We start from the raw sequence: 113,456 nt of genomic DNA, 5'->3' as shown, positions 1-113,456 counted from the left end.
CCCAGGTCGGGATCGTCGGGGCGGGGCCGGCAGGACTCCTGCTCTCCCACCTACTGGCCCGGGCCGGGGTCGACTCGGTGGTGCTGGAGACCCGCAGCCGGGACTACGTCGAGCGGCGGGTGCGCGCCGGCGTACTGGAACACCCGACGGTGGAACTGCTGCGCGAGGTCGGGCTGTCCGACCGGCTCGACCGCGAGGGCATGCGGCACGACGGCATCTCCCTGCGCTTCGACGGTGGTGACCACCGCATCGACTTCGCCGACCTCGTCGGCAAGGGGATCACCGTCTACGGGCAGCAGGAGGTGGTGAAGGACCTCATCGCCGCGCGCCTCGGCGACGGCGGGGACCTCCGCTTCGAGGTGAGCGACGTGACCCTCGACGGGCTCACCGACGCCCCCGTGATCGGCTTCACCGACGCCGGCGGGCGGCGCGAGGAGATGCACTGCGACGTGGTGGCCGGGTGCGACGGCTTCCACGGCATCACCCGCGACGCGTCCGACCCCCAGATCTTCGACCGGACGTACCCGTACGCCTGGCTCGGGATCCTCGCCAAGGCCGCCCCGACACACGACGAGCTCGTCTACGCCAACCACCCGCACGGCTTCGCGCTCTACTCGATGCGCAGCCCGGAGATCACCCGGCTCTACCTCCAGGTCCCGCCGGACACCGACGTGAACGACTGGTCGGACGCGCAGATCTGGGACGAGCTGGGCACCCGCCTCGCGGCCAGGGGCTTCACCCTGAACGAGGGACCGGTACTGGAGAAGGGCGTCACCGGGATGCGCAGCTTCGTGGCGGAGCCCATGCGCCACGGGCGGCTCTTCCTGGCGGGCGACGCCGCGCACATCGTGCCACCCACCGGTGCGAAGGGCATGAACCTCGCGATCGCCGACGTCCGCGTGCTCGCCGAGGCGCTCATCACGTTCCTGCAGGGCGGCGACGAGACCGGGATCGACGGCTACTCCGACACCTGCCTGCGGCGGGTGTGGCGCGCGGAGCACTTCTCCTGGTGGATGACCTCGATGTTGCACGTGCCCCCGGAGAGCGACCCGTTCGGCCGTCGCCTCCAGCTGTCGCAGCTGCGCTACACGGTGACGTCCCGTGCGGCCGCCACCACTCTCGCCGAGAACTACGTGGGGCTGCCCCACGGAGTGAGTCCCTGACCGAGCTTCCGAGGAGCTGTTCGTGACGATCCCGCACCCGGCCGGCTACCGCCCGGCTCCGGATGGCAACCATCCGCCCCTACTGTCGGAGGGCTACCGGAGCACCGTCCTGCGGGCGCCCTCGCAGGCGCCGGTCGTGCTGCGCCACCGGCTCACCGAGGTCACCGGCCCGCTGCTCACCGGCGACATCGGGCCGAACGACCACGACCTCACCGCGCAGCACGACGGCGAGGCGATCGGGCAGCGGATCGTCGTTTTCGGCCGGGTGCTCGACAGCGACGGTCGTGCGGTGCCGAACACCCTCGTCGAGGTGTGGCAGGCCAACGCCGCGGGTCGCTACGCCCACGCCCGCGACAACTGGCCCGCGCCGCTGGACCCGAACTTCACCGGTGGCGGCCGGGTCGTGACCGACGCGCAGGGGAACTACTCGTTCACCACCATCAAGCCGGGCGCCTACCCGTGGGGCAACCACCACAACGCGTGGCGCCCGGCGCACATCCACCTCTCGCTCTTCGGCCGGTCGTTCACGCAGCGGCTGGTCACCCAGATGTACTTCCCGGACGACCCGCTGTTCGGCCAGGACCCGATCTTCAACTCGGTGCCGGACCCCGCTGCCCGGCAGCGGATGGTCTCCACGTTCGACCTGGAAGCCACCCGCCCGGAATGGGCGCTGGCGTACCGCTTCGACGTCGTGCTCCGCGGCCGCGAGCAGACCCCGTTTGAGGAGCCCCATGAGTGAGCTGCTGACCCCGTCCCAGACGGTCGGACCGTTCCTGAGCCTCGGGCTCACCTGGCTCGAAGGGCACCTCGTCGTGCCGCCCGACTCGCCGGGAGCGATCCGGATCACCGGCGTGCTCACCGACGGCGCCGGCGAGCCCGTCGGGGACGGGCTGGTCGAGACCTGGCAGGCCGACGCCGAGGGTCGCTTCGACCACCCGGACGACCCGCGGGGAGCCACCGGCTCCGGGTTCCGCGGCTTCGGGCGCTGCGCCACCGGCCCCGAGGGCCGTTTCGAGATCCTCACGATCAAGCCAGGGCCGCTCGGTGACGGACAGGCCCCCCACATCGACGTCACCGTGCTCGCCCGAGGCCTGCTCGACCGGGTCGTCACCAGGATCTACTTCCCGGACGAGGCCACGGCGAACGCGGCCGACCCGCTGCTCGCCGCCCTCCCGCCGGAGCGTGCGGCCACGCTGGTGGCGCAGGAGGCCGGCCCGTCCGAGCTGCGGTTCGACATCCGCCTCCAGGGCGACGGGGAGACCGTCTTCCTGGCCGTCTGACCCCGACCCGCCCCCCGCTGCGGCACGTGTTGCCGATCACTGCAGTATGTGCCGGTCGGCCGGAATGAGTGATCGTCCACATCGTTGTCACAGGTGAGGCACAGCGCGGCCACCGGTCCCCTTGCGACAAAGGGACCACGAGGTTCGCGACGCAGTGGGGGGACGTGGTCGGGGTGGCGGGCGCAGCGCTCCATGTGGGCGTCCCGCTGGACGAGCTGCCGGGCAGGTGGCGGCCGTCCGCGATCCGGGAGCGGTACCCGCTGCTGGTGCAGGTGCTGCGGTACGCCGTCGTCGGCGGTCTGGGCACGGTCGTGAACGCGGCGATCTTCCTGCTGCTGCGCACGTGGTGGGACACGGTGCCGGCCAACCTGACCGCGCTCGTCCTGAGCACGGTGGTGAGCACCGAGGCGAACCGCCGCTTCACCTTCGGCGGCAGCGAGGTGCACCGGTTGCGCTCGCACGTGCAGAGCGGCGGCACCGTGCTGTTCTACGCCTTCTACAGCTCCGCCGTGCTCATGCTGCTCGGCGAGGTGATCGACTCCCCGACGGCATGGGAGCAGACGCTGGCGGTGGCCGTGGCGAGCGTCCTCGGTGGCCTGGGCCGGTTCCTCGTCCTGCGGTACTGGGTGTTCGGTCCGGACACCCATCACGACGTACGGGACGGCTCGCCGAGCGCACTGCCCTGGTTCCGCGGGCACCTGCTGCACCGGCACGGATGACGAGGTAGCTCGCTCTCATCCGTCACGGCGACCCGGGTTTTGCGAGTAACTCCACAGGGGGTCTCCCTTCTCACAGTCGTGTCGACCGGGGAAGACCGGCGAGAGAGCTGGGTGTACTAACTGTATTCAGCGCGCCGCGCTGAGGGGGGCCGACCGACAGGAGCGGAGCAACAGATGCGTATCGAAGGTGCAACAGCGCTGGTCACCGGAGCGCGACGCGGCATCGGCCTCGCGTTCGCGCAGGCCCTGCTGGACCACGGGGCGGCCACCGTCTACGCCGGCGTCCGTGACCCCTCCACCACCACCGTCGCCGACGAGCGGCTGATCCCGCTCGCCCTCGACGTCACCGACCCCGAGCAGGTCGCAGCAGCGGCCGAGCGGGTCGGCGACGCAACCATCGTGATCAACAACTCCGGGGTCCAGAGCGGCGTCGGGCTGTTCGACGGTGACCTGGAGGGTGCGCGGCGAGAGATGGAGGTGAACTACCTCGGCACGTGGTCGGTCTCCCGCGCCTTCGCGCCCATCCTCGCCCGCAACGGAGGCGGTGCGCTGGTGAACATGCTGTCGGTCGCGTCGTGGCGCGCGCGTGTCCCGGCGGTGGGCTACGCGGCGTCGAAGTCGGCGGAGTGGGCACTCACGAACGCCCTGCGCACCGGGCTGCGGGACCAGGGAACCCTCGTGGTGGGGGTGCACGTCGGGTACGTCGACACCGAGTTCGTGACCGCCATCGACGCGCCCAAGGTCACGGCGGAGTCCGTTGCCGCGCAGACGATCGACGCGATCCTCCACGACCGGCCCGAGGTTCTCGCCGACGAACCCGCGCGGACCGTCAAGGCGTCGCTGTCGTACCGGGTGCAGGGCGACCCGACGGCCGACATCCCCGACTGAGGAGCACGTGTTGGACGAGACGCACTGCGGGACTCGGCCTAGATTCCAGGCATGACGGCCACCCAGTCGAGCAGCGAGGCGTTCGAGCGCGAGCCGGTGTCGCTCACCGAGCGGATCACGGGCGACGGCTCGTCCCGATGGCCGGTGGAGCCGGGTCGCTACCGGCTCGTCGTCGCCAGGGCGTGCCCGTGGGCGAACCGCAGCGTGATCGTCCGCCGGTTGCTGGGGCTGGAGCCCGTGCTGTCCATGGGCATCGCCGGGCCGCTGCACGACGAGCGCAGCTGGCGGTTCCACCTCGATCCCGACAACCGTGACCCGGTGCTCGGCATCGAGTACCTCGGCGAGGCCTACCGCAAGGCCGACCCCGGCTACGACGGCGGCGTCACGGTGCCCGCCGTGGTGGAGATCGCCAGTGGGAAGGTGGTCACCAACGGCTTCCAGCAGCTCACCCTCGACCTCTCCACCCAGTGGACCGCGTACCACCGCGACGGCGCCCCCGACCTCTACCCGGAGGAGCACCGCGCCGAGATCGACGAGATCAACCAGGCCGTGTACGAGGACGTCAACAACGGCGTCTACAAGTGCGGCTTCGCGAAGGGACAAGCGTCCTACGAGCGCGCCTACCGGGCCCTGTTCGCCCGGCTCGACGCGCTGTCCGAGCGGCTCGCGACGAGGCGCTTCCTCGTGGGCGACACCATCACCGAGGTCGACGTGCGGCTGTGGGTCACGCTGGTGCGCTTCGACGCCGTCTATCACGGCCACTTCAAGTGCAACCGCCAGAAGCTGGCCGAGATGCCTGTGCTGTGGGCCTACTCGCGTGACCTCTTCCAGACACCGGGGTTCGGCGACACGATCGACTTCGAGCAGATCAAACAGCACTACTACGGCGTGCACACCGACATCAACCCGTCGGGGATCGTGCCACTCGGACCCGACCTGCGCGGCTGGCTCACCCCGCACGGGCGGGAGGCGCTCGGCGGCCGCCCGTTCGGGAACGGCACGCCGCCCGGCCCGCCGCCGGAGGCCGAGCGGGTGCCACCGATCAGCTGAGCAGCTCGTACGCGGTTCCCGCTGCCTCGTAGGTCGAGGCGGCGCGCCGGTCGAGGCTCACCAGCACGGCCCCGGCCTGACCGGCGGCCAGCGCGACCACGAGGTCGTACACGGCCGGCCGTTCCGAGGTGTCCCCACCCCGGCAGTCCCGCCGACCGCCGCGGGCCGATGATGGTGGCGATGCCGACCTCTGTGCCGTCCCCGTCCTCACCATCGTTGCGCCCCGGCCTGCGCCGGGCACGCTCCCTGGCCGGTGCGCTGGCGGGTGCCCTCACCGTGCTGCTCGTGGTCCCCGCCGTGGCCATGGCAGGGACCACATCGCCTGCGCCCCCGGCTCCGGCACCGCCGGTCTCCGGCGAGAACCTGGGCCCGGACCGGCTGCCCCGCTGCACCGCCGTGGTCGCCGGCATGTCGCCGCGGGTCAAGCTCGCGCAGCGGCTCATGGTGGGCGTCGACGCCGCCGACCCGGCCACCACCGCCGAGACGGTGCGGGCCACGCAGGTGGGCGGGGTATTCGTGGGCGGCAACGCCACCGAGCTGCTCACCGACCAGGCTCTGCGCGAGGTGCAGGCGATGTCCCGCATCCCGCTCGCGGTCGCCGCCGACGACGAGGGCGGCCGCGTGCAGCGCATCGACGATCTCGACGGCGAGCTGCCCAGCGCCCGCGTGATGGCCGCCCAGCTGACTCCGCAGCAGGTACGCGAACGGGGCCTGGAACGTGGGCGCGAGCAGCTCGCCCGCGGCATCACGATGAACCTCGCCCCGGTGGTCGACCTCGGCGGCCGCCCGGCGAACACGGTGATCGGGGACCGGTCCTTCGGGGTGGACCCGGACGCGGTGACGAGCTACGCGGCCGCCTTCGCCGAGGGGCAGCGGGACGCCGGCGTGTTCACCGTCCTCAAGCACTTCCCCGGCCACGGCCGCGGTGACGGCGACTCGCACAAGGGCCGGGTCACCACGCCGCCGCTCGCCGAGCTCCGCGCCGACGACCTGCGGCCCTACGCCGACCTGCTGGGCCCGGGTGGCCCGCTCGCCGACGGGCGCACCGGCGTGCTCGTCGGGCATCTCGACGTCCCGGGGCTCACCGACGACCTGCCCAGCTCGCTCACCCCGGCCGTCTACCAGCTACTCCGCACCGACTACGGCTTCGACGGTCTCGTGCTCACCGACGACCTGGGTGCCATGAAGGCCATCACCGGCGCGTTCGAGCTGCCCGAGGCGGTGGAGCACGCCCTGTCCGCCGGCGCGGACATGGCGCTCTGGTCGAGCGGCGGCCGCGTCACCCCGGTGCTCGACCGGCTGGTGCAGGCCCTGGACGCGGGCCGCCTCGACCCCGCCACGAACGACGCCGCCGTGACCCGCGTCCTGAAGGCCAAACAGGCCTGCTCCTGACCCCGGCGGGCTACCGCGTCGGGCCCGCCTTCTTCATCCCGCGCTGCACCGCATCGGCGAGGTAGGGGCGCAGGCGGTCGGGCGCCACGATGGTGTGCACCGAGCCGACCCGTTGCGCCCGCTCCACGCTGTGTGCCGCGTCGAACTCGTCGGCCACCTGTCCGAGCTTCTCGGAGCGCACGCCGGGGCGCAGCTCCGCGAGCTCGGCGGTGAGCCGGGCCGCCTCGGAGTCGGCCCCGGCCTGCTGGGCCTCGGAGATGCGCGACTCGACGTCGGCGATCCGCGGGTCGGCGGCGGTGCGCTTGTTGACCTCTCCCGCGAACACGACGGCCGCGGCGGGTGCGCCGCCGAGCACCGACGCGTAGGAGCCCTCGACGGCAGCGATCTCCATGTTGTCGTTGAGCGTTCCGGAGAACACGACGAACGCGCCGCCGTGGTAGCGGGAGACCACGCAGAACACGATCGGGCCGTCGAAGTTGACCACCGCCCGGCCGATCTCCGCGCCGTACTCCAGCTGCAGCTGGCGCAGTGACTCCGGTGAGCCGTCGAAGCCCGAGAGGTTCGCCAGGATCACCAGCGGCCGGTTGCCGCTGGCTGCGTTGATCGCCCTGGCCGTCTTCTTCGACGACTTCGGGAAGAGCGTGCCCGCCGTGAACGCGGTCGGCCCGTCCACCGGCGGCCGGCCGCGGCGGGGGAGTGGGCGCGACTCGATGCCGAGCAGCGCGATCGGCTGGCCGCCCAGATGCGCGTCGAGCACCACCACGCCCTCGGCGTCGATCATGTCGACCCAGCGCTCCAGCGTGGGGTGGTCGGCGTCGGACACCGCCTGCAGCAGCGACCGGATGTCGAACGGCTTCTTGCGCCCCGGGTTGGCCGTGAAGATCTCGCCGACGGTGGCGAAGTCACAGCCGGGGCCGGAGTGCGGCGAGCTGCTGATGTCCCGGTCCACCGGGTCGCTGGTGGGCGCGGGCCGCGGGAACCGCTCGCCGGGAGCCCGGTAGGTGTGGGCGTAGTGCGCGAGCAGCACGTCCACCGCGCCGGACAGGTCCGGCGCCCAGTACTGGGCCTGCCCGTTCGGGCCCATGATCCGGTCGTAGCCGCCGATCCCGAAGTTGTCCTCTGCGCTGACGCCACCGGAGTAGTCGAGCGACTGCTTGCCGGTGAGCACCATCGCGCTGTCGGGCGTCATCACGAGGATGCCCTTGGTGTGCATGAGCATCGTGGCCTCGGCGTTCCAGTACGGCTGGGCGCCGACGTTGATGCCGGTGACCACGACGTTGATCTCGCCGCCGTCCTGCGTGAACTCGATGATCCCGCGCAACACCCGGGAGATCCAGTCCATGTTCTCGGTGCCGGAGTCCATCGCGATCTTGGCCCCGGCCGACACCGCGAACCACTCGATGGGCGCGTCGAACCGGCGGGCCAGCTCGATCGCGGCCACCACGCGGGCGCACTCCGGCCCGGCGAGGGCGCCGAGGGCCTTGGTCGGGTCGCCGATCAGGACCACGCGGGTCATGCCCTCGGGGTAGCGCTGCGACGGCGTGGTGACGGTGCCGAGCACGATGTTGGCGGTGTTGCCGCCCGGCGGCCGCTCCACCACGACCGGGGAGCCGTCCGGGTCGAGGTCGTACTCGGTGAAGACACCCGGTGCGGCGTCGGCCGAGCGGGTGTCTCCGCGCCGGTCGGGGTCGCGCAGCAGCATCGGGACCAGCTCGTACGGGTAGACGGCGCCACGGCGCCGGGCCCGGATCACCTTCTGCGCATAGGCGTCCAGCTCGCGCAGGGGGCCGGTCGGGGGCTCGGTGACCTGGACGGTGAGCCCGGCGCCCGGCGGCCGGGACATCCGCAGCAGCAGCTCGTGCGGCTCGCGGTGCCCGTTGCCGCCGTTCTCGGCGATGTCCGGTCCGTCGCCGCCGTGGCGGAACTGCACGAGCACCTGCTCCAGTCCGAGCCCTTCCGAGCGCGGTGCCAGCACCCGCACGACCGCGTCCAGCTCGTCGACGGGGACCTCCACCACCGGCCAGACGTAGAGCAGGACGCGGTTCCAGCCGAGCTTCGCGTCGCCGCTGTCGGCGGCCCTGGCGGCGCGGAGGGCGTCCATGCAGGCGTCGAGGGTGTGTTCCAGCTGCGGCAGCGCCCTGATGCGGCCCTGGTCGTCACGCAGCACCGTCAGCTCACGGACGTCGGACAGCGCGATCAGCCTGCGGTCGTCGGGAACCTCCTTGCCGACCGCACGGAAGAGGTGCACGTCCACCGGGGACGGCAGCCGGGTCAGCTCGAACGCGGACAGCCGCCACAGCCCGAGCCGCTCGGCCACCATCGGGTGCAGCCCGCGCAGCGTGCGGTCCTCCACCGGACGCCGGTCGGCGTCGGGCCGGAACGTGAACCACGCCGACCGCTCGTCGCCGCCGGGCCTGCGCACCGCCACGGCCACGCGCGCGAGGCCGCCCGGCAGCCTGCCGAGCATGGCGCGGATCTTCTCCGCCGAACGCTCCGGGTCGGCATCGGGCGCGTCCCCGGCGATGACGTACAGGTCGAGCAGCGCGGTGCGGCCCTCCGGCAGCTGCGCGATGATCCGGCGCAGGTCGCCCTGCACCGCCATCGGGTCGCCGGCAGGCGGTGCGTCCGGCGCGGTGTGCACGGTGGTGGCCAGCACGACCTGCTCGAGGTGGTCGTCCTGGTCGGGGCCGTTGCCGCGGCTGCCGGCCCCCACCCCGTCCTTGAGCGAGTACGTGGCCGTGAGCAGCGGGCGCCCGCCCCGGTCCTCGACGCTGACGTCGGTCAGCGTCCGCACGCGGTAGTAGCGGCGTGTCATCACCTCGAGCATCGCCGCGTGGTGCCGCTCGCCGAAGACCTCGAGGATCGGTTCGGCGGCGGCCACGATCGTGTCGATCTGCGATGCGCGGACCGCGGGGTCGTCGGACAGGCGGTCCAGCTCGGCGCGCACCTGGTTCTGGCCCGCCACGCGTTCGGCGTCGATCAGCGGGGCGTCGAAGACGGTGTAGCGCACGCGGCGGGCCAGGCCGCCGACCACGGGATGGCGCAGCTGGGTGGCCCGGACGAGACGGTCGATCGTGAGCTGGTACTCCTCACGGGCGGACGCCGGCAGCGAGGCGGGGTTGCGCAGCCGCCACTGCAGCAGCGCCAGCACCACCGGGACGTGCGCGGTGGCCCGGCGGTGGGCCAGGAACATCCGGTACAGCGCGCTGTTCAGCAGGTTCGTGGAGACCGGGTCCGTCGGAGCCAGGTCCGACACTCCGTAGTGCGCCAGCGCCCGGCGCAGCTTCTCCTGGAAGGACTCCGGCAGCCCCTCGGCCTCCGCGTCCCGCGAGCGCAGGTAGGCGTGCAGGAACTCCTGCGGGTTGCGGGCCTCCTCGCCCGCCGGGTCGATCTGCTGCGTCTCGTCCTCGGGGCCTCGGCGGTTGCGCGACAGCGCGCACAGGTCGGCGAAGATCCGCAGCACGGCCGTCTCGGCGGCCAGCACACCGGCGTCGTCGGGGGGGAGCTGTTCGCGGGCCGACGCGAGCGCCGCCAGCAGCGGGCGCGCGTCGCGCTCGTCGATGTCGTAGCCGAGCACGAGGAAGCGCAGCGACGTCAGCGCGTCCGCTGCCACCACGGCGGGGCGCGATCCCGCGGCGGGCGGCCCCGCCAGCGCGGTCAGGTCCGCCCGCTCCCCGCCGCCGGCTGCCGCGTCGGCGTCGGGCTCCAGGCGCACGAGCTTCGTGCCGCCCTCCACCTGGGTGTTGGGGGCGATGAGGATCTCGACGACCCGGCCGGCCACGGGCGCGCGCAGCGCCGTCTCCAGCTTCATGCTCTCGACGACGGCCACCACGTCGCCTGCCTCGACGACGTCACCCGCCGAGATCGGGATCGACACCACCATCGCCGGGGCAGGCGCCCGGACCAGGCCGGCCTCGCCGCCGGAGATGCGGTGGACCGCCCCGTCGACCTCGACGAGGTAGTCGGAGCCCTGCGGCACCGAGAGCACCGCGAAGGTCTTGCCACCGACCGTGAGCTTCCGCTCGAAGCGCCCGGTGCGTTCCGCGTCGACGTCGACGACGTGACCGTCCAGCTCGACCCGGTAGCGGTTGCCGCGCGCCTGGGCCACCCGCAACCGGTAGGACTCGCCCGCCGCACGGACGTCGACCTGGTGCCACGTCTCGTGCCCCACCTCGGGGCGCCCGCGCTCCGCGGAGGCGAACAGCCGCTCCCGCTGCCGCATCACGTGCGCGTCCTGCGCCTCGACGGCGGTGGCGAGCAGCGCCACGTCGAGCCGCAGCGGCGGGGTGTAGCCGTTCGCCATCATCCCGTCGAGCCACGTGGTGTCGGTGTTGCCGGAGAGGATCTCCGGGCGGCTCAGCAGGTCGAGCAGGAAGGCCTTGTTGGTGGTGCCGCCGTCGATCACCGCGGCGGTCTGGCGCAGCGCGCGTGACAACCGGGCCCTCGCCTCGCCCCGGTCGCGGCCCCACGCGATCACCTTGGCGATCATCGAGTCGAACTGGGGCGGGATCAGGTCACCCGTGGCGACACCGGTGTCCACGCGGATTCCCGGACCGCTCGGCAGTGCCAGGTGCTCGATGCGCCCGGGAGCGGGCGCGAAGCCCTGTTCGGGATCCTCGGCCGTCAACCGGGCCTCGATCGCGTGCCCGCGGGCGGGCGGGGCCTCCGCGGCGATCTCGGCCAGCGTGCCGCCCATCGCCACATGGAGCTGCAGCTTGACGATGTCGACGCCGGTGGTGGCCTCGGTGACCGGGTGCTCCACCTGCAGCCGGGTGTTGACCTCCAGGAACGACAGCAGCCGCTCCGTGGGCTCGTACAGGAACTCGACGGTGCCGGCGTTGACGTAGCCGGCCGCCCGGGCCAGCTCGGCTGCGGAGCTGCGCAGGAGCTCCTCCTGCTCCGCGTCGAGCGCGGTGGACGCGGACTCCTCGATCACCTTCTGGTTGCGCCGCTGCACCGAGCAGTCACGCACCCCGAGCGTCCAGACGTCGCCGTCGGCGTCGGCGATCACCTGCACCTCGACGTGCCGCCCGCCGCTGATCGCCCGCTCGAGGAACACCGTGGCGTCACCCGCCGTCTTCGACGCCTCCGAGCTCGCCCGTTCGAAGGCCTCCTCGAGGTCCTCCGGACGGTCGACCCGCCGGATGCCGCGCCCGCCACCCCCCGCGGTGGCCTTGACCATCAGCGGGAACCCGATCTGCTCGGCGTGCTCGTGAGCGGCTGCGACGTCGGGGACGGCGCCGCCGCTCCACGCGGCGAGCGGCACGCCGACCTCCTCGGCGAGGCGCTTCGCCGCGATCTTGTCGCCGAGCCGCTCCATCACCTCGGGGGAGGGGCCGATGAACACGATGCCGAGGTCGCGGCACAGCCGCGCGAAGTCGGCCTTCTCCGACACGAAGCCCCAGCCCGGCCACACCGCCTCGGCCCGCGCCTCCCGCAGCGCGCGCTCGAGCTCGGCGTGGTCGAGGTAGGGGCTCGCGGCGAAGGCCTGCTCGGGGTCGTCCGGACCGATCAGCACGGCCTCGTCGGCCTCGCGGACGAACATCGCGTGCTGATCGACCGCGGTGTAGAGCGCGATCGTGCGCAACGGCTCGCGGACCTCGCCGTCGGCCCCCGGCGAGATCTCCGCGTTCCACTCGCGCACCGCGTGGATCAGCCGCATCGCCGGCTCACCTCGGTTGACGATGACGACCCGGTGGAACGACTGCTCCGTCACGATCTGCTCACTCTCGTTGCTGGTGCCACGGCCCCACCCGCGGCGATTCCCGGCGGGGACCGTATCGCCTGCATCTCACGGCACGGGCCCACCCAACTCGACCTCTCGCCGTCGCACAACCGACGAGCGGGTAACCGCCGTGGCGAGGGGCGAGAGCACAATGATCCCGTGCTGACGGTGACGCGGGGCAACCTGACCTTCGACGTGCACGAGCACGGCCCTGCCGACGGCGTCCCGGTGCTGCTCCTGCACGGCTTTCCCCAGCGCGGTACGGCGTGGGACGGCGTGGCGGCGCGCCTCGCCACCGCCGGCTACCGGACGCTGGCGCCGGATCAGCGCGGTTACTCACCGTGCGCCCGTCCGCGCGCACGCAACGCCTACCGGCTCTCCGAGATCGTCGGCGACGCGCTCGCGATCGTGGACGTGCTGGTCGGCCCGAGCGGCCGGGTGCACGTGGTCGGGCATGACTGGGGAGCCGCGGTCGGGTGGTCACTTGCGGCCCACCACCCCGACCGCGTCCGGTCGCTCACCGCCGTGTCGGTCCCGCCGCCCCCGGTGTACGTCCACTCGCTCCTGACCACCCGCCAGGTGCTGGCGTCCTGGTACATCTACGCGCTGCAGCTGCCGGTGCTGCCGGAGCGGCTGCTCGGGGCGAGGGGCCGCCCGTTCTCCCCGGCGCTCGTCGCCGCCCTGCAGAGGTCGGGGCAGTCGCGGGCCGCCGCGGAGCGGGACGCGGCAGGCCTCGCCGACCCGGCGGCGCTGACCGCGGCGATCAACTGGTACCGGGCGCTGCCGACCGGCCCGGCCGGGTCCCAGGAGCCACCCGTTGCGGTGCCCACCCAGTTCGTGTGGAGCGACGGTGACACCGCCATCACCCGGCAGGCCACGGAGCTGACGCACCAGCACGTCACCGGCACGTTCCACTACGTCGAGCTGCGCGGCGTGAGCCACTGGATCCTCGATGAGGCGCCCGACCAGCTGGCCGGTCTGGTGCTCGACCACCTCGGGGAGCACCCGGGCTGATTGCAGCAAAGCCACTTTGCTGCAACCACGTTGCCTGAACGTGGCTTTGCTGCAAGTCGGGTGAATCGGGTGAGACGTGCGGCGCTAGGCTTTTCCGCCATGGCCCGCGACTGGTCCCGCTGATGGAGGTGCTCGCCTCCCGGGTGCTCCTGCACCCCGTCGACATGCAGCGCAGCATCGAGTTCTACCGGGACGTGCTCGGGCTGGCGATCGCGCGCGAGTTCCCCGGCGGCACGGTGTTCTTCGTGGGCGGCGGTTTCCTGGAGCTCTCCGGGATCGCGACGGAGCCGGTGGGCGAGTCGATCGCGTTCTGGCTCCAGGTGCGCGACCTGGCCGCTGCCCACCGTGAGCTCGCGGGGCACGTCGTCCGCGAGCCGCGGCAGGAGCCGTGGGGCCTGCACGAGATGTGGATCGCCGACCCGGACGGCACCCGGATCGTGCTGGTGCAGATCCCCGAGGACCACCCGATCCGCCGCGACTCCCGCTCGTAGGGGCTCAGGACGGGCGGGGTGCCGCCTGGTCCGCGCGGCCCTCCACGTTGCGCTTGATCTGCGCGAGCGTCTCCTGAAGGCCCTCGTCGATGCCGTGGCCCTCGACCCGCTCGGTGTGCAGCCGGACGGTCACCTGCGCTCCGCCGTCGGCCCCGGTGACCTCGAGTTCGCCGCTGTAGTCGTTCGGGCCCTCGGAGCCCCACCGCAGCGTCCGCGCGTCGGGGTCGGTGGTGAACCACGCCTCGCCCTCGCGCCGGCTGCCGTCGACCTCGGCGACGGTGTGCACGGCGTCGTGTCCTGCCGGCTCGGCGCTGCGCATGGCGGCGAAGTAGTCCGGGAGGTGGTGGACGTCGGCGAGGTAGTCGAACAGCGCGTCCGGGTCGGTCGTGACGGTGGTGCTGTGCTCGTAGTTGCCCATGTGCGCCCCGTACCCGGCGCGCCGCTGTCCAACCCGACGTCACTCCGCCCACCCTGGGTAGTTCCGGCCGACTCTGCGGTTATGGTGCGTTCATCATGAGGACTCAGCAGGCAAGGCCCGGTCTCGTGCTCACCGTGTCCTCGCTCGCCGCCTTCATGGCGTTCCTGGACGTGACGATCGTGAACATCGCGTTCCCGGCGATCAGCGCCGAGTTCGCCACCACGTCGCTGGCCACCCTCTCCTGGGTCTTCAGCGCGTACAACGTCACCTTCGCGGCGCTGCTCGTCCCGGCCGGCCGGCTGGCCGACCTGCTCGGCCGTCGCCGGGTGTTCCTCGCGGGCCTGGCCCTCTTCGGGCTCGCCTCGGCCGCCTGCGCTCTCGCGCCCAACGCGGGTGTCCTCGTGGGTGCCCGTGCCGTGCAGGCGGTGGCCGCCGCCCTGCTCGCACCGTCCTCCCTCGCCCTGCTGCTGCCCGCGTTCCCCCCGGAGCGCCGCGGCGCCGTCGTGGGCACCTGGGGCGCGATGGGCGGGATCGCCGCCGCGGCGGGACCCGCGCTCGGCGGGGTGCTCGTCGACGGTCTCGGCTGGCGCGCGGTGTTCTTCATCAACCTGCCGCTCGTGATCGTGACGTTCGTCGTGGGCCTGCTCGTGCTCGCCGAGTCGCGTGACGAGCGCGCCGCTCTGCCCGACCCGCTCAGCGTGCTGCTGCTCGGCGGCGGCGTCGCGCTGCTGTCGTTGGGCATCGTCAGCGGCGAGGACGGCGGATGGCTCGCCCCCGGTGCCGCCGTCCCCCTGCTCGCCGGCATCGCGCTGGTCGGGGCGTTCGTGCTGCGGAGCACGCGCGTGCCCAACCCGCTCGTGGAACTCGGCCTGTTCCGCCTGCGGTCGTTCGCCGGTGCGACGGTCGGATATCTCCTGTTCTCCGCCGCCTTCTACGCCCTGCTGCTCTCGAACGTGCTGTTCCTGACGGGGATCTGGCGCTACGACGTGCTGGCGGCCGGGCTCGCGGTCACGCCGGGGCCGCTGATGGCGGCGGTGGCCTCGACCGTGGGCGGGCGGATCAGCGACCGGTTCGGCGCCCGTGCCTCGATCGCGCCAGGGGCGCTCCTGTTCGCCTGCGGATGTCTCCTGTTCGCCACCCGCATCGGCGCGGATCCCGCGTACGTCACGTCGTTCCTGCCGGCGACGCTGCTCACCGGTACGGGGACCGGTCTCGTCTTCTCCGGGCTCGGGTCGGCCGCCGTCGCGAAGCTGCCCCCGGGCCGCTACGCCACCGGCAGCGCCGTGGGCACCTGCGCGCGGCAGATCGGTGCGGTCTTCGGGATCTCGCTGCTGCTGTCCGGACTGGCCGCCGCCGGCACGCATCCGGCGGTGTTCCGCACGGGCTGGTTCGTGATGGCGGCCGGGGCGCTGGCGACGGTGGTGTGCGGCCTCGTGGTGGGTGCGGTCCGTGCCGAGCGCGACCGGACCGCAGCCGTCACGCCTGTGCCCCCGCCGGTACCAGGTCCGGCGTAGCCGATCCGGGCGCCAGGGTCCGCGGCGTGACCGCGGCGAGCGCGGCGCCCACCACCGCGGCGGCGGCCGCGGCGAGGAACACCACCGTGTACGCGGTGCTCGACGGCAGCAACTGCCCGTCCACCGACGTGACCAGCCCGGTCGTCACGGCCGCGACCACCGCGCTGCACGACGACGTCCCGAGCATCCGCATCAGGGTGTTGAGGCTGTTGGCCGCCGCGGTCTCGGTCGAGGGCACCGCGTCCATGATGAGGAGCGGCAGGGCCGAGTAGGCCAGCGCGGCCCCGATCGCCGTCACGGTGGACGCCGCCATGATCAGCGGGATCGACCCGGGCAGCGTCGCCATCGCGACGTTGCCGACGGCGAGCACGCAGGTGCCGAGCACGAGCGTGGTGCGGGCCCCGCGGCGACGCGACACGCTCGCGGAGATCGGCGAGAAGATCGTCATCGCCGCGCCGATCGGGAGCAGCACCACCCCGGCGGCCACCAGCGACAGCCCGAACCCGTACCCGCTCGCCTGCGGCGCCTGCAGGACCTGGGTGGTCACGAGGAACCCCGCGAACATGGCGAACCCGATGAGGACCGACGCGACGTTCGTCCAGAGGACGGTGGGACGCGCCGAGACCCGCAGGTCCACCAGCGGGGAACGCACCCGCAGTTCGAGCCGGCTCCAGAGCGCGAACAGCACCACGGCGACAGCCAGCAGGCCGAGCACGCGGGTGCTGCCCCAGCCCCACTCGGCGCCCTTCGAGATCGCGAGCAGCACGCAGACCAGCGCGAGCGCGAGCCCGACGGCGCCGGGCAGGTCGAAGCGACCGCCGGAGCGCTGCGGGGACTCCCGCACCACCGCGCGGACCAGGAAGAACTGGGCCGCCCCCACCACCGCGGCACCCGCGAAGAGCCAGCGCCAGCTCGCGTGCTGTGCGACGAGACCGGTGATCGGGAGGCTGACGGCGCCGCCGATGCCGAGCGACGAGCTCATCAGCGCGATGCCGCTCCCGACCCGGCCGGGCGGCAGCAGGTCGCGCATGATGCTGATGCCCAGCGCGACCACGCCCAGCGCCGCACCCTGCAGGGCGCGGGCGGCGATCAGCACGCCCACGCCGGGCGCGACGGCGCCGAGCGCCGATCCCACGGTGACCATCGCGAGTGCCACGAGCAGCATGCGGCGCTTGCCGTACATGTCGCCGAGCCTGCCCAGCACGGGCGCGCACACCGCCCCCGCGACGAGCGTGGCCGTGACGAGCCACGCCACGGTCGCCGGCGAGGCCGAGAGCAGGCGCGGAAACTGCGGCAGGAGCGGAACGACCAGGGTCTGCATCAGGGAGACGGCCAGCCCGCAGGAGGCGAGCACGCCGATGACGAGCGCCGGACGCGCTGACGGTACGACCACTTTCCCACCTGAACACGCGATCGTTGCCATAAGCAAGCTTTTTGTCGTGTTCCGATAGGTTCGTCACGTCTCGTGGCGGGTGCCCGAACCGACAGTGAGCAGACGGGCGAACCCGGGGCCGCGACCCGGGACCGGTCTAGCCACCGTTGCGGCCGCAGGGCATCCTGGAACGGTTAAGAAGACCAATGTCCTCGGAGCAGCGGCGTGGTCGTTCCGTTGATGCAGGGAGCCGTCGCCGTGAGCACAGCCTTCTCCGAGGGCCAGCAGGCCAGCGACAACCAGCAGGGCGCCGAGGGCGTGCCGGCTGGGGAGACCCAGCACGACAACGTCCTGGAGCTGTCGCGCGTCCGGCCCACGCCGGACATGGCTGTCACCAGCCTCGGCGCCTGCCGCATCACCTCGCCGATGGCCCCGCTGCTGGACGCCCGGCGCACCACCGAGCACTACGTCGACGAGCAGGACCGCGTGCTGCTCGACGACACGCTCGCCGGCATCAGCTCCCGTGGCGTGCCGGCCTCCGAGCTGCCGGGCATGGAGCCGTGCGGTCCGCGTCGCAAGATCTTCTTCGACCCGGCCAAGACCCGGGCGGCGATCGTCACCTGCGGCGGACTCTGTCCGGGCCTCAACGACGTGATCGCGGGCCTCGTCCGCACGCTGACCTACCACTACCGGGTGCGCCGCGTCGTCGGCATCCGCAACGGCTACCAGGGCTTCGTCGCCGACTACGGGCACGACGTCGTCGAGCTCACCCCGGAGTCCGTGCGCGACATCGCCACCGACGGCGGCACCGTCCTCGGCACCTCGCGCGGCCCTCAGGACCCCGACGAGATCGTCGACTGCCTGGAGCGCCTGCACGTCAACGTGCTGTTCGTCGTGGGCGGGGACGGCTCGATGCGCGGGGCCATGGAGATCGCGCGGACGGTGGCCGAGCGCGGGCTGCTGATCGCCGTCGTCGGCATCCCGAAGACCATCGACAACGACATCCCCTACATCGACCAGAGCTTCGGCTTCCAGACCGCGTTCAGCCTCGCCAGCGACGCCATCAGAGCGGCCCAGGTCGAGGCGAAGTCCACGGCCAACGGCATCGGGCTCGTCAAGCTGATGGGCCGGCACTCGGGCTTCATCGCCTGCTACGCGGCCCTGGCCCGCAGCGGCGCCGACGTCGTCCTGATCCCGGAGGTGCCGTTCGCGCTGGACGGCGAGCAGGGCCTGCTCGCCCACCTGCGCCGCCGCGTCGCCGAACGCGGGCACGCCGTCGTCGTGGCGGCCGAAGGGGCGGGTCAGGAACTGCTGGGCGGGTCGGGCGACGCGAGCGACGCCTCCGGCAACGCGCGGCTCCAGGACATCGGGCCGTACCTGCGGAGGCGGATCGGCGACTACTTCGCCGACGCCGGCGTCGACACCTCGATCCGCTACATCGACCCGAGCTACGCCATCCGCAGCGTGCCCGCCAACCCCTACGACTCGGTGTACTGCGTGCGCCTGTCGCAGGCAGCCGTGCACGCGGCCATGTCGGGGCGCACGGAGATGGTCGTCGGCCGCTACCGCAGGCGCTTCGTCCACATCCCCATGAAGGTGGCGGTGAGCAGGCGCAACCAGGTCGACCCCCACGGCGACCTCTGGATGGCCGTCCTCGAGTCCACCGGCCAGCCCGTGCGCTTCGGCTGAGCCGCGGGGCTCGCGGCGAGATCCACGGATCGGCCCTGGGGAGGCCGAACACCCGGATCTCGCAGCGATCTCCGCAGGTCCGGACGGCGGCTCGCGGCCGCTGATCGCGGCGAGACTCACGGATCGGCCCCGGCGAGGGCGAACACCCGCATCTCGCGGCGATCTTGGGGCTGCGCGGGCCGGAAAGCCCCACCCGCCCCTGAGGTGGGCGACTCGCGGGCCGGGAACGGGCGACTCGCGGGCCGGGAACGGGCGACTCGCGGGCCGGAAACGGGCGACTCGCGGGTGGGGGCGGTGTGGGGGGTGGTGATTGTTGTGAGATCCGCCTGTCGGCCCAGGCTGGGGCGAATGCGCGGATCTCGTGGCGATCTTGGGGCCGCCGGACGGCCGGAGGGCGGGCGGCGCGCGGCCTGCGCCCGCGATACTGATCGGGTGCACGGGCTCGCGATGCGGTTCCTCGGCCACTCCACGGTACGGATGGAGCTGGCCGGGAGGGTGGTGCTCACCGACCCGGTCCTGACCCGGGGGATCGGGCCGTTGCGCCGGGTCGGGCCGGCTCCCGCGGTCGCCGACCACGCCGACGTCGACCTCGTCCTGATCTCGCACCTGCACGGCGACCACCTGCACCTGCCGTCGCTGCGCCGGTTGCCGCGCAGCGCGCGGGTGGTGGTGCCGCGGGGTGCCGGCGGGTGGCTACGCGCACGGGGGATCGAACGGGTGGAGGAGCTGGCGCCGGGTGAGAGCCTGCAGGACGGTGACCTGCGGGTCACCGGAGTGCCGGCGGTGCACAGCGGGCACCGGTGGGGCCCGCGTTCCACCCACGGCCCTCAGGCGCCGGCCATGGGACACCTGCTCGTGAGCCCGGACGTCCGGGTCTACGCGGCGGGCGACACCGACCTGTTCCCCGGCATGGCCGCGGTCACCGGGGACCGGCTCGACGTCGCGCTGCTGCCGGTCTGGGGCTGGGGGCCGACGCTCGGTCCCGGCCACCTCGACCCGGTCCGCGCCGCGGCCGCGGTGGAACTGCTGCGCCCACGGGTGGCGGTCCCGGTGCACTGGGGGACTCTCGCCCTCGCCGGGCTGGCCCGCGCCCCCGGGCGGGCGGGGGCGCGGATGCGCAGGCTGCTCGTCGAGCCACCGCGGGAGTTCGCGGCGGCGGTGAAGGCCGGGGGCGCGGGTACCACCGTGGCCGTCACGGAACCCGGCACCGCGGTCGCCCTGCCGTCCCCGTCGCCCCGACCACCCGGGCCCCCGTCCTCCCGATCGCCGCGCCCCGGTTCGGACGCCTTGTGATCGCCCTTTCCGGCAGCTGGACCGACCCGTCCGCCATCGGGTACCCGGCCCTGTTCGGCGGGGTGCTGCTCGGATCGCTGGTTCCGGTCGTGCCGACCGGTGCCGTGGTCGGGGCGGCCGCCGCGATCGCGACGACCACCGACCACCTGTCGCTCCCGGTGGTCGTCCTGCTGGCCGCGGTGGGGGCGTTGCTCGGTGACCTGGTGACGTTCGGCGTCGCCAGGGCGGGCAGCGGTGCGGCGTTGCGCTGGGTGGTGCGGGGGCAGACCCCGGAACGGCTGGCGTCGGCCCGCGTGCGGTTCGCGACGCGGGGCTGGCAGCTGGTCGTGGTCGGCAGGCTGGTTCCGGCCGGGCGGATCCCGGTGCTGCTGGCCGCCGGTGCGCTGGACTACCCCTGGCGCAGGCTCGTGCCCGCGGCCACCGTGGCCTGCCTGCTGTGGGCGGTCGCGTACGCCGCGCTGGGGATCGTCAGTGGCGGCCTGTTCGACAACCCGCTGGTCGCGACGCTGCTGGCGGCAGTGCTCGTGCTGGTGCTCGGCGGCGTCGCCTCGCTGCTGGCCACGTGGCTGCGCCGACGGAGGGCAGGCCGGTGAGCGCGACGGCCGGGCCGGGGCACGGCGCGGGGCGGCTGCTGAGGGGCGGCCGGGTGGTGGCCCGCGTGCTGCTGGTGTGGGTGCTGTCGGCAGGTGCGCTGCGGCTGCTCGATCTGTGGCTCCCTGGCTTCTCCATGGCGGGCTGGTGGCAGCCGATCGTGTGCGCTCTGCTGTTCGGGGTGCTCAGCGCGGTGGTGTTTCCGTTGATCCTGCGGATCGCGTTGCCGATCGCGGTGTTCACGCTGGGGATCGGGTCGTTCCTGGTGCTCGGCGCGGGAGTGCTGGCGATCTCCTTCGTGGTGCCGGGGGTGGTGATCGCCGACTTCGAGACGGCGGTCGTCGTGGCGGTCGCGGTGTCGGTGCTCGCCGCGCTGGCGTCCGGCCTGCTGGCTCTCGACCAGGACGAGCTGTTCTTCCGACGCGCGGCGCGGCGAGGGGCCCGGCAAGGCACCGGCGGAGACGCCGAGATGCCGCCCGGTGTGCTGTTCCTGCAGGTGGATGGGCTGGGCATGGACACGGTGCGGCGCGCCGTCCGCGACGGGGACATGCCGACGTTCGCCCGCCTGCTCGCCACCGGGAGCCACCGGCTCACCGAGTGGAACACCGACTGGAGCTCGCAGACCGGGGCCAGCGTGTGCGGCATCCTGCACGGCGACAACGACGACATCCTCGGCTTCCGCTGGTACGAGAAGGACCGCGACCACGTCATGGCGTGCTCGCATCCCGAGGACGCCGCGGAGATCGAGCGGCGCCACTCCGACGGTGCCGGGCTGCTCAGCGTCGACGGAGCCGGGCACGGCAACCTCTTCACCGGCGACGCGGCGCACGTGAGCCTGACGATGAGCGCGCTGCCGGTGCTGGCCGGGGCGGCGCGTAGGCGCCGGTCCGGGCGTCTCGGAGCCGGCTACTACGCCTACTTCGCCAACCCGGCCAACACCCTGCGCACCCTGGCCGGGGCCCTCGTCGACGTCGGCCGGGAGATCTCGGCGTCCACCCGGCAGCGGCGCGCCGGAGTGGTGCCGCGCGTGCGCCGCGGCGGGTTCTACCCGTTCGCCCGCAGCGCCACCACGGTGATCGTCCGGGACGTCGTGGTCTCGGCGATCATCGAGGACATGCTCGCCGGCCGCGCGGCGATCTACGCCGACTTCCTCGGGTACGACGAGGTGGCCCACCACTCCGGGGTGGAGCGCTTCGACGCACTGGCGGTGCTGCGGTCCATCGACCAGCAGATCGGGAGGCTGTACCGCGCCACCCAGCTAGCGCCCCGCCGCTACCAGATCGTGGCGCTGTCGGACCACGGTCAGACCCAGGGCTGGGCGTTCACCGACCGGTTCGGCGAGTCGGTCGAGGCGCTGGTGGGACGGCTGTGCGGGGCGCCGCAGGCTGAGCCCCGCCGGGGCGTCAACTCCGATGCGGGCCGGGCTTCGGAGCGGTGGCAGGTGGGAGCGGCGCTGGCCGAGGCCTCCACCGGGAGCGGCCCGATCGCACGCAGGCTCCGGGCGCGGGTGGAACGGGCGGGCTCGGCGCCGGACCACCCGCGCACCGTGACCGGGGCCCCCGGGGCGGTCACCCGGGTGGCGCCCGGCGTCGTCGTGGTGGCCTCCGGGCACGTGGCGATGGTGTCGTTCACCGAGCACGACGGCCGGGTCGAGCTGGAGACGATCGAGCGAGAGTTCCCCGAGTTGCTGCCCGCACTGGTCGACCACGCCGGTGTGGGCTTCCTGCTGGTGCGCAGCGCCGAGTCCGGCCCGATCGTGCTCGGCCGCGACGGGGTGCACCGGCTGGCGACGGGCGAGGTGCTCGGGGAGGACCCGCTCGGTCCCTACGGGCAGCACGCCGCCGATCTGGTCCGGCGCGTCGACGGGTTCGCGCACTGCCCCGACATCATGATCAACAGCAGGTTCGACCCCACCATGGAGGAGGCGTCGCCGTTCGAGCCGCACGTGGGTTCGCACGGGGGGATGGGAGGTCCCCAGTCGAAGGGCTTCCTCCTCTACCCCGCGGATCTGCCCGCGCCCGGGGAGATCGTGGGAGCGGAGGCGCTGCACCGGGTGCTGCGCGGCTGGCTCACGCATCTCGGGCAGCCCGAGCCCCCGGTCGGGGCGCCGGCCTCGCCGACCGTCTCGGCGGGATGAGGCGAGTCTGCGACGCAGGGGAGACTGGAGTACATGAGCAAGGCGACGAGTGATTCCCCGGCTCTGCGTGAGCCCGCAGGGGATTCCCCGAGTGACCAGTCGGAACGGCGGGATCCCTTCGTGCTGGTGCACGGGGCCTGCCACGGCGGCTGGTGCTGGGTGCGGGTGGCCCGGTTGCTGCGGGCAGCCGGCCACGAGGTGTTCACGCCGACGCTCACGGGTCTCGGCGAGCGCGCGCACCTGCTGACCGCTGACGTCGGGCCGTCGAGCATGGTGCAGGACGTCGTGGCGGTGCTGGAGACCGAGGAGCTGCGCGACGCGGTGCTGGTGGGGCACAGCTTCGGCGCGCTCGTCGCGCTGGGAGTCGCCGACCGGCTGCCCCACCGGCTGCACCGTCTCGTCCTGCTCGACGGCGTGGTGGTGGACCCGGGGGAGCCCGGGTTCGCCGGGTTGCCCCCGGGAACGGCGGAGAGCCGCACGGCGGCGGCGCAGGCGACCGGCAACGGGTTGGCGTACCCCCCGCCGTCGGCCACCGTGTTCGGCCTGAGCGACCCCGACGACGCGGCATGGGTGGACCGGCAGCTGACCCCGCAGCCGCTGCGCTCCTACAGCGAGCCGTTCGAGCTGCGTGCGCCGCTGGGCAACGGCCTGCCGGTCAGCTACGTCTGCTGCACCGACCCGCCGTACTCGGCCATCCACTCGGCGCACGCGATCGTGCGGCGCGAGGGCTGGGAGTGGCGCGAGCTCGCCACCGGGCACGACGCCATGATCACGGCCCCGGACGCGACGGCGGCCGAACTGCTGCGCTGACCGTCCGATCCGCTCCGGGATCGTTCCGTCGCGGGACGGTCCCGGAGCGGAACGTCTTCTACGATGGCGGTCATGGCCCTGCGCAGCAACGATGAGATCCGCGGCGATCTGAGCTACCTGTTCGACAAGGCGAGCCAGGCGCTCTCGGCACGGATGGGCGCCGCACTCGCCGAGCTCGAGATCACCCCGCGGAGCTACTGCGTGCTGACCAAGGCCGCACCGGGTGAGCTGACCCAGGGCGAGCTTGCGGAGCTGGCGCTGCTGGACAAGACCACCATGGTCGTCACCCTGGATCATCTGGAGAACGTCGGGCTGGCCCGGCGTGCGCCGTCTCCCACGGACCGCAGAGCACGGATCGTGCAGACCACCGACGAGGGCAGAAAGGTGGTCGACAAGGCGCGCACGGTCATCGAGGGCGTCTACGACGAGGTGCTCGGGGTCCTGCCCGACGTCCAGCGTGCGGTGCTGCTCGACGCGCTGGTGGCGCTGGTCGGAGCGGGTGGTCCGCTGGCGGACGTGGAGCCCGACCCGAATGCTCCGCGCCGGCGGGCCCAGAAGTCGTCCCGGACGGCCTGATCTCGAACCAGATCGTCTACAACAAAACTATCTGTTACGGTCCCTCCTGTTCGCCAACAGGAGGGACCGCCATGACGTCGACCGGCACCCGCCCGGCCATCCGCCCCGCGCCGTCCCGATGGGCCGCGCTCACCGTGCTCTGCGCCGGCATGCTCATGATCATTCTCGATGGCACGATCGTCAGCGTGGCGCTTCCGGCGTTGCAGACCGACCTCGGCTTCACCGCTGCCGGACTTGCCTGGACCGTCAATGCCTACCTCGTCCCGCTCGGCGGCCTGCTCCTGCTCGCCGGCAGGCTCGGCGACCTCCTGGGCAGGCGGCGCATGCTGGTGGCAGGCCTCGCGCTCTTCGTCGTGGCCTCGTTGCTCTGCGGGCTCGCCGGCAGCGCCGGGATGCTGGTCGTGGCCCGGTTCCTGCAGGGGGTGGCAGCGGCGATGGCGTCGGCAGTGGTCCTCGGCATGATCGTCGGGCTCTTCCCCGAACCGAAGGAGCGGGCGCGGGCGATCGGCGTCTACGCCTTCGTCGGCGCGGCCGGGGCGTCACTCGGGCTGCTGCTCGGCGGGGTGCTCACCGAGACCGTCGGCTGGCGCTGGATCTTCCTCGTCAACGTCCCGATCGGCGTGGCGGCGGTGCTGCTCTCCCTGCGGGTGATCGAGCGTGATGTGCCGGTACGGGGTGGCCTGCGGGGCGCCGACATGCTCGGCGGCGTGCTCGTCACGGCAGGCCTGATGCTCGCGGTGTTCGCGATCGTCGACGGCTCGGGGACCGGCAGCCGGCTCGGCCTCGGTGCGCTCGCGGTGCTGCTGCTCGTCGGGTTCGTCGTCCGCCAGCGGTACGCCGCTGAGCCGCTCGTCCGGCTGGGCATCTTCCGCTCGCGGGCGGTGTCCGGCGGCAACCTCGTGCAACTGCTCATGGTGGCCGGGATGCTGGGGTTCCAGTTCACTGCGGCGCTGCACCTGCAGCGGGCGCTGGGCTACGCGCCCGCGCAGACGGGGCTCGCGCTCCTGCCTATCGCGGTGACGATCGCCGTCGTCTCGCTGTCCGTGTCGGGGCGCCTGATCGCCCGGTTCGGGCCGCGCCCCCTGCTCCTGGTCGGCGAGGTGCTCCTCGTGGCGGGCCTGCTGCTCCTGACCGGTCCGTCGACCGGGACCTACGTGGTGGACGTGCTGCCGTCGATGCTGGTGCTCGGCCTCGGTGCCGGGCTCGCGCTACCGGCGGTGACCACGGTGATGATGTCCGACGCCACGCCGGCCGACGCCGGGCTGGCGTCCGGGCTCGCGAACACCAGCCAGCAGGTGGGCGGCGCGCTGGGGATCGCGGTGCTGGCCGCCATCGCGACCGCCCGGACCGATGCCGCGACGGCGGCGGGCGCGCCTCTGCGGGACGCCGTCGCCGGTGGCTATCACCTGGCCTTCGGCACCGCTGCCGCCGCGGTGGCTGTTGCGGCGCTGCTCACCCTCACCGTGCTGCGCACCCGCGCATGACCGAGGAACGAGGAGACGACATGTTCGACGAGCAGACGCGCGCACTGCTGGACGGAAGGAACTTCGCCACGGTCGCGACGCTGAACGGGGACGGCAGCCCGCAGACCTCCGTGGTCTGGGTCGAGCGGGACGGCGACACCGTCCTGTTCTCCACCACGGCGGCGCGCCGGAAGGCGCAGAACATCGCGCGCGACCCGCGGGTGAGCCTCACGTTCTTCGACACCGCGAACCCCTACCGGTCGGTGGACATCGCCGGTGTCGCGGAGCTGGTCGAGGACAGGGAGAAGACGCTCCCGCGCCGGCTGTCGCACAAGTACCTCGGCGAGGATCCGCCCCCCGAGCCGGCAGAGCTGCTGCGGCTCATCGTCTCGGTGGTGCCGCACAAGGTCACGGGCTTCTCCGTGTGACGTCCACGCCGGCCGGAGGGCTGGCATAGGGTCTGAACGTGCTCGATGACGACCAGCCGGCCACGGGACCCCTGGCCGGGGTGGTCGTCGCCGACTTCTCCCGGATCCTGGCCGGGCCCTACGCCACGATGCTGCTCGCCGACCTCGGCGCCACGGTGATCAAGGTGGAGGGCCCCGGCGCCGGCGACGACACGCGCACCTGGGTGCCGCCCAGGTCGGAGGACGGCACGGCCACCTACTACCTCGCGATCAACCGGGGTAAGCGCTCCATCGTGCTCGACCTGGCCGATCCCGCCGATCTCGAGGCCGCTCAGCGCCTCGCCGCGCGGGCCGACGTGATGATCGAGAACTTCAAGCCGGGCGGGCTGGCGCGGTTCGGCCTCGACCACGCCACCGTCGCGGCGGGCAACCCACGCATCGTCTACTGCTCGATCTCGGGCTTCGGCACGGCGGCCGGCGCCGCGCTGCCCGGCTACGACCTGCTCGTGCAGGCGACGTCCGGCCTGATGAGCGTCACCGGCGCGGCCGACGGGCCGCCCTACCGGGCCGGGGTCGCCGTGTTCGACGTGATCACGGGCCTGCACGCCGCTGTCGCGATCCTGGCGGCCCTGCAGCACCGCGAGCGCACCGGCGAGGGCCAGAAGGTGGAGACGAACCTGCTCTCCGCGGCGCTGTCCGGCCTGGTCAACCAGACGTCGGCGGTACTGACCGGCGGCGTCGTCCCCGGGCGTCTCGGCAACGCGCACCTGAGCCTGTTCCCCTACGAACCGCTCCCCACCGGCGACGGCGAGCTGATCGTCATCGCGGCCAACGACCATCAGTTCCGCCGCCTCGCCACCGCGATCGGCGCACCCGAGCTGCTCACCGACCCGCGCTTCGGGTCGATGGGCGACCGCAACGCCCACCGCGACGAGCTGCGGACGCTGCTCCTGGCCCGGCTCGCGACTAAGTCGGCGCAGGAGTGGTTCGACATCCTCGCGCCCGCGGGGGTTCCGTGCGGCCCGATCAACACGATCGACGAAGGGCTGGCGCTCGCCGAACGGCTCGGGCTGGACCCGGTGGTGAGGCCCGGCGGGGTGGCGAGTGTCCGCAACCCGGTGACGTACTCCGCCACGCCGCCGTCCTACAGGAGGCCGCCGCCCGCGCTGGGAGCCGACGGCGCGGAGATCCGCGCCTGGCTCGACGACGAACGCTGAGCTGCCGGCACCCACCATGACAACGGCGCTCCCGTCCACCGGAGTGGACGGGAGCGCCGTGGCGTCCCCCGAGATGGATCAGTCAGTTGCCGAACGGGCTGCTGTCGCTCCCGCCGCCGTTGTCGCTCCCGCCGCCGTTGTCGCTGCCGCCGTTGCCGTTGTCACCGCCGCCGTTGCCGTTGCCGTTGTCGCCTCCGCCGTTGCCGCCGCCGAAGCCGTTACCGCCACCGCCGCCGAAGGGGTTCCGGCCGCCGAACGGGTTGGCGCCACCCTGGCTATGGCCCCCGCCCGCGGTGGTGGCCGCCTTGTCGGGCTGGCTGCCCAGCGTCACGTTCACCGTGTGGGTGGCGCCTCCATTGGCCCCCTGCACCGTGAGTGCCACCTGCTGGCCCGGGGCGTTGGCGCCGATCCGGGCGATCAGGTCGGCGAAGTTCTGCACCGGGGCATTGCCGACCTTGGTGACGATGTCACCCGTGGCAAGCCCGGCCTGCGCGGCGGGCGAACCGGCCTGCACCGCGGCGATCGGAGCGCCGCCACCCGTGCCGCCCGAGGACGAGGCGTTGCCCTGCACACCGAGCACCGGCTTGGTGGCGGTGCCGCTGTTGATGAGCTCCTGCGCCACCCGCTTGGCCTGGTCGATCGGGATCGAGAAGCCGAGGCCGACGCTGCCGTCGCTCTGCCCGCCGCCAGTCGCGATGGCGGAGTTGATGCCGATGACCTGGCCGTCGAGGTTCACGAGCGGGCCGCCCGAGTTGCCCGGGTTGATCGGCGCGTCGGTCTGCAGGCCGTTGTAGACCACGCTGGAGCCGTCCTCGCCCTGCACCTGCACGGTGCGGTCGAAGGCGCTGACGATGCCCGTGGTGACGGTGCCGGTCAGGCCCTGCGGTGACCCGATCGCGACCACCTGCTGGCCCACCTGCAGGCTCGAGCTCTGGCCCAGCGTCGCCGGCGTGAGCCCGGAGACGCCCTGGAGCTTGATCACAGCGAGGTCGTAGCTCGGCGAGGTGCCGACCACGGTCGCGGCGTGCTGGCTGCCGTCGGCGAGGGTCACGACGATCTGGCCGGTGGAGCCCGCCACCACGTGGTTGTTGGTGAGGACGTCGCCGTCGGCGGTGAGGATCACGCCGCTGCCCTCGGCGGTGCCCTGCGCCAGGTTGACGCGGATGTCAACGGTGCTCGGCATGGCCTTCTGGGCGGCTGCCGCCACCGTGCCCGGCGTCGCGGTCGTGGATGCCGGGCTGGCGGGGGCGGAGGTGAGCACCGCCTGCACGGGCTGGTCGCCGAGCAGCGCGTAGGCCCCGCCGAAGGCGGCGCCACCGCCGACCACCCCGGCGACCAGTGCGGCCGCCACGATGCCGGCCATGGTGCGCGGCTTGCGCTGCCTCCCGGACGCCGGGGCAGCGGCCGGTGCTCCGTAGGGAGGGAAGCCGGCGTGGGACGGGTACGCGGCCGTGGAGTACGGGTTGGCGCCGGGTGCCTCCGGCCCCATCGCGCCCGGACCCATCGAGTTCGGGACCGTGTGCTCGTGCTCGGGGGCGTACGACGGAACGGGGTGCTGGTCGGTGCGGGGGCCATCGGTCGAGGCGCTCGCGTCCCGGCCCTGCTCCCTCTGCTCGTCGCTCATGGGAACGACGATCCGCTCGGAACCTGGGAACTGCCTGAGGAGCGCCTGAAGAACCGCACCTCTTTCCTGCCTCCCGATACCCGGCGTTCTCACCTGCCTTTCAGCAGTTCGGCGGCCACGTCGGCCTGGGCGCGCCCGTCCCCCCAGACCGTGACCGACGGCGCGGGCGGCGTCCATCCGCCCGGAAATCCGACATTCATGACGACCGCGTCGGGGCGCGCGCTCCGTGCCGCGTCCAACTCCGGGGTCGGGCCGGCCACCACGACGACGAGCGGCCGCCCGGCATCGGGGAGAGCCCGCCCCGTCGTCACGTCCGGGTCGCGGCGGCGGAGCGCGGCCGCCAACCACGGCTCCCGGCGCAGGCCGGCGGCGACGTTCGCGGGGCCGGTGAGGTCGAGGACGTGCGGTCCCGGTCCGACGCGTACGTCCCCGGACACCTCGACGACCCGTCGGACGACCTCGTGGCCCAGTTGCTCCGGGGCCTCGTCCGCCGTGCCGGTGGCGCCCGGTGCCCGGCGCACCCAGTCGGCCAGCTCGGCCACCCGTCGCCCGGCCTCCGCCACCCGGCCCCGGGACAGGGTGCCGTCGGCCAGCGCGCCGAGCAGCGCGTGGCGCACCTCGAGGAAGCCGGCCTCGTCGTCGTAGCCGTTGGACGGGTTGCCGATGCACACGAGGTCGACGCCCGCGGCGACCGCCGCCACCGCACCCGGCCCGGGCCCCACGGTGCCGGCGATCGCCTGCATGTCGACGGCGTCGCTGATCACGACGCCGTCGAAGCCCAGATCGCGCCGCAGCAGGTGCAGCAGCGGAGGGCTCATCGTCGCCGGCCGGTCGTCCAGCGCAGGGAACAGCACGTGCGCGGTGAGCACGCTGCGCACCCCCGCCTCGACCGCGGCGGCGAACGGGGGCAGGTCCCGCGACCGCAGGGTGGCGAGGTCGGCGTCGACCACGGGCAACGCCCTGTGCGAGTCGACCGTGGTGGAGCCGTGGCCGGGGAAGTGCTTCGCCGCCGCGGCGGTGCCCGCGCCCTGCATCCCACGCACGAACGCCGCGGTGTGCCGGGCCACGAGGTCCGGCGTGGCCCCGAAGGACCGGATGCCGATCACCGGGTTCTCCGGCTCGGCGTTGACGTCGGCCACCGGTGCGAGAGCGAGGTCGATCCCGGCGGCCCGGCACTGCGCACCCATCGCGGCGGCCACCGCCTGCGTGACGGCGGGGTCGTCGAGCCGGCCGAGCGCCGCGGCGCCGGGCCACGACGAGCCGGTGCGGTGCTCGAGCCGGGTGACCGAGCCGCCCTCCTCGTCACTGGCCACGAGGAACCCAGGGCGCCGCCCGTGCAGCGTCCGCGTCAGTGCCGGGAAGTCCGCGCCCACGTTCGGCGCGAACACGCACACGCCGGCGAGCCCGTCGTCGGCCGCGCGGGCGAGCCAGTCCGGCACGGTCGCGCCGGTGAACCCGGGCAGCAGCACCGCGTCGACCAGCCGTCGGTCTGCGCTCACCCCTTCACCGCCCCGGCCACGAGCCCGTCGGTCAGCCGCTTCTGGGCGATCACGAAGAACACCATCACCGGGATCGTGATCAGCGTGGACCCCGCCATCAGCGCGCCCCAGTCGGTGCCGTACTGCCCGAAGAAGCGGCGCAGCCCGACGGCGACGGTGTAGTTGTCCTGGTCGGCCATGAAGGTCAGCGCGAAGATGAACTCGTTCCACGCCGTGATGAAGGAGAACACGCTCGTCGCCACCAGCCCGGGGGCCACGAGCGGCAGCAGCACCGACCAGAACATGCGTCCCCACGACGCGCCGTCGAGGTAGGCCGCCTCCTCCAGTTCGACGGGCACCGCGGCGACGAACCCCCGCAGCGTCCAGATCGCGAACGGCAGGGAGAACGCCAGGTAGACGACGACGAGCCCGACCAGGCTGTCGAGCACCCCGAGGCTTCTCGCCTGGATGAACAGCGGGATGACCAGCGCCTCCACCGGCACCATCTGGATGATCAGGATCATCACCAGCACCGAGGTGCGGAACCGGAAACGGAACCGGGACACGGCGACGGCCGCCAGCAACGCGAGCAGGGCGCCGGCGAGCACCGTGCCGAGCGCGACGAGCAGCGAGTTGGTGAGGTAGCGGCCGAACCCGCCCTCCCCGATGACGAAGGCGAAGTTGTCGAGCGTCCAGTCCTCGGGCCACAGCGACCGCGACCCGGCGTTCGCGCGCCCGTTGAAGGCCGTGGAGACCATGAGCCAGACCGGGAAGAGCGTGAAGACGAGCACCACGCCCACCCCGAGCCCGAGCAACGTGCGGCCGGCGAGGCCGCGGCGCTGGGCTCGCGGGCGGGCCCGGGGGTTCAGGAAGGCCACTTTCCTGCCCGGAGAGGGCCTGAAAGTGGGGGCCTTGGGGGTGGGGTGTGTGGGGGCTGTCTCGGGGGGCGTCATAGTTCGTCCTCCTTGAACAGCAGGCGCAGGTAGGCCACCGTGATCAGCAGCAGCAGCACCGTGAGCAGCACGGCGATCGCCGCGCCGAGCCCGTAGCGGTTCTGGGCGAACGACTCCACGTAGGACCAGGTGCCCAGGTTGAGTACGCCCCGGTTGACGCCGTCGCCGCCCGGCATCAGGTAGATCTGGGTGAACACCTTGAAGTCCCAGATCGTGGACAGCACCGTCACCACGGCGAAGACCGGCCGCAGCATCGGGAAGGTGACCGACCAGAACCGCCGCCACGCCCCGGCGCCGTCCACGATCGCCGCCTCCGTGATCTCCTGCGGCACGGTGAGCAGCCCGGCGAGCACGGTGAGCGCCACGAACGGGAAGCCGTGGTGCACCACGTTGAGTGCGGCCACGGCGTAGAAGGAGACGCGCGACGCGAACGGGTTGGCGGTGGCCGCGTCGGCGAGCCCGAGGGCGTCGAGGGCCTGGACGGCCAGCCCGTCGCCGGGGGAGAACAGGAAGACCCACACGTAGGTGCCGGTGACCGCCGGGATCGCCCACGCCAGCATGATCGCCGTGGTGACGATGCCGCGGGTGACGGGGTGCAGGCGGACCAGCAGCAGGGCCACGAGCGTGCCGACCACCACCGTCAGCGCCACCGCGACCACGGCGAACACCACCGTGTTGGGCAGCACCGTGCGCCACAGGTCGGCGTTGCCGAGCAGTTCGACGTAGTTGTCGAGGCCCACCCAGTTGGTGCGGCCCGAGACGAGCTGCCGCAGGCCGAAGTCCTGCAGCGATATCACCACGACCCGGACCAGCGGGTACAGCAGCAGCCCGCCCATCACGAGCAGCGCGGGTGCGAGCAGCAGCCAGGGCCGGATCGCCCTGGTGCCGCCGCCGCGGGAGCGTCCGGGACGCGGGCCGGCGGTGGCCGACCCGCGTCCCGGACGGGTGCGCTCCCGGAGCGTCGTCACGACGTCGGTCACGCGCCGCCGGCGAAGATCTGGTTCATCTCCGCGGCGGCGGTGGAGGTGGCCTGGTCGACGGGCGTGCCGCCCAGGATCGCGCTCATCATGGCCGGGATGGTCTTCTTGCCCTGCACCTGCCCGTAGAGAGGTGTCACCGGCACGCTGCGCCCGGCGTCGACCATCTGCTTCGCGAACGGCGCCACGAGCGGGTCGGACGACTGCGCGGCCTGCTGCAGCAGTGCCGTGGTGCCGGGGAAGAAGCTCGACTCCGAGCCCCACTTCGCCGCGAAGTCACCGGTGCTCATCAGTTGCACCAGCTGCCAGGCGAGATCCTGGTTCTGGCTGCCCTCGAAGATCGACAGGTGCGAACCGCCGAGGAACGACGGCGACAGCCCACCGGTCGGCCCGGGGATCGGGAACGCACCGATCTTGCCCTGCAGGTCCGGCGCCGCCTCGAGGATCGCCTTCGGCGTCCAGCTGCCCGAGATGATCATCGCGGACTGGCCCTTGCTGAACGAGTCCTGCAGGTCGGTCTCCTTCCACGTGGCTGCCGCGGGGGTGGAGAGCCCGTGCTTCAGTGCCAGGTCGGCGTAGAACTGGATGCCCTGGCGGGCCTGGGGCGAGTCGAGGGAGCTCGTCCAGGTGCCGCCGTTCTGGGCGGCGATCTCGCCGCCTGCTCCCCAGACGAAGGGGTAGACGCCGTACTCGTTGTCGCCCGCGATCGGGAGCGGGATCAGGTCGGGACGCGCGGCCTTGATCTTTTCGCCCGCCGCGGCGAGCTCGTCCCACGTGGTGGGCGGGGTGACGCCGGCCTCGGCGAAGACGTCCGTGCGGTAGACGATCGAGCGGACCCCCGCGTACCAGGGCATGCCGTAGAGGGCGTCACCGACGGTGCCGGCCTCCGTCAGACCGGTGACCAGGCCGTCCGCCAGTCCCGCCTCCTGCACGCGCGGAGCGAGGTCGGCCAGTGCGCCCGCCTCGCCGAACTCGCCGGTCCAGGTGGTGCCCACCTCGGCCACGTCGGGTGTGGTGCCGCCCGCGATCGAGGTGACGAACTTGTCGTGCGCCGATGCCCACGGCACGAACTGCACGTCGAGAGTGGCGCCGGTCTGGGTGCGGAAGGCCGTGGAGAGCTCGTCGAAGAAGGGGCGGGCGTCGGGGTTGGTGCCCTCCATGATCCAGACCGTCAGGGCCCGGTCACCACCGCTGTCGCCGGCGCCCCCCGCCTCATCGGCACCGGGGCCGCCGCAGCCGGCGACCGCCAGCGCCGAGACGGCGAGGAGGGTGGCGGCGGTGCGCCGCGCCCCTCGGGATGTCGACCACATGTGGTTCCCCTTCCGACGGGCACGGCAGAGCAGACCGCTCATTGAGACCAGAGGTCTAAATGTCCGAAACTGTAGCGCTCGTCACCATGGCGGCGTCAAGAGTGCGTGTCCGAATCGAGAGACGGGATCAGGACGGGAAGATGTCGACCATGATCCGGTAACGGTCGCCGCGGTATATCGACCGGACGAACTCGGCGACCCGCCCGCCGTCCACGCGGCACGTGCGCTCGAAGCAGAACGCCGGGGAGCCGGGCGGGACGCCGAGCGCGTCGGCGTCCTCCGCGCCTGCCAGTGCCGCCTCGGCGGTCTGGGTGCCGGAGGCTATGCGGTGCCCGTACCGCTCGGCCAGCAGTTCGTAGTAGGACCGGTTCTCGAGTTCGGCGCCGGTCAGTCCGGGTACCAGGTCGCCCGGGACGTGCAGGTCCTCGACGGCCATCGGTTCGCCGTCGGCGAGCCGCAGCCTGCGGACGTGCAGCACCGGAGTGCTCGGGGGGACCTCCAGCAGCGCGGCCAGCATGACGCCTGCCGGGGCCCGGCTGCTCGAGAGCGTGCGGCTGCCGGGGCGCAGCCCGCGGGCGCGCATGTCGGCGGAGAACGAGTTGGCCGAGAGCCGGTGGGCCACCTTCGCCGGGGCGACGAACGTGCCGGCCCCCTGCCTCCTGACCAGCAGGGAGTCGGCCACCATCCCGTCGACCGCGCGCCGCAGGGTCATCCGGGCCACCCCGAGGTCGCGTGCCAGGTCGCGCTCGGCGGGGAGCGGTTCGCCCGGCGCCATGGCGGCGATCAGCTCGCCGAGGCGCGCGCGCAGGCGTCGCTGCTTGTCGGTCTCACCGACCGGCGCACTCATAGCCCATTGGTACACCAGTGCGCGGGTCCTCGGGGAACGTGCCGCCCATCCGGTTGACGGCGAGATCGTGTCAGGGAGATCCTGACACGGTGGACGACTGGGTGGACCTGGCACTGACGGTGGACGTCGCCGCGGCCGCGGCCGCGGTACAGGTCGCGGCGGTGACCGAGGCGGGCCGGCAGGCCGACGCAGTGCTCGGTGAGCCGCCGGTTCCGGGCAGCGTGGAGTGGCACGCGGAGGAGGGCACCGACGCACCCGTGCGCCGTGAGCGGGCGTGGCAGCTGCTGCAGCTGCGCATCGGGCTCGGTGCCGGGATGGACCCGCTGCCCGTGCTGATCGGGCTCCGGCGCCACGGCTCCACGTGGGAAGAGATCGCCCGCGCCGCCGGGATCACCCGGCAGACCGCGCACGAGCGCTGGGCAGGCCGGGTGGCCGCGGTGCTCGAGCGGCCCTGATTCCTGCTGTCGTTCGGGTGTCGGCAGTCGCCCGCGGCGATGGAAGCGGTGCGCGACACGGTTCGTCACCGGTGGGCGTGATGCGGGACGGCAGGCTGCTGGAGCTGCGCCCGACCGAGGAGCTGTTCGACGCCCCCGGGGAGGAGTACACCAGAGAACTGCTGGCCGCCATCGCCGGGCGGCGTCGCACCCCGGCGCTGGAGGTGGGCACTCCGTGAGGTTGCCCGCAGCCGACTTGCGAGTGCGTCCTGCAGTGGGTGGCGGCTCGGTAGGTGCACGATGAAGTTGATCTGGCCGACACCGTCGTCGGCACGGGAACCGCCGGCTCGGCGCCGGCGCACACCTGCGCGGAGGTCTACGCGATGTTCCGGCCGATCTTCGGGCCGCGACGGAGGACGTTCGGTGCCGTCGTCGGCCTGAACCCTGTGGTCACGACACTGGAGGAATTCGTGGAGCGCAGCTCAGTCCCCAGCGGGAGCTCCCAGCAGGTGCTCGATCGGACGACCCCTGTGGCACCCACCGACCGGAAGGCGCAGGTATCGGCATGACGAACCGTTCCTCACCCCTGGGCGTGCTCGACCTCGCGCCCGTGCCGGCAGGCGGCACCGCGGCCGATGCGATCCGCAACACGATCGACCTCGCCAGGGCGACCGAGCGCGTCGGCTACCGCCGCTACTGGGTGGCCGAGCACCACCTGGTCACGGGCGTTGCGTCGTCGTCGACGCCGGTGCTGGTGGCACTCCTCGCGGGCGCCACCGAGCGGATCCGCGTCGGGTCCGGGGCCGTGCTCATGCCGAACACGCCGCCGCTGCTCGTCGCCGAGCAGTTCGGCACGATCGCGGCGCTGCACCCCGGACGCATCGACCTCGGGGTCGGCCGGTTCGACCTGCAGAAGGTCCTCGCGTTCCAGAAGCGCGGTGCGTCGCCCGCAGGGCCGGGTGGACCTCCCCCCGCCGAGGAGCGGGTGGTCGATGGCCTGCTGATACCGCGACCGGTCCCTCTCCGCGGTGATCTGACGCAGTTCGTGACGCTCGGCGCGATGCTCGGCATCAGCGCGGACGGCCCGCAGTCGGACTACGCGCGGGAGGTGGGCGACATCCTCTCCTACCTCGACGGCACGGCGGTGCGCTCGGACGGCGAGCCGCTGCACGTACTGCCGGCCGAGGGCGCGGACCTCGACGTCTGGGTGCTGGCCTCCAGCGGGGGCGCCAGTGCAGAAGTCGCAGCGGCGTCCGGACTGCCCCTCGCCGCCGCCTATCACGTGGCCCCGCACTCCGTGCTGGACGCCGTCGGGGCCTACCGGTCGGCGTTCAGGCCGGGAACGGGCCCGCGGGGACGGGAGCGGCCCTACGTCGCCGTCTCGGCCGACGTCGTCGTGGCGGACGACGACGCCACCGCCGAGGAGCTCGCCGCGCCCTACGCGCAATGGGTGCTCGGCATCCGGACCGGCCGCGGCGCGGAGCCGTACGTGACCCCGGAACAGGCGAGGGCCAGGACGTGGACGGACGCGGAGCGGGCCGTCGTGGCCGACCGGGTGGCCACGCAGATCGTCGGTTCACCTGCCACGGTCGCCGAGAAGCTGGAGACGCTGGCGCGCGTGACGGGGGCCGACGAGCTGGTGGTGACGACGATCACCACCGAGCACGCCGACCGGGTGCGCAGCTACGAGCTGCTCGCGAAGGTCTGGAACGCAGGATGAGCTGCGGTTCCGGCATGAACGGTGATCCAGCGACGTTGGAGTTCACATGACGAGCACCCTGTCCGACCTGGAGCGCAGCTGGACCGAATGGCACAGCCTGCGCGAGGAGGAGCTACGTGCTCCGCACGGCTGGTTGAGCCTCACCGCGCTGCACTGGCTCGCCCCTGAACCCACGGCGTTCGACGGCATCCCGGGCCTCTGGAGCGCCACTCCGGACGGTGTGGTGATCACTGCGACCGCAGCCGACGACCTCGTGGTCCGCACCGTCCGCGAGCCGCGCCGGATCGACGGGACGGTCACCCTGCACCCCGTGGACGGCCTCCCCGGCACGCTCGTGGAGGTGGGCGCCGCGGTGATCGAGGTCGTCCGGCGCACCGACACGCACGCGATCCGCGTGCGTGACCCCGAGGCCGTCACCCGCACGGCGTTCTCGGGCGTCCCGACCTTCCCGGTGGACGAGCGCTGGATGCTTCACGCCCGGTTCGAGCCGTACCCGCAGCCGCGGCCGATCACCGTGGACGCCGTGGTGGAGGGTCTCAACCACTACCTGAGCGCCGTGGGCGAGGTGCGCTTCGAGCTCGACGGGCAGGAGCACCGCCTCGTCGCGACGGGGGGAAAGGCCGGCGGTCTGTCGCTGCACTTCCGCGACGCCACGTCCGGTGACTCCACCTACGCGGGCGGCCGGATCGTGCGCACCGCCGACCCGGCGCCGGACGGGAGCCTGACCCTCGACCTCAACCGCGTGGTCAACCTGCCGTGCGCGTTCACCGACTTCGCCACCTGCCCGCTGCCGCCGGCGGGCAACGTGCTCCCGGCGGCCGTGGAGGCGGGGGAGCGCAACCCGCTGCGGCCGGACCGGGCCTAGCTCCGGGGAGCAGGCCGACCCATCCGCCTGGGTCGCCCGGCAGTGCCCCTCAGGGGCGCTGCCGGCGGCCCACAGCGGTCGGTGGCCACAGCGACCGGTCTAGCTGGACCACGCTCCGCCGGACATCGCCGCTGAGCGGGTGCGGAATCCCGCGGTGCCCGCCACGATGTCCCGCCGGATCTCCGCCTTGGTGCGGCCGGTGGTCGCGACGGTCGGGCCGAGTGCCCTGGCGATCTGCCGCAGCACCGGCACCGTGAACCGGCTGTCGTGGTGGTGCAGGTAGTCGTCGACCTCGCCGGGGGTGCCGAGGCGGTTGATCTCGTCGACGTCGCCCGCGATGTCGACGTCGGACCGCTGCCGGCGCGTGGGAGCGGTGGAACGCGTGGTGGCGGCGTGCGGCGCGCGTCGGAAGACGAGCTCGCCGCGCCCGGCGGCGAGATCGTCCAGCTGCTGCGGGGTGAGGGTCTTCACCATCTCCGTGGCCTGCTGGAGTGCGAGGGTGAAGGAGGCCGATCCGGTAGTACCTGTCATGCAGCGCTCCCCTCGAGCCTGCCGGTGAGCTCGGAGACGAAGTCCCGCAGCTCGCGGGTCTGGGCGCGGCCGGTGCCACCGAGGATCACCGGCACCCCGTGCTCGGGCGCGGGTCCGTAGACCGACTTGCTGTCCCTGATCGTGGTGGCGAAGGTCGGCACCTCCCGCGCCACGATCCGGCTGATGACGCTGCGCTGTGCCTCGATGGGGGCGCCGTCGTGGTTCTGGACCATGGTGAACACGACAGCGGCGGCCGGGCGCTGCACGGGCTGCTCCGGGGAGAACTCGTTGTACTCCTCGATGAAGGCCCTGATCTTCAGCCCGAGCGAGTCGATCCCGTTGGTCGACAGGTAGTCGGGCTTGGTGGGGATCAGCAGCAGGTCGCTCGCCGCCACGGCGTTCTTGGCGATGAGCCCGAAGTTCGGCGCGCAGTCGATCAGCACGGTGTCGTACTCGGCGAACGCCGGGTGGGCCAGCCCCTCACGCAGTCGCCCGTGCAGCTCCGCGAAGCGCTTGGGCTCTCCCAGGAGCTCCGCGGCGAGCCCGGTCTCGACGTCGGAGAGGTCGCGGTGCGCGGCGATGAGGCCGAGCGTGCCGCGGCTACGGGCGAGCTTGTCGTGGACTCGTGGTGGCGCCGACACGAGCGGTGCCGGGTTCTGCATCGCCTCCGGCGTGCCGATGTCGTCGAACCAGTGCTTGATGGTCCTGCTCGGCAGCAGGTCGGCCGTCCACTCGCTCTGGGTGAAGAACGAGACGGTCAGGCTGGCCTGCGCATCGAGGTCGACGAGTAGCACCTTCTGGCCACGGGCCGCCAGCCCGGCGCCAAGGTTGGCGGTGAGAGTGGTCTTTCCCACTCCGCCTTTATGGTTGATGATCGAAATGACCTTCACCGTTCTCCTCCCCGCATCACGCGGCGGGAACGATGCCATACCGCTCTAACCGCCCCGCCCTTAGGTCACTCCGTGTCGTGTCGCCCGTTCGGTGGGCGACGACGGGCTACTCCATGTCGCCCAGTCCATTGCGCCGACCGGAGGCTACGCCCGCAACCGTGGCCGCGTTCCCCGGTGTCGCCGGCGCGGTCGGACGAGGAACGGGTGGCCCGGGGAGCCGTCCCCGGCCGCCCGCTGAGCGTGGCGACGGGCCGGTCCCGGGTGGCCCGCTCCGCCGTCGTCGCGAACGCGAAGAGCTCCGCACAGGGCGGCGGGGTACGGGGCCGGCAGGCGCACCGATGTCCAGGTGAGAGCCCGTCCGGACCGGGCGTCGGTGCGGCGCCCCGACCCACGTCCGAGATCAGGATCGCCGTCGGGATCGGCCCGCGGGCGGGAGCACACGCCCAGCCGGTAGCCCGCGTGGGATCGGCGACGCGGTCCTCGACGTGCCTGCCGCCGCCGCCCCACTCGTCGGGGGTGCGGGAACCGGACGGGAAAGGTGCCGGGCCCGGGGAGCGGCATCCGTCGCGCCGCCCCGGCACGCCGGTCGTGGGCCGCCCGCAGAACCGGTGTGTTCACCGCTTCGCGGAACGGCCTCTGCGAGAAACCACCCGGTCGGATGACGGTTGCGTCCACGTCGTGGGATCGTGCGGATCGCAACCGCCGGGGTCACCGTGCTTCGTCCTCGTCCTGCGGGACGACCTCACGCTGCTCCGCCACATCGGCCGGGTCGGCCTCCAACGGAATCCCGTTGGGGTCGGTCACGGGGTCGATGTCGTCATCGATCGCCTGCTGCTGCTCGGCCACGTCCGCGTCCGGATCCTCGATGCCCATCGTTCACCTCTCGTGCGGTTCGGACGCGCGGAACGGCCCGGTTCCGCGCGGCGCTGCCATGGTCCACGCCATGGCGACGCCCATCATGGCCGACCGCGCCGGGCCGCCGACTCGGCCCACCGGGTCAGGCCGGAGCCGCCGTCTGGGTCGTCTGTGTCAGGATCGCGGCGGCCAGTGGCGAGATCACCGTGCGGTTGATGGTGTGGCCCATGCCGGGGATCCGGACCATCCGGGCGTGGCCCAGCGTGCGGACGAGGTGACCGGAGTGCGGCGGCGGGTACGCGGGGTCCTCGGGTGCCTCGATCACCAGCGTCGGCACGGTGACGGAAGCGAGCTCGGAGCCCCGCTCCATGCCGCTGGTGTCCATCTGGGCGTGCGCCACGACCGGGTCGTGCCTGCCGGTGTGCGCGATGACGCGCTCCTCGAGCGCGCGGAACTCCGCGGCGTCGAACGAGGTGCCGGAGCCGTTGAGGAGGCGCCAGTGCTCCACGCGCCACCGGAGCTCGCCCTCCGCGTCGCGTGGGTCGTCGAGCTCCCCCCACAGGCGCAGCAGTGCTGGGTCGGGAGCGGGCAGGTCGGGCGCGCCGGGGAACGGCAGGGCACCGGTGCAGAAGAGGGTGGCCGAGGCGAGCCGCTCGGGGTGGTCGAGCAGCATCAGCTGCACGAGCAGGCCGCCCATCGACATGCCGACGACGTGCGCCCGGGGGACGTCGAAGGCGTCCAGGACGGCGATCGCGTCGGAGGCGAGGTCGGTGATCCCGTACGGCTGCTCGTCGAAGGCGGCGGACGAGCGGCCGGTGTCCCGATGGTCGTACCGGATCACGCGGTGCCGCTCGGCGAGCAGGGCGACCAGGGCGTCCGGCCACACCAGACCGGACGATGCCGCTCCCATCACCAGGAGCAGCGGCTCGCCCGGGCGTGGCCCGGTGGGGGCGATGTCCTCGGCCCAGAGGCGGACATCCGGGGCGACATCGACGTAGCGTTCCACGGGGTCAGACTGCCTGCCGCCCGTGGTGCGTGTCGAACCGGTACACCCCGGTGGGGCGGCCACCCCTGCCGGCCCCGGCGCGAACGCCGGGTACCAGGGCATGGGAGGTCGCCTCGCGCGAGCTCCAGACCCTCCTGAGGGATCTGGAGCCGCGGTCCTACTTCAGTGCGTCGAGCAGGGCCTGGCGCTGGCGCTCGCCGAGCCCCGCAGCCCGCCGGGACGCGTCGATACCGGTCTGCTCCAGCAGCGCGGAGACCTTCGCCGGTCCGTACCCGGGAAGGCTCTTGAGCAGATCGGCCACCTTGGTCTTGCCGACGATCGTGTCGGACTTCGCGCGATCGAGGACCGCTGGGATGGTCTGCTCCCCGCGGGCGATCGAGTCGCGCAACTCCTTGCGCGCGGTGCGGGCAGCGGCTGCCTTCTTGAGGGCTTCGGCGCGCTGCTCGGGAGTGAGCGTGGGCAGTGCCATGTCGTGGTTCTCCTCTCCGTGCGGACACCTCGAACCGGATGTCCGCAGGTCATCTTCACTGCTCAGCCTGACAGAACCGCACAACGCCACGCGAATGCCCCCCTCGGTGGGGACCCCGGTGGGTCCCCCGATCGGGGGGCCTAGCCCTGGTATGGAAGGGGTTCGAGACCTCTCATTCCGGGCCGGCACCGATACAGCGCGCCTGCCCGGTCATCGGACTCGCCGGCGCCCTGTGCCGACGTGGTGATCCACAGCTCGTCCAGATCGGGCCCCCCGAACGTGCACGCCGTCGGGTGCGAGGTGGGCACCCGGACGACGACGTCGAGAGCGGCGTCGGGGGTGTACCGGTGCACGGCAGAGCCGCCGTAGAGGGCCACCCACACCCCGCCTTCCGCGTCGACGGTGAGCCCGTCCGGGGTGCCGCCCTCGACCGCGACGAACTGCTTGCGGCTGGTCACCGCGGGGGCATCAGGGTCGACCGTGAGCACGTCGACGGTGCCGGTGCCCGAATCGACGTAGTACGCGTGCGACCCGTCGGGTGACCAGCACAGGCCGTTGGAGATCGTCAGCCCGGTGAGCATGGTGGCCACCGACCCGTCGGGGGCGAGCCGGTACAGCTCGCCCCGGCCCGGTGCGGCGTCGACGTCCATCGAGCCGCACCAGAAACCGCCGGCGGGATCGCAGGCCCCGTCGTTCATCCTGATCGAGGGGTCGGACCACAGCTCGCCCAGCGAGTGGGCCACGGAGGTGCCGTCGTCGTCGAGCAGCCCGAACCCGCGGGCCAGCGCGACCACCCAGCCGCCCTGCGTGCGGGGGCGCAGCGCCGCGAGCAGGTCGCCCGTGTGCCGGCGCCGGACGGTGTCGGCACGGTCCACCGCGAGCAGGTCGCCGCGGTGCATGTCCACCGACAGCAGTTCGCCGGAGCGGGCGTCCCACACCGGACCCTCACCGTGCTCGGCTACGGCAGGTGTCACCTGTTCGGCATCGATCTCGGCGATCGTCTCGCTCACACGGGCTCCCTTGCTTCGGCGTCGTACCCCGGCGCCCAGTACATCACCGAGGTGCGTACCAGGCGCCGGGGCCGGGCTTCAGACGGTGGCGTTCTCCGCGTGGCCGTCCTGCTTCGTGGCGGTGCCCTCCTGGGTCCGGGCGGGGGCGGGCTCCTCGGGCTTCCCGTCGTCGAGCATCGAGGCCTCGTCGAACGGCTCCTTGCCGCTCAGCACGCGCTCGGCCCGCTCCCGGTCGAACTCGCCGACCCAGTTGCCGATCAGCACGGTGGCCACCGCGTTGCCCGCGAAGTTGGTGACGGCGCGCGCCTCCGACATGAACCGGTCGATCCCGACGATGAGTCCGACGCCGTCGACGAGGTCCGGGCGGTGGGAGGCCAGGCCGCCCGCGAGCGTGGCGAGGCCGGCACCGGAGACGCCGGCCGCGCCCTTGGACGCGATGATCATGAAGAGCAGCAGTGCGATCTGCTCACCGATCGACATCGGCCTGCCGAGCGCGTCGGCGATGAAGAGCGACGCCATCGTCAGGTAGATCGCGGTGCCGTCGAGGTTGAACGAGTAGCCGGTGGGGACCGTGATGCCGACGACGGGACGGGAGATGCCGACGTGCTCCATCTTGGCGATCAGCCGCGGCAGAGCCGACTCCGACGACGACGTGGAGACGATGAGCAGGAACTCCCTGCCCAGGTAGCGCAGCAGCGAGAAGATGTTGATCCCGGCGCCGAGCCGCAGCACCAGCCCGAGCACGCCGAACACGAAGATCGCGCAGGTCAGGTAGAAGGCGGCCATCATCTGGAAGAGTGCGATGACCGCCGACCAGCCGGTCTCGCCGACCACCGCGGCGATCGCGCCGAACGCTCCGATCGGGGCCGCCCACATGACCATCGCGAGCACCCGGAAGACGAGTCGCTCGACGTGCTTCACGCCGCGCAGGATCGGCTCACCGGCGCGTCCGAGTGCCTGCACACCGAAGCCGACCAGCAGCGCGACGAACAGCGTCGACAGCACGCTGTCGCCGACGAGCGGCGAGAACAGCGTGGTCGGGATGATCCCGAGGAGGAAGTCGGTGAGCGACTCGGCCTCGGGCGCCGTGTAGTGCGCGGCGCCCGCGAGCTGGAGCCCACTGCCGGGCTGGAGGATGTTGCCGACGACCAGACCGATCGCCAGCGCGAACGTGGACATCGCGAGGAAGTAGGCCAGCGCGAGTCCGCCGACCCGGCCCACCGTGGCGGCCTTACGGATGGACCCGATGCCCAGCACGATCGTGCAGAAGATGACGGGGGAGATCATCATCTTGATCAGGTTCACGAAGGCCGTACCGACGGGCTTGAGGTCCTTCCCCAGCCCGGGCGAGACGAGCCCGACGATCACACCCAGTACCACCGCGGCGATCACGGCGATGTAGAGGTAGTGGGTCCGGTCCTTCTTCTTGTGCGGTGTTTCGGTGGTAGCTGACACAGGTCCTCCGGTGGGCCGACGACGACGGCGGGCGTTGCGCGGATACCGATGCACCGGCAACCATCGCGGCGAGCATGAAGGGCGGCGTGGTGACCATCACCATTTCGTTCATTTCGTACGACGGGCGGTGACGACGGTGGCCGGGCGACCGGGCAGGTGGAGCCTGGCGGGGCAGTTGTTCGCACTGCAGGCGGCGATCGTGGCGATCGTGCTGACCGGTGTCGCCGTGGCCGCCTATCTCCAGTTCGACGAGACGAACCGCGACTCGACCGCCGAGGAGATGCTCGGCGTGGCGCACACCCTCGCCGCGGCGCCGGACGTGCGCGCGGCCCTGCAGGACCCCGACCCCGTGGCCGTGCTGCAGCCGCTCGCCGAGCGCGTCCGCATGGACACGGCCACCGACTTCGTCGTGGTCATGCGCGTGGACGGCACCCGCCTGTCGCACCCCAACCCGGCGGAGATCGGGCGCACCTTCCAGGGGACGATCGGGCCGGCGCTACGCGGCGAGCAGCACTTCACCGAGACCTACACGGGCACGCTCGGGCCGTCGGTGCGCGCGGTCGTCCCCGTCCTGGACGGAGGGCGGGTGGTGGGGCTGGTGTCGGTGGGCCGCACCGTCGAGGCGGTGTCGCGGGAGCTGGAGCGGCAGATGCCGCTGTTCGTCGGCGCCGCTGTCGTCGCCCTGCTGCTGGCCGCCGGCGGGTCCTGGCTCGTGAGCCGATGGCTGCGGCGCAGCACGCACGACCTCGGGCCGGCCGAGCTCGCCCGCATGTACGAGTACTACGACGCGGTGCTGCACGCCGTGCGCGAGGGGCTGCTGCTGCTGGACCGCTCCGGGCGGATCCAGCTGGTCAACGACGAGGCGCGGCGGCTGCTGGCGCTGGCGCCCGACGTGCAGGGCCGCCGGGTCGACGAGGTCGGCCTGCCAGCAGAGCTCGGGGCCGCGCTGGCAGGCGGCGAGGCGCGTGACGACGAGATCCACCTCACCGCCGACAGGATCGTGGTGGTGAGCCAGGGAGCTGCCCGGTGGGCCGGTAGGCACCTCGGCACGGTGGTGACGTTGCGGGACCACACCGAGCTGCGCGCGCTGGTCAGCGAGCTGCAGACGATCCGGGGTTTCGCCGACTCGCTCAGTGCTCAGGCCCATGAGGCGGCCAACCAGCTGCACACGGTGATCTCGCTGATCGAGCTCGGACGGCCGGACGAGGCGCTCGAGTTCGCGACCACCGAGCTCGCGGTGTCCCAGCAGCTCACCGACGCCGTGCTGGCCGGGATCGCCGTGCCGGAGCTGGCGGCCCTCGTGGTCGGCAAGGCGGCGGAGGCGGGGGAGCGGGGCGTGGCGCTGCAGGTGGCGGAGGGGACCTTCGTCCCGGCAGGCGTCGCCGATCCGCGCGATCTCGTCACGATCGTGGGCAACCTGCTCGACAACGCCATCGACGCCGCCGAGGACGCTCCGGCGCCCCGCTGGGTCCGGATCTCCGGCGGGGTCGCCGACGATGCCGTGGAGCTGCGGGTGGCCGACAGCGGCCCCGGGATCGCCGCGGCCGACGCCGAGCGGGCGTTCGCGCGGGGATGGAGCACGAAACCGCACGAGGGGCTGGGCCGTGGTCTCGGACTCGCCCTCGCGCGGCAGGCGGCCCGGCGCCACGGCGGTCGGGTGGAGCTGGCCGCCGCGGCCGACGTGAGCGTCGCCGGTGCGCGTGGCGCGGAGTTCGCCGTGTGCCTGCCCTTGGTGCGGGCATGATCCGCACGCTGATCGTCGAGGACGACCCGATCGCCGCCGCCGCCCACGCCAGCTACGTGGGTCGTGTCCGCGGCTTCGAGGTCACGGGCAGCGCGGGCTCGGGCGCGGAGGCCCTGCGGCTGCTGAACGCGCGGGCGGTCGACCTCGTCCTGCTGGACGTCCACCTGCCCGACACCAGCGGGCTGGAGGTGCTGCGCCGGATGCGGGCGGCGGGCCACACCACCGACGTCATCATGGTCACGCGCGCGCGGGACCTCGCCGTCGTGCAGGCGGCGATCTCCTTCGGCGCCACGCAGTACCTGGTGAAGCCGTTCACGTTCAGCGCGGTGCGCACGAAGCTGGAGGGCTATCTCGGGTACCGGTCGCGGCTGGGCAGCGGCCCGATGGTCGCCCAGGAGGACGTGGACGACCTGTTCCGCACGTTGCGGGCGCCCGCGGAGGCCGGTGGCCTCCCGAAGGGCGTGAGCCGGGAGTCCCTCGATGCCGTGGCCCGCACGCTGGCCGCCGCGGGAGGCACGGGGCTCACCGCGGCCGAGGTGGCCGGGACGGTCGGGACGTCCCGCGTGACGGCGCGGCGCTACCTGGAGTACCTGGCCGAGACGGGTCTCGTCGAGCGCCGCTCCCGCTACGGGGCCACCGGCCGACCGCAGGCGGAGTACCGCTGGCGCCCCACCGGAACGCCGGGAGCGGCCGTGCCCGGTGAGGCGGTGCCCTGACCGACCTACGGCGTCGCCTCGCCGTCGGGGTCAGCCGCCGCAGGCCTGGGTGAGCGACTCCGGCTGCGCGGAGTCCGGAGCCGCTGATGTGGTGGGGCTGCTGCTGCCGCTCGACCGGCCCTTGGTCGTGGTCGGGGCGGCCGCGAGGGTGGGCGCGGCGCTCGGGGCGGGCGGCGGCGGGGGCCGGTTGATCGAGTTCTGCACGACCTCGCGCATGTACTCGAAGTCGGGGGAGAGGGTGTCGAACTTGCCGTTCTTCGTGTTCGGGTCGGGCAGGTTCGGGTCGAACGACACGCTCTCCAGCGACACGTTGCCCCCACCGGCGAGCTTCACCAGTGCGGGCAGCACCTGCTGCGGGATGTTGGTGGACACGTTGCGCGTGGCGACCGCGGCGATGGCCTGGAAGTTCGTGAGGACGTCGGTGGGGCTCTTCTGCTGGAGGAGGTTGCTGAGCAGGCAGCGCTGGCGGCCCATCCGGCTGTAGTCGTCGGAGTTGCGCCGCGACCGCGCGAACCACAGCGCCTGCTCGCCGTCGAGGTGCTGCACGCCCGCCGGGACGTAGCCGTCGGGTCTGACGTGGCGACCGTCGGGCAGGACACCGCCGATCGGCAGCGGCTCCGGGCCGACGTCGACGGTGATGCCGCCGACGGCGTCGATGATCGAGGCGAAACCGGCCATGTTGACCTCGACGTAGTAGTCCAGCTGCAGCCCGAGCATGTAGGAGACGGTCTGGTTCAGCATGTTGAGCCCGGGGTCGGCCGTCGGACCGGACGGGGCGAGGGCGGGGTACTCGAGGGCGTAGGCGTACACGGCGTTCAGGAGGTAGTTGCCCGACAGGGGCTCGGCCTTGTCGAAGAAGCCCTTGGGGAACTTCTCCGCCATGGGCGACCCCGGCGGGAACTGGGCGTGGCCGATGTTGCGTGGCAGCGAGAAGAGCGTGGTGCGGCTGGTACGCGTGTCGATGCTCGCCACCATCATGGTGTCGGTGCGCGTACCGGAGCGGTCCGGTCCGGCGTCGCTCCCGACCAGCAGGATGTTGAGGCGCGGCTTGGCGATGGCCTCCGCCGCGGCGGTGCCGCCACCGCCGGTGAACAGCGTGTCGAGCAGGTTGCGCTGCGAGTTGGCCAGGTTGGCCCCGAAGCCGAACGGCGCGGCGACCACCATGCAGAGCGCGGTGACCACCACGACACCGAGCGTCTGCCGGCCCACGTCCAGCTTCCGGGGGCGGGCCAGCAGGTAGGTGTGGACGATGACGGCCATCCAGGCCAGCGCGGCCACGACACAGCCGACCACGACCACCGTCAGAACGCTGGTGGAGAGCAGGTTCTCGAGGAGTTCGGAGCGCCGCGCGCTCAATCCGAGCGCCGCGAGGGCGACGAGGAGCAGCAGGAACACGCCGAGGATCAGGGCGCCGGTGCGCTGCCTGCGGAGAATGAGGTGGCCCGAGCCCGGAGCCACAGTGGCCGCGGCCGTGGCGAGCAGAGCCCGGCCGAGCGTGCGCGGCTGACGCGCGGAGCTGCCCCGGCGCCCCGTCGCTCCTCTGGACCGGGTGGCGCCCGTGGCGCTGCCGGCCGGGACCCTCGTCGGGGAGACCCGCGGCGACCCGGTCTTCGCCGAGGAGCCGGCCGCAGCGGCGCCCGCCCTCGTGGCGGGGATCATCGTGGTGTCTGACTTCATGGTCGGCGTCGACCGGGCCGCCTTCGTGGCGGCGCCTGCCCGGCCGGTGGGGGTCCGCGGACCCGGAGTCCGGGACGGAGGTGCCGTCGGTGGGGGAGCCTTGACGGGGGGCGCTGGTCTGCGCGAGTCGGGCGACACCCGGGGCACGGGCCGGGTGGGTGATTCGGTGTCGTGGGACCGTTCGGGCCGCTGTGGCCGCACGGGACGGGCGGGGACGTCCGCGGAGCGCGTCACCCGTCCGGGGGGCTCCAGCTTCCGGGGCGGGACCGGCGGTTGCTGGTCGCGTTCGCTGCGCCGTGACCACGGCTGCTGGGGGGGCATCGCGCGTCCTCCGCCCCCGGGGGTGCGCCGGCCGTCGTCATTCACCGTGCCCACTCCCTGCATCCGTATGAATAGGGAACAACCAGGACTCGCCGGTGAGCCCGCCGGAGCCTACTGGTAGTGACGAAACGCTCCGCGGCGCACCTCGCAAGGCGGGAATTAGGCCAGTTCATCCCCCGTTGTGGTGAGTTTCCTAGTCGCTCCGGTAGTCGCTCGGACGGGCACCGCCAGCCGGACGACGAGTCCGACAATGCCGTCCGGATGGACGGAACAACTCACGACGATACTTATCGGATTCCCGGTGCGACCACGGGCCGGGCCTCGTCCCCTCTCCTGCCGCGTCCAGCTTGACCCCGTGACCCCTCCCGCGCTGGACTGACGCCGTGCCCGATCAGCGCAGCAGCGTGGCGGCCGTCGTCCTGGCCGGGGGCAGTGGCACCCGCGTCGGCGGCGACGGCAACAAGGTGTTCCTGCCCGTCGCGGGACGCACCATGATCACGCTGTCCCTCACCACCTTCTCGGCTCTGCCCGAGATCGGCCCGGTCGTCCTCGTCGTGCGCCGGGAGGACGTCGGCCTCGTCGCCGGCGTGCTCGACCGCGAGATGGACCACGAGGTGGAGGTCGTGACCGGCGGGTCGACCCGGCAGGAGTCCGAGCTCGCAGGGCTTCGGCGACTGGCGGACCGGATCCACGCCGGGAGCATCGACACGGTGCTCATCCACGACGGCGCTCGCCCGTTCGCCGGCCCCTCGCTCGTCCGGGAGGTGCTGCGGGTGGCCCGGGAGAGCGGTGGCGCGGTGCCGGGGCTCCCGCGCGACGACCTCGCGGCGGAGGGTCCGGGTGGCAGCGGGATCGGGGGTCCGGCGCCGGAGGGGCTCGTGGCGGTGCAGACACCGCAGGGTTTCTCCGCGGCGCCGTTGCTCGCGGCCTACGAGCAGGCCTCCAGTGACGGGTTCGCCGGCACCGACACCGCGTCCTGCATCCAGCGCTTCGCCCCGACGGTGCCGATCCGGTGGGTCGAGGGGGAGGCCCGCAACTTCAAGATCACCTACCCGCACGACCTGGTCGTCGCGGATGCGGTGGCGCGCCGTGCCCGGAAGGTGTGACGGTCGTCCTGTCCGAGGTTGTTCGCTGAGCGAACGGGTACCCGCTGACGGGATCCGAATCTTCGGATCGGGCAGCAGGAGGTATGGGGTGCGTTTCGACGACGCGCAGGTGTCGGTTGAGGTCCGGGGGTCGCGGCTCTCGGTGGTGCGGATGGCGGGGGTGCTCGACCCGGTGACGGTGGCCAGGCTGGCCACCGTGGCAGCCGCGCAGATGGCCCGCTGCACGGGGCACATCGTGGTCGACCTGGGGGAGGTGCGCTTCTTCGGTACGGACGACCTGGAGGCGCTGGCCACCGTCGACGACGCGGCGAGCGCCGCCGGACTCCGGCTGCACCTCGCCGGGATCGCGGGCCGCGAAGGGATGCTGCCCGCCGGCATCGCCGCGGCACTCGCCCGGTTCTCGATGTTCCCGACGGTGGAGCACGCGGAGCGCGAACTGATCGGCAGGGTGCCCGCCGTGGCCACCACGAGCAGCCCGCGCAGCAGTTCCGTCTGGCCCTGCTCGCCGATCGTCGTCACCGACGGCGTCCGCGGAGCCCGGACGGGGACGGTCCGCAGCGGCTGACGAGCCCACCATCACCTGACGGCCCGCCCGGCGGTGCGGTCAGGGCAGCTGGGCTAGCGCCCGGGAGATGGCGCGTGCGCTGGTGCGCACCAATGGCGCCAGCGTGTGGGGCTGCACGCTCCCGTGGCGGACGACGAGCGAGACCGCCGCGACGACGTTGCCGCGCACGTCGTGCACGGGGGCGGCCACCGACAGCGCGTCCATCGTGACCTGCCGGTCGCTCACCGAGAACCCGGACTTCCGGATGTCGGCGAGCATGTGACGCAGCACGGTGGGGTCGGTGATGGTGAGCGGCGTGAACCGGTGGAACGGGCCGGCCAGCACCTCCTCCTGTGTCTCGGGAGGCGCGTGGGCGAGCAGCACCAGCCCGACGCCGGTGGCGGTGAGCGCGAACCGGGCACCCACGCGGGTGAGCACAGGTACCGCGCCCGTGCCGGCGATGCGCTCCACGAACACCAGTTCGCTGCCCTCCCGGACGGCGAGTTGCACGTTCTCCCGCGTGATCTGAGACAGGTCCTCGAGGAACGGCAGCGCGCGCTCGCGCAGGCCCTGACCGCGCGGGGCCAGGGCCCCCACCTCCCACAGGCGTAGCCCGACGCGGTAGGCCCCGTCGTCGCCGCGCTCCAGAGCGCCCCAGTCCACGAGGCCGGCCAGCAGCCGGTGGACCGTGGAGACGGGCAGGTGGGTGCGCCGCGCCAGCTCGCTCAACGTCATGGCGGGGTGGTCGGCCGAGAAGGCGCCGAGGATCTGCAGCGCGCGGGCCAGCACCGGGCCGGTGCCCGCGGCGCGGGACGCGGTCATCGGACGCTCCGAGGTCTGCTGCGCGGGGGATCATGCCGATCGTGTGGCGCGGACACTACCGGGTCAGATGACGCTCGGGCTGCCGCCCGCCGCCCGGAAACAGCTGACCGGCACGGGTCGGCGGAACCGGACATAGGTCACGAACTAGCCTCCTGGCGACCGGAGGAGGAAGCCATGGACACCATCCACCACGAGGTGTGGATCAACGCCGACCGCAAGTCGGTCTTCGAGGCGATCACCGCCAAGGACGGCCTCGACGCCTGGTGGGGGAGAGCCGTGGCGGCGGCGCCGGAGATCGGGTCACTCGTCGAGTTCGACCACGGCCTCGGTGACCTGCTGCGGATGCGGATCACGGACCTCGTCCCCGGCGAGCGGGTGGAGTGGGAGTCCGTCTCCGACTTCTCCGACCCCACGAACCCGGCGTCCGACTGGCTGGGCCACCGGCTCTCCTTCGAACTGCGCACCGAGCGGCGCGACGGCGTCGGCCCCTTGCTCGAGGCGCTCGTCACGGGCGAGGAGTTCACCGTCCTGGAGTTCCGCCACGCGGGCTGGGCGAAGGACTCCCGCTGGTATGCCTTCTGCAACTGCGCATGGGGCGAGACGCTGGGCGGCGGCCTCAAGAACCACTGCGAGTAACCCTCGCCCCGCGCCGCGTCCTGGTTCAGGAAAGCCACTTTCAGGCCCGTAGAGGGCAGCAAAGTGGCTTTCCTGAACCTCGGTACGGCGCGTTGGGGCGGTGGTCTCGTGGTACTCCGCCTCCATGACCGACCAGCGGGAGCGGCTCGCGACGTACCGGGCCAAGCGTGACTTCGCGGCCACGCCCGAGCCGTCCGGGTCGGAGGCCGCTGCCGGGTCCGGCCGGTTCGTCGTGCAGCGCCACCGGGCCAGCCGCCTGCACTACGACCTGCGGCTCGAGGTGGACGGCGTACTGGCCAGCTGGGCCGTGCCGAGGGGGCCCACGCTCGACCCGAAGGCCCGCCAGATGGCCGTGCACGTGGAGGACCATCCCGTTGAGTACTTCGACTTCGAGGGCGTGATCCCGCGGGGCGAGTACGGCGGGGGTGACGTCATCGTGTGGGACTGGGGGACCTGGCAGCCGTCCGGCACCGACGACCCCGCGGCGGCCATCGAGGGCGGTGAGCTGCACTTCGACCTGCAGGGCGAGAAGCTCGCCGGGCGGTTCGTGCTGGTCCGCCGGGAGGAGGGCAGGCCGGGCAAGGAGCAGTGGCTCCTGCTCCACAAGAACGACGACCATGCGCGCCCGGGCTGGGATCCGGAGGACCATCCGCGCTCGGTCAAGAGCGGGCGGACGAACGACGAGGTGGCGGCCGCCCCCGACACGCTGTGGCGCAGCGACCTGCCGCCCGGCGAGGCCGCCGTCCGGCTGGGCCGGGAGCCGCGGTCCTGGGACCCGCCGACGCCGGACGAGCTGGCCGCGCTCGACGCCATCGGGCGGGCGGGCCGGTGGGAGGTCCAGGGCCTCGAGACCAAGCTGACGAACCTCGACAAGGTGCTGTTCCCCGCGCGGGACGGCGAGAGCCCGGTGACGAAGCGCGACTTCATCCGCTACCACGCGCAGATCGCGCCGTTCCTGCTCCCGTACCTCTTCGACCGCCCGGTGAACCTGAACCGCTACCCCGACGGCGTCGGCCGCCCCGGCTTCTGGCACAAGGAGGTGCCCCCGCACGCGCCGGAGTGGCTGACGCAGTGGCACAACGAGGAGGCGGGCCCCGGCGAGACGGAGTGCTACGCCGTGGTCGACAGCATGGCGGCGCTGGTGTGGATGGCGAACTTCGCGGCGGTGGAGCTGAACCCGTGGACGTCCCGGCTGCCTGAGGTCCACCAGCCGACCTGGGCGCTGATCGACATCGACCCCGGCGACCGCACGGACTTCGCGGACATCCTGGTGCTCGCCCGCCTCTACCGCACCGCGCTCGACCACCTGGGGGTCGCGGCCGCCCCGAAGGTCACGGGCAAGCGCGGGGTGCAGATCTGGGTGCCGGTCGCCGACGGGTACACGTTCGCCGACACCAGGGAGTGGGTGGAGAAGGTGTCCCGCGCGATCGGGCGCACCGTGCCGGAGCTGGTGAGCTGGGAGTGGCACAAGGACCGGCGGGACGGGCTCGCTCGCCTGGACTACACGCAGAACGCGATCAACAAGACGCTGGTCGCGCCGTTCAGTGCCCGGCCCGCCGCCGGGGCTCCGGTGTCGGTCCCCCTCCGCTGGGACGAGCTGGACGACCCCGACCTGCGCCCCGACCGCTGGACGGTCCGCACCGTGGTCGACCGGGTGCAGCGGGATGGCGATCCGCTCGCCCCGCTGATCGGGCGGCCCCAGCGGTTGCCGACGATCTAGTGCGGTGGGCAGTAGCGTCCTCCGGTGATGACCGGGATCCGGGACCGCGCGGTCGGGGCGCTGACCGGCCTGGCGCTGGGCGACGCGCTGGGCATGCCGACGCAGTCGATGTCCCGCCGGCAGATCGCTGAGCGCTACGGCCCGGTCACCGGGCTGCTCGATGCCGCTCCCGACCAGCCGATCGCCCCCGGCCTACCCGCCGGGACGGTCACCGACGACACCGAGCAGGCGTTGCTGCTCGCCCGGCTCCTCATCGACGGTGCGGGCCACGTCGACGCCGTCGCCTTCGCCGACGCGCTGAGCGGGTGGGAGGCCGAGATGGTCCGGCGCGGGACGGCCGACCTGCTCGGGCCGTCGACGAAACGGGCCCTCCAGCGCCTGCATGCGGGTGAGTCGCCGGAGGAGAGCGGCCGTGACGGCACGACCAACGGCGCCGCGATGCGCGTCGCGCCCGTCGGGATCGCGGTGCCGGTCGGCGACGCGTTGCTGGACGCGGTGGTGGCGGCAGGCCGGGTCACCCACAACACCGGGATCGGGATCGCCGCGGCCGCCGCGGTGGCCGCCGCGGTGTCTGCGGGGGTGGCCGGGGCGGGCCTCACCGACGCCCTCGACGAGGCCGAGCGCGCCGCGGCGGCAGGTGCACGGCGAGGTCACTGGCGGGCGGGCGGCGACGTCGGTGCGCGGATCCGCTGGGTGCGGGGCTGGGTGCACGGCATGGGACGCGCAGCGCTCGCCGACGCCGTCGTCGACGTGGTCGGCACCTCGGTCGCGGCACAGGAGTCGGTGGTCGCGGCGTTCGCGCTGGTGGAGGCCCTGGGTTCGGATCCGCTGGACGCCCTCACGCTCGCGGCCGGGCTCGGCGGCGACACCGACACCATCGCCGCGATCTGCGGGGCGGTGCTGGGCGCGCACCACGGTGTGACCGGGTTGCCCGCCGACCTGCTCGCTACCGTCCGCCGCGTGAACCGCCTCGATCTGGCGCCCGTCGCCGACGGGTTGCTGGCGCTGCGGCACCGTGCGGAAGGTGCCGGTGGCGGGGCGGAAGGTGCCCGTGACGGGCGGGCCTGACCGGGGCGCACCGGCTCCGGGGCGGCTGGTGCACACCGGCCAGGTGGTGCTGGACCTGGTGATGCGGGTGCCCGGACTGCCGCCCGTCGGTGGCGACGTGCTGGCCTCGACCGTCGACCTGCTCCCCGGCGGTGGGTTCAACGTGATGGCCGCCGCTGCCAGGGCGGGCGCGCCGGTCGTCTACGTCGGCGGCCACGGCAGCGGGCGGTTCGGTGACACGGCGCGCGCCGCGCTGGCCTGCGAGGGCATCGTGGCCGCGCAGCCGGTCTCGACGGCGTCCGACACCGGGGTCTGCGTGGTGCTGGTCGACGACGACGGCGAACGGACCTTCGTCACCGGGAGCGGCGTCGAGACGGAGATCGAGCCTGCGGCGCTCGCCGCGGTGGCGGTGACGCCCGCCGACCTGGTGTACGTCAGCGGCTACAGCCTTCTCGTGACGGCGAAGCTCCACGCCCTGCTCGGGTGGCTGGAGTCGCTCGACGGCCCGGCCGTGCTGGTCGACCCCGGGCCGCTGGCGGCGCAGGTGGACGGCCCGGCTCTGGATCGGTTGCTCGCCCGCACCACGATCCTCAGTGCCAACGCCCGGGAGGCCCGCGCCCTCTCCGGGGCCGACGACCTCGCCACCGCGTCAGCGGTGCTCGCACAGCGGCTCGCCGCGCCCGCCGCGGTGGTGGTGCGCGACGGCGCCGCCGGGTGCCTGCTCACCCGCGACGGGCACAGTGAGCGGATCCCCGGTTTCGCCGTGGCGGCGGTCGACACGACCGGGGCGGGCGACGCGCACTGCGGGGTGCTGGCCGCCGAGTTGCTGCGCGGTGCCGACCTGCACACGGCCGCGGTGCGCGCCAACGCCGCCGCAGCGCTGGCGGTGAGCCGGCCGGGCCCCGCGACCGCGCCCACCCGCGCCGAGGTGGACGCCGTGCTGGCGGCGGCGGCCCTCTGACGCGGGAACCGCCTCGTCAGAGGGCGCGCATGCCGGCGGGATGCTGCCAGCCCCGCGGGGTGGGCGGAGGGGATCCGCGGCGTCGGCGGGCCCGGAGGCGACGGGCCGCGGCGATCAGGCGAGCAGCCAGCCCCGCGACGAACCGGGCCCGAGCCCGCACCCGGCGGACGCGCCCGCGGCGACCGGGATCCGAGCGGCGGACGCCGGCTGCGAGAACCCGCCGTCCGGGAGCGGCCGCGACGGCGGGGGTGAGCATGACGAGATCGGTGCCGCCCCGGCTGTCGGTGCTCGGACGGATGTCGACGACGTCCATGCAGCTGCGCACCATCTGGAGCCCGCGGCCGCGGTACCCGGGGTCGGCAGGGGGCGAGCGCCAGCGGCCGTTGTCCTGCACCACGATCCGGATCCGGCGCTCGCGGCCGTCGGGAACCAGCGTGGCGGTGAGGACGACCTGGCCGTCGGCCCCGGGCGCGTAGGCGTGGTCGACGACGTTCGCCACGGCCTCGTGCACGGCGAGGATGACGTCGTCGACGTCGTCCTCCGGCCACTGGTGGACCTCCAGCCATCCCCGGACCCGTCGTCGCACGAGCGACGGCGTGGCGGGTTCGGCGGGCAGGCGGAGGGTGAGCGCGTCGGTACCGGGCGTCGGCACAACCCTTCGCCGGCCCTTACGGCCGGTCGGACCACCGCCGACGCCTGGAAATTCCGTCACTGATCGTGCTGTTCCCGTCCGGACGATGTTTACACACAGGGGAGGTTCAGCTCGGATGGTTCGGGCACGCAGGCGGGCTCGGGCTCGAAGGGTCGCACGGTGATCTCGGTGTCGACGGCGGTCAGGGTCAGGATCCGGGCGATGTGCGGGGTGGGGCGGCTCAGGACGATGTGGCTGCCCGTGACGCGCAGGTCGCGGTCGATGTCGACGAACGCGCGGAGCCCACGGGCGTCCACGAACCGCAGTTCGGACAGGTCGATCACGACCAGTTCGGGCCGGGTGCCGGACAGCTCGCTCACCGCGTCGACGAGCAGGCCGACGGTGGAGATGTCGAGCTCTCCGCCGAGGCGAACGCGGTAGTGCGGTGACGTGCCGTCCCGGGTGACCGTGACCTCGATGCTCAGGGTCGCCGAGCGCGCGGACACGGCCGAGTTGTCCACGTCGGTCACCGATGCTCCCTCCGGGAGGGTCGCCTGTGCGCGGCCGAGGCCGAGGACAGGGGATGGTCGGCTGTGGACTCAACCGGGGTGCGAATCGTAGGACGGCGGGGAACGCACTGCAACGGCGTCACCAGCGTCCGGTGAGACTTCCTCTGTCGTCAGCTCGATAGGATCTGTATCAATGACTGGAAATCTCGGGGGCCGTGAAACCTCGGGGGAGGTGTCCATGGGTGTGAGGCGGCTCGACGACGAGGACTACCCGGCGGTGGCGATGGGCCAGGCTGCCGAGCTGCTCGAGGTGCAGCCGGCCTTCCTGCGCAGCCTCGACGCCGCGGGGGTGCTGAAGCCGCAGCGCTCGGGTGGCGGCCATCGTCGCTACTCGCGCCGCCAGCTGGTGCTCGCCGCGCGGATGCGGACCCTGTTCGACGAAGGGCTCACCCTGGACGCGGCAGCCCGGATCGTGGAGCTGCAGGACGGTCTCGACACCGCGCGGGAACGGATCGCCGAGCTCGAGCGGCAGATCGCCCGGCTGACGGACCATGGCAACGGCCAGGCGCCGGGTGCCGAGGGTCACGCGGAGGACGGCCGCCGGTCGAACGGCACCTCGTGACGCCGGCGGCGCGTCCGGTCGCAGTCGCTCAGGCGGCGGTGCGCTCGGGGGTGGACCGGGTGATCGTCGGCGCGGTGCCCGCGCTGTGCTGTGCGCGGCCACGCCGGGCGAGCCGCGCCGCGGCACGCATCGACCGACGCGGGGCCTCCAGCGCGCCCACCACGCTGCGGTAGAGCCATCCCGGGGTGCAGAGGGTGCGGCCACGACCGAGGTCACGCAGGCACTGGTCCACCACGGCGGCAGGGTCCAGCCAGAGCGGAGACGAGGCGGCTGGCGCGTCGTGCTTGCCGGTGCGCATCCGTCCCGGGCAGAGAGCGATCATGCCGACACCGGTGCCCGGCAGCGACGCCGCCATCGTGTCGGTGAACGCGAGCACCCACGCCTTGGTCGAGGCGTACGTACTGCCCGGTGCGGAGAGATAGCCGGCGAAGCTCGCCACGTTGATCACCGAGCCGGTGCCGCGGGCGATCATGCCGGGAAGCGCGGCGTGGGTCAGCGACATGACCGCGGTGATGTTCGTGTCGATCTGGCTCTGCAGGTCGTGCAGGTCGGCCTCGACGAACACGTCGCTGTTCTCGACGCCGGCGTTGTTCACCAGCATCGCGACGGGGCGGTACGGGTTGGCGACCCGGTACTCCACCGTGGCCCGCCCGGCCGGGGTCGACAGGTCGGCGACCAGGACGTCGGCCGTGACGCCGTGCCTGCGCGCGGCCGCCGCGGTGCGCTCCAGCCCGGCGCGGTCCCGTGCGACGAGAACGAGATCCATACCGTCCCGGGCGAGACGGTCGGCGAAGACGGCGCCGAGGCCGCGGCTGGCGCCGGTGACAAGTGCGGTGGACATGAGATCGACGCTAGGAGGTCCACCCTGTAGTGACGCTGAGAAGCGCGTCGGATGCTGAACGTGGGCTGAGAAGGCCCTACGTTGACCGGCGTGGACGCGCCCAAGTCGCTGGAACGGCTCGTCATGTTCACCGACGCCGTGGTCGCCATCGCGATCACCCTGCTCGTCCTGCCACTGGTCGACGCGGTGGGGGAGGCAGCGCACGCGCGGGTGCCCTCGGTGGAGGTTTTCACCGACAACCAGCCGCAGATCTACAGCTTCCTGCTGAGCTTCGCCGTCATCGCCCGCCTCTGGGTGGTGCACCGCCGACTGTTCGACGAGGCGGAGGCCGACTCCAGGGGCCTGCTGGTCTGGAACATGGCGTGGTTGCTCACGATCGTGGTGCTGCCGTTCCTCACCGAGATGATCGGGGTCTACGGCGACGACCGGTTCACGGCCACGGCGTACGTCGGGGCGATCCTGGCGAGCAGCATCTGCCTCACCGTGCTCGCGTTCATCATCCGCGGCGGGGTCGAGGTGGCCGACGCGGTGGCCACGACAGCGATCCTGGCGGTCGCGTTGCTGGTGGTGGCCCTGGTCCCGGGGGTGACCTACGTGGCGCTCCTGCTGCTCCTGCTCACCCGGCTCGTGGCCCGCGCCGTCGAGCCGCTGCTGCACCGCGTCCGCGGCGCCGGTACCACCGGGCCCACCGGATGAGACGACCGCGCACTCAGACCTTGCGGCCGACCCCGCCGACGTAGAGCTTCTCCACCGGGTGGTCCCTCGGCGTGTCCTCGTCCGGCCGCCACGTGTTGGCGTACACCAGACCCGGCTCGACCATCTCGAGCCCTTCGAAGAAGCTGCGGTTCTCGTCCCAGGTGCGGAAGCGCCCGGAGCCGAGGCCGTCCATGAACCCCCGCTCGAGGTCCCGGGACCGTGGGTCCTCGTCGAGGAAGTGGCTGACCAGCAGGTAGCTGCCGGTGGAGAGCCGGGCCCTGACCTCGGCCGCGGCGCCGAAGGGATCCTCCTCGTCGGAGAGGTGGTGCAGGATGCCCGAGATGAGCACGGCGAACGGCTGCTCCATGTCCACGAGCTTGCGGGTCTCCGGGTCCTCGAAGATCGTCTCGGGAGTCCGCAGGTCGGCCGTGATCACCGTGGTGGTCTCGCTCTCGTCGAGCATGGCCCGGGCGTGCGTGAGCACCATCGGGTCGTTGTCCACGTAGACCACCCGGACGGTCGGGTCGATCGCGTGCGCGATCTCGTGCACGTTCCCTGCGGTCGGCAGCCCGGAGCCCACGTCGATGATCTGCTTGATGCCGGCCTCACCCACCAGGAAGCGCACCCCGCGGCGCACGAAGTGGCGGTTGTCCTTGGCGAGCTGCCCGGCCTCGGGAATCACGTTGAGGAAGCTGTGGGCGGCGCGGCGGTCGATCTCGAAGTTCTCCCGCCCACCGAGCACGTAGTCGTAGACCCGCGCGATCGAGGGCCTCTTGAAGTTGAGGTCGCGACGCGCACCGCTGCGCTCGCCCTGGCCGTGCGACCCGGATCGCGACTGACCACCCGGCACGGATCCTCCTTCACGGGTCGGTCAGCTCTGGCCGTATCCCGTCACCGATAGTTGCGGCGAGAGCCTAGCGTGATCGGCGGCACACGAGGCAACCTGCCGTACACCCTTCTCAGCCGATGCTCAGCAGGCCGTGAAGTGATCCATTCCCACCTGGGCGACCTCCCAGCTCAGCCCGAACCGGACCGGTGCCCCGTCGCCGCCCGTCGCGCTCGGGAACGCGACCTCGTGGGCCTCACCAACGGCCAGGGCGTCGAGAGATCTCGTCTGCTCCAGGGCCGCGTCGCCGCCTCGATCATCGTGGTCGGCGACCCAGTCGCCGACGATCTGACGGTAGAACTCGACAGCCTCGGTCCACCGTGGGAACCGGTGCTCCTCGTCGATACCGGTGACCAGCCACATGTCCTGCCCCCGTGGTCTCGTGTGCATCGATTCCACCACGGGTAGACCCGTTCCGCATGCACTTCCGATGCCGATCGTCGTCGGAGGCCGGTGGATCTCGAGGGAGACCGAAGTGCCCGCAAACGGGAGCGTGGAGCGATCCGGTACATCCGCCGACGTGTCCGGGGCCGACGTGGCCGGTGCCGGGGTGCCCGCGAAGAACGGGACCACGCGCATCGTGATCGTCGGTGGGGGCTTCGCCGGCTACCAGGCGGCCCGCTCACTGCTCCGGGCGCTACCGCCGGGCTCGGGCACGGAGATCGTGCTGGTGAACCCCATGGACTACTTCCTCTACCTGCCACTGCTGCCCGAGGTGGCCGCGGCGGTGCTGGATCCGCGGCGGGTCACGGTCTCGATCCCGGCGACGCTGTCCGGGGTGCGGCTCGCGCTGGGCGAGGTGACGTCGGTGTCCCTCGGGGAGCGCCGGGTCTCCTACACCGATCCCGAGGGCATCGCCCACGGCCTCGACTACGACCGGCTGATCCTCGCGGCGGGGAGCGTCAACAAGCTGCTGCCGATCCCCGGCGTCGCCGAGCACGCCCACGGCTTCCGGAACCTCGCCGAGGCGCTCTACCTGCGCGACCACATCATCAGGCAGGTGGAGCTCGCCGACGACACCACCGCAGACCCCGACGAGCGCACGGCCCGGTGCACGTTCGTCGTGGTGGGCGCGGGCTACACCGGCTCCGAGGTGGCGGCCCAGGGCCCGCTCTTCACCGACGCGATCATGGCGAACCACCCGCACCTGCGCGGCCAGAAGGTGCGCTGGTTGCTGCTCGACCTCGCGCCGACCGTGCTCCCCGGACTGGATCCGCGCCTGGCGCGGGCGGCGGACCGGGTGCTGCGACAGCGTGGCGTCGAGGTACGGACGGGGGTCTCGGTCCGGGAGGCGACCCGCTCGGGAGTGCACCTCACCACCGGTGAGTTCGTCCCGACACGATCCCTCGTCTGGTGCGTGGGGGTCCGCCCCGACTCCCTCGTGGAGGACACCGGCCTGCCGACGCAGAAGGGCCGGTTGGTGGTGGAACCGACGCTCGTGGTGCCCGGTCACCCCGAGGTCTTCGCCTGCGGTGACGCCGCCGCGGTTCCCGACCTGACCCGGCCCGGCCAGGTGACGGCGATGACCGCGCAACACGCCACCCGCCAGGGCGCGCTCGCGGGGCGCAACGTCGCCGCGTCACTGGGCTACGGCCGGATACGCCGGTACAAGCACCACGACCTCGGTTTCGTGGTCGACCTCGGGGGCACCCAGGCCGCGGCCAACCCGCTGCACATCCCGCTCTCGGGGTGGCCTGCCAAGGTGGTGACCCGCGGCTACCACCTGATCAGCATGCCCGGCAACCGGATCCGCACCGCGGTCGACTGGATCCTCGACGCCGTGGTGGGCCGCCAGTCCGTGCAGCTCGGCCTGGTGCGGTCGGCCGCCGTGCCGCTCGACACCGCCGAGCCGCAGCGCAGCGTCGCGTCCGGCTGACGTCGCGGTCCCGGCACTCCGGCCTGGCGGGCGGGCATCCCCTCAACACGTGATGTGGTGGCCGCGGCGAGCCTCGACCATAGATCGAGAAGGGCGTGGCTCCCCGTGCACCCGGAGGCAGAGAAAAGATGACGACGACCGAGACGCCGCAGCGCGACATCGGAGTGTCCTTCCATCGTGCGTTGGCCACGAAGGACTGGCCGATGCTGCGGGGGCTCATGAGCCCGAACGTCACGTGGACCCTGCCGGGCGACAACGCGATATCGGGTACGGCAGCGGGGATCGACGACGTGATCGCGCGCGCCGAGCTGATCGTCGGCTACGGGTTGTCGTCCACCCTGGAGCAGGTGCTGCTGAGCCGGGACAACCTGGCGATCGAGGTGCACGCCACCGGCCGCCGGGACGGGCGGGTGCTCGACGAGCACGTCGCGGCGGTGTGCACCCTGCGCGGCGGGCTGATCGTCCAGGTCGAGGTCTACCTCGACGACGTGGACGGGATGAACGCCTTCTTCGTCCGAGACAGCGGTTGAGCCGCGGGCCTGCGTGCCCGGTGGTGGGGTCTCGCGGTCAGGACGGGATCCCGATCGAGCTGTTCGCCGGAGCCGCCGCAGCCTCGGGGGTGCGCACGGGCATGCCCGCGGGCGACACGACCCACCACAGGCCACCGTCGAGGACCTTGCCCTGCCCCTTGGTCTGGCCGGGCGCCACGTCGCCCGCGAACGTGTAGACGGGATGGCCGTCGACCGTCAGCTGCTCCCCGCCGTCGGGCCGGATCGTCCGGCCGATCCCGCCGGTCACCCCGGGAAGGTACGCAGGCAGCGGTGACGGCGCGGGCACGAAGGGCCAGTCCTGGGCGCAGCTGTCCGCGCAGACGGACACGTTCCTCGGGTCCTTGGCGAAGGTGTAGAGCGTGCGGCCCTCCCCGTCCACCAGGATGGTTCCCAGTGCGCTCGGCTGCGGCCCGACGAGTGCGCCATCGGGCGCCTGCAACGGCATGGCCGTCGCCCGCGGTGGGACCTGTGCGAGCGAGGCGGGCGAGTTCGGATCCTCGGTGGCGCAACCGGTCGTGACGAGTGCGATCGTGGCCAACCCGGCCACACCGGCACCCAACAACCATCGAGGCCGCCAGCGCTCGGCCGTGCTGCCGCGGATCATCGCTCGCTCCTCCACCGCCGACTCAGGACCGTCCCGTCATGGGGTGGCGCCGGACTCCACGCGCGTCAGTGCGATGCGGGCCAGCTCGAGGCGGGACGTGACACCCAGTTTGGTGAACGCATGCTTGAGGTGGGTGCTGACCGTGTGCGGCGACACGTAGAGCCGCTCGGCCGCTGCCCGGTTCGTCGCTCCATGGGCGATGAGCCGCACCACCTCGAGCTCGCTCGGCGTCAGCGCCTGCCACCCGTGACCGGTGCCAGGTCGCGTGCTGCGCCGCCGGTGCACGCCCAGCTCGCGCAACGCGGACCGGACGCGCGCGGCGTCGCGCTGGGCGCCTGCCTCGTCGGCGATCCGCATCGCCGTCTCGAGCAAGCCGACGGCCTCGCCGCGGTCGCTCCCGGCCGCCAGCGTCCCGGCATCCTCCAACGCCGCCGCCCTCGCGAGCGGCCGCTGCCCGGCCTCGAACAGCGCCGCCGCCCGGACCAGCTCCTCACGGTCCTGCAGGAGCAGCCCGCGAGCGTGCGCGTGGGCCGCGACGAACAGCGGCCCATCCGGGTCGGCCTCGGCGCGGCGTCCGACGTCGGCGGCCGCCCGTTCGGCGATGTCCCGGTGCCCGGCCCGGAGGGCGAGTCGCACGAACCACGGCACGTCGGCGAGGTCGAGCGGGCTCCGGGACCATGGCGCCGCGTCGTCGAAGCGCGCCGCCCCCTCGGTCAGGATCGCGATGGCCCGCCCCGGGTCACCGCCTGCGTCGGCGACGAGGGCACCCAGCCACGCCCCGGTGCTGCGCACCGACGCGGACCTGCTCGCCCGCATCCCCTCGGCCTCCCGGGCGGCTGTCGCCAGCGCCTCCTCGTCCCCGGTGAGGACCGCCACCCGGCCGGCCGTGAAGACCGCGGTGAGGGCCGTGAAGTCCCCGTGGCCGAGCTCGTCGGCCATGGCGAGCGCCTGGTCGGCCGCCTCCCGCGCCTCGGCAGGCCGGCCGGCCTCGAGCAGGAGCCGCGAGCGGGTGGCGCTCCACAGCCGCATCAACGCCAGGCCGGCCCCCACGCCGGCCTGGCGCTGCTGCTGGTCGGCCACGGCCAACGCCTCGTCGAGGCGCCCCACCGCCGCCAGCGCCACCGCACGCCAGATCTCCGGCTCGCACAGGCGCTGCGCCACCTCCACTCGCCTGGTCAGCTCGGCCGCCGCGTCGGCCCCGGCCAACGCGGTACGCCAGTCGGCCCGGCACAGGTCGACGATCGACCCGACGCACACGGTCAGCGCCTCGGCCCGCGCGTTGTCGGACAGGCCTGCCGCGGTCATGGCCGCGCCGATGATCTCGCCTGCCCCCTCCGGGTCCCCGTCGAGCGCGGTCGCCAGGGACAGCACCGCCAGGAGATCGGCCCGCAGCGAGAGCGGCACCTCGGGCAGGTCCAGGGCGATCCGGCAGTGCCGGATCGCGTCGACGAACGCGAACTGCAGGCCGACCAGCGCACCGCCCAGGCGCACCCAGGCCTCCGCCTCGGGGCGGAGCGGGACCTCCAGCGACTGCTGGGCGAGTGCCGCCGCCTGGGCGGGCCGGCCTGCGCACAGCAGCAGCTGGACGGTCTCGGCCACCAGCTCGGCCCACTCCGGCGCCCGGGGCGTGGTGAGCTCCAGGGCCCGCACGCTGAGCTCGGCGGCAGCCGCCGGATCCGACGCGGCGGCCATCGCCGCGGCCTGCCGCAGCAGCGACACCGCGTCGCTGTCGCCGGGCAGCGCCACGGCGGCGAGCAGCGTGGCGGCCTCGGGCAGCGGCCGGCCGGCCCGCAGGTCGGCGTCGACCACCTGCCGGCGCAGCCCGCGGACCAGATCCGCCGGCAGGTTCGCCACGATCGCCTCGCGGACCAGCTCGTGCCGGAAGGCGAAGTGGTCGTCGTTCGAGACGAGCAGGTCCTCCCTGATGGCTGATCGGAGCGGCTCCAGCAGCGCCGACGCGGGTTCGTCCAGCAGCGCCTCCAGCTGGCGGACGGTGCAGCGTGGCCCGAGCACGGCCGCGATCTGCACGGTCCGCCGAACCCGGTCGGGCAGCCGCTCGAGGTTGCGGGCGACGAGACCGCGGAACCGGTCGGGGAGCTGTCCCGCACGCGGGCCCACGTCGCCGTCCGGGTCGTCGTCGGCCGCGTGCTCGGCCACCCCCCGCAGCAGCTCGACGAGCAGCAACGGCCTGTTCGCCGCCCGTCCGGCCAGCTGCATCACCGACTCGTCCACGTCGTCACCGAGGACGTCGTGCGCGATGGCCTCGACCGACTCCTGCTCCAGCGGTTGCAGCTCGATGGTCTCCGCGCCCGCAACGGCAAGCCGGTCGAGCGTGGTGTGCAGGGCGTCCGTGCCTGCGCCGTCGCGGACGGCGAACATCCACATCACCGGGCGGTGCGCGAGCCTGCGGGGCAGGCAACGCAGTGCCAGCAGGGTGGCCGGATCGGCCCACTGCAGGTCGTCGAAGGTCACGAGCACCGGTGCCTGCAACGCGACGCGTTCGATCTGCTTCCGGATGGTCTGCAGCAGCAGGAACCGGTGGTCGGCGCCGGCGTACAGGGCGGTGGGGAGCTCGTCCCCGTCCATGATGGGCTCCGGCCCGGTCGCCAGCGCTTCCATGAGAGGTGCGAGCGGAACGGCCCGGCTGTTCGAGTCGGCCGACCCGGACACGGTCCGGTTCCCCATGGTCCGCGCCATCCGGCGGGACTCGGCCAGCAGACGGGACCGACCGGCCCCCGCCGCGCCGCGGACGATCACGACCGAGCCGTTCCCGGTGCGGAGCGCATCCAGGCCTTCGCGGACGTCCCCCAGCTCCGCGGCCCGCCCCCTGAGGGGAACCTCGTCGTGATTCGTACCCATCGCCTACTCCGATCCCACCATCACTCGACGCCGCGCACTTCGCCCGCGGACCCGGTCACACGGGCGCCCCCCGGCGCACCAGACGTCCCAACTCGACCCATCGTGCGTGGCGGCGGTCGGCGCGGGCATCCGTCAGATGACTCTGTCCGATTTGCGCCTGGCCTGCGGCGCAGCTCCCCCGGGGCGCCCGAGCCGCGCCCACCAGCCCCCTCCCGACCCCGCGAGTCGCCCGATTCCTGTCCGCGAGTCGCCCGGTTCGTGTGCGCGAGTCGCCCGCCCCGGGTGCGCGAGTCGCCCGGTTTGCGTGTGCGCCCCCGGCGCCGCCTGTGCTCGCGTGGCCGGGGTCCGGGGAGGGGGTCAGGCGGTGGTCTGCTCCTGGATCAGGCGATCCAGGGGGTCGACGGGATCCGGCTGAGTGGTTTGGCTCGAACCATGTGGAGCGGCACCCGGTAGAGGGCGGCGCCGAGGTGGTCGGCGATCTCGTCCATCGTGGAGGAGAGGCTGGTGCAACTCGCGACGAGCAGCACCGGGTGACCGGGCTGGATCAGGCGGGCGAAAGCGGCGAGGCCGGGACCGGTGTCGGGCAGCGTCAGGGGAGGTCCCGCCGTGGCGCCGTCGGTGCCGATGGGTGAGAGCCGGCGCAGCGGGCTGCCGAGGGCGTCGATCACCTGCTTCAGCACGTTCTGGCGCTCGCCGGTCGGCTGCCGGGCCTCCACGCGGATCTCGCCGTCCGCGGAACGCGCGACGACGGCGACGTGGCGCATCTCCGGGAGGCCGGCGGCCCTCTCCAGCACCGCGGCAGCGCGGCGGGCGTCGTGGAAGACGAAGAGGAGCACGTCCAGGCTGTGGGAACACATGAAGATCAACCGTCCGTTGCTGGGCGACGCGAACGTGAGCAGCGTCCTGGCCCGTACGACGGCGGACATCCCCCGAAGACGTGAGGATTTGACGCGATTCCCGTCCGTCTCCGCAGACGCAAGGCCTGCGCAATGACGGGGAAATGCGACGGTAAAGGAGACGCTCGCCGGGGACTCAGCCGGCCGGTGTGGTGGCGTCCACCGGGGGACGGCCGGGCAGCGGGGCGGAGCCGGGTGGCCGCAGGCCGTCCATGATCACGGCCAGGGTGCGACGCCACTGCTCGGCCTCGGGTGCGATCCCGAGGTAGGTGCCGGAGGTGGCGGCTGCTTCCGCGAGGACGGCCACGTCGCGCCAGGTGACGTCGTCCCGGATCGCTCCGGATCTCTGCGCGCGCTGCACCAGCTTCTCCAGTGCGCCGCGTAGCGCATGGGTGTGTTCGCGGACGTTCTCCGAACGCTCCCCGCCGAAGCCCATCGTGTACTCGCGCAGGCCGCGGTTGCCGACCTGCCCCTCTGCCAGCACCGAGAGCAAGGTGGTGAGCCCCGAGACGGGGTCCTCGTGGTCGAGCGCACGCTGCGCCGCGGTGGACACGCCGTCGATGGAGTCGAGGAGGACCAGTTCGATCAGTGCCTCTTTGGAGCCGAAGCGCCGGTAGAGGGTGCCGATCCCGACTTCCGCGCGTTCGGCGATATCGGCGGCGGCCACACTGAGCCCTTGCTCGGCGACCGCGTCGCGGGTGGCTGCGAGCAATCGCAACCGCTTGCGCCGGGAATCGGCGCGTTCCTTCACACCCTCATCGAGTGGCCCCGATGCGTTCACGCCTGGAAGGGTATCAGTCGGACTTTAGTGATCCGTACGGATGATTATGATCCAAGCGGACGCTACGCATCCGATCCAGATCGGTCCGATCACCGTCGACCGGTCCACAGGCCCCCGGTAGCTCGCTATTTTCCGGTCACCCGGTCTCCGGCCGCCTCGGCTGCGGGCACGATCTCCGGTGCCGTTTCCTTGTCCTTGTGTTTCACTTCACCCCCCTCCGGCCGGGCGTGTCCCTCGGGCGTGACCGGGGCCAGCCAGAGCCCGACCAACGCGTCGATGAGCCCGGCCGTGGTCGACTCCCACGCCTGCCGGGCAGATGTGTTCCCGTCGTGCAGCGCCCGCTCGCGTTCGGCACACATGTGTACGACGAGCTGGCGGCTCATCTCGGCGCGTTCGGCACGCACTTCCGGGGGAAGGGCGGGGAGCAGCCGGACCGTCCCGTCCAGCGCCTGGCGCTGGGTGGGCGACGCCTCCGCGTCGGCCCTCACCACCTCGCGCAGCGTCGGCTCGGTGCCGGCCTGCGCGAGGAACCGCGCATGCCAGCTCCGCCCGCCGAGTGTCGCGAGATGGCTGGGGAGCGGCCGGACCATGCACTCCACGCGGTCGCGCAGCGGGGACTCCGGGCGGAGTTCGGCCAGCAGGTGGCCGCGCAGCCGCTCGACCGCGGCGGTGTGCCGTCGCAGGACGGCCAGTACGAGCTCGGACCGGCCGCCGAAGTGATAGCCGACCACGGAGTTGTTGCCCTGACCCGCTGCTTCGCCGATCTGCCGGTTGGACGTGGCGAGCAGGCCGCGCTCGGCGAAGAGGCGCTCGGCGGCGTCGAGGATCAGGTCGCGGGTGGCGGCGCCCCGTTCCGGGACGGTCTGCCGCCCGCCCCCGCTACGACCATCAGCGGTCATGAAGCCTCCGTGCGTCGTTCAGCGACCTGTAAGTCAACTGCCTGAATCACGATAACCCCCTCTCGGGGCGGCCACGCGTCCCTCCCGGGAAAATAGCGCGGGTCGATACGTCCCTTCGGCCCGTTTTTTGCTTTTCTAGCGGTGGGTGCTAGCAAGCAAATAGGTTAACGTGACCTAGGTGTGGGTCGACCTGCTTCTGCTGGCGAACCTGACCGCGCAGCCCGCTCACGGCTACGAGCTGCGCCGCAGGGTCGAGCAGAGCAGTGGCTACGCCCTGTCGAACAACTCGCTGTATCCGGCGCTGCGGCGGTTCTACGACGCCGGCGCCGTGACGCGGACCGCGGTGGATCGTCAGGGCGCCCCGGCGCGGCACGTCTACGCCATCACCGAGGTCGGCCGGGAGCTGCTGCACGACATGCTGGCCGAGCTTCCCGACGAGCTGGCCGCCGACGAGGCGGAGTTCCTCTCGCGGGTGGGGCACTTCGCGCTCCTGACCCCCGGCGAGCGGCTCGGTGTTCTCGACGCGCGCAGGCGGGCGATCCGCACGCGACGCGACCGGGTCCAGACATTGGCCCGCTCCGTGGGGACCGCGCCGGACGACGTCTGGAGCGCACTCGTGCTCGACGAGCTGCTCCGTCGCACCCACGCCGAGGAGCACTGGCTCGCCACCGTGAGCGCCCGAGTGGCCCCTGCCGTACCTGCCGCCCCAGCCCCGCCACCCGAGGAGGATGTCCGATGACCAGCACCGAACTCGCGCCGCAACTGCCCTTCGACCGCCCCAACGTGCTCGACGTCGCGCCGCTCTACGCCGTGCTGCGGGCCGAGGCGCCGATCACCAGGGTGCGGACGCCGGCGGGCGACCCGGCCTGGCTGGTCACGCGGTACGAGGAGGCGCGCGCGCTCTTCGGTGACTCGCGGCTGGGCCGCTCGCACCCCAACCCGAGCGAGGCGGCCACCGTGTCCGACGCCGCCATCCTGAGCGGCCCGTCGGGGGACTACGAGACCGAGCAGGCCGACCACGCCCGGTTGCGTGCGCTGCTGGTCCCGGCCTTCTCGGCCAAGCGGATGCGCCTGCTCGCCGGCCACGTGCGTGAGCTGGTCGACGGCTGCCTCGACGCGATGGAGGCGGCCAGGGCGGCCGACCCGGAGCGGCCGGTCGACCTGCACGCCACGCTGTCCTTCCCGCTTCCGGTGCTGGTGATCTGCGAGCTGCTCGGTGTGCCGTTCGACGACCGCGAGTACTTCCACGGCCTGTCGGACCGGGTCGGCCGGTTGGACGGTGGCACCGATGCCGCCGAGGCCATGGCGGAGTTCGAGCGCTACATGGGCGGGCTCGCCGCGGCCAAGCGCGTGAACCCCGGCGAGGACGTCGTGTCCGACCTGGTGCGGGCCCAGGAGGCCGACCCCCGCTTCACCGACGAGAAGCTGGCCACGCTGTCGGCCGGGCTGCTGTTCGCCGGGCACGAGACCACCGTGGGCCGCATCGACCTGGGCGTGCTCCTGCTGCTGTCCGACCTCGACCGGCGCGACGCCTTCGTCGCCGACCCGGAAGGTCAGGCGCAGCGCACCGTCGAGGAGATCCTGCGGCTCTCGGCCCCTGGTGGGCTCGGTCTGCTCCGGTACGCGCACGAGGACATCGAGATCGGCGGCGTCACGATCGCCCGTGGCGACGCGGTGATGCTCTCCACCGCGGCCGCGAACCGGGACCCCTCGGCGTTCGCCGAGGCCACGGAGTTCGATCCGGCCCGCAGCCCCAACCCGCACCTGTCGTTCGGCCACGGTCCTCACTTCTGCATCGGTGCGAGCCTCGCCCGCACCGAGCTCACGGCCGTCTTCTCCGCGCTGTTCCGCCGATTCCCCGGCCTGCGGCTCGCCGTGGAGGTCGACGATCTGGTGGTCCGCGCCGACCGGCTCACCGGCGGGGTGACGGAGGTGCCCGTCACCTGGTGACGGGGCCGCCCCCCGGTCACGCGATCTCCGACGGCGCGACGAGCGCGTCGGAGATCGCGCCGTGCAGGTCGCGGAAGGACGGGGTGAAGCGCAGCTCGCGCACGTCGCGCGGCCGATGGAGTGGCACTCCGCCCCGAACCGCCGGCGCGTCAGCGCGTCGAGCGGGCCGAAGGGTTCGTCCATGAGGAAGAGGTCCGGGTCGGCGGCGAGGGTGCGCGCCAGCGCGACGCGCTTGCGCATGCCACCGGAGAGCTGGTGGGGCAGGTAGTCGGCGAACCCGTCGAGGCCGACCGTGGTGATCAGCTCGCGGATCCGGACGTCGGACGGGTGCCGGGTGTCGTCGTCGCCGGGCACGGGTCCCGCGCGGTGGATGCCCGGGCGGTGCGCAGCGGGAGGTTCTCGGTCACGGTGTCCCCTCGCCGGTTCCCGGCTCGGCGCGCGTGGCGACCGGGCGGTCGGGATCGGCGCTCCAGGCGGAGAACGACCCGACGTAGAGGGGCGCGGTCACGCCGGCGTGGGCGAGGGCGGCGACGGCGAAGGCGCCTGCCACCCCTCCGCCGCAGGAGAGCCCGGGGACCGGCGCGTCTGCTGCGGTGACCCCGTAGCGCGCCCGTACCTCGTCCTCGTCGGCCAGCGTCCCGCCTGCGCCCAGCACGTTCCGGGAGGGGACGTTGCGGGCGCCGGGGATGTGTCCTTCCCGGTACGCCTGCGCGTCCCGGGCGTCGACGAGCAGGCCGCGGGCGGCGAAGGCGGCAGCGGCGTCGGCGTCCAGCTCGGGCAGTCCGCCCGAGCCCAGCTCGACGTCGCCGGGCTCGACGTCCGGCTCCTCCGTGCTGAGCTCGTGCCCGGCGGCGGTCCAGGCCTGCAGTCCGCCATCGAGAATGCTGACCCGCTGCAGTCCGGCCCAGCGCAGGACCCACCAGGCACGAGCCGCGGAGAGCCCGGCGCGCGTGTCGTAGACGACCACGGTGGAGTCGTCGCGCAGGCCCCACCGCCGTGCGGACCGCTGCAGTTCGGCGGGGTCCGGCAGGGGGCGGCGCCCCTCGGCCGGGTCGGCGTCGGTGCGGGCGAGCTCCGTGGCCAGGTCGACGGTGACCGCTCCGGGCAGGTGGCCGGCGCTGCCGCCGTCCCCTCCGGTCTTCTGGTCGTAGCGGATCTCCAGGAGGCGGACCCGCTCCGGGGTGTCCTGCAGCCACTTCTCCAGCTCGGCGACGCCGACGAACACCGGAACCTCGGACCCTGTCATCCGGCCACCGCCCCGGCATCGACGCCCGTCGCGAAGCGGCGGGGCGGGCGGGGGAGGCCGAAGTGCTCACGCAGGGTCGTGCCGGCGTAGTCGCGGTGGTGCAGACCGCGGCGCTGCAGTTCGGGGACCACGAGATCGACGAACGCCTCCACCCCGTGCGGCACGGTGGGCGGGAAGACCATGAACCCGTCGGCGGCGCCTGTGGAGAACCATTCCTCGAGCACGTCGGCGACCTGCGTCGGCGACCCGACAACCTCCTTGAACAGCCCTCCGCGGATGAAGGAGGCGTTGACCTCGGCCACGGTCACGCGCTCGCGCCCGTAGAGCTTCGGGCCGAGTCGACGATCCGGCGTCCCTCGTCGGACAGCAGCGCGAGGTCGGCGACGTCCCCGATCGGCGCGTCGGGAGCCGCGTCCGTGACGGCGACGCCGAGCGCCTCGGAGAGCCGCGCCCGGTGGACGGGACCGGTCTCGAGCAGGGCCTGCAACGTCGTGAACGCCTCGCGCGCCGCCCGTTCGGACTCCTCGACGTACACCGCGACGCCGGGAACGATGAGCTGGTCGGCGGCCGAGCGTCCGTAGTGGGGCAGCCGGCTCTTGAGGTCGTCGTAGTACCGCCGGGCGCCCTCGACGCCGAGGGTCGAGGAGTTGGTGAACCGCAGGTCGGAGTACTGCGCACCGAGCTCCCGGGACCGTTCGGACGCACCCGCGTTGATGATCGGGATCTGGCCCTGGACGGGCCGCTCGACGTTCAGCGGGCCATCGACCGAGAAGAACTTCCCGTGGAAGTCGATGGTGTGGACGCGGTCCGGGTCGACGAAGCGGCCGGTCACCGGGTCGGCGACGCGCGCGTCGTCCTCCCAGCTGTCCCACAGCAGCTGCAGGACCTGGATGTACTCGGTGGCCCAGTCGTAGCGGTGGGCGTTGTCCTAGTGCTGCTCGCGTCCGAAGTTGCGAGCTGCCTCGACGTTCTTGCCGGTGACGATGTTGAGACCGACCCGGCCGCCGCTGAGGTGGTCGATCGTGGCGGCCGCCCTGGCGACGTTGTAGGGCTCGGAGTACGTGGTGTTGACCGTGGTGATCAGCCCGATGTGCTCGGTGATCCCCGCGATGTTCGCGGCCAGGGTCAACGCCTCGGGACGTAGGACCTCGTTGGGCGCCGCGAACTGCGAGGTGGTCAGCCCGACCACCCGGTCGCCGATGAAGAAGAAGTCGAACCGACCCCGTTCGGCGGTCCGCGCGGCCTGCTGCAACAGGCGCGGGTTGGAGTTTCCGTCGCTCCGGACGCCGGGCAGGCGCCAGGCCCCGGGATGGAAGCCGGTGGGCCAGATGGTGAGGCCGAGGTGCATCCGACGGGCTGGTTCGGGCATACGGAGCCGCCTTTCGGCGCGAGAGGGCGGACCGCGCGCGGGGCGGGCGCCACTGACGAGGAGGGGGAGGTGCATCGACGGTCGGGCTGCGTCCGTGCGGACGGGCGCGACGATCGGCGGGCTCAGCCGCGACAGAGACAGGCGCAGACCTTCAGCAGGTCGATACACCGGCGGCGAACGAGCAGCAGGGTGTGGACGACGGACAGTACGTCCGTGCCGGAAGCGGGACGGCGCGTATGCGCTGAACCACTCATCACCCGTCTCACCGCCATTCTTCCACCGAAGCCAGCGTGCCGAACGTATACAGGGCTGAGTTGTTCAGCGCGGCGGCCACGACAACTGTGATGGGAATCTCGGGAAGGTCGGCGGCGACGCGCACTCAATTGTCAGGACATCCGAGTGGTGCGCGGATTTGCAATGTCCGACAAATGTCCGGCCATTTGCGGCGCCGTCCATTCTGTGTAGAAGTGGACGGAATGGGCGCAGGCGTGCGTTACCGGACGCCTGCCCGCGTTGCGCCGGTCGCTGCGTCGCGGTGCGCCGGACGGCTCGACGTCCGTCGACCGAGGTTCGTTGCGATAGCTCACGATCGATGATGCGGCACGATTCGTTACAGTGATCTGGAGCACAGTAGGTCGGGATGGGTTGATCGTCCGAGCGGTTCGTCGCCATAGTTCTGATCGTGCCGATCTTCGACCTCGAAGGGTTCTGGCCGACCCGTCGCCAGGACGATTTCGACCAGTCCTGTCCGGGGACATCCGCCGTCCTCTGACTGATCGCCGTGGCCCACGGGCCGAATCCCGGCATTCGGTCCCCGACCCGCCGGACGCACCGCGTGCGGCCCAGGATCCGGAGCTCTCCCGTGGCCCCCATCCGATGCACCGTGCCCCGGCCGGGTGTCGCCGTGCCCGCTCCGGAGTTCCCGCGCGGCTGTCGCGATCTCTCGGCCGCCGGGCCGGCCGGACGCGCCGACCGGCGCCGCATCCAGGTCCGCCAAGATCTCGACGCGATGGTGGTCGGTGGCTACTGTGAGCCGCGCAACATCATCATCCTCAACCCGGCCGGCTCGCAGGGCCGGGAGGATCAGGGCGTCACAAAGATGATCTACACTCCGCGCATCGAGGAGCTGCTCGCTTCCGGGGACTCCCCGGACTGCCACATCGACATCACCGCGCAGGCCAGCGAGGGGTGTCCGGTGACGACACCATGATCGGCCTCGTGGGTTACGGCCGCGCCCGGCGGTTCCTTTCGCGGGTCTTCCTCCCCGTGCTCGTGGTGCCGGTGCTGCTCTTCGCGGTCGCGGGGCCCGCATGGGCACAGCCCGGCGGGGGCAGGGACGGTGTTCCCGACGACATGGTGGGCACTTTCCTGCCGTGGCCCCTCCTCGCCGTCCTCGGTGTCGTGGCGCTGGTGGCCAGCGCCTTGGTGGCCGGGACGGCAGCGCTGGGTTTCCTCGCCCCGCCGTCGCGAAGCTCGATGCTCGTCGTGCAGAGCGCCGCGACCGTTGCGGTGGTCGCGCTGGTGATCCGCTGGGTGGGCGGAGGCGTCCCCGCAGTCGTCGCGTTGCCGCAGGCGGTCGGCGCTGCGGTGATCGGTGTGCTGTTCACGCGTGGGGCACGGAGTGCGTCCGCGGTGGGGGGTGCGCTGCTCACTGCCGCGCTGGCCTACGACGCGACGTTCGGGCACACCGACTGGCACGTGGGGCTCGCCGCCGTGCACATGGTCGCCGCGGTCACCTGGCTCGGTGCCGCGGTCCTGGTTGCCACGCCCGCGTGTGGCGCTCGCTTCACCGTCGTTCGGCGCGTCACCCTGGTCTTCGCCGTCTCGGCGACCATGGCGGTGTCGGCCGCCACGCTGGAGGCGGTCGCCAGGGGGATGCGTTTCGACGCCGTGACGGCCACGTCGCTGACCGGGCTGCTCGTGCTGATCCAGGCGCTGGGCATGCTCGTGGCAGTCAGCACGGGGCTGTGCAGTCCCGGTGCGGTCGGGGGCCGTGTCGTGGCCTACTCCGCGGGGCTCGTCTTCACCGCGGGTTCGGTGCTGATGCTGGTGACCCCACCCCCGGCTCCCGCCGAGCTGGGCCGTCCGCTCCTGCGGACGGTGGCTCTGGCCGGCCAGGATGCGCCGGTTGTGGTCGTCCCGCAGCGGCCGGGCCGCAACCTCGTCCATGTCGGGGTGGCCGGGGCGCTGGTCGGCGGTGTGCGCACGGAGGAACGGCCCGGCGCACCGGGCGGCTGGGCCGTGGTCGACCTTCCTCCGGGCACCGATGTGCTCACCGTGGAGGCGGGTGGCGAGCACGTGACGCTGCGCCTCGACCTCGGTCCCGATCCGGCATCCCCGGCGCTGGTGGCCGGACTCACGGGACCGGACGGACCGGAGTGCCTGAGCGCCGTGGTCGGCCGGGTGCTGCGTGGCGCCGCTGACCTCCCGGCTGCCTGTCCGGCCGATGCACTCTCCGAGTCGGACGCCGCGACGCTCCGGGCCACCGTGCGGTTCCTCGGCGACCGCGACGTCCCGGCGCTGTACCTCGTGACCGACGGGTCGCGCCGGTCGGCCGCGGCTGCTGCGGTCGTCCGGGAAGCTGCGGTCGGAAGGCTCCCTGTGGTCAACCGGCTGGGTCGTGCGGACGCGGCACTGGTCGTCGCGGGCTGGGAGGCCGGTGGGCGCAAGCTCACCGAGGAGGCACTGGCCCTGTCGAGCGTCGGCCGCACGTACACCGCTCCGTGGCTCGCCACCGACGCCGTGCTGGGCCGGCAGACCGGCGCCGTCACCACTCTGGACTTCGACCCGCTCGACGTGTCGGCTCAGCGCTACCTGGCCGACCTGCGTGCGGCCGGGCTGACCCCACTCGCGTCGCCTGCCGGGTTCCGGGCGTGGACGGCGCCGGGCGACGCCGGCCCGGCGGTAGCAGGGCCGCGGATCTTCGCGTCCGTGCAGATCTCGATGATGCCGACCGGGGCGGGTGGGATGGACAACCGCACCACCGACCCCTGGCTGCCCGGCGGGTCATTGACGCCGGTCACCCCGCCCCTGCCCCGGTGACCCCCACCGGACGGGGTCAGAGCTTCGCGCGCTGAAGCGCCGCTCGGTGGCCGTCTCGTTGCGGGCTGTCTGATCCCATGTCGCGTCCGACGCGACGTCGTCGACATCTCGCTGCACCGGGCACCTCCACGACGTCGAGTGTGCCCGGAAGCCCCCGGCGGGGTGGTCCGCCGGCCGGATCCGACGACGAAGCCGGGCTCCGATGCCGCCATTTGTCGACTCGGTTCGCCCGTTTACCGTCGTCTTGCATTCCCCTGGGCTTCCGATTGCAGCCCACCGCCTACCGTCTGAAAGGACTCGACGCACGTCGGCCGGGCTCGTCAGGACGACAGTGACCGGGTGGGCTGCGGCCCCCCTGTCCAGGACATCGGCTCGACCGGCGCAAGGTGTTACGCCGCCACGGCGACAGTGCACTGGAGGACCGCGATGGACATCCGCTCGGCGGTGTTCGACCTCATCGATGGAGATCTCGCGCTGAGAGCGCTCGGCGTGGCCCATGGCCGCTGTTGCCACCATGGCCAGGCCGCGTGCCCGAGGATCCCCGGATCGTGCTTCATCGTCATGGAATGGGCGGCGGACGACCATCCGTCGGCTCCCTCGGGTGCCGAGCTGTTGACGGTCCGGGCGCACCTGCCCACCGAACGCTCGAGCCAACACCTGATCCTCGACGTCCTGCTGCAGCGCACGCGGGCGGTCCTCTCGACGGGCACTGCCGACGGGCCCATCACGAGCCTGCACCGGGGGACCTCACCCGATGTCCTGCACAGCGACTTCGGCACCGTCTTCAAGAGCAGCACGTTCCAGGTCGCTCCCCGCCAACCCGCGACCGCGCAACCCAGGAAGCAGCTGACGCTCTCCCCGTGGACCGGTTGCGACGATCTGCAGCTCGCCGCCCTCGGCGCTCTCGGCACCGCATCCCTGAGCATGAACTGATCGGGATGCCCACGGCCTCCCGCACTACACTCGGCCGCCGCAGGTATCCAGCTCAGGGACCGGGGAACATTAGATGATCTTGACAATCGTCGGTTGGATCGTGTTCGGCCTGATCGCGGGCTTCATCGCTCGCGCGGTCGTCCCCGGAAAGGATGACATCGGCCTCCTGCGCACCATCGTGCTCGGGATCATCGGCTCGGTGGTCGGCGGACTGATCTTCGGGCTGCTGACCGTCGGCATCCGAGGCTTCCAGCCCGCCGGCTGGATCGGGTCCATCATCGGCGCGGTCATCGTGCTCGTGATCTACAACCAGGTCACCGGCCGCAAGCGTAATCGGCTCTGACCCGCTCCGGCGGTGCGCTCGGCGGAGACCCCGCTGCCGCCGTTCCGTGGTCCCTGCCTCCGCGGAGGTACGGCCCCGCCCGTGACACCCGCCGTGACGTGGGCGCATGCTGAGGAGCCGCCGAGTGCGGTGACCGGGACGGCTGCGGAACGGAGACCACCCTCGTGCGCACTCGAATCGTCGGGCTCGCTGTCTGGGCCTCTGTGCTGGCCATCGGGCTCTTCGGGGTGCCGTTGGGGGTAGGAGTGCTGCAGTACGCGGCGCAGAGCGAGCGCAGCGAACTGCAGCGCGTCGCCGACGCCGTCGCGATCACCGTGGCGAGTGACGTGTACGACTCCGAGCGGATCGAAGGGGTCGACGGGCCGGGTCCGGTCGAGGTCGCGGTGTACGACGACGACGGCACCCTGCTGGGCGGCGTCGGGCCGGGTGCCGAGCAAGCGGAGGTGGCGAGGGCCCTCCAGGGCGACGTGGGGGCGGGTACCGAGGGCGGCTACTTCGTCGTGGCGGTGCCGGTCACCCACGAGGACGACATCATCGGGGCGGTCCGGGCGGCCGCGCCCCGCAGCGCCGTCCTGCAGTGGGTGGCGGTGGTGTGGGCCGGGATGATCGCGCTCGCCGCGCTGGCCGTTGCCGCCACCTGGCTACTCGGGCGCAGGCAGGCCCGACGGCTGGCCCGGCCGCTGGAGGAGCTGGCCGTGGCCGCGCGCAGACTCGGTGAGGGCGACTTCAGCGTGCGCACCCGGCAAGGAGGGATCGGGGAGATCGATGCCGTCGGAACGGCGCTGAACACCACCGCCGTTCGCCTCGACGACCTGCTCGCCAGGGAGCAGGCGTTCTCCGCCGACGTGTCCCACCAGCTGCGGACCCCACTCGCGGGCCTCCGACTACGGCTCGAAGCCGCCCTCGAACAGCCGGGCCAGGATCCGCGTCAGGCCATCGTCGCGAGTCTCGTCGACGCGGACCGCCTGGAGGCGACCATCGACGAGTTGCTGGACCTCGCACGCGGCAACCGGGACGCCCGCGGCGGCCCGGTGGATCTCGGTGTGCTGCTGGACGAACTGTCGCCGGAGTGGCGTGGGCGCCTGGAGCTGCTGGGCCGCGGCCTGACTCTCACCGTCGAGCCGGGGGCACCGTGGCCGCGCGCCTCCGCCGCGGCGGTGCGGCACGTCCTCGCGGTGCTCGTGGACAATGCGACGACCCATGGTGCGGGCACCGTCGGGGTGACGGTCCGCGAGTCCAGCAACGCCGTGGCGATCGACGTCTCCGACGAGGGTGCGGGCGTGCACGACCCGGAGGGCGTCCTGTTCGCCCGCCGCGCCGACCAGCGGGACGGCCACGGCATCGGGCTGGCGCTGGCGCGGCGTCTCGCGGAGGCCGAGGACGGCAGGCTGGAGCTCACCCGGCGGGCGCCCCCCGTGTTCACGCTCCTGCTGCCGCCTGCGCCCGCCGAGCCCCTCACCGATCAGGAGCCCATGGGTGGTGGCGCACCCGAAGCTGCGAGCAAGGTCGACGTGGCACGGTTCGGGCTCGGCCGCGGCACCGCTCACGTCGATCTCGCCGGACCTGGGCCCGCCCGGGCCCGGCCCGGTTCCCCCTGAACGTCGACACCTTCCTGCCACCGCCACCGCCGCACTAGCGGCCGGCGTTGCCGGGTTCCGGCGGGTCGAGCTCCAACCGGTACCCGTGGCCCCGCAGCGTGACGATCTCGGGAACCCGGGCCCTCGTCGCCGCAGCGATCTCCTCGATCTTCCGGCGGAGTGCCGCGACGTGGACGTCGAGGGTCTTGGTGGAGCCGTACCAGTGCTCGTCCCACACCTCCGACATCAGCGTCTCCCGGCTCAACGCCACGTCGGGCTGGGCGGCCAGCCGGGCCAGCAGGTCGAACTCCTTGGGGCGCAGCCGGAGCTCCTGACCGGCGACGGTGACCCGGCGCCGGGTGACGTCCACGACGAGGTCACCGATGGGCCGCACCGCGCGGGCCGTCGAGCCCTCGTTCCGGCGGAGGTGGGCCCTGATGCGCGCGTGCAGCTCGGTCAGGCGGACCGGTTTGACCAGGTAGTCGTCGGCTCCCGCCTCGAGGCCGACCACGACGTCCATCTCCGCGGAGCGGGCCGTCAGAATGACGAGAATGCTGCCGGGCTGCACGCGCCGGAGCTGCCGGCAGACCTCGACACCGTCCAGGTCGGGGAGGCCGAGGTCCAGCAGGACCAGATCCACCGGGGTGGACGCGGCCCGCGCGAGGCCCGCGGTGCCGGTGCGCTCCCAGAAGACCTGGTGGCCGTGGCTGCGCAGGCTCGACTCGAGGACGTTCCCGATCGTCGAGTCATCCTCGATGATGAGAATCCTGCTGGGCACGCTCACATTCTGCTCGGTTTTCCGGCCGTCGGCCGCTCCCACTCGGCAGGCTCTCTCGTCCCGTTGCCCGGTTACACCCGGTATGTCCGGTCGACCGGGCCCCGGGGGAGTGCGAACGGAGGATGCGCCGGCTCCCGGACCCTCCGTGTGACGTGGGCCATGGTCAGGAACTGGGCGGGCGCGGGTGCGGACCACTAGCTCGGCGGTATGGACAGAAGCTCAGGAGAGGGGCCGGCGGGAGTGGTGATCGAGGACGTGTCGCGATGGGTCCTGTCCGTGGCGTTCGCCGTCACGGTCGGCTACTACCTCCGCCGGATGGTCGCGCACCTCCTGATCGGGGCGCGCCGTCCCGTTCTGAGCGAGGGTCTGCACGCCCTCATGGGCGTCGCCATGATCGCGATGTTGTGGAGCTGGGGATCCGGTGTCCCGATCATGGCGTACGTCCTGATCTTCACGGCCGCGGCGCTCTGGTTCGTGGCGGAGGCGGTGCTCCCCGCGCGTTCCCCCACCACCGGCCGGACCGGGCCGGCGCTGTGTGCCGGACCCGCGGGTAGCGCCTGGTACCACGCGCTGATGATGTCGTCCATGGTCTGGATGGCCGTGCTGCTCTCCGCGGTGTCGTCAGCGGCGACCGGTGGCGGGGCGCCGGACGGGATGTCCGCGATGCCGGACATGGACATGGGCATGGCCATGGCGCAGCCGAGCACGGCGTCGGTGCCCGTGTCCCCGATGCCCCTGTGGGGCAGGGTGCCGTGCCTTGCTCTCGCGCTCGTGTTCTGTGCGGCCGCGCTCCTGCTGGTCGGCCGCGGACTGAGGCCGGTGTTCTCCCGGCACCGGACCTCCGCGACGCCGCCTGCCGTCCAGCTGATCGGTGGGCTGATGGCCGCGGCGATGACCGCGTCCTTCGTCGAGATGGCCTAGGGACACCCCCTGGTGCGATGGATCGGAAGGTGGGGCGGATGAGGGACAGCGCGGGCACCCGTCGACGACGGTGGGTGCTCAGGACCGGTGTGATCGGGGTGGGTGCGGTCACGGCGATCCTGGCTCTCGCCGTTCCGGCCTGGGCCCACGTGAAGGTCTCCGGCATCGACGCCGTCCAGGCCGGATCGGGCGTGGTGACCTTCCGGGTCCCGTCCGAGTCGGCCACGGCGTCGACCACCGAACTGCTGCTCACCTTCCCGTCGGCAACCCCGTTCACCTCGGTGGACACCCAGCCCAAGGCCGGCTGGACGGCGACGGTCAGCAGGAAGCCGCTTCCCCGGCCCCAGCAGGGGGAGGGCGGTTCGGTGATCAGCCAGTTCGTGTCGCAGGTGGACTTCAAGGCCACGACCCCGGAGTCGGCCATCCCGCCGGGACAGTTCGACATGTTCAACCTGTCGATCGGCCCGTTCCCCACCGCGCCGAGCGTGGCGTTCGGCGCGCTGCAGACCTACAGCGACGGCACCACCGTCAACTGGGACGAGAAGTCGGCCGACGGCGTCACCGAGCCCGCGCACCCGGCGCCTGTGCTGCAACTGTCGCCCGCCGCGGGCGGCACGTCGTCCACCGCGGCCCGGTCCACGACCGCCGCTGCGGACGAGGGCAGCTCGTCGGGGAGTTCGTGGCTGGGGGTGGCCGGCCTCGTGCTCGGGATCGTCGCCCTGGTGCTGAGCGGTGTCAGCCTGGTGATCGCCCTGAACCTGCGTAGGGCGTCGGGCGGGTCTTGAGCCGGATCCTGCGGTTGGGCGGACCCCGGCTCCTGACCCTCGTCCTCGCCGCCCTTCTGTCCTGCGTCACGGTCGTCGTGCTGGCCGGCCCGGCGAGCGCGCATGCGGTGCTGGACAGCAGCTCACCGCAGGACGGCGCCAGGTTGGGGCACGCGCCGGCCACCGTCACGCTGACCTTCGACGAGGCGGTCCAGCCCATCCCGGCGTCCGACGAGGTCATCTCGGCGACCGGCGTCCGCGTCGACACCGGGCGGCTGACGCAGTCAGCTGACGGCACGACCATCGTGCTGCCGCTCCGACCGGACCTGCCCACCGGCGCCTACTCGGTGACCTGGCGGGTGGTGTCGGCCGACACGCACATCGTCGGCGGCTCGATCACCTTCGGCGTCGGCGTGGACCCTTCGGCCGCCCCGGTCGCCCCGCCCGACCGCGCCCGCGCGCTCGACATCACCGCCGACGCCGGCGAGGGCCTGCTGTACCTGGGGATCGTGCTGCTGGTCGGCGTCGGCGCCGCGGCGGCGTCGCTGTGGCCCTGGGTGCTCGCCGACCGCCGGACGCGCCTGCTCATGAGGGCGGGCTGGCTGCTGATGCTGCTCGGCACCGTCGCGCCGTTCCTGCTGCAGGGGCCGCGCGCGGAGAACGAGGGCTGGTCTGCGGTGTTCCGGTTCGCCGACGCCGGACAGACGCTGGGCAGTGCCTTCGGACGTGAGCTGCTCGCCCGCCTGCTCCTGCTCGTACTGGTGGCCCCGCTGCTGACCACGGCCTGGCTGGGGCGACTGCAGTGCCGCCGGTACGCCGTCGCCGGCGGGACGGTCGCCGTGGCCCTGCTGGTCACGGTTGCGCTGACCGGGCACGAGGCGGTCGGTTCCGACGTGCCGGTCGCGATGATCTCCGCGGTCCTGCACCTGGCCGCCATGGCGGTCTGGTTCGGTGGGCTGGCCGTCCTGCTGGCTATCGTGCTGCCCGCCGCCCGTTCCGGCGGGTTGCCGCTGCGCGCCGCCCGGATCACGCGCTGGTCCTGCGTCGCCTACAGCTGCGTGGCGTGCCTGGTGCTCACCGGGGAGTTCCAGGCCTCGCGTCAGATCGATCCCGTCCAGGCGCTCTGGTCCACCGGCTACGGCGTCGTCCTGCTGGTCAAGCTCGCGGTCATCGGCCTGGTGCTCGTCGCCGCGGCCGTGGCGCAGCGACGCGTGCTGAACGGTGCCCGCGACGAGCTCGCCTGCGCTGACGTGCGGCGCGTCGTCCGGCGCAGTGTGCGGATCGAAGCCGGCCTTGCCGTCGTCGTGCTGGCGGTCACCGCGCTGCTGGTGTCGGAACCTCCGGGCAACACCACCTACGGCCCCTCGTCCGACATGACCGCGCCGCTGGGGCCGGACACCGTCCACGTCCACGTCGACGGCACCCGGCGAGGCCGTCAGAGCTTCGAGCTCACCGTCACGGACTCCGCCGGGCGGCCGGCTCCTGTCCAGGCGATCACCGCGAGCCTCTCCTCCGCCGAGGTGGCAGCGCTGGCGGTCACGCTGGCTCCGGACCCCGCCCCCGGCCTGTCCACGGCGGCGGCGCGCTGGCACAGCACCGATGCCGTCGTCCCGCTGCCCGGTCCCTGGACCCTCGCGCTCGACGTCACGGTGGACTCCGCCGACGCCTACTCCACGGCGGCGCACTACCGGGTCTACTAGGGGGACTCGGCCTCGGGGACGCTCCAGCGTTCCTCGATCCGGCCGAACCGCCAGATCGAGACGGCCAGCGCCCAGATCACCAGGAACAGGCCGACGACGATGTAGCCGACGTACTCGAGGTCCAGGGAGCTGACGAGGCCGAGCGGCCCGCGGGTGGTGCCGAGCCGGTCCGCCAGTAGCTGGAGCAGCTCGATCATGCCGATCACGAGCGCGACGACCACGGACAGCGCCGTGATGGTCAGGTTGTAGAAGACCTTGCGGACGGGTGTGAGGAACGCCCAGCTGTAGGCCGCGGACATGAAGACCCCGTCGGCGGTGTCGAACAGGCTCATGCCGGCGGCGAACAGCACCGGCAGGACAAGGACGGCGTACCAGGGCAGGTCGAACGCGGCTGCGCCGCCGGCGAGCACGAGCAGGGTCACCTCGCTGGCGGTGTCGAAGCCCAGCCCGAAGACGAAGCCGACGGGGAACATGTGCCACGGCTTGCCCACCGCACGCATCACCCGGCCCAGGAGCCTGGTCAGGAAGCCGCGGGCGTTCAGGTGCTGCTCCAGCGCCTCGTCGTCGAGCGGCTCGGTGCGCATCCTGCGGAAGACGCGGGCGATGCCGACCAGTGCGAGCAGGTTGAGCAGGCCGATGAGCACGAGGAAGCCGCCGGAGAGGATCGTCCCGATCAGCCCCATGATCTGTTTGAAGCGGGAGGTGTCGTCCAGGTCCCCGGCCACCGTCCGGACCCCGACGGCCAGGAGGACGCACAGGACGAGCACCACGGAGGAGTGGCCGAGCGAGAACCAGAACCCGACGCTCCTGGCCCGTTTTCCCTCGCCGACGAGCTTGCGGGTGGTGTTGTCGATCGCGGCGATGTGGTCGGCGTCGAAGGCGTGGCGCATGCCCAGCAGGTACGCGGTGAGCCCGAGCCCGACGCCGAACGTCCCCTGGGTCCCGAGCGAGTAGCCGGCTGCTGCCACGGGCCCGGCCAGTACCGACCATCCGAGGGCGGTCAGCCCGACGATGAAGGCCGTCATACCGCCGATCTGGATCCAGTCCTTCCGGTCGAAACCCTGCCCCCGGTCCGTTGTCTTGATCTCGACCACGCGGCAATCATTGCCCAGCTGTTCAGGTATTCAATGATGCGATCGTGTGGCGTCGGTGACCCACCGTGCGACGAATCGCCTGGTCGGGCACGAATGGATCGATACTGATCGCCGGCCGGGTGTCCGAGTCGGCCGGCGGCCCGTGTGACCTCGGTCCCATTGATCATCCGTCGAGGCCCGTCAGGCGGAACACCTGGGAAACCGTCCCGCCCACACCCGAGGTCGTCCGTGTCCGAGAACCAGCAGTTGCCCCGTCTGGACGCCATCGGCCGGTTCGGCGCCGCCCCGCCCGGGGTCGTGCTGGTGCTGCACGGCGGCCGGTCGACCAGTCACGCGAGCGGTGAGCGGAGGCGGTTGGCCTACACGCGGATGCTGTCGTTCGCGTGGGTGCTGGCCGGCACCGGTCCCGCCGTCTACCAGCTGCGATACCGCTACCGGGGGTGGAACGCCCCGGCCAAGGACCCCGCGCGGGATGCGACGTGGGCGCTCGAGGAGATCGCGAGACGGCATCCGGGACTCCCGGTGGTGCTGGTCGGCCACTCGATGGGCGGACGGGCGGCGCTGACGGCGGCGGGCGCGCCGAACGTGGTGGCGGTGTGCGCGCTCGCACCGTGGCTCGACGGGTCCGACCCGGTGAACCAGCTCGCCGACAGGTCCGTGCTCATCGTTCATGGAGACCGCGAGCGCTACACAGATCCGCGCGAGTCCTTCGCCTACGCCGTACGGGCGAAGCAGGTGGCCGTCCGGACAGCACGTTTCGAGCTCCACGGTGCGGGCCACTACATGCTCGCCCGCACCCGTGACTGGCACTCGCTCGTCCGCCGCTTCGCGCTCGGGGCGCTCGGCGTCGAACCGGAGGACCCGGTGATCGCGAACGCCATGCGTCAACCCACCCCGGACGGCCTGCGTGCCGTCGTCACCACCTCGCGACCTGGAGCCGACGGATGAGCACCACCGCTGCGAGCCGGTCCGCCCCGACGGGCGGCGCCCGATGACCCGCCCCACCGCCGCGGTGATCGGGGCGGGCGTAGCCGGGCTGACCGCTGCCCACCTGCTGCAGCGCCGCTACGACGTCACTCTCTTCGAGGCCGACGCGCGGCTGGGCGGCCACGCGCACACCCACGAGGTCGTCAGCTCCGACGGCGGCACCACCTTCGTCGACACCGGGTTCATCGTGCACAACGAGCGCACCTATCCGAACCTGCTGCGGTTGTTCGGCGAGCTCGGGGTGTCGACGCAGGACTCGGACATGTCGATGAGCGTGCGGTGCGACGGCTGCGGCCTGGAGTACGCGGGAGCACGCGGCCTGGGCGGCCTGTTCCCCCAGAACTCCAACCTGGGCCGGCCGGCGTACATGCGGATGCTGGCGGAGGTGCTGCGGTTCCACCGGCACGCGCGGCGGGTGCTGGCCGACGAGCGCGCGGGCGACGTCCCGATCGGGGCGTTCCTCGCGGTGGGCGGCTACTCGCGCTACTTCGCAGAGCACTTCCTGCTCCCGGTGGTCAGCGCGGTGTGGTCGGCGGGCGAGAGCGTGTCGCTGTCCTACCCGGCGCGGTACCTGTTCACGTTCCTCGACCACCACGGGCTGCTGTCGGTGGGCGGCTCGCCGCGGTGGCGCACCGTCGTGGGGGGCTCGCGCAGCTACGTCGAGCGGGTGGTGAAGAACCTCAGCGCCGTCCGGGTCGCCACCCCGGTCCGGGCGCTCGTGCGCCGGGCTGACGGGATCGAGATCCGGGACGACGCCGGCGGGCTCCACCGTGCCGACCGCGCGGTCGTCGCGACCCATCCCGACCAGGCTCTCGCGCTGCTGGCCGAGCCGAGCGCGGCCGAGCGCGCCGTGCTGGGGGCGTTCACCTACTCCCGCAACGAGACCTGGCTGCACTCCGACACCTCCGTGCTGCCGCGCCGGCCGGGCGCGCGGGCCTCGTGGAACTACCTGAAGCCCGCATGCTCGTCCACCGGCGCTCCGGTGCTGGTCAGCTACGACATGAACCGGCTGCAGCGGCTCACCGAACCCGACGACTACGTCGTGACCCTGGGCGGCGCCCAGCGGGTGGACCAGGCGCGGGTGATCGCGCGGATGGGCTACGAGCACCCGGTCTACACCCCGGAGTCGGTGGCCGCGCAGCGCCGGTTGCCCGAACTCGACGGCGTCACCCTCGCCTACGCGGGCGCCTACCACGGGTGGGGTTTCCACGAGGACGGGTGCGCCGCCGGGGTGCGCGCGGCCACGACGCTCGGAGCGGGCTGGTGACCACCACCGTCCGACCCACCGGGACGGACCCGGCGCCGGTCGTCCGGGCGCCGGTGGTTGTGCCCGCGCTCTACGACGCCGAGGTGCGCCACGTCCGCAGGCAGCGGATGCAACGGTCCTTCCGGCACGGGACCTACCTGTGGCTGGTGGACATCGACGCCCTGCCGGCTCTGCCGCGATGGCTCCGCCCGTTCGCCCGCTTCGAGGCGCACGACCACCTCGGTGACCCGGAGCGCTCGATCCGGCAGAACCTCGACGCGTGGCTGGGCCGCCACGGTGTGGACCTGCGGGGTGGGCAGGTGCTGATGCTCGCCAACGCCCGGCTGCTCGGCCACGTCTTCAACCCGATCACCGTCTACTGGTGCCACCGGCCCGACGGCGTACTCGACTGCGTCGTGGCCGAGGTGCACAACACATATGGCGAGCGGCACTGCTACCTGCTCCACCCCGACGCTGCGGGCCGGGCGAGCACGGCCAAGGGCTTCTACGTCTCGCCCTTCCTGTCCGTGGACGGGCACTACTCGATGCACCTGCCGGTGCCCGGCGAGCGGCTGTCGGTGGCGGTGTCGCTGCGCCAGCAGGGCACCACCGCGCTCACCGCCACCGTCGTCGGCACCCGTCGGGCGGCCACGGCGTCGGCGCTGGTCCGGATGCTGCTGCGCCGACCTCTCGTCACCCACCGGACCACGGCGCTGATCCGCCGTCACGGCATCGCGCTGTGGCTGCGCAGGCTGCCCCTCGTCCCCCGACCGAGCCACGACCCGCAGGAGGGCGTCCAGTGACCGCCGAACCGATCAGCCAGTCCGGCCCGATCAGCCAGTCCGGCGCTGCCGTCGCCACCGGTCCGACGAGACTCGACCTACCGCAGCCCAGCGCGGGCGTGTGGCCCGGCCTCGCGACGGTGCCCCGCGCGCCGGCCAAGGCGCGGATCGCCGAGGCGCTGTTCCGGCGGGCGGTGCGTCCGCTGCCGGTGCGGGTGGTGTTCCCGGGCGGGGAGCGGATCGGAGCGGGCGGCCTCGACTCGCCGGTGATGCGGGTCGTGCGACCGGAGGCGTTCTTCCACCGGCTGGGCACGGGTTCGAAGATCGGTTTCGGGGAGTCGTACATGGTCGGGGACTGGACCTCCACACGCCCGGCCGACCTGCTCACCCCGTTCGCCGCCCAGCTGTCCACGCTGATCCCGCCGGTCCTGCAGCGCATCGGCCGCCGGTTCGCCGAGGCACGCAGGCCCGGTGCCGAGGCGAACACGCTCGACGGCGCGCGGGAGAACATCCACCGCCACTACGACCTGTCCAACGACCTGTTCGCCACGTTCCTCGACGAGACGATGTCCTACTCCGCCGCCTGGTTCGCCGACGGCAGCGACGACCTGGTGGCCGGGCAGCGCCGCAAGATCGACGCCGTCCTCGACATGGCAGACGTGCGGTCCGGGATGCACGTCCTGGAGATCGGGACCGGCTGGGGCGAGCTGGCCATCCGGGCCGCGCAGCGGGGCGCCCGCGTCACCACGCTGACCCTCTCGGCCGAGCAGGCCCACCTCGCCGAGGAGCGGATCGCCGCGGCGGGCGTTGCCGACCGCGTGCAGGTGCTGCTGCGCGACTACCGCGAGGCCCAGGGCAGCTACGACGCCGTGGTCAGCGTCGAGATGGTGGAGGCCGTCGGCGTGCAGTACTGGCCGACGTACTTCGCCGCGCTGGACCGGCTGCTGCGCCCGGGCGGCCGCGTCGGGCTGCAGTCGATCACCATGCCGCACGACCGGATGCTGGTGACGCAGCACGACTACACGTGGATCTCGAAGTACATCTTCCCGGGCGGGGTGATCCCCTCGGTCGAGGCGATCGAGCAGAACCTGCGCGACCACACCGGGCTGCGCGTCGTCGAGCGCCGCAGCCTCGGCCCGGACTACGCCCGCACGCTGGCCCACTGGCAGCGCACGTTCCTCTCCCGCCGCGACGAGGTCGCCGCGCTCGGGTTCGACGAGACCTTCTGCCGGATGTGGGAGTTCTACCTCGCCTACTGCGAGGCCGGGTTCCGCGTCGGCTACCTCGACGTCTTCCAGTTCTCACTGCAGCGTCGCTGACACCCCTGCCGTCCCCACCGCTTCGCCGGCTCCCAGGAGACCTCATGCCCCGCCCCGTGGCCCCGCAGCTCGCCGGGCTCGTCGAACGCCTGATCGGCGCGCCGCTGCCGATCCGACTCCGAGCGTGGGACGGCAGTGAGGCCGGCCCCCGTGCCGACCCGGACGCGCCCGTGGTGGTCATCCGGCACCGCCGGGCGCTGCGGCGGCTGCTGTGGAACCCCGGCGAGCTGGGCCTGGCGCGGGCGTTCGTGGCGGGCGAGCTCGCCGTCGACGGCGACATCGCCGAGGGTCTGTCGCGGTTCTGGAAGCTCGCGAGAGCCCAGAGCCTCGCCGGGGTGCGGCTCACCCGCGCCGACGTCGTGGACGCCGTCGCCGTCGCGGCCCGGCTTCGCGCCATCGGCCCCCGCCCGAAGCCCCCCGCGTCCGAGGCCCGGCTGTCCGGTGGCCTGCACACCCGCCGCCGCGACCGGGCCGCGATCGCGCACCACTACGACCTCTCCAACGAGTTCTACGAGTTCCTGCTCGACCCGCAGATGGCCTACTCCTGCGGTTACTGGACCCAGGAGGGCTCGCCCGGTTACGGGCCGGCCGACGCCCAGCGCGACAAGCTCGACCTGATCTGCCGCAAGCTCGACCTGGCCCCGGGAACGCGGCTGCTCGACGTCGGCTGCGGCTGGGCGGCACTGCTCATCCACGCCGCGCAGCACTACGGGGTGCACGCCGTCGGCGTCACCCTGTCCGCCCAGCAGCAGGCCTACGGGCTCGCCCGCGTGCGGGCCATGGGGCTGGCCGACCGGGTGGAGATCCGGCTGCAGGACTACCGGGCCATCGGCGCCGACGTGCCCGAGCAGCCCTTCGACGCGATCGCGTCGATCGAGATGGGCGAGCACGTCGGCCAGGACAACTACCCGGTCTACGCCGCGCAGCTGCACAGGCTCCTGGCCCCGCACGGCAGGCTGCTGCTGCAACAGATGTCCCGCGGCGCGTCCGGCCACAACCCGGCGCCGGGCGGGGGAGCGTTCATGGAGCGCTACGTCGCGCCCGACATGTACATGCGCCCGCTCGGTTCCACCGTCAACCTCCTCGAGGAGGCCGGGCTGGAGGTCGTGGACGTCCACTCGCTGCGCGAGCACTACGTCTGGACCGTCCGGCCATGGCTCGACACGCTGCGGGAGCGGGAGGCGGAGGCCGTCGCGCTGATCGGCGAGGAGCAGTACCGGGTCTGGCTGCTCTACCTGGCCGGTGCGGCACTGGCGTTCGAGGAGAACCGGATGGGTGTGCACCAGATCCTCACGGTGCGCCCCGACGCGCACGGAGCTACGGGCCTCCCGCGCAGCAGGCGGGCCGTGCTCGGCACGGACCCCGGGAGCGCCCCCGTCCCGGCGAACGGTGTTCTCATCGCCCCGGAACTCCGATGACGCCCTACCCGTGGGGTGCCGCGCTCACCAACCTCGTGGTCACCGCGGTCGTCGTCGCGGTGGTGTTCGCCGCGGCACTGGTGGTCGCGGTACGGGTGCGGGGCGGGCGCCACGACGGGATCGACGTCGTCTGGGGAGCCGGGTTCGCGATCGTCGCGATCACCACCCTGCTCCTGTCGGCCGGTGACGGAGACGTGTGGCGGCGGTGGCTGATCACCGTCCTGACCGCGGTGTGGGGGGTGCGGCTGGCGTGGCACATCGGCCGCCGCAACCACGGCGCGGGCGAGGACCCCCGGTACGTCGCCATCCTCGCCGAGGCCCCCGGCCATCAGGTCGCCCACATGGTCCGCAAGGTCTACCTCCCGCAGGCCGTGGTCCTGTGGATCGTGTCGCTGCCGGTCCAGCTCGGGCAGTACGGCTCGGCGGACGGCGCACTGTCGATGGTCGTGACGGTCGTCGGCGTGCTGCTCTGGGCCGTCGGGTTCACCTTCGAGACCGTGGGCGACGCCCAGCTCGCGGCGTTCCGCGCCGACCCGTCGAACAAGGGCCAGGTGATGGACCGGGGGCTGTGGCGCTACACCCGCCACCCCAACTACTTCGGCGACGCCGCTGTCTGGTGGGGGCTCACCGTGCTCGGGCTGCACCACCCTGCCGGGCTGATCGGGCTCGTCGGGGCCTTGCTGATGACGTGGCTGCTGGTGCGGGGCACCGGGAAGAAGCTGCTGGAGCAGACGATCGGTGAACGCCGGCCCGGCTACACCGACTACGTGCGCCGCACCAGCGGGTTCTTCCCGCTGCCGCCCAAGAAGAAGGCGAGCTCGTGAACCGATGACCACCGCCAGGAGGACCAGCGTGCAGACCGGCGATCAGCTCGACGACTTCGAGCTACAGGACGAGACGGGCACGCCCCGCAGGCTCGGCAGCCTGCTCGAGCACGGCCCGCTGGTGCTGTTCTTCTACCCGATCGCCTCCAGCGGCGGCTGCACCCAGGAGGCGTGCCACTTCCGCGATCTCGCCGCCGAGTTCGCCGAGGTCGGCGCCCGGCCGGTGGGTATCAGCGGCGACAGCGTCACGAAGCAGAGCGCCTTCGCCACCTCGAACGCTCTGGGCTTTCCTCTCCTGTCGGACCCGGGCAACAGGGTGGCGAAGAAGCTCGGTGCCTACCGCTGGTTCCTCCCCGGCGGCCTGCACACCCGGCGGGTCACCTACCTGATCGGTCCGGATCGTCGCGTCATCGGCACCGTCGCGAGCGAGAGCCGGATGGAGATGCACGCCGACCAGGCACTGGAGATCCTGCAGGTTCGGTACCGGGGCGGGGCGCCGGGGTGATCACCGCCCCGTTCGGCTGCTGTGGTGCGCCGGTGCGCCCGTTGGTCGGGTACGGCAAGGGCTCCAGCGGATGGCGGTGGACCTGTACGGCCTGATAGGCGACCAGTGCGACGAGCACGGCGAACAGCGCCACAGACGCCCACAACGTGCCCCAGCCGAGACCGCCTTCGTCGACCGGTTTGGTCAGCGAGTCACCCCCGGCCGACCCCAGCGGGCGGGTCAGGACGAACGCCAGCCAGAACAAGAGCATGGTGTTGATGTTCGTCAGGTAGTGGGCGCCCACGATCACGAGCATGACCGCGGCGATGATGAAGAAGGCGTTGTGGAATCCCAGACCGGTGTCGTCGGACAGCCAGTCACCGCTGGCCGTGCCCAGGGTGTTCGACACGAGAATCGCGATCCAGTAGAGGATCTCGCCCCTGCGACTGGCGATGTTCTCCACGTCGTATGTCTGCCCGGTGCGCCACCACACCAGGAAGATGATCGCCAGGAGGGTGGTGAGGATGAGCGCGCCCCATCCGTAACCCACCCCGCTGGGAACGCTGGAGTCACCGGGTCCCCGGTCCAGGAAGTCCGAGACCTCGGTACCCACCAGGCTGGTGCCCAGGACCACCGCCCAGAACAGCGCCGGATGGAACCGCTTGGCCCTGATCTGGAGCACCAGCACCACCACGAAGAACGCGAGAAAGATCAACGCGGTGACGACATAGCCGATCCCGAGGGTGATCCCGAACAGGTCCCCGGCGGTCTCGCCCAGGGTGACCGCGATGATCTTCACGATCCAGAACAACAGCGCGACGTGCGGAAGCTTGCGCATCACGTAGTAGGTCAGATGGTCCGGAACGCCCGGACCGATCGGTCCGGGCATTGTCGAGGACATTGTTCTCCCATCTGAGATTAATGCCACGGCGGACAGCGCCATATGCGCACGGTTCAGTCCGTGAGATCCGGCAAGAAGATCTTTCGAATGTACCCGCGACTGCGTTAGCTAGCGGCAAAAATGGCGGCGATTCGCTGCCATTTCCGTCGTTGAGCCCGATGTCCGGTATGCACCTTCGGCCGGTATGAGCTGGGCCGGCACGTAACCGTCGGGGCAGTAGGAAATGAGTCCCGATGCGTCTATTCCGAACTTGGCTGCGGCCGTTCCGTACGACGGCGGACCGGGCCATCGATCGTGGGCTGGACACTGCTGGGTATGACCAGCAGCGACGTGACCGGCTGGCGGTGACCTACCGCTGGGATCCCTACCCGTTCATCCTGCTCAACTTGTTGTTCTCCACGCAGGCCGCCTACGCCGCTCCGCTGATCCCGCGTGTCCCGTGCTATGTGACCCGGTGATCAGCCCTCGGGCATCGGTGCATCGAGGAAGTGCAGCACCACGTCCAGGACCAGTTCGGTGCGGGCGAGCCCGAAGAAGTGCGTGGTCCCCGGGAACACCGCCAGCTGGGAGGCCGGGACGCCCGCGAAGTCGCCGTTGACGTCGCCGCCGCGCAGCCGGAGGAACCTGGCCGCGTGGTCGAGCGTGACCATGTCGCAGTCGCCGACGGTGATCAGGGTCGGGGCGGCGATCCCCTCGATGTCGGCGTCGGCCCAGCCGGTGAAGCCCTCGTCGAACGTCCCGAGCTTGTCGAGCAGGTCCTGCAGCCTGTCGGGGTGCGGTGACTTGGCGCGGTACTCCTGCTCCATCGGCGTGCCCGCGATCATGTCGACGGTCATCGAGCCGACCGCCGCGGTGTTCTCCGGGCGGAGCCCGTCGGGGTGGAACGAGGCGGACGACACGATCACCTTGCGGACCAGTTCCGGGTGCTTGACGGCCAGGTGCAGGGCCGTCCCGCCACCCACGCTGAACCCGAAGACGTCGACCTGCGCGATGCCCAGGTGCTCGAGCACGCCGACGACGTCGGAGGCCAGGTCTGCGCTCCGGAGCAGCCGGTCGGCGTCGTTGGTCCGCCCGTGGCCCTGGAAGTCGACGGCGATCACGTGGCGGGTCGCCGACAGGCCGGGGAGCAGCGCGCCGAACTGCAGGTCGATGTTGAACAACCCACCGTGCAGCAGGAGCAGCGGAGTTCCGCCGGAGCCGTGGATCTCGTAGTACATCTGCAGGCCGTTCACCGGGGCGTATCCGGTTCGGGGCGCAGCACTGTCCGATTTCGGCATTTTGCGAGTCTTCAGCTGTCCCGACACCTGGTCAACTACGTTCGCGGCACGTCGCCTCGGCGACCGATGAGTTCGGGGCCCGCCGGCGGTCGACACCGCTGTAATCGCCGCAGACGTCCAGGAGGCCGCCGATGACCACCACGATCACCACCCACACCCTCGACGCGCCGGGCGCCACCATCACCTACGACGTGCGCGGCACCCTCGGTGCGGGCACACCGCTGCTGCTCATCGGCTCCCCGATGGACGCGCAGGGCTTCACCACGCTGGCCGGATACTTCGCCGACCGCCCGGTCGTCACCTACGACCCCCGGGGCACCGCGCGCAGCACGCGCACCGACGGCCACGGCGAGATCACACCCGACGATCACGCCGGTGATCTGCAGCGCGTCGTCGAGGTGATCGGTGGCGGCCCCGTCGACGTGCTCGCCAGCAGCGGCGGCGCGGTCAACGCCCTGGCCTGGGTGGCCCGCCACGGCGAGCAGGTGCGCACGCTGGTGGCCCACGAGCCGCCGCTGGCCGAGATGCTGCCCGACCGTCAGGCGATCACCGCGGCCACCGAGGACATGTACCAGACCTACCAGCGCGACGGGCTGGGTCCGGCGATGGCCAAGTTCCTCATCATCGTCAGCTACGACGGGGAGTTCCCCGACGGTTACCGGTTCCCGCCGGTCGACCCCGCGCAGTTCGGCCTGCCTGTCGAGGACGACGGCAGCCGGGACGACGCACTCCTCGGACAGAACCTGCGCAAATGCACGGGCTACCGGCCCGACCTGGAGGCGCTGCGGGCGTCCGGTGCCCGCATCGTGCTGGCCCGGGGCGAGGCCTCCAACCAGACGCTCGCGGCCCGCGGCGCCGACGCGGTCGCTGAGGCGATCGGGGCCGAGCTCGTGCGCTTCCCCGGTGACCACGGCGGGTTCCTGGGCGGTGAGTACGGCATGCAGGGTGAGCCGGAGGCCTTCGCCCAGCGGCTGCGTGAGGTGCTCGACGGGGCATGAGGGGTGCGCCACGGGGGGAGGATCGGCGGGGGGATCCGCCCGTGGCGCACTAGGCTCCCAGTCATGTCGCGGGTGAACGACGTCGGCGGGCAGTCGGGCTTCGGGCAGATCGCCGTCGAACCGGACGAGCCGCCGTTCCATGCCGACTGGGAGGCGCGGGTGTACGCGCTCAACGTCGCGATGCTGCGGCAGGGGGTCTACAACCTCGACCAGTTCCGCGATGCGATCGAGCGGATGCCGCCCGCCGAGTACCTCGCCGCGTCGTACTACGAGCGGTGGATGGTGGCCGTGGAGACGTTGACGGCGTCCGCGGCTCCCGCATCGCTTGCGGGCGATGGCTGAGCCCCGGTTCGCGGTGGGCGACCGCGTACGCGCACGGGCGGTGGACCCGCCCCACCACACCCGGCTTCCGCGGTACGCCCGTGGCCAGGTCGGCGAGGTGGTGGAGATGCAGGGCACGTGGCCGCTGGCCGACGAACGGGCGCAGGGGTTCGCGGAGCCGCGGGTCGAGCCGGTGTACACGGTCCGGTTCCCCGCCGGGGCTCTCTGGGGGCCGCCGGGCGGCCACTGGGTGCAGGTGGAGTTGTGGGAGTCCTATCTGGAGGTCGCGGCATGAGTGGGCACCACTCCGACTCGGAGATCGCGGTCCGGGTGCGCAGGCTCGAGGAGCGGCTGATCGGTGCCGGCCTGACCAGCGACGACCAGCTCGACGGCATCATCGGGCAGATCCTGTCCGGATCGCCTGCCAACGGAGCCCGGGTCGTGGCCCGTGCCTGGGTCGATCCCGCGTTCCGCGAGCGCCTGCTGGCCGACGCGAACCAGGCGCTCGTCGAGCTCGACCTGTCGATGAGCACCGGGCCGCAGACGCAACGGTTCACCGTCGTGGAGAACACCCCCGCGGTGCACAACGTGCTCGTCTGCACGCTGTGTTCGTGCTACCCGATCGGGCTGCTCGGCCCCTCGCCGTCCTGGTACAAGAGCGAGGCCTACCGGGCACGCGTGGTCCGGGAGCCGCGTGCGGTGCTGGCCGAGTTCGGGCTCGACCTGCCCGCGGAGACTGAGATCGTCGTGCACGACACCAGCGCCGAGAGCAGGCACATGGTGCTTCCCCTGCGCCCGGACGGCGCGGCCGGCCTCGGCGAGGCCGACCTGGCGGCGCTGGTGACCCGGGAGGGGCTGATCGGAACAGCCGCGGTGTAGCCCCGTCAGCCGTTCATCATCATCCCCATCATCAGGTTCTGGATGGTCAGCACCGCAGGCGGCATGACGACGAGCGGCCGCATCATGCCCTCGTCCTCGTGGTCCAGGATGTGGCAGTGGTACACGTACCGGCCGGTCTCCTGGTCGAACTGTCCGGCGACCGTCACCATCTCGTTCACCGGTAACCCGACGGTGTCCTTCCAGCCGGACTCCGAGACGGCGATCGGCCGGGACGCGCCGAACCGGATCGGTCGGGTCGTGCCACCGAGGGTGGTGTCCAGCCCGCTGGGGTCGAGGGCCCGGCGCTCGATCAGCTGGAAGTTCATCAGGTGGATGTGCATGGGGTGCACCAGAGGCCGATTGGCCGGATCCACGTTGAGGAAGGTCCACTTCTCCCAGCTTCCCGACGCGGCGAAGAAGTTGGTGGTCTCCTCGAAGCTCTGGGCCGCGATACGGAAGGTTCGCGTCCCGCCGGGTACCGCGATCTGGACGATCCCGGCGCCGGTCTTCGCCTTGGGGCCAGCGTCGACGAGTTCCATCATCTTGGGCATGCCGCCGGCGTCCCTCGAGAGCATCACGAAGCGCTCGACCGCGTCCTTCGGCACGTCGGCGGCGGTGATGCGGGTGAAGGTGCTGATCTTCTTCGGCGGTTGGTAGGCGGAGCCCGTCCGAGGGGCGTTGCCGACCCGGAACTGCATGACCTCGGGGAACGGGATGCCGACCCCGGGTGCCGGACTGCCGGCCGGAACGGTGGGGACGGTGTTGACGAGCCGGAGGTTCGCACCGGGGAACGCGGCGAAGTCGACCAGCAGGTCCACCCGTTCCGCCGCATTGATCGTCAGTACCCCGTCGACCGTACGAGCCGTGTCGAGCAGGCCCCCGTCGGTGCCGATCACCTGGATGGCGCCCGTGACGGGCTTGCCGGTCTTCTCGTCGAGGAGGGCCAGCGCATAGGCCCGCGCGACCGAGGCGTTCACCATCCGGAAGCGGTAGGCCCTGGCCTCCACCTCCAGGTACGGCCACACCCCACCGTTCACCATGGTGAACGGGCCGGTGGTCGAGACGGCTTGCGGCATGACCCCGGGCGTGACGGGGCCGAGTAGGACGCGCTTGACGAGGATCTGACCGTTGATCAGGCCTGCGGGGTCCGTGTCGAAGTTGATGTCCGCGAGCATCAGCGGGATCTCGTACGCACCGCTCGGCAGGCCGAGACGCTCCTCGTTCGGGTCCCGGATGATGTAGTTGCCGATCAGCCCGGCCGTGACGTTCAGAGCGGTGATCGGCATGGCGTGGTCGTGGTAGAAGAGATGGGCCGCCGCGTTCTGGTTGGGGTACTCGCAGAGCTGCGCGCCGCCGGGCGTCACCCCCGAGTCGGCCAGCCCGTCGCCCACGGCGTGCTGGTGTCCTCCGTGGACGTGAACCGAGGTCCACGGCGTCAGCCGGGTGAGCTCCGAGCGCGCCGGAGCCCCCTCCGCGCCGGGTCCGTTGGCGGCCGCGACACCGGGCGGCGGGCCCACCGGCTGCACGAAGACGCCCTTCACCGGGATGGTGCCGGTGAGCTCGTTCTGCCACGCGATGCGGACCTTCTGACCGCTCTCCACCTCGATCGTGGGGCCGGGGTAGTGGCCCTCGTACGTCCACATCGGAGTGGGTGGCAGCTGGGAGTGCAGCCGGACATGCTGGGAGACGAGCTTGACCACGTTCATCCCGCCGGCCTGGGGCCTGAGCGTGGGAGGGATCTGCAGCGGGTCCATGAACGGCGTCAGCGTGGAGACCTGCGGGCCGGCCGGTCCGTCCCGCAGCGGACCTGACCCCGGAGCGATGAGCGACGTCTCGGCGGCCGACGCACTGCCGACGTCGCCACCCACCAGTTGCGTTCCACCGTAGACGACCGCGGCCGCGGTACCGGCAATTCCGAGGAAACTACGCCGACTGTGCTGACTCACTGTTCTGAAAACCTCCGCATCTGACGTGATCTCGGTTCTGTCCCATTCCTCGACCGCCCGGCGCGCGAGTCACGGACAAGAAGCATCTCGTATGGCCGCGTTCCTGGAGGTGCTGAGTTCGCGCGTGAAACATGTCGCGCGTCACAATCTCGGGAACGGGTCGGGAAAACCGGACACGGCAGGCTGGTGCACAAGTCCTTTGCGCCGATGAATGGTTGCGTTCAGCCATTGTGGGCGGCATCGATGAGGGGGCTGTCAAGCGCGGCGATCGTGCCCGTTCGGGGGGAGCGCTCCGTTGCGCGAGCCTGTCCTGGGTGCCGGCTCGTAGACTGTTCAACAGCAAGTCAGCCGGCGCGGCCCAGGAGGACGAATGGCAGCACCCCGACGCGGGGACGCCCGAGGCCCCTGCCCGATCGGGCGGGCCATCGACGTGCTCGGCGACCGCTGGACGCTGCTGGTGCTGCGTAACGCCACGATCGGCATGTCCCGGTTCGACGAGTTCAAGGTGGACCTCGGAATCGCCGACAACATTCTCTCGGACCGGTTGAGGCAACTGGTGGAACACGGTCTGCTCGCGAAGCGGCCCTACCGGGACGGTGGAGGCGGTCGCACCCGCAGTGAGTACCGGCTGACCGAGGCGGGCGCCGCGATCCTGCCGGTGCTGCACGCGCTGCAGGACTGGGGGTCCGCGCACACGGGTCCGGCCGAGCCCACTGCTCCGATGCAGGTGGTGCACCGCACGTGCGGCGAGCCCTTCGAGCCTGGTCGCGACTGTCCTCGCTGCGGAGTCCCCGTCCCGCGCGAGGAGGAGGCCTGGCTGCGCCCGTGGCGTTCCCCCGAGCCGAGCCCGCTGGCGCCTGCCGTCTGAGTCGGCACTTTCCTGGTGGTCGCTCGTCGGACGATTCGGGAGCTCGACCCGGTGATCGCCTCCGGCGTCATCCCGCAATGATTCGCGCGCAATGAACAAGATCATCCAGAATGTCCTTATCGTCTGGCTTGCATATCAGAAGTCTGCTGATTACGTTAGCCGTGCCTGGTTGGCTGATCGAGTTAGAACGTCCTGGAAAGGACCTTCGATGTCCATCGCAGATACCACTCGGACCTCCGGCGGCGATATCGGCTCGCCGGTCGCACAGCGTCTCGACGGGCCGGTCGCGGTGATCACCATGAACCACCGCCCCTACAACCTGCTGGACCCGGAGCTGTCCCAGCGCCTCGTCGACGCCCTCGGATGGGCGGGCGGGTCGGGTGCGCGCGCGGTGATACTCGACAGCGGCCTGCGGCACTTCTCCGCAGGCGCGAACCTCGATCAGATGCTGGAAGCGGCTGATCGCGGTGACGGCGAACTGGGCTGGCCGATGCTGGAGGTGCTGCGGGGCTTCGAGGAGCTGCCGATCCCGATCGTCGCCGCGGTGCACGGCACCTGCGTCGGCGGCGGACTGGAGCTGGTGCTGGCCTCCGACCTGGTCATCGCGAGCGAGTCGGCGAAGTTCGGCTCGGTGGAGGCGACGGTCGGCCTGCACCCGCTGATGGGAGGCATCCAGCGGGTGGCGCAGCGGGCCGGTGCGGCGCGGGCCAAGGAGATGGCGATGCTCGGACGCCGCTACGACGCGCGCACCCTGGAGCGCTGGAACGTGATCAACCGGGTGGTGGCCGACGAGCACCTCGCCGACGCCGCCGCAACGCTGGCCGGTGAGCTGGCCGCAGGTCCCACCGTCGCGCACGCGGCGACCAAGGCGCTGGTGACGGTCGCGGTCGATCGCGGTGTGCGGGCCGCGGACGAGGCGATGACCGAGCTGCAGAAGCCGATCGTCACCTCTGCCGACTTCCGGACCGGGGTGCGCTCGTTCAGACAGAACGGGCCCGGCATGGCGATCTTCGAGGGGCGCTGAGCCATGGCGCCGCTGACCGGACTGCGCGTCGTCGACTTCTCCCGGGTGCTGGCGGGGCCACACTGCGCCCAGAACCTCCTGGATCTCGGCGCCGACGTGATCAAGATCGAGCCTCCGTCCGGAGACCTCTCCCGCCGGGCGTACCCGAGAAACGGCGAGATCTCCGGCTACTACGCCCAGCAGAACGCCGGCAAGCGCAACATCTCCGTCGACCTCAACGTGCCGGGCGCGCGGGAGATCGCGCTACGGCTGTGCGACGAGGCCGATGTCATCGTGGAGAACTTCCGCCCCGGCACCCTGGCGGCCTTCGGGTTGGGCTACGAGGACGTCGCGGCGCGCAACCCGCGCGTCGTATACGTCTCGATCAGTGGTTACGGCCAGCACGGGCCGTGGCGGTCTCGCGCGGCCTACGCCCCCACGGTGCAGGCCGAGTCCGGTCTCACGAAGCTCTCCGATGCGCACTTCGGCGCCGGCGACGGCCAGCTGCGCAGCGACTCGCTCTCACACGCCGACGTCTACTCCGGGTTGCACGCCGCGATCGGCGTCCTGGCCGCGTTGCGTGAGCGGGAGCGCACCGGCCGAGGTCAGTACATCGATGTGGCCATGGCCGCGGTGATGCTGGCGATCAACGAGCGCGTACACGTCGACCTCTCGGATGCCGAGCTCGGCGCGGAGACCCCGGTTCTGGGCGCCACCGACTGCGCGTTTTTCATCGGGCCGGACGGCACCCGGTTCGTCAGCCCGGTGAGCCTGGTCGGAAGCATGTCGTTCCCGCTCTACCTGGCCGCGATGCGCCGGGCCGATCTCGCTGACGACCCGCGCTTCGCCACCCTGCACGCCCGTGCGGCGAACCTCCCGGCCCTGCACGCCATCGTGCAGCGCTGGATCTGGACCTTCGACGACTTCGACTCGCTCGACGCGCAGCTGGACGAGGCCAAGATCGCCAGTGGCCGGATCCGCGACATCACCGAGATCGCCGAGAGCGAGTGGGCGGCGCTGTGGGGAGCCACTCGGACGGTGCCGGACGGCGCGGGCGGCCGGATCACCGTGCCCGGCCTGCCCTGGCACTTCACCGGCGCGGTCGACGACGGTGAGGCCGCTCCGCCGAGGGCGCCCGCCCGCCAGGGCGAGCACAACGAGGAGATCGTGCGCGAGCTGGGCTACACGGACGAGGAGATCGCCACCCTCACCAAGACCGGCGTGCTGGTGCAGGCCAGAGGAACGTCCTGACCGAGAACCGGTCTCCCGTAGCGGGCAAACCTGCGGGGTGTTGCATGCGTGGGCTGCGAATGGGATCACTACGCAGTCGAGCCGATCGCCGGCAGGCGCGGAATGGTCAGTCGGTGGGGTCGGGCGGTTCGACCAGGCGGTGCCGGTAGGCCAGCGCGACCAGTTGTGCGCGGTCGCGGGCGCCGAGTTTGGTCATGGCGCGGCTGACGTGGGTCTTGGCGGTGGCGTGGCTGATGGTGAGCTCGTCGGCGATGTCGGTGTTGCTCAGGCCGTGGGCCACGAGCCCGACGATCTGCTTCTCGCGGGTGGTGAGCCGGGCCAGGGCGTCGGTGTCGAGTCGCGCGGTCCGGGGGGTGAGCCGGGCGATCAGCCTGCGGGTCAGCCCGGGGGACAGGAGGGCCTCGCCGCCGGTGACGACGCGGATGCCGTGCAGCAGTTGGCGGGGTTCAGTGTTCTTGATCAGGAAGCCTGCGGCACCGGCACCGAGTGCTTCGATCACGTACTCGTCGTGGTCGAAGGTGGTGAGGATGAGCACGTGGACGGCGGTGAGGTCGGGGTCCGCGGCGATCTGCCGGGTGGCGCTCAGCCCGTCGACGCCGGGCATCCTGATGTCCATGAGCACGACGTCGGGGCGGGTCTGCCTGGCCAGGTCCACCGCCGTGGCTCCGTCGGCGGCCTCGCCGACCACGATCATGCCGGGCTCGGTGTCGATGAGTACCCGGAAGCCGCCCCGGACGAGGGCTTCGTCGTCGGCGATGAGCACACGGATGGGCTCGGTCACCGCTCAGCGCCCTGGAGTCTCGCGGGTCGCGGACGGGTGGCCTGGGAGCGGGACGGCTGGACGCACGGGGACATCATCGCGGGTTCGGTACGGGCAGGTCGGCGCACACCTCGAAGCCGCCGTCGGGGTGCGGGGCCGCGGTGAGCCGGCCGGACAGCGCGCGGGCCCGCTCGCGCATCCCGTCGATGCCGTGGCCGGGATGCTCCGCCGCGGTGTCGCGGGCGTCCGCGACGGCAGTGGGGCCGTCGTCGTGGACCCGGATGAGCAGCCGCGACGGTTCGTGCCTCAGCGTGAGCCGCACGGTGCGAGCCTCCGCGTGGCGGAGCACGTTGGTCAGCGCTTCCTGGACGATCCGGTAGGCGGCCAGATCGACCGGGGCGGGCAGCGGCCCTGCGTCGCCGTCGACGGTCAGCTCCACCCGTAGGCCTGCGGCCTCGGCCGTGCCGACCAGTTCGGGGAGCCGGTCGAGCCCGCCGCGCGGCGCACGCGGTGGTCCGGTTGCCTCCACCGCGGACGTATCGGTGCGCAGGATGCCGAGGATGGTCGTGACGTCGGTGAGGCCGTCGTCGCAGATCTTCTTGATCGTGGCGAGTGCCTCGCGGGCCTGCCCGGGGCGTTGTTCGATGACGTGCAGAGCCACACCGGCCTGCACGCTGATGGTGGCCATGGTGTGGCCGAAGACGTCGTGCAGTTCGCGGGCGATGCGCAGCCGTTCCTCCGCCGCGATGCGGCGCGCCCGCTCCTCACGGCTCTGGGTCTCCCGGGTGAACCGGGCGCGGGTGGCCGCGAGCACCGCCCGGTTGTAGCCGACGGCCGCGCCGGCGCTCCCGGCGGTGGCCACCAACAGCGCCACCTCGGGCACCACACCGGCGGTCTCGGTGTCACCGAGCACCACCCGGATCGCGATGATCTGGATCAGCGCGGTGGGCACGGCGCCCGCCAGACCCCAGCGCCAGCCCCGGTGGGCCGCGAGGGTGTAGCAGCCGATCAGCGGGGCCAGCGTGATCAGCCGGCCGGGATGGCCGCCGAGGAACCAGACGACGGGAACGGCGTTGAGCACCAGCAGCGCCGCGATCGGGTAGCGGCGGCGCACCGCGACCGCGGCGGCGACCGTCGCGGCCAGCGCGACCGCTCCCGCGTCCAGCAGGCGAGGGCTCGCGCCCGCAGCGGGCCCGATTCCGGCGACGGTGGCGGCGAGGAGCGCGACCGCCACCCCGACCCCGAAGCCCGCGTCGGCCACGACCGGCCAGAGGCCGCCGTGGCGCACCGCTTCACGCACGCTGATGACCATTCCCCGCCCTTCGATCCGGGCGCAACCGGACATTCGCCCGGCTCATCCTGGGGGTGTCACCGCGGGGTGTGCATCCGCCGGGCGTGGTGTCCCGGCACTACCGCAGCGGTCGGGGGCGGCTACCACCGGCGGCTGACCGTACGTCGGGGGCGGTAGCCGGGAAACACCACGCTCGCCCGACGCGCCGGCGCCGCCCGGCAACCACTATCGGACAACAGATGACGCCATGACCCCGGCGAAGGGACCCTCGATGTCCGTCCAGCACCTGATCACCGCAGCTGTCATCGGCTCCGGATCCGGGAGACTCGGAGCCAACGTGGCCGCCGTCGTGGGGCTGGTCGCCCTGGTCCTCGGTGGGCTGGCGCTGGCCCGCTCCGCCGGCCGTACCGGCTCCGGCTCCGGCTCCGGGCGAAGGGGGGCGATCGTGGCGCTGGTCGTGGGTCTGGTCGGCATCGCACTCGCCGGGCTGCATCTGGCCACCAACACCGGTGACTTCGGCACCGGCTCCGGGCGAGCCGGTGCCATCGTCGCCCTGGCCGTAGGGCTGATCGGCATGGCACTCGGTGGGCTGACTCTCGCCCGTTCCCACCGCACCGGCTGACCGGACCACGACGTCGGATCGGTGCCGCTCTCGACCGGCGGGCACCGTGCAGAGCGTGGTGACCAGCCGTTCGAGGGGAACCGGGCGCCGCCGGCGCGGCTACCATCCGAAAGATGCGGGACCGACGCGAACGCGTGCACGGGCGCCCGGGGTGAGCGGTGAGGAGACCGTGGCCGTCGGGGATCGACAGCGCGCCCGGGTCAGCCCGTACGAGCAGGTCGACGCTCTGACCGGAGCCGTCGAGGACCTCGCCGGTCAGTTCAGCCTGCAGCCGTTGTTGCACCGCATCCTGCGCCGTGCAGTCGTGCTCCTCGGCGGCGACGCAGGCTCGATCTCCACCGTGGACGAGCGGGCCGGGACCTATCGCAAGCAGGTCGACCTCGGCGTCGGCTGCCAGGAGGGCAAGGTCTTCTCGCTGCGTGAGGGCGCCACCGGCGCGGTCGTCGCAAACCGGGCGCCGGTGGTGTTCGACAGCTACTCCCAGGTCAGCGGGGGCCACGTCGCCCCGTCCGACCGGACCCGCCTGCACGCCACCGTCGCGGTACCCATCGAGTGGGGTGGCGAGATCATCGGGGCGTGCGTCGTGTTCAGCACCGATCCCCAGGTCCGGTTCCGGGACGAGGACATCGAGCTGCTGGGACTGTTCGCCACCCACGCCGCCATCGCCATCGTCAACGCGAGGCTGCACGCCGAGGCCGCCGGGCGCGCCCGGCGACTGGCCGTGAGCGCCGAGCGGGAGCGGGTGGTCCGCGACGTCCACGACACCGTGGCCCGGGCCCTCGGGTCGATCCTCCTGCACCTCGACGCCTGCGACGAGCCGGTCGGGTCGGCCCACATCGCCGCCGCCCGGGATGCGGCCCGCGCCGCGCTCGCCGAGACCCGGCGGACCGTCCTCGGCCTCGGGCCCGCCCTGCTCGAACAGGGCTCGCTCGAGGACGCTGTCGCCGTCGAGCTCGCCTGGGCACGCTCGACCACGGCGCTGCGCACCGACCTCGTCGTCACCGGCGAGCCGCCGGCGTTGCCGCCCGAGATCAGCCAGCAGGCACTGCGCCTGGTGCAGGAGGCGCTCACCAACGTCGTCACCCACGCCAGGGCGGCGTCGGTCCGGGTCGGGATGATGTACGGCGCCGAGGACGTCGCCGTCGTCGTCGAGGACGACGGGGTCGGGTTCGACCCGGCTGTGCTCACCGATCGCCGGCGCTCCGGCCTGGGCCTGCACGGGATCGTCGCGAGGGCGCACCGGCTCGGCGCCGAACTCGAGATCGAGTCGACGCCGGGGTGGGGCACGCGGGTCCGGGCACGGATCCCCTACGAGCCCCGCGATGCGGGCAACGCGGTCCGCGCGGACGTGCCGTGGCGCGTGCTGGTCGTCGACGTGCGGCCCGTCGTGCGAGCAGGCCTCGTCCGGTTACTGGCGCAGGCCGAGCCCGACATCCTGGTCGTGGGCGAGATCGGCGACGCTCGTGAGGTGGTCGACGCGGTGCGGGTGCTCGACCCTCACGTCGTCCTGCTCGACCTGCGGATGCCGGTGCTCGACGGCGCCCGGCTGACCTCCTACATCCGCGCCGCCGGACCGGGGGTCTCGGTGCTCGTGATCACCGACGACCTGTCCGACGAACTGCTGCGGGACGCCGTGCAGGCCGGTGCCTCCGGATGCATCGGGACCGACCTGGACGGTTCGGCGCTCGCCCGCGCCGTGCTCGCCGCGGCCCGCCGGGACGCGCCGCCCATCGAGACGGTGCTCGGCACCTTCCGCGGGCGCGACCGCGCGGGCAACGACCGGCTCACCACCCGAGAGCGCGAGGTACGCACCCTGGTGGAGCTCGGCATGCGCGACAAGCAGATCGCCGACCGGCTCGGGATCTCGGCGAAGACCGTCGAGAAGCATGTCGGGGCACTGCTGCGCAAGACCGGTGCACCCAACCGGACGTCGCTCGCCCGCTGGACCGACCTGTCCGGCGCAACGCGGTAGGGATTTCCCCCAGACGAAGATGGGGAGAACCACGCCTGGAAACGCGAGGTCGCCTGGCTAGCCTGAATCCGTGCCCGTTGTGACGCTCAAGGACATCCTGTCCGATGCCTTCGACAAACGGTACGGTGTGCCCGCGATCAACGTGTTCAACGACCTGACTCTCGAGGCCGTTCTCGCGGCGGCCGTCGAGAAGTCGTCGCCGTTGATCGTGCAGACATCGGTCAAGACCGTGAAGTCGATCGGCGTCGATGTCTTCTATTCCATGTGGACCGCGATGACCGCGGGTATCGAGGTTCCGGTCGCACTGCACCTCGACCACTGCCCGGAGCGCGAGGTCATCACGACGTGCCTCGACCGCGGCTGGAACTCGGTGCTGTTCGACGCCTCCCACCTGCCCGTCGAGGAGAACACCCGGCAGACCATCGAGGTCGTCGCCGAGGCCCGCAGGCACGGCGCGCACGTCGAGGGGGAGATCGAGTCGATCACCGGGGTGGAGGACGGGATCGGCTCCGACACCGTGGCGCGGCGCCAGGATCTGCAGGTCGCCCTCGACTTCCTCGACGCCACCCAGGTCGACGTCTTCGCGCCGTCGATCGGCAATGCGCACGGCACGTACAAGGCCGCGCCTCAGCTCGATTTCCAGCGGGTCTCCGACATCGTCGCCGTCCACCCCGTGCCCATCGCGTTGCACGGTGGGAGCGGTCTTTCCGACGAGCAGTTCCGTGATCTCATCGACCGCGGCTGCGCGAAGGTCAACATCTCCACGGCGCTCAAGGAGACCTTCATGAAGTCGAATCTCGTTTTTCTGCAGGAGACGGCGGCAAAGGACAAATGGGACCCGCCGTCGCTGTTCCGGTCGGTGCGTCAGGAGGCCGTCGACATGGCGGGGTCGCTGATGGAGCTGTTCGGCAGCGCCGGCCGGGTCGGCTGACCCGTGCCCGCCCTCGTCTTCGACTGCGACGGTGTCCTCGCCGACACCGAGCGCTACGGCCATCTGCCCGCGTTCAACGCGATGTTCGAGGAGTTCGGTCTTCCCGTCCGCTGGAGTGAGGCGGAGTACGCCGAGAAGCTCCTGGTCGGCGGGGGAAAGGAGCGGATGGCCACGATCCTGACGCCGGACTTCCTCGCCGCGGCCGGGCTCCCGTCCGACCGTGACGAGCTCGCCGAGCACATCGCGAGCTGGCACCGGCGCAAGACCGAGATCTACACCGGGATCATCGCGAGCGGGTCGATACCGCCGCGGCCGGGGGTGCGGCGGATCGCGGAGGAGGCCGCCGACGCCGGCTGGTCGCTCGCCGTGGCGTCCACGTCGGCAGAGGTGTCGGTGTGCAGCGTCCTCGCGCACGTGATGGGCGACGCGCTGGCCGGCCGGTTCGCCGTCTTCGCAGGCGACGTCGTGCCCCACAAGAAGCCCGCGCCGGACATCTACCTGCTCGCCGTGTCGGAGCTGGGGGTGGCGCCGGATGCCACGGTCGTCGTGGAGGACAGCCGCAACGGGATGCTCGCCGCACTCGATGCCGGCCTGGTCTGCGTGGTCACCCCGAGCAGCTACACCGGCGGCGAGGACTTCACCGGCGCCACGCTCGTGGTGTCGTCGCTCGGCGACCCGCAGGAGACCACGCGGGTACTCGCCGACCCGTTGGGGCTCGACCCGACACCGTTCGTCCGCCTCGACCACCTCCGGACGCTCCTCACCGAGGCTGCGCCGCGCCCGTCCAGCAGGGAGTGAGCATGACGTCGCCGTCATCAGCGAATCTCGAGTTCGTCGTTCGTACGATCGCGCAGACCGCCGTGGACAACGAGCGGGCGTTCGGTGAGCTCGACGCGGTCGTCGGCGACGGTGACTTCGGCTACTCCCTGGCTCGCGGGTTCGAGATCGTGCTGGCCGAATGGGACTCCCTCGACCGCGCCGAGCCGTCGGGGTTGCTGCAGAAGATCGCCCTCACCATCTCCAAACGGGTCGGCGGCACGTCCGGTCCGCTGTGGGGCACGGCGTTCCTGCGCGCGTCCGCTGCGGTGAAGGGAAAAGCGGAGCTGACCGGCGAGGATGCCGTCGCGATGCTCCGCGGCGCCGCCGAGGGGATCAAGAAGAGGGGCAACTCCGACGTCGGCGACAAGACGCTCCTGGACGCGCTGGTACCGATGACGGACGCGATCGCCGAGCGGCTCGCCGCCGACCCGGCCACGCCCGCCCCCGAGGTAGCGAAGGTCGCCGCGAGCGCCGCCCGGGCCGCCGCCGACGCGACGACATCCATGCAGGCGAGGCGCGGCCGTGCGAGCTACACGGGTGAGCGCAGCGTCGGATCACCCGATGCGGGTGCTGTCGCCGTCGCGGTGATGGCCGAACGTGTCGCCCAGACCTGGCCGGGGCCGGCGAGCTCCTGAGCAGCCCGACCGCAGGACGGCGAGTCCCTCAACGACGAGACCGATGGAGCACCGCATGAAGAAGTTCGTCAACGACCCGAAGAACTACGTGCCGGAGATGCTGGAGGGACTGGCGCTGGCCAACCCGGAGACCCTCCGCTACGTCCCGGACTACAACCTGATCATGCGGGCCGACGCCCCGCGTGCGGACAAGGTCTCGATCATCCAGGGGTCCGGGTCCGGTCACGAGCCCGCCCACGTCATGGCCGTCGGCCCGGGCATGCTCGACGCCGCCTGTCCGGGTGACGTGTTCGCCGCCCCGCCCACCGACTACGTCTACGAGACGATCAAGCTGCTCGCCACCCCCAAGGGCGTGCTGCTCCTGGTGAACAACTACACCGGCGACCGGATGGCCTTCGACATGGCCCAGGAGCTCGCCGAGGCCGAGGACATCACCGTCCGCACGCTGTTCATCGACGACGACGTCTCGGTCCAGGACTCCACCTACACGGTCGGCAGGCGGGGCGTGGCGGGCAACTTCTTCGTGCTGAAGGCGGTCGGGGCAGCGGCCGAGCGCGGTGCCGACCTCGACGAGATCTACCGGATCGGGGAGAAGGTCAACAGCGTCACCCGGACGATGGGCATGGCCCTCACCGCGTGCACGCCGCCCGCGAAGGGGACACCGCTGTTCGACCTGCCTGCCGATGAGGTCGAGATGGGTGTCGGCATCCACGGCGAGCCGGGGCGCCGGCGGGTGAAGCTGATGCCGGCCGACGAGATCGTGGACGAGCTGCTCGAGGCCGTGGTGACCGACCTGCCGTTCGAGTCCGGCGACCGGGTCGCCCTCATGGTCAACGGCCTGGGCGGCACCCCGATCAGCGAGCTGTACATCGTCTACCGGCGGGCCCACAACCAGCTCGCCGACCGCGGTATCACCGTGGGCCGCAACTACGTCGGCGAGTACTGCACGTCGCTGGACATGGCAGGTGCGTCGATCACCCTCGTCCGGCTCGACGACGAGATCGAGTCCCTGCTCGCCGACCCGGCCGAGATCGCGATCCGGGTGTTCTGACCGATCACATGGAGTGCTGGACCTGCAGCGAGTAGATGACGACCTCGCCCTCGGCGTCGGGGCTGTCGCCCGTGTCGGTGTTGGACAGGACGTAGGCACCGGCCTTGAAGTACCACCCCGAGCCACTCATCGGGATGTCGGTGGCGAGCCTGCCGTTGTAGAAGACCTGGATGTGGCTGTCGGCGGCGATGAGCTTGAGGTCGTACGGCGTGCCGAGCTTGTATGCGGGGTCGATGGTGACCCTGGTGGAGTCCCTGCCGTACTCGGCCACGAGACGCTGACCGATGAGCCGGATCAGCACGACGTCGTTCTTGGCGTCGTGGATCTGGGCGCCCACCACCTCTGGCTTGACGGGGGGCAGCTTCGTGAAGGCTTCGCGGACGGTGAGCGTGTGGGTGCCGCTGGTGTTCGACCAGCTGGCCTTGTCCGCCCCTGTCATCTCGCGGAGCTCGGAGCGCGGGTAGTCGCTGCCCGACGTGGTCGCGCCACCGGCGTTGGCGGCGAAGACCACGCCGTCCTTGGCGTCGTCGAGGTGGAACCAGGGCCCGCTGAACGTGGCGAGAGCCGGTTGGTGGACCTGGTCGGGGTCGCCGTCGTCCCCCGTGGGCAGGGTGAGGTACCAGTTCGAGAGGTCGATGAGGTCGGACGGGTATCGCGCGCCCGGCTGTGGCGTACCGCCCGACTCCGGGGCCGCCCCCACCGGGGGCGCCGGGGGCGGGGTGGTGCTCGGCGGCGGCGCGGAGGGGCCGGCACAGGCGGTCGCGATCAGCAGTACCGCCAGTGGGGCGGCCATCGACAGCATCCGTCGCATGGTCACCTTCCCGCTCGCCCGGTCACGCGCCGGTGGTAACGGGGGAACTGAACGGTGTGCCCTCATCGGTCGGTTCGCCCTCCGGGCATCGGTCGGTGACAGAAACGGGGTTACTCCGGCGCATTCTTGATGTCGGCGCTCTGGTTGTCGTAGACGCTGTTGTCACTCGCGGGGTTGGCCGCGACGACGGTCATCAGGATACCGGTGCGATTCTCGAAGATGGTGTTCTTCGAGAGGGTGAAGCCGCCGTCGGTGTCGACGTAGAGGCCGTAGCGGACGTTCTCCCCGATCACGTTGTCGCGCATGGTGGTGCGCGCGGCCTCGCTCACCAGCCGGACGCCGTCCTGCTGGTTGCCGCGGACCTGGTTCTGGTCCAGCACGTTGTCCTGTCCGAGGGAGACGCCCATGCCGGTCCCGTGGTTGTCGTAGACGCGGTTGTCACGGATCGTGTTGGTCGACGACTCGTTGATGTTGATGCCCTGGTCGGCGTTGCCGAACGACTCGTTTCCCTCGACGAGGTTCCGGTCGGAGTTCAAGAAGAGCACGATCCCGTGGTCTGCGTTGTTGTATACGACGTTGTCGCGAATGATGCTGTCCGTGCAGTCATCGGCCAGGATGATTCCGTGCTTGCCGTTGTCGTGCACCATGTTGCCTTCGATGAGTAGATTATGCGATTTCGTGTGCGGGTCGATGGCGTACAACATGTTGTCGTAGAACTCGTTGTTCTGTACCACGAGGCCGCTGATCTCGAAGGTGTAGAGCCCGTAGTACATGTTGGAGACGATGCTGTCGGTGATCCGGCCACCGGTGCCCGGCAGTCGCCACGACAGCCCGTACGACTCGACCTGGCCGTAGCCCAGGTACCGCAACTCGGCGTGGTCGATCGTCATCTGCGATCCGTCGCGGGCGAGCAGGAAGCTGCGGCCGTCGGTGTCGTCGGTGTCGACGCGGTTCTGGGTCACGTCCCACGACGTGACGCAGGTACCGCTGATGTCGAGGCCGCCGCCGAGAGCGCTGACCGACACGAATCCGGCCCGGTCGCTGGTCAGCTTCAGCCAGTGCACAGCCGGCGCACTGATCTGCAGCGATGCGCCGGCGAGCACCTGGATGCTCGCGCCGAGCAGCCACTCGCCGGGAGCGACCTCGCGCAGTGCTTCCGGTCTCTTCACCGCCGCGCTCAACGCGGGCAGGGTGACGCCGTCGCCGTGCTCGAGAGTGATCGTTTTCGCGGCGCTGTCGTAACGGACCTCGACGCCTGTCGGCGCCGTTCGGGCGGTCTGGACCACCGCGGGTGCCGGCCTGTTGCAGGGCCGGGCCGGATCGACCGCCGCCGTCGCCGGGACCTGCCGGCGGACCAGGGGCTGCGGCAGAGACGCGGAACAGGCGCTGCCCAGCAGAGCGAACGCCGCCACGAGAAGCACGGCACGGACCACGGTCCTGGCCCTCCCGGTCACTGGTTCGGACCCTGATGCGAACCGTGCCCGCTGAGGAAACTGCCGGCGAGCTGCCTGCCGGCTCCGGCCTCGGGCGCCGGGAGCCGGTGCTTCGGTCCGGGTCGGGGCCCTCGTCGGGCAGCGGTGACCTGCCGTTGCCGGAAGGCGTGCACCAGCTCCAGCAGGATGGCCAGCAGGATCACGGGCACTCCGACCGCCCCGAGCAGGTTGAGGGGCGGCAGACTGAGATCGTTGACCCCCTGCTGCCCGACCACGCCGCGGATCGACTCGAGCGCGTGCACGCGGGAGTTGCTCAGCACGACGGAACTGCCGGCGGAGGCGTTCACCCCGGTGTCGATCGCGTTGACGCTGACCCGGTCGGCGTGGACGGATCCGGTCGATCGTGAGTTGATCCCCTGCCGGGCGGAGTCGATCGATGTGCCGGAGATGCTGGTGGCCGCGGCGGCGTCGATACCCGTGCTGCCACCGACGATCCGGCCGCCCACGATCCGGGCGTCCGGAGTGAACGTCCGCACTCCGTCGGACACGACGTGGTTCACGGTCATGTCGGTCACGACGACCCCACTCGTCCCTTCCGCCGTGACGATCCCGTCGTGTCCGCGGTTGACCACGATCCCCGTGATCGCGACATCGCTAGCGCCCCGTTCGATCCGCACGCCGGTGCGGGAGTCGTCGGTCTGCACAGCGTCCAGCTGGACCTGGTGCCCGCCGTCTGCGATGCCGGCGACCATGGCGCCGGTGAACGTGGATTCCCGCACGTCGAGACCGTGTGTGGTCTTCTCGATCACCATGCCGCGGAGGCCACCGGTGCTCCGCATCCGGTCGACCACCGTTCCGGTGCTGTTGACGTGGATGAACAGGCCGATCGGCTGGTCGACTGCGGTGAAGTCGGTGACGACGGAGTTGGTCGACCGGCTCAGCTGCAGCCCGCCGCCCTTGTCGGATGCGGTCGTGACCCCGGTGATCCGCGCGCCTTGTTGTCCGACGACGGCGACCCCGTAGTCGCCGTTGCCCGTCGTCGAGACGCCGGTGATGGGTCGGCTCGAGCTCACGCCGGTGACGACCACCCCGCTTCCACCGTTGCCCGTCGCGCGGATCCCGTTCATCGTGGTGTCGCGGTCGCCCTTCAGGTCGACCCCGTCCTCCGCCGAGTCGCTCGCGGTCACGTCCTGGAGATGCACGCCCACCGAGCCGGAGAGCTCGAGGCCGGTGCTGTTGCGGGCCAGCGTCGTGCGGATCAGTGAGCCAGTGCTGTCGGGGTTGAACAGCACGCCGGGCCGGCCCGAGTCGGTGCCCCCCGGCAGCGTGCCGAGATCGCTGATCGTGGCGTCGGTGGCCTCGAGCCTGCCCTTCGACGAGACGACGATGGCCGGTCGACCGGCCGCCGAGGGTGGCAGTGCCAGCTGGGAACGGGGGTCGGCGGAGGTGACCGAGACGCCGCGCAGGACGACCCGGCCACCACCGGTGTAGAGCGAGGCGGCGTCGGCCGGCGTCGCTCCACCGACCAGCTTCAGGGTTCGCACGTCGCCGCCGGAGTCCAGCACCGCGCCGGGGGTCAGGACCATGGCCGCGCTGAGCGTCGCCGAGCCACCGGCGACCGTCAACCAGGAGCTGGGCAGGTACCGGTCGAGCGCGCTGATGGCGGCGTGTCCGGAGAAGGGTTGTCTTCTCATGAGCTGCCCGTCGGTCACCAGGTCGATGCTCCCGGGCCGGAGGATGACCATCCGGTGCGGCTGGCCGTGCAGCTCCCACGACGTCCGGACCCTGCCGGCGTCCGCTTCCAGGTCGGCTGCTCTCCGGGCCGCCTCGGCCCGGTCGTTCGGCTGGGCCGGGGCGGCCACGGTGGGGGAGGGGCCCGGAGTGGGCGCTACCGCCGTGCGGGGTGCCGGCGCGGACGGGGGCGCCGGTTGCTCCGGCGGCTCCGGCCTGAGGGCCTGCGGCGGCCTGCGGACCGGCGGCCGGGCGGGAACTGCCCTCGCGGGGGGTTCCGGTGCCGCGGGTTCCGGTGCCGCGGGTTCCGGTACCGAGGTGTCCGGCGCCGAGGTGTCCGGCGCCGAGGTGTCCGGCGCCGAGGTGTCCGGTTCGGAGGTGTCCGGCGCAGAGGTGTCCGGTTCGGTGCTGTCTGGCTCGGAGGAGTCCGGCGCGGACGTGTCCGGTCCGGACGTGTCCGGTCCGGAGGTCTCGGGTCCGGAGGCTTCGCCGTCCGGCGGGGCCTGGCGTGGACCACGCGGTCGGTGCGGACCGTCGCGCGGCCCGGGTGGTCCGTCGCCACTCCGGCCGTGCCTGTTGGGAGGCCGCCTCACCCGCCGCGACGGATCGCGCCCACGGTCCGGTCCCGCGGTGGGCGGCGGGCCGTCCGACGCCGTGCCGGGCGTATCCCCCGCCGCCGCCCCCGCCGCCGCCGTCGCCCCGGCTGCCGGCGCCACGGCCGTCGGAGCGGCCGCGACCGCCGCGCCGGGCGTCGCCGCGAGGGCGAGCAGCGCGGCGATCGCACACCAGGGGAGCAGTCGGCCGACCCGGTATCGGCTCGGTCGGGTGCTTGTCATGCCGGTACCCCGTCCGGGGTGGATCCTGGCTGCTCGGTGCGGACGACCTCGCCGTTCTCGACGGCCACCTGCCGGGTGAGCCAGCGCTGCCTGCGGATGGTGAACAGGGCCTGCAGCTTGATCAAGGCCATGATCCACGAGACGACCACGTATCCGGGGATGAAGAAGAACGAGGAGGGCCGCCTGCGCAGGTGGGGCAGCAGCTTCGCCGACCGGCTGATCTGCCACCAGACCGCCAGGACGGCGGCGAACACCCAGTTGTGCCGCACCAACGAGTGGATCATGAACGCCGGCCCGAACAACAGGGTGAAGCTGCTGACGCCCTTGTCGACCATCGTGTAGGCGAGGAAGGGGTGCCGCCACACCCAGGGCCGCGACAGCGCCCGCAGGTCGGAACGCCACGTGTTGCGCGCCCACCTGAGGCGCTGGCGGAAGAAGATCCGCCAGCGGGTGGGGAAGGTCGACCACACCTCGGCCGTCCGTTGCATGTACGTGAGATGGCCGCGCTCCAGGATGAGGGTCGTCAGGCGCTTGTCGTCGCCCGACAGGCACGGCACACCCCAGAACGTCTCGTGCATGAACTCTTCCTCGACCTCGAGCAGCAGCGCGCGGCGGTAGATCGCTGTACGTCCGGACAGGCACGACACGGCCTGGCCGAGCAGGGTCTGGCTGGCGTTCTCGTCGAAGTACCGGTGATCGAGGAACATGTCGGTGATGCGGGCCAGGAAGCCCGTGGACGCGTAGACGTTCTGCCGGGTTCCGACG

General features: G+C 72.2%; 107 protein-coding genes and 3 pseudogenes (2 of these 110 cut by a window edge). 67 read left to right on the top strand and 43 right to left on the bottom strand.

Translation table 11 applies throughout. The annotated features are described in order from the left end of the window. From AC5L35_RS20380 to AC5L35_RS20350, 7 genes are all read left to right on the top strand, one after another. On the top strand, positions 1-1,163 hold the 3' portion of the coding sequence (locus AC5L35_RS20380; RefSeq protein ID WP_495061245.1) for a 4-hydroxybenzoate 3-monooxygenase. The gene continues 7 nt to the left of window position 1, outside the view; only the last 1,163 of its 1,170 coding nucleotides appear in the window; its start codon lies off the left edge, out of view; it ends in the stop codon at positions 1,161-1,163. Between the two features lie 22 nt (positions 1,164-1,185). Next, positions 1,186-1,902 (top strand): protocatechuate 3,4-dioxygenase subunit beta, encoded by a 717-nt coding sequence (gene pcaH, locus AC5L35_RS20375; RefSeq protein WP_495061244.1) that lies wholly within the window; start codon positions 1,186-1,188, stop codon positions 1,900-1,902. Further along, positions 1,895-2,443 carry a protocatechuate 3,4-dioxygenase subunit alpha gene (gene pcaG / locus AC5L35_RS20370; RefSeq protein WP_495061243.1) on the top strand — a complete coding sequence of 183 codons (549 nt, stop codon included), beginning with the start codon at positions 1,895-1,897 and terminating at the stop codon, positions 2,441-2,443. The genes pcaH and pcaG overlap by 8 nt, the downstream gene beginning before the upstream one ends. A 173-nt stretch (positions 2,444-2,616) precedes the next feature. Beyond that, positions 2,617-3,162: a GtrA family protein gene (locus AC5L35_RS20365; protein WP_495061242.1), complete on the top strand. Its 546-nt coding sequence runs from the start codon at positions 2,617-2,619 to the stop codon at positions 3,160-3,162. 174 nt (positions 3,163-3,336) lie between these two features. Then, complete coding sequence (locus tag AC5L35_RS20360) at positions 3,337-4,050, top strand: SDR family oxidoreductase (RefSeq protein ID WP_495061241.1); 714 nt, start codon at positions 3,337-3,339, stop codon at positions 4,048-4,050. Positions 4,051-4,101: 51 nt separating this feature from the next. After that, positions 4,102-5,100 (top strand): glutathione S-transferase family protein, encoded by a 999-nt coding sequence (locus AC5L35_RS20355; RefSeq protein ID WP_495061240.1) that lies wholly within the window; start codon positions 4,102-4,104, stop codon positions 5,098-5,100. A gap of 180 nt (positions 5,101-5,280) precedes the next feature. Beyond that, positions 5,281-6,492 (top strand): glycoside hydrolase family 3 N-terminal domain-containing protein, encoded by a 1,212-nt coding sequence (locus AC5L35_RS20350; protein ID WP_495061239.1) that lies wholly within the window; start codon positions 5,281-5,283, stop codon positions 6,490-6,492. Positions 6,493-6,502: 10 nt separating this feature from the next. On the opposite strand, the gene AC5L35_RS20345 is transcribed toward AC5L35_RS20350, so the two are convergent. Next, on the bottom strand, positions 6,503-12,208 hold the full coding sequence (locus AC5L35_RS20345) for an ATP-binding protein (RefSeq protein WP_495061238.1): 5,706 nt from the start codon (positions 12,206-12,208) through the stop codon (positions 6,503-6,505). A gap of 168 nt (positions 12,209-12,376) precedes the next feature. Here AC5L35_RS20345 and AC5L35_RS20340 point away from each other — a divergent pair, with 168 nt between their 5' ends. Both AC5L35_RS20340 and AC5L35_RS20335 read left to right on the top strand, forming a co-directional pair. After that, positions 12,377-13,231 (top strand): alpha/beta fold hydrolase, encoded by an 855-nt coding sequence (locus AC5L35_RS20340; protein ID WP_495061237.1) that lies wholly within the window; start codon positions 12,377-12,379, stop codon positions 13,229-13,231. 122 nt (positions 13,232-13,353) lie between these two features. After that, positions 13,354-13,722 carry a VOC family protein gene (locus AC5L35_RS20335; protein ID WP_495061236.1) on the top strand — a complete coding sequence of 123 codons (369 nt, stop codon included), beginning with the start codon at positions 13,354-13,356 and terminating at the stop codon, positions 13,720-13,722. Positions 13,723-13,726: 4 nt separating this feature from the next. Here AC5L35_RS20335 and AC5L35_RS20330 read toward each other — a convergent pair whose 3' ends face one another. After that, positions 13,727-14,140 (bottom strand): SRPBCC family protein, encoded by a 414-nt coding sequence (locus tag AC5L35_RS20330; protein ID WP_495061235.1) that lies wholly within the window; start codon positions 14,138-14,140, stop codon positions 13,727-13,729. 95 nt (positions 14,141-14,235) lie between these two features. On the opposite strand from AC5L35_RS20330, the gene AC5L35_RS20325 reads away from it, so the two are divergent. Next, the gene (locus tag AC5L35_RS20325; RefSeq protein WP_495061234.1) at positions 14,236-15,654 is read left to right on the top strand and encodes a DHA2 family efflux MFS transporter permease subunit; all 1,419 of its coding nucleotides are present in this window, start codon (positions 14,236-14,238) and stop codon (positions 15,652-15,654) included. Here the strand turns inward: AC5L35_RS20325 and AC5L35_RS20320 are convergent. After that, positions 15,617-17,047, bottom strand: coding sequence for an MFS transporter (locus AC5L35_RS20320; protein WP_495061233.1), 1,431 nt, complete (start codon positions 17,045-17,047; stop codon positions 15,617-15,619). The two genes, AC5L35_RS20325 and AC5L35_RS20320, sit on opposite strands and share 38 nt — an antisense overlap. 363 nt (positions 17,048-17,410) lie before the next feature. Between AC5L35_RS20320 and AC5L35_RS20315 the strand changes: the two genes are divergently transcribed. From AC5L35_RS20315 to AC5L35_RS20275, 9 genes are all read left to right on the top strand, one after another. Continuing rightward, positions 17,411-18,715, top strand: coding sequence for an ATP-dependent 6-phosphofructokinase (locus tag AC5L35_RS20315; protein ID WP_495061298.1), 1,305 nt, complete (start codon positions 17,411-17,413; stop codon positions 18,713-18,715). 432 nt (positions 18,716-19,147) lie between these two features. After that, positions 19,148-20,008, top strand: coding sequence for an MBL fold metallo-hydrolase (locus tag AC5L35_RS20310; RefSeq protein ID WP_495061232.1), 861 nt, complete (start codon positions 19,148-19,150; stop codon positions 20,006-20,008). Further along, positions 20,005-20,601: a DedA family protein gene (locus AC5L35_RS20305; protein WP_495061231.1), complete on the top strand. Its 597-nt coding sequence runs from the start codon at positions 20,005-20,007 to the stop codon at positions 20,599-20,601. The genes AC5L35_RS20310 and AC5L35_RS20305 overlap by 4 nt, the downstream gene beginning before the upstream one ends. Beyond that, entirely contained in the window at positions 20,598-22,736 is a 2,139-nt protein-coding gene (locus AC5L35_RS20300) for a phage holin family protein (protein WP_495061230.1), read from the top strand. Before AC5L35_RS20305 ends, AC5L35_RS20300 begins: the two co-directional genes overlap by 4 nt. A 120-nt stretch (positions 22,737-22,856) precedes the next feature. Beyond that, complete coding sequence (locus AC5L35_RS20295) at positions 22,857-23,546, top strand: alpha/beta fold hydrolase (RefSeq protein ID WP_495061229.1); 690 nt, start codon at positions 22,857-22,859, stop codon at positions 23,544-23,546. Between the two features lie 72 nt (positions 23,547-23,618). Beyond that, the gene (locus AC5L35_RS20290) at positions 23,619-24,122 is read left to right on the top strand and encodes a MarR family winged helix-turn-helix transcriptional regulator (RefSeq protein ID WP_495061228.1); all 504 of its coding nucleotides are present in this window, start codon (positions 23,619-23,621) and stop codon (positions 24,120-24,122) included. A 71-nt stretch (positions 24,123-24,193) separates the two neighbouring features. Then, positions 24,194-25,606 (top strand): MFS transporter, encoded by a 1,413-nt coding sequence (locus AC5L35_RS20285; RefSeq protein WP_495061227.1) that lies wholly within the window; start codon positions 24,194-24,196, stop codon positions 25,604-25,606. A gap of 20 nt (positions 25,607-25,626) precedes the next feature. Continuing rightward, complete coding sequence (locus AC5L35_RS20280) at positions 25,627-26,013, top strand: PPOX class F420-dependent oxidoreductase (protein ID WP_495061226.1); 387 nt, start codon at positions 25,627-25,629, stop codon at positions 26,011-26,013. A 38-nt stretch (positions 26,014-26,051) separates the two neighbouring features. Further along, the gene (locus tag AC5L35_RS20275; RefSeq protein ID WP_495061225.1) at positions 26,052-27,209 is read left to right on the top strand and encodes a CaiB/BaiF CoA transferase family protein; all 1,158 of its coding nucleotides are present in this window, start codon (positions 26,052-26,054) and stop codon (positions 27,207-27,209) included. 82 nt (positions 27,210-27,291) lie between these two features. On the opposite strand, the gene AC5L35_RS20270 is transcribed toward AC5L35_RS20275, so the two are convergent. The 6 genes from AC5L35_RS20270 to AC5L35_RS20245 form a co-directional block, all read right to left on the bottom strand. Next, on the bottom strand, positions 27,292-28,833 hold the full coding sequence (locus tag AC5L35_RS20270; protein WP_495061224.1) for a S1C family serine protease: 1,542 nt from the start codon (positions 28,831-28,833) through the stop codon (positions 27,292-27,294). An 89-nt stretch (positions 28,834-28,922) separates the two neighbouring features. Further along, a complete protein-coding gene (locus tag AC5L35_RS20265) occupies positions 28,923-30,332 on the bottom strand; it encodes a glycoside hydrolase family 3 protein (protein WP_495061223.1) in 1,410 nt (469 codons plus the stop codon). Beyond that, positions 30,329-31,189 (bottom strand): carbohydrate ABC transporter permease, encoded by an 861-nt coding sequence (locus AC5L35_RS20260; RefSeq protein ID WP_495061222.1) that lies wholly within the window; start codon positions 31,187-31,189, stop codon positions 30,329-30,331. The genes AC5L35_RS20265 and AC5L35_RS20260 overlap by 4 nt, the downstream gene beginning before the upstream one ends. A gap of 71 nt (positions 31,190-31,260) precedes the next feature. Further along, on the bottom strand, positions 31,261-32,244 hold the full coding sequence (locus AC5L35_RS20255; RefSeq protein WP_495061221.1) for a carbohydrate ABC transporter permease: 984 nt from the start codon (positions 32,242-32,244) through the stop codon (positions 31,261-31,263). After that, the gene (locus AC5L35_RS20250) at positions 32,241-33,551 is read right to left on the bottom strand and encodes a sugar ABC transporter substrate-binding protein (RefSeq protein ID WP_495061220.1); all 1,311 of its coding nucleotides are present in this window, start codon (positions 33,549-33,551) and stop codon (positions 32,241-32,243) included. The genes AC5L35_RS20255 and AC5L35_RS20250 overlap by 4 nt, the downstream gene beginning before the upstream one ends. Positions 33,552-33,678: 127 nt before the next feature. Then, the gene (locus tag AC5L35_RS20245; protein WP_495061219.1) at positions 33,679-34,398 is read right to left on the bottom strand and encodes a GntR family transcriptional regulator; all 720 of its coding nucleotides are present in this window, start codon (positions 34,396-34,398) and stop codon (positions 33,679-33,681) included. 89 nt (positions 34,399-34,487) lie between these two features. Between AC5L35_RS20245 and AC5L35_RS20240 the strand changes: the two genes are divergently transcribed. The 5 genes from AC5L35_RS20240 (at position 34,488) to AC5L35_RS20220 (ending at position 37,417) form a co-directional block, all read left to right on the top strand. Further along, positions 34,488-34,853: a hypothetical protein gene (locus AC5L35_RS20240; RefSeq protein ID WP_495061218.1), complete on the top strand. Its 366-nt coding sequence runs from the start codon at positions 34,488-34,490 to the stop codon at positions 34,851-34,853. Between the two features lie 71 nt (positions 34,854-34,924). Further along, positions 34,925-35,071: a hypothetical protein gene (locus AC5L35_RS20235; RefSeq protein ID WP_495061217.1), complete on the top strand. Its 147-nt coding sequence runs from the start codon at positions 34,925-34,927 to the stop codon at positions 35,069-35,071. A 54-nt stretch (positions 35,072-35,125) separates the two neighbouring features. Beyond that, positions 35,126-35,401, top strand: a complete 276-nt coding sequence (locus tag AC5L35_RS20230; protein WP_495061216.1) for a hypothetical protein — start codon at positions 35,126-35,128, stop codon at positions 35,399-35,401. Beyond that, positions 35,398-36,552: an LLM class flavin-dependent oxidoreductase gene (locus tag AC5L35_RS20225; protein ID WP_495061215.1), complete on the top strand. Its 1,155-nt coding sequence runs from the start codon at positions 35,398-35,400 to the stop codon at positions 36,550-36,552. Before AC5L35_RS20230 ends, AC5L35_RS20225 begins: the two co-directional genes overlap by 4 nt. Positions 36,553-36,598: 46 nt before the next feature. Next, a complete protein-coding gene (locus AC5L35_RS20220) occupies positions 36,599-37,417 on the top strand; it encodes a DUF1684 domain-containing protein (RefSeq protein ID WP_495061214.1) in 819 nt (272 codons plus the stop codon). 99 nt (positions 37,418-37,516) lie between these two features. Here the strand turns inward: AC5L35_RS20220 and AC5L35_RS20215 are convergent, their stop codons facing one another. The 7 genes from AC5L35_RS20215 to AC5L35_RS20185 all read right to left on the bottom strand — a co-directional run bounded on the left by AC5L35_RS20215 (position 37,517) and on the right by AC5L35_RS20185 (position 43,633). After that, positions 37,517-37,948 carry a hypothetical protein gene (locus tag AC5L35_RS20215; protein WP_495061213.1) on the bottom strand — a complete coding sequence of 144 codons (432 nt, stop codon included), beginning with the start codon at positions 37,946-37,948 and terminating at the stop codon, positions 37,517-37,519. Next, positions 37,945-38,877 (bottom strand): ParA family protein, encoded by a 933-nt coding sequence (locus AC5L35_RS20210; RefSeq protein ID WP_495061212.1) that lies wholly within the window; start codon positions 38,875-38,877, stop codon positions 37,945-37,947. Before AC5L35_RS20210 ends, AC5L35_RS20215 begins: the two co-directional genes overlap by 4 nt. Positions 38,878-39,546: 669 nt before the next feature. Continuing rightward, complete coding sequence (locus AC5L35_RS20205; RefSeq protein WP_495061211.1) at positions 39,547-39,711, bottom strand: hypothetical protein; 165 nt, start codon at positions 39,709-39,711, stop codon at positions 39,547-39,549. A gap of 124 nt (positions 39,712-39,835) precedes the next feature. Next, positions 39,836-40,699 (bottom strand): alpha/beta fold hydrolase, encoded by an 864-nt coding sequence (locus AC5L35_RS20200; protein WP_495061210.1) that lies wholly within the window; start codon positions 40,697-40,699, stop codon positions 39,836-39,838. Between the two features lie 157 nt (positions 40,700-40,856). Next, positions 40,857-41,168 carry an integration host factor, actinobacterial type gene (mihF, locus tag AC5L35_RS20195; protein WP_169395071.1) on the bottom strand — a complete coding sequence of 104 codons (312 nt, stop codon included), beginning with the start codon at positions 41,166-41,168 and terminating at the stop codon, positions 40,857-40,859. A gap of 140 nt (positions 41,169-41,308) precedes the next feature. Continuing rightward, complete coding sequence (locus AC5L35_RS20190) at positions 41,309-42,178, bottom strand: SMP-30/gluconolactonase/LRE family protein (protein ID WP_495061209.1); 870 nt, start codon at positions 42,176-42,178, stop codon at positions 41,309-41,311. 78 nt (positions 42,179-42,256) lie between these two features. Further along, positions 42,257-43,633 (bottom strand): cation:dicarboxylate symporter family transporter, encoded by a 1,377-nt coding sequence (locus AC5L35_RS20185; protein ID WP_495061208.1) that lies wholly within the window; start codon positions 43,631-43,633, stop codon positions 42,257-42,259. A 136-nt stretch (positions 43,634-43,769) separates the two neighbouring features. Here AC5L35_RS20185 and AC5L35_RS20180 point away from each other — a divergent pair, with 136 nt between their 5' ends. Next, complete coding sequence (locus AC5L35_RS20180) at positions 43,770-45,377, top strand: sensor histidine kinase (RefSeq protein WP_495061207.1); 1,608 nt, start codon at positions 43,770-43,772, stop codon at positions 45,375-45,377. After that, positions 45,374-46,093, top strand: coding sequence for a response regulator (locus AC5L35_RS20175; protein ID WP_495061206.1), 720 nt, complete (start codon positions 45,374-45,376; stop codon positions 46,091-46,093). The genes AC5L35_RS20180 and AC5L35_RS20175 overlap by 4 nt, the downstream gene beginning before the upstream one ends. Before the next feature lie 30 nt (positions 46,094-46,123). Here the strand turns inward: AC5L35_RS20175 and AC5L35_RS20170 are convergent, their stop codons facing one another. Further along, positions 46,124-47,770, bottom strand: coding sequence for an LCP family protein (locus AC5L35_RS20170; protein WP_495061205.1), 1,647 nt, complete (start codon positions 47,768-47,770; stop codon positions 46,124-46,126). A gap of 704 nt (positions 47,771-48,474) precedes the next feature. On the opposite strand from AC5L35_RS20170, the gene AC5L35_RS20165 reads away from it, so the two are divergent. Together AC5L35_RS20165 and AC5L35_RS20160 are read left to right on the top strand one after the other, a co-directional pair. Beyond that, positions 48,475-49,197 carry an IspD/TarI family cytidylyltransferase gene (locus tag AC5L35_RS20165; protein ID WP_495061204.1) on the top strand — a complete coding sequence of 241 codons (723 nt, stop codon included), beginning with the start codon at positions 48,475-48,477 and terminating at the stop codon, positions 49,195-49,197. A gap of 88 nt (positions 49,198-49,285) precedes the next feature. Next, on the top strand, positions 49,286-49,762 hold the full coding sequence (locus AC5L35_RS20160; RefSeq protein ID WP_495061203.1) for an STAS domain-containing protein: 477 nt from the start codon (positions 49,286-49,288) through the stop codon (positions 49,760-49,762). Between the two features lie 39 nt (positions 49,763-49,801). Here the strand turns inward: AC5L35_RS20160 and AC5L35_RS20155 are convergent, their stop codons facing one another. Then, positions 49,802-50,563 (bottom strand): IclR family transcriptional regulator, encoded by a 762-nt coding sequence (locus AC5L35_RS20155; protein ID WP_495061202.1) that lies wholly within the window; start codon positions 50,561-50,563, stop codon positions 49,802-49,804. 174 nt (positions 50,564-50,737) lie between these two features. Here AC5L35_RS20155 and AC5L35_RS20150 point away from each other — a divergent pair, with 174 nt between their 5' ends. The 4 genes from AC5L35_RS20150 to AC5L35_RS20135 all read left to right on the top strand — a co-directional run bounded on the left by AC5L35_RS20150 (position 50,738) and on the right by AC5L35_RS20135 (position 54,927). Next, on the top strand, positions 50,738-51,199 hold the full coding sequence (locus AC5L35_RS20150; protein ID WP_495061201.1) for an SRPBCC family protein: 462 nt from the start codon (positions 50,738-50,740) through the stop codon (positions 51,197-51,199). A gap of 124 nt (positions 51,200-51,323) precedes the next feature. Beyond that, the gene (locus AC5L35_RS20145) at positions 51,324-52,919 is read left to right on the top strand and encodes a DNA polymerase domain-containing protein (RefSeq protein WP_495061200.1); all 1,596 of its coding nucleotides are present in this window, start codon (positions 51,324-51,326) and stop codon (positions 52,917-52,919) included. A 27-nt stretch (positions 52,920-52,946) separates the two neighbouring features. Further along, a complete protein-coding gene (locus AC5L35_RS20140; protein ID WP_495061297.1) occupies positions 52,947-53,987 on the top strand; it encodes an ADP-ribosylglycohydrolase family protein in 1,041 nt (346 codons plus the stop codon). Then, a complete protein-coding gene (locus AC5L35_RS20135) occupies positions 53,971-54,927 on the top strand; it encodes a PfkB family carbohydrate kinase (protein ID WP_495061199.1) in 957 nt (318 codons plus the stop codon). Before AC5L35_RS20140 ends, AC5L35_RS20135 begins: the two co-directional genes overlap by 17 nt. A 16-nt stretch (positions 54,928-54,943) precedes the next feature. On the opposite strand, the gene AC5L35_RS20130 is transcribed toward AC5L35_RS20135, so the two are convergent. Both AC5L35_RS20130 and AC5L35_RS20125 read right to left on the bottom strand, forming a co-directional pair. Then, entirely contained in the window at positions 54,944-55,579 is a 636-nt protein-coding gene (locus AC5L35_RS20130) for an ATP-binding protein (RefSeq protein ID WP_495061198.1), read from the bottom strand. Between the two features lie 89 nt (positions 55,580-55,668). Continuing rightward, a complete protein-coding gene (locus AC5L35_RS20125; protein WP_495061197.1) occupies positions 55,669-56,088 on the bottom strand; it encodes an STAS domain-containing protein in 420 nt (139 codons plus the stop codon). A gap of 217 nt (positions 56,089-56,305) precedes the next feature. Here AC5L35_RS20125 and AC5L35_RS20120 point away from each other — a divergent pair, with 217 nt between their 5' ends. After that, positions 56,306-56,689: a helix-turn-helix domain-containing protein gene (locus AC5L35_RS20120; protein WP_495061196.1), complete on the top strand. Its 384-nt coding sequence runs from the start codon at positions 56,306-56,308 to the stop codon at positions 56,687-56,689. Positions 56,690-56,717: 28 nt separating this feature from the next. On the opposite strand, the gene AC5L35_RS20115 is transcribed toward AC5L35_RS20120, so the two are convergent. Continuing rightward, positions 56,718-57,530, bottom strand: coding sequence for an SDR family NAD(P)-dependent oxidoreductase (locus tag AC5L35_RS20115; protein ID WP_495061195.1), 813 nt, complete (start codon positions 57,528-57,530; stop codon positions 56,718-56,720). Positions 57,531-57,620: 90 nt separating this feature from the next. Here AC5L35_RS20115 and AC5L35_RS20110 point away from each other — a divergent pair, with 90 nt between their 5' ends. Then, complete coding sequence (locus tag AC5L35_RS20110; RefSeq protein ID WP_495061194.1) at positions 57,621-58,226, top strand: TMEM175 family protein; 606 nt, start codon at positions 57,621-57,623, stop codon at positions 58,224-58,226. Positions 58,227-58,239: 13 nt separating this feature from the next. Here AC5L35_RS20110 and AC5L35_RS20105 read toward each other — a convergent pair whose 3' ends face one another. Both AC5L35_RS20105 and AC5L35_RS20100 read right to left on the bottom strand, forming a co-directional pair. After that, positions 58,240-59,076: an SAM-dependent methyltransferase gene (locus AC5L35_RS20105; protein WP_495061193.1), complete on the bottom strand. Its 837-nt coding sequence runs from the start codon at positions 59,074-59,076 to the stop codon at positions 58,240-58,242. 120 nt (positions 59,077-59,196) lie between these two features. Next, entirely contained in the window at positions 59,197-59,502 is a 306-nt protein-coding gene (locus tag AC5L35_RS20100) for a hypothetical protein (RefSeq protein ID WP_495061192.1), read from the bottom strand. 130 nt (positions 59,503-59,632) lie between these two features. Between AC5L35_RS20100 and AC5L35_RS20095 the strand changes: the two genes are divergently transcribed. Continuing rightward, a complete protein-coding gene (locus AC5L35_RS20095) occupies positions 59,633-60,988 on the top strand; it encodes an NAD(P)/FAD-dependent oxidoreductase (protein ID WP_495061191.1) in 1,356 nt (451 codons plus the stop codon). Positions 60,989-61,116: 128 nt separating this feature from the next. Next, complete coding sequence (locus AC5L35_RS20090; RefSeq protein ID WP_495061190.1) at positions 61,117-61,518, top strand: nuclear transport factor 2 family protein; 402 nt, start codon at positions 61,117-61,119, stop codon at positions 61,516-61,518. A 37-nt stretch (positions 61,519-61,555) separates the two neighbouring features. Here the strand turns inward: AC5L35_RS20090 and AC5L35_RS20085 are convergent, their stop codons facing one another. From AC5L35_RS20085 to AC5L35_RS20065, 5 genes are all read right to left on the bottom strand, one after another. After that, the gene (locus AC5L35_RS20085; RefSeq protein WP_495061189.1) at positions 61,556-62,143 is read right to left on the bottom strand and encodes a COG4315 family predicted lipoprotein; all 588 of its coding nucleotides are present in this window, start codon (positions 62,141-62,143) and stop codon (positions 61,556-61,558) included. A gap of 36 nt (positions 62,144-62,179) precedes the next feature. Next, a complete protein-coding gene (locus tag AC5L35_RS20080) occupies positions 62,180-65,002 on the bottom strand; it encodes a helix-turn-helix transcriptional regulator (RefSeq protein ID WP_495061188.1) in 2,823 nt (940 codons plus the stop codon). A gap of 380 nt (positions 65,003-65,382) precedes the next feature. Then, positions 65,383-65,928, bottom strand: a complete 546-nt coding sequence (locus AC5L35_RS20075; protein WP_495061187.1) for a hypothetical protein — start codon at positions 65,926-65,928, stop codon at positions 65,383-65,385. A gap of 106 nt (positions 65,929-66,034) precedes the next feature. After that, entirely contained in the window at positions 66,035-66,679 is a 645-nt protein-coding gene (locus tag AC5L35_RS20070; protein WP_495061186.1) for a TetR/AcrR family transcriptional regulator, read from the bottom strand. 125 nt (positions 66,680-66,804) lie between these two features. Beyond that, positions 66,805-67,578, bottom strand: a complete 774-nt coding sequence (locus AC5L35_RS20065; protein WP_495061185.1) for a TetR/AcrR family transcriptional regulator — start codon at positions 67,576-67,578, stop codon at positions 66,805-66,807. A 178-nt stretch (positions 67,579-67,756) separates the two neighbouring features. Between AC5L35_RS20065 and AC5L35_RS20060 the strand changes: the two genes are divergently transcribed. Together AC5L35_RS20060 and AC5L35_RS20055 are read left to right on the top strand one after the other, a co-directional pair. Next, on the top strand, positions 67,757-68,317 hold the full coding sequence (locus AC5L35_RS20060) for a PadR family transcriptional regulator (protein ID WP_495061184.1): 561 nt from the start codon (positions 67,757-67,759) through the stop codon (positions 68,315-68,317). Next, positions 68,314-69,528 (top strand): cytochrome P450, encoded by a 1,215-nt coding sequence (locus tag AC5L35_RS20055; protein ID WP_495061183.1) that lies wholly within the window; start codon positions 68,314-68,316, stop codon positions 69,526-69,528. The genes AC5L35_RS20060 and AC5L35_RS20055 overlap by 4 nt, the downstream gene beginning before the upstream one ends. 180 nt (positions 69,529-69,708) lie before the next feature. On the opposite strand, the pseudogene AC5L35_RS20050 reads toward AC5L35_RS20055, so the two are convergent. From AC5L35_RS20050 to AC5L35_RS20035, 4 genes and pseudogenes are all read right to left on the bottom strand, one after another. Further along, positions 69,709-69,882: pseudogene (locus AC5L35_RS20050) on the bottom strand (ATP-binding cassette domain-containing protein); the annotation flags it as partial. A gap of 49 nt (positions 69,883-69,931) precedes the next feature. Next, positions 69,932-70,774 (bottom strand): sulfurtransferase, encoded by an 843-nt coding sequence (locus AC5L35_RS20045; protein ID WP_495061182.1) that lies wholly within the window; start codon positions 70,772-70,774, stop codon positions 69,932-69,934. Then, the gene (locus tag AC5L35_RS20040) at positions 70,771-71,082 is read right to left on the bottom strand and encodes a hypothetical protein (protein WP_495061181.1); all 312 of its coding nucleotides are present in this window, start codon (positions 71,080-71,082) and stop codon (positions 70,771-70,773) included. Before AC5L35_RS20040 ends, AC5L35_RS20045 begins: the two co-directional genes overlap by 4 nt. Next, a pseudogene (locus AC5L35_RS20035) lies at positions 71,079-72,122 on the bottom strand (NtaA/DmoA family FMN-dependent monooxygenase). The gene AC5L35_RS20040 and the pseudogene AC5L35_RS20035 overlap by 4 nt, the downstream one beginning before the upstream one ends. Before the next feature lie 883 nt (positions 72,123-73,005). On the opposite strand from AC5L35_RS20035, the gene AC5L35_RS20030 reads away from it, so the two are divergent. The 5 genes from AC5L35_RS20030 (at position 73,006) to AC5L35_RS20010 (ending at position 78,059) form a co-directional block, all read left to right on the top strand. Beyond that, positions 73,006-73,353: a hypothetical protein gene (locus AC5L35_RS20030; protein ID WP_495061180.1), complete on the top strand. Its 348-nt coding sequence runs from the start codon at positions 73,006-73,008 to the stop codon at positions 73,351-73,353. Further along, a complete protein-coding gene (locus AC5L35_RS20025; RefSeq protein WP_495061179.1) occupies positions 73,350-75,185 on the top strand; it encodes a hypothetical protein in 1,836 nt (611 codons plus the stop codon). Before AC5L35_RS20030 ends, AC5L35_RS20025 begins: the two co-directional genes overlap by 4 nt. Positions 75,186-75,611: 426 nt before the next feature. Continuing rightward, the gene (locus tag AC5L35_RS20020; protein ID WP_495061178.1) at positions 75,612-76,118 is read left to right on the top strand and encodes a hypothetical protein; all 507 of its coding nucleotides are present in this window, start codon (positions 75,612-75,614) and stop codon (positions 76,116-76,118) included. 73 nt (positions 76,119-76,191) lie between these two features. Further along, positions 76,192-76,461, top strand: a complete 270-nt coding sequence (locus tag AC5L35_RS20015; protein WP_495061177.1) for a GlsB/YeaQ/YmgE family stress response membrane protein — start codon at positions 76,192-76,194, stop codon at positions 76,459-76,461. Between the two features lie 164 nt (positions 76,462-76,625). After that, complete coding sequence (locus AC5L35_RS20010; protein WP_495061176.1) at positions 76,626-78,059, top strand: HAMP domain-containing sensor histidine kinase; 1,434 nt, start codon at positions 76,626-76,628, stop codon at positions 78,057-78,059. 34 nt (positions 78,060-78,093) lie between these two features. Here the strand turns inward: AC5L35_RS20010 and AC5L35_RS20005 are convergent, their stop codons facing one another. Continuing rightward, positions 78,094-78,816: a response regulator transcription factor gene (locus tag AC5L35_RS20005; protein ID WP_495061175.1), complete on the bottom strand. Its 723-nt coding sequence runs from the start codon at positions 78,814-78,816 to the stop codon at positions 78,094-78,096. 207 nt (positions 78,817-79,023) lie between these two features. Here AC5L35_RS20005 and AC5L35_RS20000 point away from each other — a divergent pair, with 207 nt between their 5' ends. From AC5L35_RS20000 to AC5L35_RS19990, 3 genes are read left to right on the top strand one after another with little or no spacing between them, the layout of a single operon-like run. Continuing rightward, positions 79,024-79,737: a DUF5134 domain-containing protein gene (locus AC5L35_RS20000; protein ID WP_495061174.1), complete on the top strand. Its 714-nt coding sequence runs from the start codon at positions 79,024-79,026 to the stop codon at positions 79,735-79,737. 38 nt (positions 79,738-79,775) lie between these two features. Continuing rightward, the gene (locus tag AC5L35_RS19995; protein ID WP_495061173.1) at positions 79,776-80,522 is read left to right on the top strand and encodes a YcnI family copper-binding membrane protein; all 747 of its coding nucleotides are present in this window, start codon (positions 79,776-79,778) and stop codon (positions 80,520-80,522) included. 14 nt (positions 80,523-80,536) lie between these two features. Further along, complete coding sequence (locus AC5L35_RS19990) at positions 80,537-82,201, top strand: copper resistance CopC/CopD family protein (protein WP_495061172.1); 1,665 nt, start codon at positions 80,537-80,539, stop codon at positions 82,199-82,201. Here AC5L35_RS19990 and nicT read toward each other — a convergent pair. Further along, positions 82,198-83,295, bottom strand: a complete 1,098-nt coding sequence (gene nicT / locus AC5L35_RS19985) for a Nickel transporter NicT (RefSeq protein ID WP_495061171.1) — start codon at positions 83,293-83,295, stop codon at positions 82,198-82,200. The genes AC5L35_RS19990 and nicT overlap by 4 nt on opposite strands. A 228-nt stretch (positions 83,296-83,523) precedes the next feature. Between nicT and AC5L35_RS19980 the strand changes: the two genes are divergently transcribed. Genes AC5L35_RS19980 through AC5L35_RS19950 form a run of 7 tightly spaced genes read left to right on the top strand, consistent with a single transcriptional unit; the run spans position 83,524 to position 90,376 of the window. Next, a complete protein-coding gene (locus AC5L35_RS19980) occupies positions 83,524-84,243 on the top strand; it encodes an alpha/beta hydrolase (RefSeq protein WP_495061170.1) in 720 nt (239 codons plus the stop codon). Positions 84,244-84,286: 43 nt separating this feature from the next. After that, positions 84,287-85,549, top strand: coding sequence for an NAD(P)/FAD-dependent oxidoreductase (locus AC5L35_RS19975; RefSeq protein ID WP_495061169.1), 1,263 nt, complete (start codon positions 84,287-84,289; stop codon positions 85,547-85,549). A gap of 53 nt (positions 85,550-85,602) precedes the next feature. Then, positions 85,603-86,331: a DUF1365 domain-containing protein gene (locus tag AC5L35_RS19970; protein ID WP_495061296.1), complete on the top strand. Its 729-nt coding sequence runs from the start codon at positions 85,603-85,605 to the stop codon at positions 86,329-86,331. Between the two features lie 29 nt (positions 86,332-86,360). Then, entirely contained in the window at positions 86,361-87,629 is a 1,269-nt protein-coding gene (locus AC5L35_RS19965) for a class I SAM-dependent methyltransferase (protein WP_495061295.1), read from the top strand. 44 nt (positions 87,630-87,673) lie between these two features. Beyond that, a complete protein-coding gene (locus AC5L35_RS19960) occupies positions 87,674-89,047 on the top strand; it encodes a class I SAM-dependent methyltransferase (protein ID WP_495061168.1) in 1,374 nt (457 codons plus the stop codon). Beyond that, a complete protein-coding gene (locus tag AC5L35_RS19955) occupies positions 89,044-89,871 on the top strand; it encodes a DUF1295 domain-containing protein (RefSeq protein WP_495061167.1) in 828 nt (275 codons plus the stop codon). Before AC5L35_RS19960 ends, AC5L35_RS19955 begins: the two co-directional genes overlap by 4 nt. Before the next feature lie 28 nt (positions 89,872-89,899). Further along, complete coding sequence (locus tag AC5L35_RS19950) at positions 89,900-90,376, top strand: peroxiredoxin (RefSeq protein ID WP_495061166.1); 477 nt, start codon at positions 89,900-89,902, stop codon at positions 90,374-90,376. On the opposite strand, the gene AC5L35_RS19945 is transcribed toward AC5L35_RS19950, so the two are convergent. After that, on the bottom strand, positions 90,279-91,298 hold the full coding sequence (locus AC5L35_RS19945) for a COG4705 family protein (protein WP_495061165.1): 1,020 nt from the start codon (positions 91,296-91,298) through the stop codon (positions 90,279-90,281). The genes AC5L35_RS19950 and AC5L35_RS19945 overlap by 98 nt on opposite strands. A 299-nt stretch (positions 91,299-91,597) precedes the next feature. Between AC5L35_RS19945 and AC5L35_RS19940 the strand changes: the two are divergent. After that, a pseudogene (locus AC5L35_RS19940) lies at positions 91,598-91,684 on the top strand (DUF1003 domain-containing protein); the annotation flags it as partial. Positions 91,685-91,714: 30 nt separating this feature from the next. Here AC5L35_RS19940 and AC5L35_RS19935 read toward each other — a convergent pair. Continuing rightward, complete coding sequence (locus tag AC5L35_RS19935) at positions 91,715-92,488, bottom strand: alpha/beta fold hydrolase (RefSeq protein WP_495061164.1); 774 nt, start codon at positions 92,486-92,488, stop codon at positions 91,715-91,717. A 176-nt stretch (positions 92,489-92,664) separates the two neighbouring features. Between AC5L35_RS19935 and AC5L35_RS19930 the strand changes: the two genes are divergently transcribed. From AC5L35_RS19930 to AC5L35_RS19915, 4 genes are all read left to right on the top strand, one after another. Continuing rightward, the gene (locus AC5L35_RS19930) at positions 92,665-93,531 is read left to right on the top strand and encodes an alpha/beta fold hydrolase (RefSeq protein WP_495061163.1); all 867 of its coding nucleotides are present in this window, start codon (positions 92,665-92,667) and stop codon (positions 93,529-93,531) included. A 63-nt stretch (positions 93,532-93,594) separates the two neighbouring features. After that, positions 93,595-93,873, top strand: a complete 279-nt coding sequence (locus AC5L35_RS19925; protein ID WP_495061162.1) for a hypothetical protein — start codon at positions 93,595-93,597, stop codon at positions 93,871-93,873. Beyond that, the gene (locus tag AC5L35_RS19920) at positions 93,866-94,147 is read left to right on the top strand and encodes an SH3-like domain-containing protein (RefSeq protein ID WP_495061161.1); all 282 of its coding nucleotides are present in this window, start codon (positions 93,866-93,868) and stop codon (positions 94,145-94,147) included. The genes AC5L35_RS19925 and AC5L35_RS19920 overlap by 8 nt, the downstream gene beginning before the upstream one ends. Continuing rightward, a complete protein-coding gene (locus tag AC5L35_RS19915) occupies positions 94,144-94,731 on the top strand; it encodes a nitrile hydratase subunit alpha (RefSeq protein ID WP_495061160.1) in 588 nt (195 codons plus the stop codon). Before AC5L35_RS19920 ends, AC5L35_RS19915 begins: the two co-directional genes overlap by 4 nt. 5 nt (positions 94,732-94,736) lie before the next feature. Here AC5L35_RS19915 and AC5L35_RS19910 read toward each other — a convergent pair whose 3' ends face one another. Beyond that, positions 94,737-96,677, bottom strand: a complete 1,941-nt coding sequence (locus tag AC5L35_RS19910) for a multicopper oxidase family protein (RefSeq protein ID WP_495061159.1) — start codon at positions 96,675-96,677, stop codon at positions 94,737-94,739. 370 nt (positions 96,678-97,047) lie between these two features. Between AC5L35_RS19910 and AC5L35_RS19905 the strand changes: the two genes are divergently transcribed. The 3 genes from AC5L35_RS19905 (at position 97,048) to AC5L35_RS19895 (ending at position 99,799) form a co-directional block, all read left to right on the top strand. Next, positions 97,048-97,545 carry a winged helix-turn-helix transcriptional regulator gene (locus AC5L35_RS19905; protein ID WP_495061158.1) on the top strand — a complete coding sequence of 166 codons (498 nt, stop codon included), beginning with the start codon at positions 97,048-97,050 and terminating at the stop codon, positions 97,543-97,545. A gap of 91 nt (positions 97,546-97,636) precedes the next feature. After that, complete coding sequence (locus AC5L35_RS19900; RefSeq protein WP_495061157.1) at positions 97,637-98,569, top strand: enoyl-CoA hydratase/isomerase family protein; 933 nt, start codon at positions 97,637-97,639, stop codon at positions 98,567-98,569. Positions 98,570-98,572: 3 nt separating this feature from the next. Continuing rightward, positions 98,573-99,799 (top strand): CaiB/BaiF CoA transferase family protein, encoded by a 1,227-nt coding sequence (locus tag AC5L35_RS19895; RefSeq protein ID WP_495061156.1) that lies wholly within the window; start codon positions 98,573-98,575, stop codon positions 99,797-99,799. Between the two features lie 106 nt (positions 99,800-99,905). On the opposite strand, the gene AC5L35_RS19890 is transcribed toward AC5L35_RS19895, so the two are convergent. Together AC5L35_RS19890 and AC5L35_RS19885 are read right to left on the bottom strand one after the other, a co-directional pair. Then, positions 99,906-100,580: a response regulator gene (locus AC5L35_RS19890; protein WP_495061155.1), complete on the bottom strand. Its 675-nt coding sequence runs from the start codon at positions 100,578-100,580 to the stop codon at positions 99,906-99,908. Between the two features lie 73 nt (positions 100,581-100,653). Continuing rightward, the gene (locus AC5L35_RS19885; RefSeq protein WP_495061154.1) at positions 100,654-101,859 is read right to left on the bottom strand and encodes a sensor histidine kinase; all 1,206 of its coding nucleotides are present in this window, start codon (positions 101,857-101,859) and stop codon (positions 100,654-100,656) included. Positions 101,860-102,121: 262 nt separating this feature from the next. Here AC5L35_RS19885 and AC5L35_RS19880 point away from each other — a divergent pair, with 262 nt between their 5' ends. The 6 genes from AC5L35_RS19880 (at position 102,122) to dhaK (ending at position 107,880) form a co-directional block, all read left to right on the top strand. Then, positions 102,122-102,472, top strand: coding sequence for a DUF6223 family protein (locus tag AC5L35_RS19880; protein ID WP_495061153.1), 351 nt, complete (start codon positions 102,122-102,124; stop codon positions 102,470-102,472). 169 nt (positions 102,473-102,641) lie between these two features. Next, positions 102,642-104,444, top strand: coding sequence for a response regulator (locus tag AC5L35_RS19875; protein ID WP_495061152.1), 1,803 nt, complete (start codon positions 102,642-102,644; stop codon positions 104,442-104,444). A 70-nt stretch (positions 104,445-104,514) separates the two neighbouring features. Further along, entirely contained in the window at positions 104,515-105,375 is an 861-nt protein-coding gene (locus AC5L35_RS19870; protein WP_495061151.1) for a class II fructose-bisphosphate aldolase, read from the top strand. 3 nt (positions 105,376-105,378) lie between these two features. Next, the gene (locus tag AC5L35_RS19865; RefSeq protein ID WP_495061150.1) at positions 105,379-106,173 is read left to right on the top strand and encodes an HAD-IA family hydrolase; all 795 of its coding nucleotides are present in this window, start codon (positions 105,379-105,381) and stop codon (positions 106,171-106,173) included. 2 nt (positions 106,174-106,175) lie between these two features. Beyond that, complete coding sequence (gene dhaL / locus AC5L35_RS19860; RefSeq protein ID WP_495061149.1) at positions 106,176-106,829, top strand: dihydroxyacetone kinase subunit DhaL; 654 nt, start codon at positions 106,176-106,178, stop codon at positions 106,827-106,829. A 55-nt stretch (positions 106,830-106,884) separates the two neighbouring features. Then, entirely contained in the window at positions 106,885-107,880 is a 996-nt protein-coding gene (gene dhaK / locus AC5L35_RS19855; protein WP_495061148.1) for a dihydroxyacetone kinase subunit DhaK, read from the top strand. Between the two features lie 4 nt (positions 107,881-107,884). Here dhaK and AC5L35_RS19850 read toward each other — a convergent pair whose 3' ends face one another. From AC5L35_RS19850 to AC5L35_RS19835, 4 genes are all read right to left on the bottom strand, one after another. After that, complete coding sequence (locus AC5L35_RS19850) at positions 107,885-108,691, bottom strand: polysaccharide lyase family 7 protein (RefSeq protein WP_495061147.1); 807 nt, start codon at positions 108,689-108,691, stop codon at positions 107,885-107,887. 110 nt (positions 108,692-108,801) lie between these two features. Beyond that, positions 108,802-110,145, bottom strand: a complete 1,344-nt coding sequence (locus AC5L35_RS19845; protein WP_495061146.1) for a right-handed parallel beta-helix repeat-containing protein — start codon at positions 110,143-110,145, stop codon at positions 108,802-108,804. After that, positions 110,142-111,986 (bottom strand): right-handed parallel beta-helix repeat-containing protein, encoded by a 1,845-nt coding sequence (locus AC5L35_RS19840; protein ID WP_495061145.1) that lies wholly within the window; start codon positions 111,984-111,986, stop codon positions 110,142-110,144. The genes AC5L35_RS19845 and AC5L35_RS19840 overlap by 4 nt, the downstream gene beginning before the upstream one ends. A 701-nt stretch (positions 111,987-112,687) precedes the next feature. Further along, a protein-coding gene (locus tag AC5L35_RS19835) for a glycosyltransferase (protein WP_495061144.1) crosses the window boundary here: on the bottom strand, positions 112,688-113,456 show its 3' portion. It continues 443 nt past the right edge of the window; 769 of the gene's 1,212 nt are visible here — the last part of the coding sequence; its start codon lies off the right edge, out of view; it ends in the stop codon at positions 112,688-112,690.

It is taken from the genome of Pseudonocardia sp. OZ21 (assembly GCF_059359135.1).
This window is presented reverse-complemented; position numbering and strand designations above follow the sequence as displayed.

Bases quoted from the DNA above. Each gene is read 5' to 3' on its own strand.
- AC5L35_RS20290 (WP_495061228.1), top strand. From the start codon at position 23,619: ATGGCCCTGCGCAGCAACGATGAGATCCGCGGCGATCTGAGCTACCTG.
- AC5L35_RS20045 (WP_495061182.1), bottom strand. From the start codon at position 70,774: ATGACAGGGTCCGAGGTTCCGGTGTTCGTCGGCGTCGCCGAGCTGGAG.
- AC5L35_RS20210 (WP_495061212.1), bottom strand. From the start codon at position 38,877: ATGGCATCGTTCCCGCCGCGTGATGCGGGGAGGAGAACGGTGAAGGTC.
- AC5L35_RS20000 (WP_495061174.1), top strand. From the start codon at position 79,024: ATGGACAGAAGCTCAGGAGAGGGGCCGGCGGGAGTGGTGATCGAGGAC.
- AC5L35_RS20150 (WP_495061201.1), top strand. From the start codon at position 50,738: ATGGACACCATCCACCACGAGGTGTGGATCAACGCCGACCGCAAGTCG.
- AC5L35_RS19995 (WP_495061173.1), top strand. From the start codon at position 79,776: ATGAGGGACAGCGCGGGCACCCGTCGACGACGGTGGGTGCTCAGGACC.
- AC5L35_RS20330 (WP_495061235.1), bottom strand. From the start codon at position 14,140: ATGGGCAACTACGAGCACAGCACCACCGTCACGACCGACCCGGACGCG.
- AC5L35_RS20245 (WP_495061219.1), bottom strand. From the start codon at position 34,398: ATGAGTGCGCCGGTCGGTGAGACCGACAAGCAGCGACGCCTGCGCGCG.
- AC5L35_RS19930 (WP_495061163.1), top strand. From the start codon at position 92,665: ATGACCACCACGATCACCACCCACACCCTCGACGCGCCGGGCGCCACC.
- AC5L35_RS20315 (WP_495061298.1), top strand. From the start codon at position 17,411: ATGGCTGTCACCAGCCTCGGCGCCTGCCGCATCACCTCGCCGATGGCC.
- AC5L35_RS20115 (WP_495061195.1), bottom strand. From the start codon at position 57,530: ATGTCCACCGCACTTGTCACCGGCGCCAGCCGCGGCCTCGGCGCCGTC.
- AC5L35_RS20075 (WP_495061187.1), bottom strand. From the start codon at position 65,928: ATGTCCGCCGTCGTACGGGCCAGGACGCTGCTCACGTTCGCGTCGCCC.
- AC5L35_RS19945 (WP_495061165.1), bottom strand. From the start codon at position 91,298: ATGGCGCTGTCCGCCGTGGCATTAATCTCAGATGGGAGAACAATGTCC.
- AC5L35_RS20090 (WP_495061190.1), top strand. From the start codon at position 61,117: ATGACGACGACCGAGACGCCGCAGCGCGACATCGGAGTGTCCTTCCAT.
- AC5L35_RS20225 (WP_495061215.1), top strand. From the start codon at position 35,398: ATGACGAACCGTTCCTCACCCCTGGGCGTGCTCGACCTCGCGCCCGTG.
- AC5L35_RS20270 (WP_495061224.1), bottom strand. From the start codon at position 28,833: ATGAGCGACGAGCAGAGGGAGCAGGGCCGGGACGCGAGCGCCTCGACC.
- AC5L35_RS20215 (WP_495061213.1), bottom strand. From the start codon at position 37,948: ATGACAGGTACTACCGGATCGGCCTCCTTCACCCTCGCACTCCAGCAG.
- AC5L35_RS19915 (WP_495061160.1), top strand. From the start codon at position 94,144: ATGAGTGGGCACCACTCCGACTCGGAGATCGCGGTCCGGGTGCGCAGG.
- AC5L35_RS20020 (WP_495061178.1), top strand. From the start codon at position 75,612: ATGGACATCCGCTCGGCGGTGTTCGACCTCATCGATGGAGATCTCGCG.
- AC5L35_RS20285 (WP_495061227.1), top strand. From the start codon at position 24,194: ATGACGTCGACCGGCACCCGCCCGGCCATCCGCCCCGCGCCGTCCCGA.
- AC5L35_RS20280 (WP_495061226.1), top strand. From the start codon at position 25,627: ATGTTCGACGAGCAGACGCGCGCACTGCTGGACGGAAGGAACTTCGCC.
- dhaL (WP_495061149.1), top strand. From the start codon at position 106,176: ATGACGTCGCCGTCATCAGCGAATCTCGAGTTCGTCGTTCGTACGATC.
- AC5L35_RS19975 (WP_495061169.1), top strand. From the start codon at position 84,287: ATGACCCGCCCCACCGCCGCGGTGATCGGGGCGGGCGTAGCCGGGCTG.
- dhaK (WP_495061148.1), top strand. From the start codon at position 106,885: ATGAAGAAGTTCGTCAACGACCCGAAGAACTACGTGCCGGAGATGCTG.
- AC5L35_RS19850 (WP_495061147.1), bottom strand. From the start codon at position 108,691: ATGCGACGGATGCTGTCGATGGCCGCCCCACTGGCGGTACTGCTGATC.
- AC5L35_RS19895 (WP_495061156.1), top strand. From the start codon at position 98,573: ATGGCGCCGCTGACCGGACTGCGCGTCGTCGACTTCTCCCGGGTGCTG.
- AC5L35_RS20120 (WP_495061196.1), top strand. From the start codon at position 56,306: ATGGGTGTGAGGCGGCTCGACGACGAGGACTACCCGGCGGTGGCGATG.
- AC5L35_RS19905 (WP_495061158.1), top strand. From the start codon at position 97,048: ATGGCAGCACCCCGACGCGGGGACGCCCGAGGCCCCTGCCCGATCGGG.
- AC5L35_RS20025 (WP_495061179.1), top strand. From the start codon at position 73,350: ATGATCGGCCTCGTGGGTTACGGCCGCGCCCGGCGGTTCCTTTCGCGG.
- AC5L35_RS19880 (WP_495061153.1), top strand. From the start codon at position 102,122: ATGTCCGTCCAGCACCTGATCACCGCAGCTGTCATCGGCTCCGGATCC.
- AC5L35_RS19900 (WP_495061157.1), top strand. From the start codon at position 97,637: ATGAACAAGATCATCCAGAATGTCCTTATCGTCTGGCTTGCATATCAG.
- AC5L35_RS20145 (WP_495061200.1), top strand. From the start codon at position 51,324: ATGACCGACCAGCGGGAGCGGCTCGCGACGTACCGGGCCAAGCGTGAC.
- AC5L35_RS20205 (WP_495061211.1), bottom strand. From the start codon at position 39,711: ATGGGCATCGAGGATCCGGACGCGGACGTGGCCGAGCAGCAGCAGGCG.
- AC5L35_RS20325 (WP_495061234.1), top strand. From the start codon at position 14,236: ATGAGGACTCAGCAGGCAAGGCCCGGTCTCGTGCTCACCGTGTCCTCG.
- AC5L35_RS20155 (WP_495061202.1), bottom strand. From the start codon at position 50,563: ATGACCGCGTCCCGCGCCGCGGGCACCGGCCCGGTGCTGGCCCGCGCG.
- AC5L35_RS19920 (WP_495061161.1), top strand. From the start codon at position 93,866: ATGGCTGAGCCCCGGTTCGCGGTGGGCGACCGCGTACGCGCACGGGCG.
- AC5L35_RS20250 (WP_495061220.1), bottom strand. From the start codon at position 33,551: ATGTGGTCGACATCCCGAGGGGCGCGGCGCACCGCCGCCACCCTCCTC.
- AC5L35_RS20170 (WP_495061205.1), bottom strand. From the start codon at position 47,770: ATGAAGTCAGACACCACGATGATCCCCGCCACGAGGGCGGGCGCCGCT.
- AC5L35_RS20065 (WP_495061185.1), bottom strand. From the start codon at position 67,578: ATGACCGCTGATGGTCGTAGCGGGGGCGGGCGGCAGACCGTCCCGGAA.
- pcaG (WP_495061243.1), top strand. From the start codon at position 1,895: ATGAGTGAGCTGCTGACCCCGTCCCAGACGGTCGGACCGTTCCTGAGC.
- AC5L35_RS20080 (WP_495061188.1), bottom strand. From the start codon at position 65,002: ATGGGTACGAATCACGACGAGGTTCCCCTCAGGGGGCGGGCCGCGGAG.
- AC5L35_RS20140 (WP_495061297.1), top strand. From the start codon at position 52,947: ATGACCGGGATCCGGGACCGCGCGGTCGGGGCGCTGACCGGCCTGGCG.
- AC5L35_RS20100 (WP_495061192.1), bottom strand. From the start codon at position 59,502: ATGCACACGAGACCACGGGGGCAGGACATGTGGCTGGTCACCGGTATC.
- AC5L35_RS20335 (WP_495061236.1), top strand. From the start codon at position 13,354: ATGGAGGTGCTCGCCTCCCGGGTGCTCCTGCACCCCGTCGACATGCAG.
- AC5L35_RS20175 (WP_495061206.1), top strand. From the start codon at position 45,374: ATGATCCGCACGCTGATCGTCGAGGACGACCCGATCGCCGCCGCCGCC.
- AC5L35_RS19960 (WP_495061168.1), top strand. From the start codon at position 87,674: ATGCCCCGCCCCGTGGCCCCGCAGCTCGCCGGGCTCGTCGAACGCCTG.
- AC5L35_RS19955 (WP_495061167.1), top strand. From the start codon at position 89,044: ATGACGCCCTACCCGTGGGGTGCCGCGCTCACCAACCTCGTGGTCACC.
- AC5L35_RS20085 (WP_495061189.1), bottom strand. From the start codon at position 62,143: ATGATCCGCGGCAGCACGGCCGAGCGCTGGCGGCCTCGATGGTTGTTG.
- AC5L35_RS20220 (WP_495061214.1), top strand. From the start codon at position 36,599: ATGACGAGCACCCTGTCCGACCTGGAGCGCAGCTGGACCGAATGGCAC.
- AC5L35_RS20350 (WP_495061239.1), top strand. From the start codon at position 5,281: ATGCCGACCTCTGTGCCGTCCCCGTCCTCACCATCGTTGCGCCCCGGC.
- AC5L35_RS20055 (WP_495061183.1), top strand. From the start codon at position 68,314: ATGACCAGCACCGAACTCGCGCCGCAACTGCCCTTCGACCGCCCCAAC.
- mihF (WP_169395071.1), bottom strand. From the start codon at position 41,168: ATGGCACTGCCCACGCTCACTCCCGAGCAGCGCGCCGAAGCCCTCAAG.
- AC5L35_RS19925 (WP_495061162.1), top strand. From the start codon at position 93,595: ATGTCGCGGGTGAACGACGTCGGCGGGCAGTCGGGCTTCGGGCAGATC.
- AC5L35_RS20355 (WP_495061240.1), top strand. From the start codon at position 4,102: ATGACGGCCACCCAGTCGAGCAGCGAGGCGTTCGAGCGCGAGCCGGTG.
- AC5L35_RS20015 (WP_495061177.1), top strand. From the start codon at position 76,192: ATGATCTTGACAATCGTCGGTTGGATCGTGTTCGGCCTGATCGCGGGC.
- AC5L35_RS20360 (WP_495061241.1), top strand. From the start codon at position 3,337: ATGCGTATCGAAGGTGCAACAGCGCTGGTCACCGGAGCGCGACGCGGC.